Source organism: Blastococcus sp. SYSU DS0533 (assembly GCF_054050775.1).
The window spans coordinates 282810-370437 of record NZ_JBJGZZ010000002.1 but is presented as its reverse complement, the minus strand read 5'-3'; the positions used below and the strand labels follow the sequence as shown (position 1 = coordinate 370437).

At 74.3% G+C, this 87628-nt stretch carries 87 protein-coding genes and 1 tRNA gene (1 of these 88 running past the window's edge); 31 read left to right on the top strand and 57 right to left on the bottom strand.

Translation table 11 applies throughout. From position 1 onward, the window contains the following. The first annotated feature begins 327 nt into the window (after nucleotides 1–327). Nucleotides 328–903 carry a MerR family transcriptional regulator gene (locus ACI79W_RS04870; RefSeq protein WP_456560944.1) on the top strand — a complete coding sequence of 192 codons (576 nt, stop codon included), beginning with the start codon at nucleotides 328–330 and terminating at the stop codon, nucleotides 901–903. A gap of 230 nt (nucleotides 904–1133) precedes the next feature. Then, on the top strand, nucleotides 1134–4166 hold the full coding sequence (gcvP, locus tag ACI79W_RS04865; RefSeq protein ID WP_456560943.1) for an aminomethyl-transferring glycine dehydrogenase: 3033 nt from the start codon (nucleotides 1134–1136) through the stop codon (nucleotides 4164–4166). A gap of 235 nt (nucleotides 4167–4401) precedes the next feature. Here gcvP and ACI79W_RS04860 read toward each other — a convergent pair whose 3' ends face one another. Further along, nucleotides 4402–4593 (bottom strand): DUF5999 family protein, encoded by a 192-nt coding sequence (locus ACI79W_RS04860; RefSeq protein ID WP_456560942.1) that lies wholly within the window; start codon nucleotides 4591–4593, stop codon nucleotides 4402–4404. A gap of 202 nt (nucleotides 4594–4795) precedes the next feature. Next, on the bottom strand, nucleotides 4796–5758 hold the full coding sequence (gene coaA, locus ACI79W_RS04855) for a type I pantothenate kinase (protein ID WP_456560941.1): 963 nt from the start codon (nucleotides 5756–5758) through the stop codon (nucleotides 4796–4798). A 105-nt stretch (nucleotides 5759–5863) separates the two neighbouring features. On the opposite strand from coaA, the gene ACI79W_RS04850 reads away from it, so the two are divergent. Beyond that, nucleotides 5864–6673 carry a GNAT family N-acetyltransferase gene (locus ACI79W_RS04850; RefSeq protein WP_456560940.1) on the top strand — a complete coding sequence of 270 codons (810 nt, stop codon included), beginning with the start codon at nucleotides 5864–5866 and terminating at the stop codon, nucleotides 6671–6673. Nucleotides 6674–6690: 17 nt separating this feature from the next. On the opposite strand, the gene ACI79W_RS04845 is transcribed toward ACI79W_RS04850, so the two are convergent. Continuing rightward, entirely contained in the window at nucleotides 6691–7605 is a 915-nt protein-coding gene (locus tag ACI79W_RS04845) for a serine hydrolase (protein WP_456560939.1), read from the bottom strand. 93 nt (nucleotides 7606–7698) lie between these two features. Next, complete coding sequence (locus ACI79W_RS04840) at nucleotides 7699–8244, bottom strand: YbhB/YbcL family Raf kinase inhibitor-like protein (protein ID WP_456560938.1); 546 nt, start codon at nucleotides 8242–8244, stop codon at nucleotides 7699–7701. 156 nt (nucleotides 8245–8400) lie between these two features. Here ACI79W_RS04840 and ACI79W_RS04835 point away from each other — a divergent pair, with 156 nt between their 5' ends. Both ACI79W_RS04835 and ACI79W_RS04830 read left to right on the top strand, forming a co-directional pair. Continuing rightward, on the top strand, nucleotides 8401–9144 hold the full coding sequence (locus ACI79W_RS04835; RefSeq protein ID WP_456560937.1) for a beta-phosphoglucomutase family hydrolase: 744 nt from the start codon (nucleotides 8401–8403) through the stop codon (nucleotides 9142–9144). Further along, nucleotides 9141–11501 (top strand): glycoside hydrolase family 65 protein, encoded by a 2361-nt coding sequence (locus ACI79W_RS04830; protein WP_456560936.1) that lies wholly within the window; start codon nucleotides 9141–9143, stop codon nucleotides 11499–11501. The genes ACI79W_RS04835 and ACI79W_RS04830 overlap by 4 nt, the downstream gene beginning before the upstream one ends. Before the next feature lie 164 nt (nucleotides 11502–11665). On the opposite strand, the gene ACI79W_RS04825 is transcribed toward ACI79W_RS04830, so the two are convergent. Beyond that, nucleotides 11666–12382: a M50 family metallopeptidase gene (locus tag ACI79W_RS04825; RefSeq protein ID WP_456560935.1), complete on the bottom strand. Its 717-nt coding sequence runs from the start codon at nucleotides 12380–12382 to the stop codon at nucleotides 11666–11668. A gap of 130 nt (nucleotides 12383–12512) precedes the next feature. Here ACI79W_RS04825 and ACI79W_RS04820 point away from each other — a divergent pair, with 130 nt between their 5' ends. Further along, entirely contained in the window at nucleotides 12513–13163 is a 651-nt protein-coding gene (locus ACI79W_RS04820; RefSeq protein ID WP_456560934.1) for a LysE family translocator, read from the top strand. A 4-nt stretch (nucleotides 13164–13167) separates the two neighbouring features. Here the strand turns inward: ACI79W_RS04820 and ACI79W_RS04815 are convergent, their stop codons facing one another. The 4 genes from ACI79W_RS04815 to ACI79W_RS04800 form a co-directional block, all read right to left on the bottom strand. Further along, nucleotides 13168–13362 carry a hypothetical protein gene (locus ACI79W_RS04815; protein ID WP_456560933.1) on the bottom strand — a complete coding sequence of 65 codons (195 nt, stop codon included), beginning with the start codon at nucleotides 13360–13362 and terminating at the stop codon, nucleotides 13168–13170. A 154-nt stretch (nucleotides 13363–13516) separates the two neighbouring features. Beyond that, a complete protein-coding gene (locus ACI79W_RS04810) occupies nucleotides 13517–13768 on the bottom strand; it encodes a hypothetical protein (protein ID WP_456560932.1) in 252 nt (83 codons plus the stop codon). Between the two features lie 67 nt (nucleotides 13769–13835). Beyond that, nucleotides 13836–14426, bottom strand: a complete 591-nt coding sequence (locus ACI79W_RS04805) for a hypothetical protein (RefSeq protein ID WP_456560931.1) — start codon at nucleotides 14424–14426, stop codon at nucleotides 13836–13838. 10 nt (nucleotides 14427–14436) lie between these two features. Beyond that, complete coding sequence (locus ACI79W_RS04800; RefSeq protein ID WP_456560930.1) at nucleotides 14437–14598, bottom strand: hypothetical protein; 162 nt, start codon at nucleotides 14596–14598, stop codon at nucleotides 14437–14439. 256 nt (nucleotides 14599–14854) lie between these two features. On the opposite strand from ACI79W_RS04800, the gene ACI79W_RS04795 reads away from it, so the two are divergent. Together ACI79W_RS04795 and ACI79W_RS04790 are read left to right on the top strand one after the other, a co-directional pair. Beyond that, nucleotides 14855–15097, top strand: a complete 243-nt coding sequence (locus ACI79W_RS04795) for a type II toxin-antitoxin system VapC family toxin (RefSeq protein WP_456560929.1) — start codon at nucleotides 14855–14857, stop codon at nucleotides 15095–15097. Between the two features lie 482 nt (nucleotides 15098–15579). Beyond that, nucleotides 15580–15807 (top strand): hypothetical protein, encoded by a 228-nt coding sequence (locus ACI79W_RS04790; protein WP_456560928.1) that lies wholly within the window; start codon nucleotides 15580–15582, stop codon nucleotides 15805–15807. A gap of 9 nt (nucleotides 15808–15816) precedes the next feature. Here the strand turns inward: ACI79W_RS04790 and ACI79W_RS04785 are convergent, their stop codons facing one another. Beyond that, nucleotides 15817–16224, bottom strand: coding sequence for a hypothetical protein (locus tag ACI79W_RS04785; protein ID WP_456560927.1), 408 nt, complete (start codon nucleotides 16222–16224; stop codon nucleotides 15817–15819). 148 nt (nucleotides 16225–16372) lie between these two features. Here ACI79W_RS04785 and ACI79W_RS04780 point away from each other — a divergent pair, with 148 nt between their 5' ends. The 4 genes from ACI79W_RS04780 to ACI79W_RS04765 all read left to right on the top strand — a co-directional run bounded on the left by ACI79W_RS04780 (nucleotide 16373) and on the right by ACI79W_RS04765 (nucleotide 19884). Further along, the gene (locus ACI79W_RS04780) at nucleotides 16373–17152 is read left to right on the top strand and encodes a glycerophosphodiester phosphodiesterase (RefSeq protein WP_456560926.1); all 780 of its coding nucleotides are present in this window, start codon (nucleotides 16373–16375) and stop codon (nucleotides 17150–17152) included. Between the two features lie 108 nt (nucleotides 17153–17260). Beyond that, on the top strand, nucleotides 17261–18613 hold the full coding sequence (locus ACI79W_RS04775) for an MFS transporter (protein ID WP_456560925.1): 1353 nt from the start codon (nucleotides 17261–17263) through the stop codon (nucleotides 18611–18613). After that, nucleotides 18610–19347, top strand: coding sequence for a thymidine kinase (locus ACI79W_RS04770; RefSeq protein ID WP_456560924.1), 738 nt, complete (start codon nucleotides 18610–18612; stop codon nucleotides 19345–19347). Before ACI79W_RS04775 ends, ACI79W_RS04770 begins: the two co-directional genes overlap by 4 nt. A gap of 192 nt (nucleotides 19348–19539) precedes the next feature. Beyond that, nucleotides 19540–19884 carry an RNA polymerase-binding protein RbpA gene (locus ACI79W_RS04765; RefSeq protein ID WP_091932539.1) on the top strand — a complete coding sequence of 115 codons (345 nt, stop codon included), beginning with the start codon at nucleotides 19540–19542 and terminating at the stop codon, nucleotides 19882–19884. Between the two features lie 116 nt (nucleotides 19885–20000). Here the strand turns inward: ACI79W_RS04765 and ACI79W_RS04760 are convergent, their stop codons facing one another. The 4 genes from ACI79W_RS04760 to ACI79W_RS04745 all read right to left on the bottom strand — a co-directional run bounded on the left by ACI79W_RS04760 (nucleotide 20001) and on the right by ACI79W_RS04745 (nucleotide 25004). Beyond that, nucleotides 20001–20507: an FxsA family protein gene (locus ACI79W_RS04760; RefSeq protein ID WP_456560923.1), complete on the bottom strand. Its 507-nt coding sequence runs from the start codon at nucleotides 20505–20507 to the stop codon at nucleotides 20001–20003. Between the two features lie 60 nt (nucleotides 20508–20567). Beyond that, the gene (locus ACI79W_RS04755) at nucleotides 20568–21341 is read right to left on the bottom strand and encodes a polyprenol monophosphomannose synthase (RefSeq protein ID WP_456560922.1); all 774 of its coding nucleotides are present in this window, start codon (nucleotides 21339–21341) and stop codon (nucleotides 20568–20570) included. Then, the gene (gene lnt / locus ACI79W_RS04750; protein ID WP_456560921.1) at nucleotides 21338–22849 is read right to left on the bottom strand and encodes an apolipoprotein N-acyltransferase; all 1512 of its coding nucleotides are present in this window, start codon (nucleotides 22847–22849) and stop codon (nucleotides 21338–21340) included. The genes ACI79W_RS04755 and lnt overlap by 4 nt, the downstream gene beginning before the upstream one ends. A gap of 643 nt (nucleotides 22850–23492) precedes the next feature. Continuing rightward, a complete protein-coding gene (locus ACI79W_RS04745) occupies nucleotides 23493–25004 on the bottom strand; it encodes an amidohydrolase (protein WP_456560920.1) in 1512 nt (503 codons plus the stop codon). 116 nt (nucleotides 25005–25120) lie between these two features. Between ACI79W_RS04745 and ACI79W_RS04740 the strand changes: the two genes are divergently transcribed. Next, complete coding sequence (locus ACI79W_RS04740) at nucleotides 25121–25648, top strand: GNAT family N-acetyltransferase (RefSeq protein ID WP_456560919.1); 528 nt, start codon at nucleotides 25121–25123, stop codon at nucleotides 25646–25648. Between the two features lie 10 nt (nucleotides 25649–25658). Here ACI79W_RS04740 and ACI79W_RS04735 read toward each other — a convergent pair whose 3' ends face one another. Next, nucleotides 25659–26516, bottom strand: coding sequence for a lysophospholipid acyltransferase family protein (locus ACI79W_RS04735; RefSeq protein ID WP_456560918.1), 858 nt, complete (start codon nucleotides 26514–26516; stop codon nucleotides 25659–25661). 9 nt (nucleotides 26517–26525) lie between these two features. Further along, nucleotides 26526–27707 (bottom strand): carboxylate-amine ligase, encoded by a 1182-nt coding sequence (locus ACI79W_RS04730; RefSeq protein WP_456560917.1) that lies wholly within the window; start codon nucleotides 27705–27707, stop codon nucleotides 26526–26528. 167 nt (nucleotides 27708–27874) lie between these two features. Between ACI79W_RS04730 and ACI79W_RS04725 the strand changes: the two genes are divergently transcribed. Next, nucleotides 27875–28720: a hypothetical protein gene (locus ACI79W_RS04725; protein ID WP_456560916.1), complete on the top strand. Its 846-nt coding sequence runs from the start codon at nucleotides 27875–27877 to the stop codon at nucleotides 28718–28720. A gap of 9 nt (nucleotides 28721–28729) precedes the next feature. On the opposite strand, the gene ACI79W_RS04720 is transcribed toward ACI79W_RS04725, so the two are convergent. From ACI79W_RS04720 to ACI79W_RS04710, 3 genes are read right to left on the bottom strand one after another with little or no spacing between them, the layout of a single operon-like run. Then, a complete protein-coding gene (locus ACI79W_RS04720) occupies nucleotides 28730–29830 on the bottom strand; it encodes an Rv2578c family radical SAM protein (RefSeq protein WP_456560915.1) in 1101 nt (366 codons plus the stop codon). Between the two features lie 39 nt (nucleotides 29831–29869). After that, entirely contained in the window at nucleotides 29870–30337 is a 468-nt protein-coding gene (locus tag ACI79W_RS04715; RefSeq protein WP_456560914.1) for an Lrp/AsnC family transcriptional regulator, read from the bottom strand. Next, a complete protein-coding gene (locus ACI79W_RS04710) occupies nucleotides 30312–31466 on the bottom strand; it encodes a M24 family metallopeptidase (protein ID WP_456560913.1) in 1155 nt (384 codons plus the stop codon). Before ACI79W_RS04710 ends, ACI79W_RS04715 begins: the two co-directional genes overlap by 26 nt. Before the next feature lie 136 nt (nucleotides 31467–31602). Between ACI79W_RS04710 and ACI79W_RS04705 the strand changes: the two genes are divergently transcribed. Then, nucleotides 31603–32520 (top strand): 5'-3' exonuclease, encoded by a 918-nt coding sequence (locus ACI79W_RS04705; RefSeq protein ID WP_456560950.1) that lies wholly within the window; start codon nucleotides 31603–31605, stop codon nucleotides 32518–32520. Between the two features lie 18 nt (nucleotides 32521–32538). Here the strand turns inward: ACI79W_RS04705 and ACI79W_RS04700 are convergent, their stop codons facing one another. From ACI79W_RS04700 to ACI79W_RS04665, 8 genes are all read right to left on the bottom strand, one after another. Beyond that, complete coding sequence (locus tag ACI79W_RS04700; protein WP_456560912.1) at nucleotides 32539–33117, bottom strand: DUF4333 domain-containing protein; 579 nt, start codon at nucleotides 33115–33117, stop codon at nucleotides 32539–32541. 96 nt (nucleotides 33118–33213) lie between these two features. Beyond that, nucleotides 33214–36066, bottom strand: a complete 2853-nt coding sequence (locus ACI79W_RS04695) for a DEAD/DEAH box helicase (RefSeq protein ID WP_456560911.1) — start codon at nucleotides 36064–36066, stop codon at nucleotides 33214–33216. A 131-nt stretch (nucleotides 36067–36197) separates the two neighbouring features. Next, nucleotides 36198–37094 (bottom strand): diacylglycerol/lipid kinase family protein, encoded by an 897-nt coding sequence (locus ACI79W_RS04690; RefSeq protein WP_456560910.1) that lies wholly within the window; start codon nucleotides 37092–37094, stop codon nucleotides 36198–36200. 5 nt (nucleotides 37095–37099) lie between these two features. Continuing rightward, complete coding sequence (gene tatC / locus ACI79W_RS04685; protein ID WP_456560909.1) at nucleotides 37100–37972, bottom strand: twin-arginine translocase subunit TatC; 873 nt, start codon at nucleotides 37970–37972, stop codon at nucleotides 37100–37102. 87 nt (nucleotides 37973–38059) lie between these two features. After that, nucleotides 38060–38389, bottom strand: a complete 330-nt coding sequence (gene tatA, locus ACI79W_RS04680; RefSeq protein ID WP_456560908.1) for a Sec-independent protein translocase subunit TatA — start codon at nucleotides 38387–38389, stop codon at nucleotides 38060–38062. A gap of 112 nt (nucleotides 38390–38501) precedes the next feature. Next, the gene (locus ACI79W_RS04675) at nucleotides 38502–38708 is read right to left on the bottom strand and encodes a hypothetical protein (protein ID WP_456560907.1); all 207 of its coding nucleotides are present in this window, start codon (nucleotides 38706–38708) and stop codon (nucleotides 38502–38504) included. A 9-nt stretch (nucleotides 38709–38717) separates the two neighbouring features. After that, complete coding sequence (locus tag ACI79W_RS04670) at nucleotides 38718–39701, bottom strand: helix-turn-helix transcriptional regulator (protein ID WP_456560906.1); 984 nt, start codon at nucleotides 39699–39701, stop codon at nucleotides 38718–38720. Next, the gene (locus ACI79W_RS04665; protein ID WP_456560905.1) at nucleotides 39698–40678 is read right to left on the bottom strand and encodes a helix-turn-helix transcriptional regulator; all 981 of its coding nucleotides are present in this window, start codon (nucleotides 40676–40678) and stop codon (nucleotides 39698–39700) included. Before ACI79W_RS04665 ends, ACI79W_RS04670 begins: the two co-directional genes overlap by 4 nt. A 76-nt stretch (nucleotides 40679–40754) precedes the next feature. On the opposite strand from ACI79W_RS04665, the gene ACI79W_RS04660 reads away from it, so the two are divergent. After that, nucleotides 40755–41855: a DUF3866 family protein gene (locus ACI79W_RS04660; RefSeq protein WP_456560904.1), complete on the top strand. Its 1101-nt coding sequence runs from the start codon at nucleotides 40755–40757 to the stop codon at nucleotides 41853–41855. A 172-nt stretch (nucleotides 41856–42027) separates the two neighbouring features. Here ACI79W_RS04660 and pafA read toward each other — a convergent pair whose 3' ends face one another. The 6 genes from pafA to dop form a co-directional block, all read right to left on the bottom strand. Continuing rightward, complete coding sequence (pafA, locus tag ACI79W_RS04655) at nucleotides 42028–43386, bottom strand: Pup--protein ligase (protein ID WP_456560903.1); 1359 nt, start codon at nucleotides 43384–43386, stop codon at nucleotides 42028–42030. A 55-nt stretch (nucleotides 43387–43441) separates the two neighbouring features. Then, complete coding sequence (locus ACI79W_RS04650) at nucleotides 43442–43789, bottom strand: hypothetical protein (protein ID WP_456560902.1); 348 nt, start codon at nucleotides 43787–43789, stop codon at nucleotides 43442–43444. 27 nt (nucleotides 43790–43816) lie between these two features. Next, a complete protein-coding gene (prcA, locus tag ACI79W_RS04645) occupies nucleotides 43817–44680 on the bottom strand; it encodes a proteasome subunit alpha (protein ID WP_456560901.1) in 864 nt (287 codons plus the stop codon). 3 nt (nucleotides 44681–44683) lie between these two features. Beyond that, nucleotides 44684–45541, bottom strand: coding sequence for a proteasome subunit beta (gene prcB, locus ACI79W_RS04640; protein WP_456560900.1), 858 nt, complete (start codon nucleotides 45539–45541; stop codon nucleotides 44684–44686). 284 nt (nucleotides 45542–45825) lie between these two features. Continuing rightward, nucleotides 45826–46035 carry a ubiquitin-like protein Pup gene (locus ACI79W_RS04635; protein ID WP_456560899.1) on the bottom strand — a complete coding sequence of 70 codons (210 nt, stop codon included), beginning with the start codon at nucleotides 46033–46035 and terminating at the stop codon, nucleotides 45826–45828. Nucleotides 46036–46150: 115 nt separating this feature from the next. Next, a complete protein-coding gene (gene dop, locus ACI79W_RS04630) occupies nucleotides 46151–47656 on the bottom strand; it encodes a depupylase/deamidase Dop (RefSeq protein ID WP_456560898.1) in 1506 nt (501 codons plus the stop codon). Between the two features lie 324 nt (nucleotides 47657–47980). On the opposite strand from dop, the gene ACI79W_RS04625 reads away from it, so the two are divergent. Continuing rightward, entirely contained in the window at nucleotides 47981–48583 is a 603-nt protein-coding gene (locus ACI79W_RS04625; protein ID WP_456560897.1) for a transglycosylase family protein, read from the top strand. 230 nt (nucleotides 48584–48813) lie between these two features. Here ACI79W_RS04625 and arc read toward each other — a convergent pair whose 3' ends face one another. Both arc and ACI79W_RS04615 read right to left on the bottom strand, forming a co-directional pair. Next, the gene (gene arc / locus ACI79W_RS04620) at nucleotides 48814–50589 is read right to left on the bottom strand and encodes a proteasome ATPase (protein ID WP_456560896.1); all 1776 of its coding nucleotides are present in this window, start codon (nucleotides 50587–50589) and stop codon (nucleotides 48814–48816) included. Between the two features lie 668 nt (nucleotides 50590–51257). Next, entirely contained in the window at nucleotides 51258–52193 is a 936-nt protein-coding gene (locus tag ACI79W_RS04615; protein ID WP_456560895.1) for a tRNA (adenine-N1)-methyltransferase, read from the bottom strand. A gap of 74 nt (nucleotides 52194–52267) precedes the next feature. On the opposite strand from ACI79W_RS04615, the gene ACI79W_RS04610 reads away from it, so the two are divergent. Beyond that, the gene (locus tag ACI79W_RS04610; protein WP_456560894.1) at nucleotides 52268–53212 is read left to right on the top strand and encodes a RecB family exonuclease; all 945 of its coding nucleotides are present in this window, start codon (nucleotides 52268–52270) and stop codon (nucleotides 53210–53212) included. Nucleotides 53213–53254: 42 nt separating this feature from the next. Here ACI79W_RS04610 and ACI79W_RS04605 read toward each other — a convergent pair whose 3' ends face one another. Together ACI79W_RS04605 and ACI79W_RS04600 are read right to left on the bottom strand one after the other, a co-directional pair. Beyond that, the gene (locus ACI79W_RS04605; RefSeq protein ID WP_456560893.1) at nucleotides 53255–54991 is read right to left on the bottom strand and encodes an HAD-IA family hydrolase; all 1737 of its coding nucleotides are present in this window, start codon (nucleotides 54989–54991) and stop codon (nucleotides 53255–53257) included. Next, nucleotides 54988–55656 (bottom strand): hypothetical protein, encoded by a 669-nt coding sequence (locus ACI79W_RS04600; protein WP_456560892.1) that lies wholly within the window; start codon nucleotides 55654–55656, stop codon nucleotides 54988–54990. The genes ACI79W_RS04605 and ACI79W_RS04600 overlap by 4 nt, the downstream gene beginning before the upstream one ends. Before the next feature lie 156 nt (nucleotides 55657–55812). Between ACI79W_RS04600 and ACI79W_RS04595 the strand changes: the two genes are divergently transcribed. Both ACI79W_RS04595 and ACI79W_RS04590 read left to right on the top strand, forming a co-directional pair. Further along, a complete protein-coding gene (locus ACI79W_RS04595; protein ID WP_456560891.1) occupies nucleotides 55813–56421 on the top strand; it encodes a copper resistance CopC family protein in 609 nt (202 codons plus the stop codon). An 8-nt stretch (nucleotides 56422–56429) separates the two neighbouring features. Further along, a complete protein-coding gene (locus tag ACI79W_RS04590; RefSeq protein ID WP_456560890.1) occupies nucleotides 56430–57788 on the top strand; it encodes a copper resistance D family protein in 1359 nt (452 codons plus the stop codon). Nucleotides 57789–57843: 55 nt separating this feature from the next. Here ACI79W_RS04590 and metH read toward each other — a convergent pair whose 3' ends face one another. Beyond that, the gene (gene metH, locus ACI79W_RS04585) at nucleotides 57844–61644 is read right to left on the bottom strand and encodes a methionine synthase (RefSeq protein WP_456560889.1); all 3801 of its coding nucleotides are present in this window, start codon (nucleotides 61642–61644) and stop codon (nucleotides 57844–57846) included. Nucleotides 61645–61859: 215 nt separating this feature from the next. On the opposite strand from metH, the gene ACI79W_RS04580 reads away from it, so the two are divergent. Continuing rightward, nucleotides 61860–62729, top strand: a complete 870-nt coding sequence (locus ACI79W_RS04580; RefSeq protein WP_456560888.1) for a PAC2 family protein — start codon at nucleotides 61860–61862, stop codon at nucleotides 62727–62729. Between the two features lie 64 nt (nucleotides 62730–62793). Here ACI79W_RS04580 and ACI79W_RS04575 read toward each other — a convergent pair whose 3' ends face one another. Beyond that, nucleotides 62794–63879, bottom strand: coding sequence for an HD domain-containing protein (locus ACI79W_RS04575; protein ID WP_456560887.1), 1086 nt, complete (start codon nucleotides 63877–63879; stop codon nucleotides 62794–62796). After that, nucleotides 63879–65129: a cysteine--1-D-myo-inosityl 2-amino-2-deoxy-alpha-D-glucopyranoside ligase gene (gene mshC / locus ACI79W_RS04570; protein ID WP_456560886.1), complete on the bottom strand. Its 1251-nt coding sequence runs from the start codon at nucleotides 65127–65129 to the stop codon at nucleotides 63879–63881. Before mshC ends, ACI79W_RS04575 begins: the two co-directional genes overlap by 1 nt. A gap of 106 nt (nucleotides 65130–65235) precedes the next feature. Here mshC and ACI79W_RS04565 point away from each other — a divergent pair, with 106 nt between their 5' ends. Next, nucleotides 65236–65952, top strand: coding sequence for a maleylpyruvate isomerase family mycothiol-dependent enzyme (locus ACI79W_RS04565; RefSeq protein WP_456560885.1), 717 nt, complete (start codon nucleotides 65236–65238; stop codon nucleotides 65950–65952). 11 nt (nucleotides 65953–65963) lie between these two features. Here the strand turns inward: ACI79W_RS04565 and ACI79W_RS04560 are convergent, their stop codons facing one another. The 6 genes from ACI79W_RS04560 to ACI79W_RS04535 all read right to left on the bottom strand — a co-directional run bounded on the left by ACI79W_RS04560 (nucleotide 65964) and on the right by ACI79W_RS04535 (nucleotide 69945). After that, entirely contained in the window at nucleotides 65964–66434 is a 471-nt protein-coding gene (locus tag ACI79W_RS04560) for an SAM-dependent methyltransferase (protein WP_456560884.1), read from the bottom strand. 32 nt (nucleotides 66435–66466) lie between these two features. Next, the gene (locus ACI79W_RS04555) at nucleotides 66467–66853 is read right to left on the bottom strand and encodes a VOC family protein (protein ID WP_456560883.1); all 387 of its coding nucleotides are present in this window, start codon (nucleotides 66851–66853) and stop codon (nucleotides 66467–66469) included. A 106-nt stretch (nucleotides 66854–66959) separates the two neighbouring features. After that, entirely contained in the window at nucleotides 66960–67739 is a 780-nt protein-coding gene (locus tag ACI79W_RS04550) for an SCO1664 family protein (RefSeq protein ID WP_456560882.1), read from the bottom strand. Next, nucleotides 67709–68260, bottom strand: coding sequence for a DUF3090 family protein (locus ACI79W_RS04545; protein ID WP_456560881.1), 552 nt, complete (start codon nucleotides 68258–68260; stop codon nucleotides 67709–67711). The genes ACI79W_RS04550 and ACI79W_RS04545 overlap by 31 nt, the downstream gene beginning before the upstream one ends. Before the next feature lie 84 nt (nucleotides 68261–68344). Next, on the bottom strand, nucleotides 68345–69052 hold the full coding sequence (locus ACI79W_RS04540) for a histidine phosphatase family protein (protein ID WP_456560880.1): 708 nt from the start codon (nucleotides 69050–69052) through the stop codon (nucleotides 68345–68347). Between the two features lie 26 nt (nucleotides 69053–69078). Then, entirely contained in the window at nucleotides 69079–69945 is an 867-nt protein-coding gene (locus tag ACI79W_RS04535) for an undecaprenyl-diphosphate phosphatase (protein WP_456560879.1), read from the bottom strand. Between the two features lie 161 nt (nucleotides 69946–70106). Between ACI79W_RS04535 and ACI79W_RS04530 the strand changes: the two genes are divergently transcribed. Continuing rightward, entirely contained in the window at nucleotides 70107–71087 is a 981-nt protein-coding gene (locus ACI79W_RS04530; protein WP_456560878.1) for an aldo/keto reductase, read from the top strand. After that, nucleotides 71084–73036: an AAA family ATPase gene (locus tag ACI79W_RS04525; RefSeq protein WP_456560877.1), complete on the top strand. Its 1953-nt coding sequence runs from the start codon at nucleotides 71084–71086 to the stop codon at nucleotides 73034–73036. Before ACI79W_RS04530 ends, ACI79W_RS04525 begins: the two co-directional genes overlap by 4 nt. Here ACI79W_RS04525 and ACI79W_RS04520 read toward each other — a convergent pair. Together ACI79W_RS04520 and ACI79W_RS04515 are read right to left on the bottom strand one after the other, a co-directional pair. Then, complete coding sequence (locus ACI79W_RS04520) at nucleotides 73033–73830, bottom strand: DUF2470 domain-containing protein (protein WP_456560876.1); 798 nt, start codon at nucleotides 73828–73830, stop codon at nucleotides 73033–73035. The genes ACI79W_RS04525 and ACI79W_RS04520 overlap by 4 nt on opposite strands. Nucleotides 73831–74313: 483 nt before the next feature. Beyond that, nucleotides 74314–74586, bottom strand: a complete 273-nt coding sequence (locus tag ACI79W_RS04515; protein ID WP_456560875.1) for a hypothetical protein — start codon at nucleotides 74584–74586, stop codon at nucleotides 74314–74316. A 133-nt stretch (nucleotides 74587–74719) separates the two neighbouring features. Here ACI79W_RS04515 and ACI79W_RS04510 point away from each other — a divergent pair, with 133 nt between their 5' ends. Next, nucleotides 74720–74923, top strand: coding sequence for a DUF5703 family protein (locus tag ACI79W_RS04510; RefSeq protein WP_014376466.1), 204 nt, complete (start codon nucleotides 74720–74722; stop codon nucleotides 74921–74923). Nucleotides 74924–74933: 10 nt separating this feature from the next. Here the strand turns inward: ACI79W_RS04510 and ACI79W_RS04505 are convergent, their stop codons facing one another. Continuing rightward, on the bottom strand, nucleotides 74934–75752 hold the full coding sequence (locus ACI79W_RS04505) for a pentapeptide repeat-containing protein (RefSeq protein ID WP_456560874.1): 819 nt from the start codon (nucleotides 75750–75752) through the stop codon (nucleotides 74934–74936). 40 nt (nucleotides 75753–75792) lie between these two features. Then, a complete protein-coding gene (locus ACI79W_RS04500) occupies nucleotides 75793–76704 on the bottom strand; it encodes an NADPH:quinone oxidoreductase family protein (protein WP_456560873.1) in 912 nt (303 codons plus the stop codon). 166 nt (nucleotides 76705–76870) lie between these two features. Between ACI79W_RS04500 and ACI79W_RS04495 the strand changes: the two genes are divergently transcribed. Beyond that, entirely contained in the window at nucleotides 76871–77443 is a 573-nt protein-coding gene (locus ACI79W_RS04495; RefSeq protein ID WP_456560872.1) for a class I SAM-dependent methyltransferase, read from the top strand. Nucleotides 77444–77592: 149 nt separating this feature from the next. Here ACI79W_RS04495 and ACI79W_RS04490 read toward each other — a convergent pair whose 3' ends face one another. Then, nucleotides 77593–78402, bottom strand: a complete 810-nt coding sequence (locus ACI79W_RS04490) for an SDR family oxidoreductase (protein ID WP_236827790.1) — start codon at nucleotides 78400–78402, stop codon at nucleotides 77593–77595. Between the two features lie 12 nt (nucleotides 78403–78414). After that, entirely contained in the window at nucleotides 78415–79740 is a 1326-nt protein-coding gene (locus tag ACI79W_RS04485) for a M20/M25/M40 family metallo-hydrolase (RefSeq protein ID WP_456560871.1), read from the bottom strand. Between the two features lie 86 nt (nucleotides 79741–79826). Here ACI79W_RS04485 and ACI79W_RS04480 point away from each other — a divergent pair, with 86 nt between their 5' ends. Both ACI79W_RS04480 and ACI79W_RS04475 read left to right on the top strand, forming a co-directional pair. Next, the gene (locus tag ACI79W_RS04480; RefSeq protein WP_456560870.1) at nucleotides 79827–80864 is read left to right on the top strand and encodes a diguanylate cyclase; all 1038 of its coding nucleotides are present in this window, start codon (nucleotides 79827–79829) and stop codon (nucleotides 80862–80864) included. Between the two features lie 68 nt (nucleotides 80865–80932). Beyond that, nucleotides 80933–81017, top strand: a tRNA-Leu gene (locus ACI79W_RS04475). A 101-nt stretch (nucleotides 81018–81118) separates the two neighbouring features. Here ACI79W_RS04475 and ACI79W_RS04470 read toward each other — a convergent pair. The 4 genes from ACI79W_RS04470 to ACI79W_RS04455 all read right to left on the bottom strand — a co-directional run bounded on the left by ACI79W_RS04470 (nucleotide 81119) and on the right by ACI79W_RS04455 (nucleotide 84861). Next, nucleotides 81119–82270 (bottom strand): tyrosine-type recombinase/integrase, encoded by a 1152-nt coding sequence (locus tag ACI79W_RS04470; RefSeq protein ID WP_456560869.1) that lies wholly within the window; start codon nucleotides 82268–82270, stop codon nucleotides 81119–81121. 858 nt (nucleotides 82271–83128) lie between these two features. Continuing rightward, nucleotides 83129–83392: a hypothetical protein gene (locus tag ACI79W_RS04465; protein WP_456560951.1), complete on the bottom strand. Its 264-nt coding sequence runs from the start codon at nucleotides 83390–83392 to the stop codon at nucleotides 83129–83131. Next, nucleotides 83389–83808, bottom strand: coding sequence for a very short patch repair endonuclease (locus ACI79W_RS04460; protein WP_456560868.1), 420 nt, complete (start codon nucleotides 83806–83808; stop codon nucleotides 83389–83391). Before ACI79W_RS04460 ends, ACI79W_RS04465 begins: the two co-directional genes overlap by 4 nt. A 3-nt stretch (nucleotides 83809–83811) precedes the next feature. Then, nucleotides 83812–84861 carry a DNA cytosine methyltransferase gene (locus ACI79W_RS04455; protein ID WP_456560867.1) on the bottom strand — a complete coding sequence of 350 codons (1050 nt, stop codon included), beginning with the start codon at nucleotides 84859–84861 and terminating at the stop codon, nucleotides 83812–83814. 61 nt (nucleotides 84862–84922) lie between these two features. On the opposite strand from ACI79W_RS04455, the gene ACI79W_RS04450 reads away from it, so the two are divergent. From ACI79W_RS04450 to ACI79W_RS04440, 3 genes are all read left to right on the top strand, one after another. Further along, nucleotides 84923–85906: a site-specific integrase gene (locus tag ACI79W_RS04450; RefSeq protein ID WP_456560866.1), complete on the top strand. Its 984-nt coding sequence runs from the start codon at nucleotides 84923–84925 to the stop codon at nucleotides 85904–85906. A 151-nt stretch (nucleotides 85907–86057) separates the two neighbouring features. Then, complete coding sequence (locus tag ACI79W_RS04445; protein ID WP_456560865.1) at nucleotides 86058–86264, top strand: hypothetical protein; 207 nt, start codon at nucleotides 86058–86060, stop codon at nucleotides 86262–86264. Then, complete coding sequence (locus ACI79W_RS04440) at nucleotides 86261–86677, top strand: hypothetical protein (RefSeq protein ID WP_456560864.1); 417 nt, start codon at nucleotides 86261–86263, stop codon at nucleotides 86675–86677. The genes ACI79W_RS04445 and ACI79W_RS04440 overlap by 4 nt, the downstream gene beginning before the upstream one ends. Here the strand turns inward: ACI79W_RS04440 and ACI79W_RS04435 are convergent, their stop codons facing one another. Continuing rightward, nucleotides 86678–87628 carry the 3' portion of an aldo/keto reductase gene (locus ACI79W_RS04435; RefSeq protein WP_456560863.1) on the bottom strand. 24 nt of this gene lie beyond the right edge of the window, so only the last 951 of its 975 coding nucleotides appear in the window; the start codon falls outside the window, past its right edge; its stop codon occupies nucleotides 86678–86680. It abuts the gene before it with no gap.

Sequence of the window (87628 nt, the reverse complement as noted above, 5' to 3'; positions counted from 1 at the left end):
GGCATTACCGTGGGACACGAGAACCTCCGGGCGGATGTGGGCCTTAGACAAGCCACACCCCACTCGGAGGTTCTCCTGCGTTCAAGTCCGGCCGCCGTCACCAACGTCCTGGCCGGGTACACCTAGGCCCCATCGGGTACCTATCGGCAGGCGCGCCGCATCCGTCACTCGAAATGGGGCTGGTGTGGCGACACGCCGCTCCGCTCAGTTGACCGGCCTCCGGGCCCGGCTTACCGTCGGCGAACGACAACGGTGTGACACCTGAGACCACGGGGTGCAAGCCGTCTACCTGCCGCAGCCGAGGCGGGACTGAGGAGGACGCTGGACGTGAGCGACCAGGGCAACGGCTCGCAGGGTCAGCTGTTCAGCGACGCCGCCGTCGGGGCGCCGCAGTACGACGAGGTCGACACCGACCTCGTCGGTTACCGCGGCCCCACCGCCTGCGCCGCTGCCGGCATCACCTACCGCCAGCTCGACTACTGGGCGCGGACCGGCCTGGTCTCGCCGTCGGTGCGCAGCGCCACCGGTTCGGGCACCCAGCGGCTCTACTCCTTCCGCGACATCCTCGTGCTGAAGGTCGTCAAGCGGCTCCTCGACACCGGCGTCTCCCTGCAGAACATCCGCAAGGCGGTCGACCACCTCCGGCAGCGCGGCGTCAAGGAGCTGGCCAACGTCACGCTCTTCTCCGACGGCGCCACCGTCTACGAGTGCACCTCCGCCGAGGAGGTCGTCGACCTGCTCGCCGGTGGCCAGGGCGTCTTCGGCATCGCCGTGTCGGGTGCGCTGCGGGAGCTCTCCGGCGAGCTGGCGGAGCTGCCCGCGGAGCGCATCGACGGCGGTCACGTCGTCCCGTCCGACGACGAGCTGTCGATGCGCCGCCGGCGCCGCGCCGCTACGGCATAGGTCGCCCTGCGGGCTCCGACCGCGGCCATGACACGGCAGTCGTCCGGACCGCACCGCGGCCAGGTGCCGTGCCCCTGACGCGCTGAGCCACACGTCGGCCCGGCGCGGACCCCTCCGGGGCCCACTCGGCCCGACCCTGCCGGCGGGTGGCACGTGCGGCGTCCCGTCCCCCGCGGGGGAGCCCTCCGGGCCCCCGCTCGTCGGAGACCGTCGCTGGTACCGTCCGAGCAGTGACCGACCGCGCTGCCGCGTCCGACGGGAAGACCTCCGCACCGTTCGCCGGGCGGCTGCCCTCGCTGAGCGCGCTCGACCCCGCCGGGGCCTTCGCCGGCCGGCACATCGGTCCCCGGCCGGACGAGACCGCGGCGATGCTCGCGGTCGTCGGGCACCCGTCGCTGGAGTCGCTGGTCGACGCGTGCGTCCCCGAGGGCGTGCGCGACCGTGCGCCGCTGGACCTGCCCGCCGCGGAGAGCGAGGCCGCCGTCCTCGCGTTGCTGCGCGAGCGCGCCGCCGCCAACGAGGCCTTCACCTCGATGATCGGCCTGGGCTACTCCGGCACGGTTACCCCGCCGGTCATCCAGCGCACCGTCCTGGAGAACCCCGCCTGGTACACCGCCTACACGCCGTACCAGCCCGAGATCAGCCAGGGCCGGCTCGAAGCCCTGATCAACTTCCAGACGACGGTCGCCGACCTCACCGGCCTCCCCGTGGCCGGTGCCTCGATGCTCGACGAGGCGACCGCGGCCGCCGAGGCGATGACGCTGGTGCGGCGGGCCGGGCGGGCGAAGGCGGAGGCGGTCTTCGTCGTCGACGCCGACACCCTGCCGCAGACCCTCGGCGTGCTGCAGACCCGCGCCGAACCCCTGGGGATCCGGCTGCACGTCGCGGACCTGTCGGCCGGCTGGCCCACCGACCTGCCCGAGGCCGGCGCGTTCGGCGTGCTGCTCTCCTACCCGGGCGCCAGCGGCGCGGTCCGCGACCACCGGGCCCTCGCCGCGGCCGCCCACGAGGCCGGCGCGGCGGTGGTCGTCGCCGCCGACCTGCTGGCGCTGACCCTCCTGGAGGCGCCGGGGGAGTGGGGCGCCGACGTCGCCTGCGGCACCACCCAGCGCTTCGGCGTCCCCATGGGCTACGGCGGCCCGCACGCCGGCTACCTCTCGGTGCGGGAGGGGCTGGCGCGCCAGCTCCCGGGCCGGCTCGTCGGGGTGTCGGTGGACGCCGACGGCGACGTCGCCTACCGGCTGGCCCTGCAGACCCGTGAGCAGCACATCCGCCGCGAGAAGGCGACCAGCAACATCTGCACCGCGCAGGTGCTGCTGGCCGTCATCGCCGGTGCCTACGCCGTCTACCACGGGCCCGAGGGCCTCACGGCGATCGCGGCCCGGGTGCACCGCAGCGCCACCGTGCTGGCCGGCTGGCTGCGCGCCGGCGGCCTGGAGATCGTGCACGACCACTTCTTCGACACCCTCCAGGTGTCGGTGCCCGGGCGGGCCGGCGAGATCGTGGCCGCGGCGGCGCAGCGGCGGATCAACCTGCGCCTGGTCGACGCCGACACCGTCGCCGTCGCGTGCGACGAGACGACGACGCCGGAGGTCCTCCGGGCGGTCGCCGAGTCCTTCGGGGTGGCCGCCGACGACGCGGCGCTCGGCGACGACGGCGCGGACGCGCTCCCGGCCGACCTGCGGCGCCGGACGCCGTTCCTCACCCACCCGGTGTTCTCCGCGCACCGCTCGGAGACGGCGATGCTGCGCTACCTGCGCTCGCTCAGCGACAAGGACCTCGCGCTGGACCGCACGATGATCCCGCTGGGTTCCTGCACGATGAAGCTCAACGCGGCCACGGAGATGGCGGCGATCACCTGGCCGGAGTTCGCGCAGCTGCACCCCTTCGCCCCGGCGGAGCAGGCCCGCGGGTACCGGCAGCTCATCGACGAGCTCTGCGCGGGGCTCGCCGAGGTGACCGGCTACGCCGGGGTGAGCGTGCAGCCCAACGCCGGCTCGCAGGGCGAGTTCGCCGGGCTGCTGGCCATCCGCGGCTACCACCGCTCGCGCGGCGAGCAGCACCGCGACGTCTGCCTGATCCCGAGCTCGGCGCACGGCACCAACGCGGCCAGCGCCGTGATGGCCGGCATGCGGGTGGTCGTCGTCGCTTGCGACGAGGCGGGGAACGTCGACGTCGCCGACCTGCGCGCGAAGGTCGGCCAGCACGCCCAGCGGCTGGCGGCGATCATGATCACGTACCCGTCGACGCACGGCGTCTTCGAGGCCGACATCCAGGAGATCTGCGCCGCGGTGCACGACGCCGGCGGCCAGGTGTACGTCGACGGCGCCAACCTCAACGCCCTCGTCGGGCTCGCCCGCCCCGGCCGGTTCGGCTCCGACGTCAGCCACCTGAACCTGCACAAGACCTTCTGCATCCCGCACGGCGGCGGGGGCCCGGGGGTGGGGCCGGTCGCCGTCCGGGAGCACCTGCTGCCGTTCCTGCCCGGGCACCCCGTGGTGGACACCGGGGCCTCCGGCCCGGTCGTCTCCGCGGCGCCGTGGGGGTCGGCCGGGATCCTGCCGATCTCCTGGGCCTACATGCGGCTCATGGGCCCGGACGGGCTGACCCGGGCGACGCAGCACGCGATCCTCGCGGCCAACTACGTGGCGGCCCGGCTGCGCGAGCACTACCCGGTGCTCTACACCGGCGCCGACGGCCTGGTGGCCCACGAGTGCATCCTCGACATCCGGCCGCTGACCAAGGCCACGGGCGTCACCAACGACGACATCGCCAAGCGGCTGATCGACTTCGGCTTCCACGCGCCGACGATGAGCTTCCCGGTGGCCGGGACGCTCATGGTGGAGCCGACCGAGAGCGAGGACAAGGCGGAGCTGGACCGCTTCGTCGAGGCGATGGTGACCATCCGCGCCGAGATCGGGAAGGTCGCCACGGGGGAGTACGACCGCACCGACAACCCGCTGCGCAATGCGCCGCACACCCTCGCCATGCTCGCGGGGGAGTGGGACCGCCCCTACGCGCGGACCGAGGCGGTCTACCCGGTGCGGGCCCTGCAGGGGCGTGGGTACCTCAGCCCGGTGCGGCGCATCGACCAGGCCTACGGCGACCGCAACCTCGTCTGCTCGTGCCCCTCCCCGGAGGCCTTCGAGGAGCACGACTTCAGCGCGCACCCGCCGGCGGAGGACGGGGCCGTGCCCGGCCGCGGGCAGGGCCACCCCGACGACCTCGGGACCGCGGCCGACGTGGTCGGGGCCCGCTCCTAGCGGAGGGGCCCCGTCCCTCTCACGCTGGCACGCTCGCGGCGAGCCCCCGGGCGGGGCCGTGGCGGGGTGGCGCCCGTGGACGTGGAGACCGCGCTGCGGCGCGACCACCAGGCCGGCCGGTGCCGGAGGCGCAGGCCTGGGCCGAGGACGACGGCAGCGAGCCGAACCGGGGAACGCCGGAGGGGACCGCCTGCCGCCGCACGCGTGTCCGCGGCAGGGCCCTGCGGCGGACAGGTCAGGCGGGGGCCAGCCACACGTGGTGGTCGGGAACGGCCCGGCCGTCGGGGAGCAGCGCCCCGTCGTCGTCGAAGAGGACGACGCCGTTGCAGAGGAGCCGCCAGCCCTGCTCGGGGTGGCTGCTCACCACGGCGGCGAGGTCACGAGCCTCGCTGTCGGCGTCGGGGCAGGGCGTGGCGTGGTGGCACATGGCGGTTCCTCTTCGTCCGGCTGTACGGCGGCAGGTACGGGGGGCGCACCGTGTCGTCCGACAACTGGCTTCGGCAGGTCTGCGTCCCGGCTGAAGCGTCCGGGGGTGAGCTGGGTCACGAAACCACCCGGAGGTGTCGGCAGGTCCTGCCAGGCCGGCTCGACTGCGTTGCAGCGCCGCAGGTCAGGCGCGCGGCGGTGGCCTAGAGCTTGCGGAGCAGGACCCGCCGCACCGAGTGGTCGGCGGACTTCTGCAGCACCAGCCGCGCCCGCGACCGGGTCGGCGCGATGTTGTCCCGGAGGTTCGGGCCGTTCACCGCTGACCAGATGCCCAGCGCGGTCTCCCGGGCCTGGTCGTCGGTCAGGGCGGCGAACCGGTGGAAGTACGCCGTGGTGTCCTGGAACGCCGTCCGGCGCAGCGCCAGGAACCGCTCGACGTACCAGCGCTGGATGTCGGGCTCCGCCGCGTCGACGTAGACCGAGAAGTCGAAGAAGTCCGACAGGAAGATCTCCGGGGCGGAGCCGTCGGTGCGCCGACCGGCCTGCAGGACGTTGAGCCCCTCCAGCACCAGGATGTCCGGCCGGTCCACCGCCTGGACCCGGCCCGGCACGATGTCGTAGGACTGGTGGTCGTACACCGGCGCGAACACCTCCTCGCGGCCGGACTTCACATCGGCCAGGAAGCGCAGCAGCGCCCGCCGGTCGTAGCTCTCCGGGAAGCCCTTGCGGCCCAGCAGGCCGCGCTCCTCCAGCACGGCGTTGGGCAGCAGGAAACCGTCGGTCGTCACCAGGTCGACCCGGGGGACCCCGGGGGTCGCCGCGAGCAGCGTCTGCAGCAGGCGGGCGGTGGTGCTCTTCCCGACGGCGACGCTGCCGGCGACGGCGATGACGAACGGCACCTTGGCGGTCGTGTCGCCCAGGAACTCGCTCTGCGCCGCCCACAGCCGGCGGCTGGCCGTCACGTGCAGGCTGAGCAGGCGGGCCAGCGGCAGGTAGACGGTGGCGACCTCGTCCAGGTCGATGCGGTCGCCGAGGGAGGCGAGATCCTCCAGCTCGGCCGCGTCGAGGGGCAGGCTCGAGCCGGCCGCGAGCGCCCGCCACGAGTCGCGGTCGAACACCGCGTAGGGCGAGATGGAGCCACGAGTTCCAGCCGTCACGCGCCCCATCGTGCCGTCCGCCCCCGCAGGGGGATGCGCGCGGGTCACCCGGGTGGGTGGGGGGCGGGGGTGGGACGGCGGCCCGGCGGCGCCGGACCGGTCTAGTGTGCTCCCGTGCCTTCCCGCCCGGGGCTGCTCGAGTGCATCGAGCGCTACTTCGCCGTCGCGCCGCAGCCGGATGCGCGGATCCAGGGCGCTGGGGCGCTGGACGTCCCGATCGCCGATCCCGCCTGGCCCTACCCGGCGCGGCCCCGGCGCGGCGGGGGGCGGGTGACGGTCGACGACGTCCGCACGGCGATCGCGCTGCAGCGGGCGGCCGGCCTGCCGGCGGCCCTGGAGTGGATCCCCGAGTGCACGCCGGAGGTGGCCGTCGCCGTCCGGGCCGCCGGGCTGACCGTCGACGAGCTGCCCCTGCTGGTGGCCGACGACCCCGTCGACGTCGTCCTCCCGGCCGGGGTGAAGCTCTTCCTCGTCGGCGCCGACGACCCGGAGCTGCCGCACTACCAGCACGTGGCCGCACTGGCATTCGCCCACCCCGGGGGCGCCGCCGACGTGCACGAGGTCCCGCCGGAGCAGTCGGCGGAGGCGCAGCGGCGGACGGCGGTCCTGCGGGAGCGGATCGCCGACGGGCGCACGGTCATGATGGTCGCCATCGACCACGGCATGCCGGTGGCGGTGGGCTCCCACCAGCCGGTCGACGTGGAGGGCACCGAGGTCAGCGAGGTCGTCGGCGTGGCGACGCTGCCGCGGCTGCGCGGCCGCGGGCTGGGTGCCGGCCTGGCCTCCGCGCTGACCGCGCACGCCCGGGAGAGCGCGGACCTGGTGTTCCTGGCCGCGGGCGACGACGACGTGGCCCGGGTCTACGAGCGCATCGGCTTCGCCTGGATCGCGACCACCGCCGTCGCCGAGCCCCCGCAGGGCTGAGAGCGCGGGCCCGCAGGTCAGGAGTCGCGCGGCGTCGGCAGCTGCGCCGCCGCGGCGTCCAGCGCGGCCCGGGCGGCGTCCCAGCCCACCGTCGCCGGCACCTCGCTGAGCAGGACGACGACCTTCCGCCCGATCACCCCGACCGAGTGCACGTGCCGGTCACCGGCCACGCAGCACATCCACCCCTGCTTGACCGCCGGGAGCCCGGGGACGGTGCCGAAGACGCCGAACTCCTGGTCGAAGCCGTCGGCCGCGATCGGCGTGGCGAGCCGCATCCACACGAGGATCGCCGAGGCGTCCGCGGGGTGGGCCACGGTGGGCAGCAGCGAGAGGAACCGGGCCAGGTCCCGGGCGCTCGTCGTGGTCTGACCCCACTGCCCGGGCACGCCCGGGGGGAAGGTGCTGGTCAGCCCGTACCGCTCGGCGACGTCCACCACCATCTGCGCGCCCCCGTACCGCACCCACAGCTGCGACGCCGCGGGGTCGTCGGACCGGCGGACCATCGCCTGCAGCAGCCGGAAGTCCTCCTGGTCCAGCGCGAGGAGGCCGCTCCGTGCGCGGTGCAGGATGTCCTCGGCCATGTAGAGCTTGACCATCGAGGCGCCGGGGATGGGGCGGCCGGCGACCTCCCCGTTGTCCGCCCGGAACGCGGCCGCCCGCGCCGTGGCCGCCTCGGCCGCCCGGGGAGACCGCTCACCGGGCGGGTCGGGCTGCCGCGCGACCGCGATCGCGATCGTGCCCTGCGTGCCGTAGGCCGCCGTCATGGCGTCGACGACCTCCTGGGGGGAAGGCCACGTCGCGGCGGCGGGGACGGGGGCGATGACCGACCCCGTGAGCGCGATCAGCAACGCCACGAGCAGCCCGGCGCCGGGCAGCCGGCGGCCCCGCCGCGGCCAGGACCGGACCGGGCGAGCGGGGGACGACGTCGCCATGCCCCCGGCAGTACCCACCGCGCGGCGACCGCTTCAACGTTCAAGCGGAAAGCGGTGCGCCGTGGCGGCCCGGAGACGCGTGGCCGCCGTCGGTCAGGTCTGCTCGTAGGTGGCCACCAGGGTGGCGCGGGCGAGGGTGTGCGAGAACAGGTTGAAGCCCAGCACCGCGGGGCTGGTGGCGTCGTCGACGTCCAGCCGGTCGGTGTCGACGGCGTGCACCACCACGAAGTAACGGTGCGGCCCGTGGCCCGGCGGGGGAGCGGCGCCGACGTAGCCGGCGAAGCCGCCGTCGTTGCGCAGCTGCACCGCGCCCCCGGGCAGCTGCGGGGCGTCCTTGTCACCGGCGCCGGCCGGCAGCTCGGTCACCGACGCCGGGATGTTCGCCACCGCCCAGTGCCAGAAGCCGCTGGCGGTGGGGGCGTCGGGGTCGAAGACGGTCACGGCGAAGCTGCGGGTGCCCTCCGGGAAGCCGGACCAGGAGAGCTGCGGCGAGCGGTCCTGGCCGCCCGCGCCCATGACCCCGCTCACGTGCGGCATCGGCATCGGCTGCCCGTCGGCGACGTCGCTGCTGGTCACGGTGAAGCCCGGCACCTGCGGGAGGAAGTCGTAGGGGTTGGGCGGGGTGGGCCGGTCAGCCATGGTGGTCCTCTCCCTCGATGGCGTGCGGTGGCTGGTGCGGGGCGCCGGAGCGTCCCCGTCGGACCCTAGGCAGCGCGGCGGCGCGGCGCCCGTCGGAAGCCGGCGCCGACGCCCTCCCGGGACGTGCGGGACGCCTGGCGCCGGTAGCGTCGCGGCGTGTCCACCTCCCGATCGGTCGGCCTCCCGGACGGCGTCCGGGCCTGCCTGTTCGACCTCGACGGCGTCCTCACCCGGACCGCCACCGTGCACATGGCGGCCTGGAAGCGCACCTTCGACGCCTTCCTGCGGGCGCGCGACCCCGGGGCGCCGGAGTTCACGCAGGACGACTACAACCGGTACGTCGACGGCAAGCCGCGGGCCGACGGCGTGCGCGACTTCCTGGCCAGCCGCGGGATCGTGCTGCCCGAGGGCGAGCACGGCGACCCGGCGGACGCCGAGACCGTGCAGGGGGTGGCCGGCCGCAAGAACGAACTGGTGCAGCGCGAGCTCGAGGAGCACGGCGTGGAGGTGTACGAGGGCTCGGTGCGCTACCTGCGGGCGGTGAAGGACGCGGGGCTCGCGACGGCGGTGGTGACCGCCTCGGCCAACGGCGAGCAGGTGGTCGCCGCCGGTGGGTTCGCCGACCTGATCGACGCCCGGATCGACGGCGTCGTCGCCCGGGAGCAGGGGCTGGCCGGCAAGCCTGCCCCCGACACCTTCCTCGCCGGCGCCCACGCCCTGGGGGTGACGCCGCAGGAGGCCGTGGTGTTCGAGGACGCCCTGGCCGGGGTCGCCGCCGGCCGGGCGGGCGGGTTCGCCCACGTCGTAGGGGTGGACCGCGTCGGGCACGCCGAGGGCCTGCGCGACGCGGGCGCCGACGTGGTCGTGACCGACCTCGCCGAGCTGCTGGACCGGCCGTGACGGAGGGGCGGGCGGTCTTCCCGATCGAGCCGTGGTCGCTCACCGAGGTCGGGCTGGACCACGAGAACCTCGGCGTGCACGAGTCGGTGTTCGCGCTGGCCAACGGGCACCTGGGCATGCGCGGCTCGCTCGAGGAGGGCGAGCCCGTCGTCGTCCCCGGCACGTACCTCAACGGCTTCTTCGAGGAGCGGCCGCTGCCCTACGCCGAGGCCGGCTACGGGTTCCCCGAGATGGGGCAGACCGTCGTCAACGTGACCGACGGCAAGCTGATCCGGCTCCTGGTGAAGGACTCGCCGCTGGACCTCAACTACGGCGAGGTGATCGACCACCGGCGCAGCCTGGACCTGCGCGCCGGTGTCCTCCGCCGGTCCACCGAGTGGCGCTCGCCCAGCGGCCGGACGGTGCGGGTGAGCAGCACGCGGCTGGTGTCGCTGGCCCGGCGGTCCATCGCCGCGATCGAGTACCAGGTGGAGGTCACCGACGACCTCGGTGACCTCTACGTCGCCCTGCAGTCGGACCTGCTGGCCAACGAGGACGGCGCACCGGACGGCGACCGCGACCCGCGCGGCGCCGCTGCGCTGGCCCGCCCGCTGGAGTGCGAGCTCGCCGCCGGCCGCGGCCGGCGGGCGGTGCTGGTGCACCGCACCAAGCGCAGCCGGCTGCGCCTGGCGGCCGGCATGGACCACCTCATCGACATCCCCGACAGCTCCACCGAGGACATCGAGGCCGGAGGCGACCTGGCCCGCTACACCCTGGCGGCGCGCATCCCACCGGGCGGGTCGCTGAAGCTCGTCAAGTTCCTGGCCTACGGCTGGTCCTCCCGGCGTTCCAGCCCGGCGCTGCGCGACCAGGTGGAGGCCGCGCTGGCCACGGCGAAGCTCGCCGGGTTCGAGCGCCTGCTGCGCGAGCAGCGGGAGCTGCTGGCCCAGCACTGGAACGAGGCCGACGTCGAGATCGAGGGCGACGACGAACTGCAGCAGGCGGTCCGGGTCGGCATGTTCCACGTCCTGCAGGCGGGGCTCCGCGGCGAGCGGCAGGCCATCCCGGCCAAGGGGCTGACCGGCCCGGGCTACGACGGGCACACCTTCTGGGACACCGAGACCTACGTGCTGCCGGTGCTCACCTACACCGCCCCGCACGCGGCCCGGGACGCGCTGATCTGGCGGCACACCACGCTCGGGCTGGCCCGCGAGCGGGCCCGGGTGCTCGGCCTGCGCGGGGCTGCCTTCCCCTGGCGGACGATCCGGGGTGAGGAGACGTCGGGCTACTGGCCGGCGGGCACGGCGGCCTTCCACATCAACGCCGACATCGCCGACGCCGTCGTCCGGTACTTCGACGCCACCCTGGACGACGCCTTCGACCGCGACTACGGGGCGGAGCTGCTGATCGAGACGGCGCGGCTGTGGGCGTCGCTGGGGCACTTCGACGCCGAGCACGGGTTCCGGATCGACGGCGTCACCGGGCCGGACGAGTACACGGCCGTGGTCGACAACAACGTGTACACCAACCTGATGGCGCAGCGGAACCTGCGCGAGGCCGCCGCCGCGGTGGCCCGCCAGCCGCTGGTGGCCGGCCGGCTCTCGGTGACCGACGAGGAGGTGGAGGAGTGGCTGCGGGCGGCGTCGCTGATGGCGGTGCCCTACGACACCCGGCACGGCGTCCACATGCAGTCCGACGGCTTCACCCACCACGAGGACTGGGACTTCGCGGCCACGCCGCGCGAGCACTACCCGCTGCTGCTGCACTACCCCTACTTCGAGCTGTACCGGAAGCAGGTGGTCAAGCAGGCAGACCTGGTGATGGCCCTCCACCTGCGGGGCGACGCGTTCACGCTCGAGGAGAAGATCGCCGACTTCGCCTACTACGAGCAGCGCACCACCCGCGACTCCTCCCTCTCGGCGACCCAGCAGGCCGTCGTCGCCGCTGAGACCGGCCACCTCGAGCTCGCCCACCAGTACTGGGCCGAGGCGGCGCTGACCGACATCCAGAACCTGCACCACAACTCCGGCCACGGGCTGCACATCGCCTCGCTGGCCGGTGGGTGGACCGTCGCCGTCGCCGGCTTCGGCGGGCTGCGCGACCACGGCGGGGCGCTCTCCTTCGCGCCGCGACTGCCCGAGCGGATCAGCCGCCTGCGGTTCCGCGTGGTCTACCGGGGCCGCAAGCTCACCGTGACCGTGGAGCGGGACCGGGCCACCTACCGGCTGGTCGACGGCGACCCGCTGGACATCCGGCACCACGGCCGCCAGGTGCGGATCGACCACGACGACGTGGTGCTCGAGCTGCCGCCGCCGCCCCAGGTCGAGCCGGTCCACCAGCCCGAGGGGCGCCGGCCGCGGCGGCGATCGCGCGGCTGACCGCTCCACCGGTCCCGGTCGACAGGGGAGCGCTGCCCGGGGCGGTGCCGGCCGCAGTCCTGTGGTCGTGAGCCCGGTGTGCGCGCCGCTGGGCTGACGAGCACAGGCCTCGGGTCGCCGCACGTCGGCGCGTCACAATACCGTTATCCCCAACACACAGCTTCTCAACCGGTGGTCCCGTCGAACAACCACGTCGCGCCCAGGACAAGGGCGCCGACGTCGACGAACAGGAAGACGCCCACCCAGAAGAGAGCCGGGAACGGGGTCAGCCGGGCCAGCTGGTCGGCGTCCGAGTCCCTGGCGCCCCGCCGCCGGCGGGCGCGCTGCAGCTCGAGCACGGCGCGTGGCGCGGCCAGGAGCAGGAACCAGGTGGCGACGGCGGCGAAGACGAGCTGGCCGGCCGGTGGCAGCCACCACGTCGCGGCGAAAACGATCGCGCCGGTCACGAGCACCGACCACAGCCCGTACCAGTTGCGGATCTGCACCAGCAGCAGCGCGAGGAGCAGCAGCAACGCCCACAGCAGCCCGACGGCGTGCCCGGCGGCGAGCAGCGCGGCCGCCCCCAGGCCGAAGAGGGCCGGCCCGGTGTAGCCCGCGGCGCAGGTGAGCACCATGCCCAGCCCCGTCGGGCGCCCGGCGGAGACGGTCAGCCCCGAGGTGTCCGAGTGCAGGCGGATGCCCGCCAGCCGGCGCCCAGCGGCCAGCGCCACCAGCCCGTGCGCGCCTTCGTGGGCGATCGTCACCACGTTGCGGGCCGGCCGCCACAGCGTGGGGGAGAAGACCAGCAGCGCGGCGACGGCGGCCGTGCCGAGGAGTCCCGCCGTCGGGAGGTCCGGCACCGTCGCCGTCACGCGCGCCCAGAAGCGGCCGAGGACCTCCACGCCCGGCAGTCAACCGCACGCACCTGGGAGGAGCGGGGGAGCGGCCGGGGTGTCGGGCGAGGCAGGGCTCACACCACCCCGGGGAGGAATCGCCTCGACGTCCTGACCGGCGCGCTGCCACGATCGGCGCGTGGAGGTGCTCGCGTCGCTGCCGGCGTTCCTGGTGGCCGTGCTGCTCATGGCGGCGACGCCCGGCCCGGCGATGGCGCTGATCCTCCGGCGGGCGGCGCTGCGCGGGCTGCGCGGTGCGGTACCCACGGTGCTCGGGCTGGAGCTGGGCCTCTACCTGTGGGCACTGGCCGCGGGTGCGGGCCTCGCCGCCCTGGTGGCCGCCTCGGAGGTCGCGTACCTCGTGCTGCGGGTCGCCGGCGCGGGGGTGCTCCTCTTCCTCGGGCTGCGCGCCTGGCGGGCGGCCTGGCGCGACCGCGGGAGCGGGACGGACCCGGGCCCGGGCGCGGAGGAGGACCGGCTGCCCCGCCGGGGGTGGTGGGCGACGTTCGGCGAGGGCCTGCTTGTGCAGTTGGCAAACCCGAAGGCCGCCGTCTTCATGCTGGCGTTCTACCCCCAGTTCGTGCCGGCCGACGGGCCGGTCCTCGCCACCACGGCGGCGCTGGCGCTGCTCCAGGTCGTCGTCGAGACGGTCCTCTACCTCGGGCTGGCCTCCGCGGTGGCGCGTGCGGGCACGTGGTTCCGCCGTCCCCGGGTGCGGCGGCGGCTGGACGCGGCCAGCGGCACGGTGCTGGTGGCGCTGGGGGTGCGGGTCGCCGTCTCCAGCCGCTGAGGCGTCAGTTCCCCGGTTTGACCGCCTTGCCCCGCTCCCGCTCCGCGTCGTCGGCCTCGTAGGCGCCGGGGACCGCGCGGGCACCGCCGTCGTCGCCCGCACCGGGCGTGAGCGGCCGGTCGGTCAGGTCCGCGGGACCGGGGGAGGGCGTCCCACCCGGCTCGCGCTGCTCGTCGGTGTCCGGTCGTGACTCGGTCACGGAATCCTCCAGCGGCTCGGCTGCACGGTCCGCGGACGCCTACCCCGTGGTGGTTCGGGGGAACCCGGCGCGGGGGCCAGGGAGTGCGTCACAGCTGCTGGGTCAGGTCGACGGCGTTGCCGTCGGGGTCGGTGACGTGCGCGCCCCTCTGCCCCTACGGCATGTCGTTCGACCCGCGCGGGGCCGCACCGCCGAGCTCGTGGACGCGCGGGAGGAGCGCGTCGACGTCGGGCACCTCGGTGCTCAGCAGCACCCGGCCAGGCGCGCCGGCCGCCACGGCCGTGTCGGCCGTGAGCCCCAGCTCGGAGTCCCCGACGCGCAGGCCGAGGTAGAAGCAGGCCGACGTAGAAGGTGCCAGGCGCTCCAGGTCGGGCGTGACGAAGATCGGGCGGACGGCGGAGGACATGCGGGCTCCTCTGACGGCGGTCAGGTGCTCGCGAGGGTGGACCGCAGGCGCCCGGGGAACTGAGCGGTCACTCCTCGCGGGTGAACAGCCAGCGGGCGAACGCCGCCTCGGCGGGCAACTCCGTGCGCCACAGCACCGACAGCCGGAAGGTCCCGGGGGCGACGACCAGCAGCGGGCTGGTGTCCGTGGCGGCGTCGTCCGCCAGCACGGCCGAGTGCGGCGTCGGACCGGGCGACTCGGGCAGCAGGAAGGCCCCGTCCTCGCCGGTGCCGTCCAGCGCGGCGCTGATGAACGCGAGCCGGCCGCTGGGCACGGCGACGACGTCGCCGACCTGGTCATCGGTCGTGGGGAACGCGAGCGCGGTGTCGAGTGCGGTCCGGTAGTCGTCGGCGACGGCCTGGACGACGGCGACGCTGCCGTCGTCGGCGCGGAAGACCTCGAGCCAGCCCTCGTCACCGACCTCCGGATCGGTGAGCACCAGCGCGGCGCTGCCGCCGTCCAGGGGGATGCCGGTCAGCTGGTACCCCAGCCGCGGCACCAGTGCCTCGTACGCCTGCTCGCTCATCCCTCGCCAGGCTGCGAGCAGGTCACCGTCCAGGGCGAGGAACGGTTCGCCGTTGGTCCAGCAGCGGCCGACGTGGGTCCAGGTGCGGGGCATCCTCCGATCATCACCCCGCGCGGGGACGCCGGCCGGGGGCGGCCTGCAGGAGGCCAGCCGGCCAGCCGCCGGCGGCGTCCACGATCTCCTGCAGCGCGCGCACGTGACCCCGGTAGGCGCGGTGCCCCTCAGCGGTCAGGGCCAGCCACAGCCGGCTGGGGGCATCGCGCACACCATTTTCCTTGTGACGTAACCGGCGTCGACGAGCTGGTCTTGCCGAGCGCCGGCTTCGAGCCGGTGACCAGCACGGTCGTAGCCCGAGGCGGTGCTCTCCGCGTTCCGCGGGACCGGCGGACCGTGAGCCTGCTGCTGGACACGCACGTCTTGCTGTGGTGGCTGCCCGACGACCCCAGGCTGACCACGACCATGCGTGAGGCGATCGCGGAGCCGGGCACTTGTGTGGCGGTCTCGGCCGTCTCGCCGTGGGAATGGCGATCACATCGGCGCTCGGCAAGCTCGACCCGCCGGACGGGCTGGTCGAGGAGCTGCACCGCCAAGGATTCGACGAGCTCTCGGTGACCGTCCAGGACGGGTTGACCGCCGGGGCGTTGCCGCGCCACCACGACGATCCCTTCGACCGGATGCTCATCGCCCAGGCCGCCCGCCGGCGCCTCGTCGTGGTGACCGCCGATCGGCGCTTCACGGACTACGACGTCCCGGTGCTCGGGTAGGCGGGATCGTGGCGCTAGTTGACATAACGTCGATTATCGGCGCTCTGGTTGAGCCTGCCGAACGGGGTGTCGACCAGGTCGGATTCCTGGCCTGCACCGGTGCCGCGTACACGTCGCCCCGACGCCGTAGCGGTTTCCGCATCAGGTCGACGCGGCGGTGAGGTCGCAGCAGGTGGTGTGGTCCTCCCTGAGGTCGGCCTGTACGTGCCGGGCCGTCGTCAGGTCCCGTGCGGCGGGGTCCAGCAGCCCCGTCGCAGACTCCCCCGTGTGTCGATCGTGCTCACGAGTTGATCGTGATCGTCCACCCGTCGCGACCCCTGGCGGCAGCCGGCCCTGCGGGCGGGTGTGCAACGCCTCGCGCACCGTTCTGACCACTGCTCCCCCAGTCAGCCACACCGCCGTTATTGCGTCACAGTGACGGAAGGGCGGTCGTGTCGGACGTTCGACGGGCGCCTGCCTGGTTGCGTTCGTACGCTCGTCCCATGAGAACCCGACGACCGCTTGCCGCTCTGCTGACCTCGCTGGCGCTGTTCGGTGGAGGCGCCACGATGACCGCCTGCGGTGACCCGGCCGGGTTGGACCGCAACGACGGAACGACCGAGGACGTCGTCGAGACCGCCGACCCGGAGGAGGCCGACCGGGAAAACCTGCCGGACGTCAGCAACCCGGAGACCGACCAGAACACCGACGACGACACCCAGGGCGACTGAGTCGGCCGGTCAGCTGGAGCGTTCGGTGACCCAGAGCCGGTCGAGGCGGCCCGTCGAGCGGACGAGGTCGGCCAGCGATCGTTCCAGCTCGGCCTTGGTCGGGCGTTCGTGCAGCAGGGTCTGCACGTCCTCGAGGGCGCAGCGGAGCTGGTACAGCCGGTCCTGGAGGCCGTCGAGCTCGGCCCGGGACACCAGCACCACATCGCCGGGTAGCCCGGCCTTCGCCGTCGCGGCGCGCTGCTCGTAGGCGCGCTGGCGGCAGGCCTGGCCGCAGTACAGCCTCGGCCGGCCGACCGAGCCCTGCTGAGGGAGGACCCTGCGGCACCAACCGCACCGCCGCTCCTCGCCGCTCCCCCGGCTGGGGAGCGGCGAGACGGGGAGGGACGTCCTGCTGCCGGACGCGTGCTGCTGTGCCACGCAGCGCACGGTAGACGCCAGGGCGGACAGTCCTGGATGACACGCCAGGACGCCGCGTGGAAAGGGCCTCCGACAGCACCAGGCCACGCGCCCGGCGGCGCCGGTGGGGCCTCGCAGGATGCCCGGAGGCTCCCACTAGCGTGGACGCGTGCCTGCCGCGCGCTTCGCCTTCCTGGACGCGCCCGCACCGTTGGCCATGGCCCACCGCGGCGGTGCGATCGAGCACCTGGAGAACACCATGCCGGCCTTCGAGGCCTGCGTGGAGCTGGGCTACCGCTACCTCGAGACCGACGTCCAGGTGACGGCCGACGGTGTCCTCGTCGCGTTCCACGACCCCACCCTGGAACGGGTCACCGGTCAGAGCGGCCGGCTCGACGCCCTCACCTGGGCGCAGGTCTCCGAGGCCCGGATCGGCGGTCGCGAACCGATCGTCCGCCTGGAGGACCTGCTCGGGGCCTGGCCCGACGTCCGGTTCAACCTCGACATCAAGGCCGCGGGGGTGCTGGCCCCGCTGGTGCGCCTCGTGCGCCGGATGCAGGTCCTCGACCGGATCTGCCTGGGCTCGTTCTCCGACGCCCGCATCGCCGCCGCCCGGCGGCTGTTCGGCCCGGCGGTGTGCACCTCGCTGGGCCCGCGCGGGGTCGCGGCGCTGCGGCTCTCCTCGTACTCGCCGCGTGCGGCGGGCCTGGTGCGGATCGCGGCCGGGTGCGCGCAGGTGCCCCTCCAGCTCGGCGGTCGCGCGCTGGTCGACGAGCGCTTCCTCGCAGCGGCGCACGCGCGCGGGCTGCAGGTCCACGTCTGGACCGTCGACGACCCCGCTGAGGCCGAGGCGATGCTCGACCTCGGGGTGGACGGCATCATGACCGACCGGCCGGCGATGCTGCGGGCACTGCTGGAGAAGCGCGGCCAGTGGGCGCCCCCGGCGTGAGCCTGCTCCGGCCCTCAGCCTCCCCGGGCGGCGTCGTCCGGGCGGACATCCCGTGACCGCTCGGGGCCGGTGCTGGACCCGGGCCCGGGCGACTGGCAGCCTGCCGCGGTGACCACCGCCGCCCCCGCCGCCGACCCGGTGCCGCCGGCCGACCGCGCGCTCTCACGCGAGCGCTTCGGCTGGTACTCCTACGACTGGGCGATGTCGGTCTTCAACACCTCGGTGACGACCGTCTTCCTCGGCCCCTACCTGACCGCGATCGCACGCGATGCCGCCGGCCCCGACGAGCGCCTGTCGTTCCTCGGCCTGTCCGTCGCGGCGGGGAGCTGGTTCTCCTACGTCCTCTCCGCGTCGGTCGTGCTGCAGGTGCTCGTGCTGCCGCTCACCGGCGCCGTCGCCGACCGCACCGGCCGCAAGAAGGAGATGCTCGCCGGGTTCGCGGTCCTGGGTGCGCTGGCCACCACCGCCCTGTACTTCGCCGGCGACGGACGGTGGCTGATGGGCGCGCTGCTGTTCGTGCTCGCCAACATCAGCTTCGGCGCCGCCACGGTCGTCTACTACTCCTGGCTGCCCGACCTGGCCGGACCGGACGAGCGCGACCAGGTCTCCAGCCGGGGTTGGGCGTTCGGGTACGTCGGCGGGGCCCTGCTCCTGGCGGTGCACCTGGGGCTGGTCGTCACCGCCGAGGACCTCGGGCTGACCACCGGCGAGGCGGTGCGGATCGCGCTGGCAACCTCGGGCCTGTGGTGGGGTGCGTTCGCGCTGTTCTCGGTGTCCCGGCTGCGCAACCGCCCGGTGGCCGCCTCCGCGGTGCGGTCGGGCAGCAGCTTCAAGCAGCTGGCCACGACCTTCCGCGAGATGCGCGCCTTCCCGCTCACGCTGTGGTTCCTCGGGGCATACCTGCTGTTCAACGACGGCGTGCAGACGGTGATCTCGTTGTCGGCCACCTACGCCACCGAGGAGCTCGACCTCGCGCAGGACGTGCTCACCGGTGCGATCCTCATGGTCCAGGTCGTCGCGATCTTCGGCGCGCTCGGGCTGGGCCGCCTGGCGGGCCGCTACGGGGCCAAGCGGGTCGTCCTCGGCGCGCTGGTGGCCTGGATCGGCGTGCTGCTGGCCGCCTTCTTCCTGCAGACCGGGGCGGTCGCGCAGTTCTACGCGCTGGCCGCGGTCATCGGCCTGGTCCAGGGCGGCACGCAGGCGCTCTCCCGGTCGCTGTTCAGCCAGCTGATCCCGGCGGGCAAGGAGGCCGAGTACTACGGCTTCTACGAGATCAGCGACCGCGGTACCAGCTGGCTGGGCCCGCTCGCCTTCGGTCTCACGTACCAGCTCACCGGGTCTTACCGGCTGGCGATCGTCAGCCTGGTGATCTTCTTCGTGGGCGGTTTCGTCGCGCTCGCCGCGCTGCCGATGCGCCGGGCCGTCCTGGCTGCCGGGAACACCCCGCCGGAGAAGCTGTGACGCCGTCCCCCACGGGTCCCGTCCCGCCGCTGCCGAGCGCGGTGCCCGCTTCCGGCGACCGCCGCCGGCACCCGGCACCTGCCCACCTGCGGTTCTTCCACGGCCCCATGGACTGCGGGAAGTCCACCCTCGCGCTGCAGGTCGACCACAACCACAGCCGGCAGGGCCGGCACGGCCTGCTGGTCACCCAGGGGGACCGCTCCGCCGCGCCGCGGATCACCTCCCGGGTCGGGCTGTGCCGGGCGGCGATCGAGATCCACGCCGCCACCGACCTCCGGCTGCTGGTCCGCGACCGGTGGGCCGACGGCCACCGCGTCGACTACCTGATCGTGGACGAGGCGCAGTTCCTCTCCCCCGCGCAGGTCGACCAGCTGGCCGAGCTGGTCGACGAGTCGCACGTCGACGTCTACGCCTTCGGGCTCACCACCGACTTCCGCACCCAGCTGTTCCCGGGCACCCAGCGGCTCCTGGAGCTCGCCGACGACGTGCAGCGCATCCAGGTGGAGGTCCTCTGCTGGTGCGGCCTGCCGGGGCAGCTGAACGCCCGCGTCGTCGACGGCGTCATGGTCCGCTCCGGTGCGACCGTCGTCGTCGCCGACACCGCCCCTGCCGAGCTGCCCGGCGAGGGGGCCGGCGGCCCCGCGGTCCGGTACCAGGTCCTCTGCCGGCGGCACTACGTGCGGGGTGAGCTGGGCCCCACCGCGGCCGGGCCGGGGCAGTTGGCCCTCTCCTGAGCGGCGTCCGTCACCCGTGCGGGGGGCGGCCGGGGCGCGGATACCACCCCATGCGATGATGAGCAGCCGATTCGGCGGAATCTCTCCGCCTTTTCCGCCGTTCATCCCTCTGACTCCCCGGTTGCCTGGGTACTGCCCTGGCCACTCGGACGTCGAGTCCCGACCGACACAAGCACGAGAGGACGGTGTGCCATGGGTGAGCGTTCCCTGCGGGGCAGCCGACTGGGCAGCGTCAGCTACGAGACCGAGCGGAACACCGCGCCCATCGAGCGCCAGTACGCCGAGTACCGGTGCCCCTCGGGCCACCTGTTCACGGTGCCCTTCGCCGACGACGCGGAGCTCCCCGACACCTGGGAGTGCAAGTTCGACGGCTCGGCGGCGAAGCTGGTCGGTGGCAGCGAGCCGGCGCCCAAGAAGGTGAAGCCCCCGCGCACGCACTGGGACATGCTGCTGGAGCGCCGCAGCGTCGAGGACCTCGAGGAGGTCCTCGCCGAGCGCCTCGAGGTGCTCCGCGGTCGGCGGACCCGCGCCAGCTGACGACGGACCCGCCTCCGAGGCGGGCGGTACCACCGTCTTCCGGACGGCCCCGGTGGAGCGATCCACCGGGGCCGTTCGTCGTCCGGCGACGACGTCACCGGTCCCGTGGCAGCGGATCAGGGCCGCTGCTCGGGGTCCCGCAGCACCTCGCCCTCGATGACGAGCGGCTCGTGCGCGCCGTGCGGATCGGTCGCGTCCACCGGTGCGGCGCGGGTGCTGCCGACGCGGACCGGCCCGCGCAGGTGCTCGGGCAGCCGGGCGAGCACCACCCGCCGGAGGACTCCGCGCACCAGGCCGCGCGTGCCCGGCAGCAGGCACAGCAACCCGATCAGGTCGCCGAGGAAGCCCGGCAGCACCATGAGCAGCCCGCCGACGGCGACGAGCCCGGCGTCGCCGAGCTCACGGCCCGCGGCCTCGCGCGAACGCGCCCGCTGCCGCAGATCGGCCAGCGTGCGCCGGCCCTGGCTGGCCAGCAGGACCCAGCCCAGCGCGCTGGTGACCAGGGTCGCGACGATCGTCCACCCCAGGCCGATCCAGGCGGCGACCAGGAGGAAGACCACCAGCTCCGCCAGCGCGGTCAGCCCCACCACCGTGCGCAGTCTCCGGCGCACCACGTCAGCCACGTCGCGTCTTCCCTTCGGTCGTCCCCGCTGCGCCCCTGCCGGCTCCGGCCGACGGGGGCGCTACCGCCCGGCCGGGTCGGCCGTGCCGGTCACCGGTCGGCGCACGCGTCCCGGCAGCCAGTCGGCCAGCCGGTCCTGCACGCCCCACGCGGTCACGCGGGCCCACGCCTCTCCAACGATCGAGCCGGTCATCTTGCTCCGGCCGAACGCCCGTTCGGTGAACGTGATGGGGACCTCCGTCACGCGGGCCCCCGCCCGCACCGCCCGCCAGGCCCAGTCGACCTGGAAGCAGTAGCCCTCGCTGGCCACCTCGTCGAAGGGCAGCCGGTCGATCAGCTCGGCCCGTGCGGCCCGGAAGCCGCCGGTGGCGTCGTGCAGCGGCAGCCGCAGCGCCCAGCGCGTGTAGCGGTTCCCCGCCCGCGAGAGGAGCAACCGGTGCGCAGGCCAGTCCTCGACCCGGCCGCCGGCGACGTAGCGGGACCCCAGCACGAGGTCGGCGTCGGCCAGGGCGGCGAGCAGGTCGGGCAGCTGCTCCGGCGCGTGCGATCCGTCGGCGTCCATCTCGACGAGCACGTCGTAGCCGTGGGCGCGCGCCCAGCGGAAGCCGGCGACGTACGCGCGCCCGAGGCCGGCCTTGGCGCTGCGGTGCAGCACGTGGACGCGTGGATCGGCGACGGCCCGCTCGTCGGCGATCGCCCCGGTGCCGTCGGGCGATCCGTCGTCGACCACCAGGGCGTGGGCCCCCGGCACGCTGGCGTGCAAGCGGTCCAGGACCCGCGCCAGGTTCTCGGCCTCGTTGTAGGTGGGGATGACCACCAGGACCTGTCCGGTCACCCCCGCGCCGCCCTGCGACGCCGCACGACGGCCTGCAGCACCGCCCCGACGGCGAGAGCGGTGAGCAGCGCCTCCGGCAGCACGCCGACGCGCTGGGCGACCGTGCGGTCGTCGCGCTGGGCGATCTGCTCCACGAACACCGCCGGCTCGAACAGCTCGGAGGAGCGCACGACGGTGCCGTCCGGGGCCACGACGGCCGAGATGCCGCTGGTCGCCGCCACGGCGACGCTGCGCCCGAACTCGACCGCCCGCACCCGGCTCATGGCGAGCTGCTGCGCGCTCTCGTCCGTGTAGCCGAAGGTGGCGTTGTTGGTCTGGACGACGAGCATCCCCGCACCTTCGTCGACGACGTCGCGCACGAGGCTGTCGTAGACCACCTCGAAGCAGATCAGGTCGCCGAGGCGGATCCCTGCCACGTCGAGCAGCCCCACCTCGTCGCCCGCGGCGAAGTCGCGGCGCACCAGGTCGACCTTCTCGCTGAAGAGCCGGAAGAAGTGGCGGGCGGGGACGTACTCGGCGAAGGGCACCGGGTGGCGCTTCACGTAGGTCTGCCCGGGCCCCTCCTCCGGGAGCCAGACGATCGCGGTGTTGCTGATGAACTCGCCGGGCCCGTCCACGACCGCCCCCACGAGCACCGGCGCTCCGACGGCGTCGGCCGCGCGTTGGATCTGCGCCGCGGCGTCCCCGTTGCGGTAGGGGTCGATGTCCGAGCTGTTCTCCGGCCACAGGACGACGTCAGGGCGCGGCTGCCGGCCGGCCGCGACCTCGTCGGCGAGCCGCAGCGTCTGCTGGACGTGGTTGTCCAGCACCGCCCGGCGCTGCGCGTTGAAGTCCAGGCCGGCTCGGGGCACGTCACCCTGGATCACCGCGACGGTGCTGGTCGGGCCGCCCTCGGTGAGCGACTCCCCCGGAAGCGGCAGCCAGGCCAGCGCACCGACGAGCGGGACGGCCAGCACCCCGGCCAGCGCGGCGGCGACCCTGCGCATCCCCCCGGTGCGGGCGCCGGCGGCCGTGCGCGCGGCGGCCAGGAGCGCGGCCGCCAGCAGGGTGCCGACGAGGGCCACGGCGAACCCGACCAGCGGGACGCCACCGTAGGCGGCGTACGCCAGCAGCGGCCCGTCGGTCTGGGAGAAGCCCAGCCGCCCCCAGGGGAAGCCCCCGAAGGGGAACCGGCCGCGCACGGCCTCGACGGCCACCCAGAGCGCGGCCGCCCACAGCGGCCAGGCCGGGAGCCGGGAGGTGAGCGCGGTCAGCCCGCCCAGAGCGGCGAGGTACAGCGCCTGGCTGACGGCGAGCGCCAGCCACGGGAAGGCGCCGACGTAGATGCCGGTCCACGACAGCAGCGGTACGAAGAACGTGAGGCCGGTGACCAGGCCGAGCCAGAGACCGGTGCGCAGACCCCGTCCGTGGACGGCGACGGCGAGAGCGGCCGGGCCCAGGACGGCCAGCGCGACCAGGTCGTACCCGGGGAACGCGAGGAACATGGCCAGCCCGCCGGCGGCGGCCACGAGCGCGCGCCACGGCGCGCGGGACCAGCGGGCGCGCCGTGCAGCTGACGGCGGCGCGGTCGGATCGGCACCACCGGGGCCGGCCGTCCGCGGGAGCGTCCCGGTCCCCGGCCCGCCAACGCCTGCGGGCACCCAGCGCCTCCCCGGTGCAGCCGCCCTGCGCGGGCGGGACGTCCCCGCACCGTTCGGGCGGGGTCCGGACCGCGGTGTCACGCGGTCCCGACCCAGCATCCCATCCCGGCGGCGCCGGTGAGCGCGCCTGTCGCCGCGCCACCCGTCCGGGCCGCCGCACCCCTGCCCCGGACGCGCCGGCGGTCGCTCCCCGCGGACGGCGCACCTTCGGGCCGGACGGCCGGTCGCTGGGTGCGACCGGCGCGACCGTTGTCTGATGGTGCGGGTCCGCGCGGGCTCCGCCGGTGTACCCGCCTGCGCTCTCCGGCCGGCCCGCCCACCCCCTGCGGCCCGGGTGTGGTCCCGGGAAGGGACGCCGGCCGGAGGGGCGGACGCGCCTGCCGGGAGGGTGCGCGTGCGGTGCTCCCGGTCAGGAACTGCAGGGACTGTAAGAACGGCGCGGCTCGGTATCGGCATCCTGGACACCTCCGGGTCGGAGTGTGATCCGATCGTTACATTCCGTCGCGTGCCCTCACGACACGTCCACCGGGCGACCGTCGACCACGAGCCCCGCGCAGGCCGGCCGGCCGCGTCCCTCGAGGACACCCGACAGCCCCTCGTCGGTGGCCCACAGGGCCAGGTCGGCCGGGGCCCCCAGGGCCAGCGGCCCAGCGGGGTGCTCGGCCCGCACGGCGGCCCAGCCGCCGTGCGTGGCGGCATCGAACGCGTCGAAGGGGCGCATCCCGGACGCCGGGTTGTGGTGGTCGACTGCGGCGTGCACCGCGCCCCAGGGATCCAGCGGGGTGACCGGCGCATCGCTCCCCAGCGCCAGCGTGACGTCGGCGTCCGCGAAGTCGGCGAACGGGTTCGTGCCCAGGGCCCGGTCTACGCCGAGCCGCTCGGCGTACATCCCCGAGTCGCCGCCCCACGCCGCGTCGAAGGCCGGCTGCACGCTCGCGACCATCTGCCACTCCCGCATCCGGTCGATGACCGTCGCCGACGGCATCTCCAGGTGCTCCAGCCGGTGGCGGCAGGCCCGGACGGCGGCGAGCCCCAACTCGGCGACGACCACGCCCACGGCCTCCAGGACCTGCTCGACCGCGGCGTCGCCGATGACGTGGAAGCCCGCCTGGATGCCTTCCGCGGTGCAGGCGCGGACGTGCTCGACGAGCGCGGCGGAGTCGTACCGCAGCGCGCCCGAGGTGTCGGGACGGTCGCTGTAGGGAGAGCTGAGTGCGGCCGTGTGCGAGCCGAGGGCGCCATCGCAGAAGAGGTCTCCCCCGGCGCCGGCGAGCCCGAGCTCGCGCACGAGCGCCAGCCCACCCCGCTGGGAGAGCTCGCCCCAGTAGCCCACGACCCGCGGGCCGGGGACCTCCGCGGCCAGGGCCAGCAGCTCCCGGAGGTCGTCGGCCGAGGACACCTCCGGGCCGGCCATCTCGTGCAGGCTGCCGATCCCGAGCGCGGCGGCGGCCCGGCGGGTGGCGTGCTGCGCGGCAGCCCGCTGCGCCGGCCCCACGGCTCCGTAGGCGGCCTGGCGGGCCGCGTGGTGGGCGTCCAGGCGCAGCCGCCCGTCCGGCGAGAAGCCCGGGAGCTCCGCGATACCGGGGACGAGGTCGAGCAGCGCGGTGGAGACCGTGGCCGAGTGGACGTCGACGCGGGCCAGGTAGACCGGCCGGCCGCCGGCCACGGCGTCGACGTCGGCACGCGTGGGCCCCCGCCCCTCGGACCAGCCGGTCTCGTCCCACCCGGTGCCCAGCACGATCCCGGCCGGGGCCGAGGCGACGTGCCCGCGGACGGCGGCCATCGCCTGCGCAAGGCTCGAGCTCGAGTGGAGGTCGAGACCGGTGAGCGCGAGGCCGGTCGCCGTCGCGTGCACGTGCGCGTCCACGAACGCGGGGGTGAGCAGCGCGCCCTCCCCCTCGATCACCCGGTCCGCCGGGGGCGCGTCCGTCGCGGCGCCCGTCCAGGCGATCCGCCCGTCCACGACGTGCAGCGCACGGCCGGGCCGGTCGCCCACCCGCACGTCGGTGAGCAGCAGGCTCACGTCGGTCCCCCCCTCGCCGCCGGCTGCCGGGACGGCGGGCCGGCGAGTAGGAGACCACGACCTCGTCCGGCGGGATCCGGGTGGCCGGTTCGGCGGGGCGGCGGTAGGCAGGAGCGATGGGCGACGAGGCACCGGAGGTGCGGATCGGACGGCTGCGCCTGCGCCCGTGGACCACGGACCCGGCGGACGTGGCGCGGCTCGGCGATCTCTACGGCCGCACCGAGGTCACCCGCTGGCTGGGCGGCGCGCCGTCGGTGCCACCCGCCGAACTCGTCGAGCGCTGGGCGGAGGTGCACCGGCGGGACGAGCGGTTCCTGTGCTGGGCGATCGAACGTCCCGACGGCGTCCCAGCGGGCACGGTGCTGCTCAAGCCGCTGCCCCACGGCGTCGGCGAGGTGGAGGTGGGGTGGCACCTGCACCCCGACTCGTGGGGGCACGGCTACGCCACCGAGGCCGCGCGAGCGGTCATCGACCGCGCCTTCGAGCTCGGGCTCCCGGAGGTGTACGCCGTCGTCCGGCCCGGCAACGAGCCGTCGATGGCGGTGTGCCGGCGCCTGGGCATGACGCCGCTGGGGCGGCTGCGCCGCTGGTACGACGTCGAGCTGGAGGCGTTCCGCCTCATGGCGCCGGTCGTGGTCGAGTGAGCCCCCGGGCTCAGCGGCGGAGCAGCCCGGTGAGCCGGGCGAGCGGCGACTTCTTCTTCTGCTTCACCGCACGGCCGGCGGCGCGCACCGTGTCGGCGGCGGCCGCCTGCGACGGCGTCGGCGCCGTCCCCCCGAGGTGGGCGGGCAGCCACCAGCGGTCGTCGTCCCCGGCCGGCTGGTCGGGGTAGCTGCGCTGCGCCTCGTCGAGGAGCGCCTCCATGGCGGTGCGGGTGCGGTCCAGCAGGGCGCCGATCTGCTCACCGGGCGCGGCCACGATCGGCTCCCCCAGGAGCACCGTCACGGGGATGCCGCGGCGCAGTTCCACCTTGTGGTTCTTCGTGGCCACGCGGTGCCCGCCCCAGACGGCGGCCGGGATGATCGGCGCCCCGGAGTCGATGGCCATGCGGGCGGCCCCGGCTTTGAGGTCCTTCACCGTGAAGCTGGTGCTGATGGTCGCCTCGGGGAAGACGCCGACGACCTCGCCGTCCTTGAGCGCGCGCACAGCCGCCTCGAACGCGGCCGAGCCCGCCTTCCGGTCGACCGGGATGTGCTTCATGGCCCGCATGAAGCGGCCGGCGAACCAGTGCTCGAACACCGGGGACTTGGCCATGAACCGGACGAGGCGGTGCTGCGGCAGCGCCCCGAGACCGAGGAACGTGAAGTCGAAGAAGCTCACGTGGTTGCTGCAGATGATCGCTCCGCCGGTGGGCGGCACGTGGTGCGAACCGCGGACGTCGAACCGGAACCGGAGCAGGCGGAAGACGACCAGGGCCAGCCGGATGATGGCCCGGTAGGGCTTGTCCCGCGGGTCGGGCGAGGACCCGAACAGGCCGGGACGGACGACGTCGCGCCAGCTCGCGGTGTACATGGCGGGAATCTAACCGCTGGCCACGGCGGCTGCCCGGGGGGTCGCCTCCCCCGCGGTGGTGGCCTCGACGGCCGCGCGGACGACGGCGGCGAGGTCCCCGGTCTCGCGGTGCACCTGCCGCTGGAGGTCCGCTCCCGTGCCGCGGGTGAGGAGGGCGGCCACCCCGTCGCGCACCCGCTGCTCGTCCCCCGCGTCGGCCAGGGCGGGGCGGACGTGCTCGAGCAGGTCGGCGAGGACGTCGCCCGCAGGAGCCGGCCGGCCGGTGCGCGGGTGCACCAGCTCGCCGGAGAGGCCGGAGCGGGAGGCGCGCCAGCCGGCGAGGCGCAGCACCTCGGCCGGCGCCTCGGGGACCGCTCCCCCTTCTCGCGCCTCCCGGGCGGCGGTCTCGACGAGGCCGCGCACCAGCCCGGTGAGCGTGACCGCGTCCTCCACCCGCAGCAGGACGTCTGCCGTGCGGATCTCGACGGTGGGCCAGTTGGCCGAGAGCCGGGCGTCGAAGTACACCATCCCGTCGTCGAGGACGGTCCGAGTCGCCAGAACCGCGTCGACGAGCCGGTGGTACTCCGCAGCGTCGCGGAACGGACCGGTGGGACCGGCGGAGGGCCACCGGTGCCAGACCTGCGACCGGAAGCTCGCGTAGGAGGTGTCGCGACCCTGCCAGAAGGGCGAGTTGGCGCTGAGCGCCGTCAGCACCGACAGCCAGATGCGGATCCGGTTGAGCACCGCGACGCCCTCCTCGTCGTCGGCCACCGACACGTGCACGTGGCAGCCGCAGGTGAGCACCTCCTCGGCGGTCCGCCCGAAAGCCGCGTGCAGCCGCCCGTACCGCTCCCCCTCCGTGGGCACCGGGACCACGTCGACCGGTGAGGTGGCGAGCGCGGCGACGCGGGCGCCCACGGCGGAGGCCGCGGCGTCGGCCCGGGACCGCCAGTGCCGCAGCTGACCGGCGACCTCGGCCAGCGTGCCGCACACCGGCGTCCCGAGCTCGAGCTGCTGCGCCTTGAGCTCGGGCACCAGGTGGGCGGTCTCCGGGACGACGACGTCGCCGCCCTGCTCCTGGAGGTCGTGCTGGTGCACGTCCTCGCCCTCGCCCCGCCGCGCCGCGACGGCCAGGACCTCCGGCGCCCGGTCGACGGGGGTGCCCTCCTCGTCGACCACCAGCAGCTCCTCCTCGACGCCCACGGTCCGCACGGGTCCATGATCCGGAGGACGGTCGCCGGTCGCAGCGCCGAGGGGCGGCGTCGGTTCTCCGGCGTTGTTGCTGCGGTGGCGCCCGGAGGGCGCCGTGGTGTTCGTCTCGGCAGGTGACGACAACGAAATGTCGTTGGTTTGTTGGGGATAACGGTAGTATTGCCACCATGCCCCGTGCGTGGCAGCAGCCGCTGCCCGACATGCCCGCTCTGCCACCGGCACGCGCCTGGGCGCGGCTACGGCCGCCCCCGGGGTACGAGGACCAGTGGCGCCGCCTGGCCGATGCCGCCGTGGAGCTGGACCGGGGCCCCGATGACCTCGCTGCCGAGGGGCTCGAGGAGCTGGCCGCCGCGCGCGGGTGGAAGCCGGCCACCGTCGCGCTGTACAGCAAGGTCGCCCGGTACGGCGGCCTTGCGCTGCCGCTCCCCGTCACCCCGGAGCCGGATCCGCCCCAGCTCGACCTTCGCCCGCTCACCCGCATCCGAGCAGAGGACCCCGAGCACCTGCGGTCGGTGGCCTGGTGCGCGCTGGCGCTGGGCTGGCCGGCCCCCGTGGGCACCTTCCGGTCGCTGCGGCGGGACCAGGTGCGGGCCACCGCGCGGCGCCTGCTCGTCACGACCGACGACGGCGAGTGGGCGGTACCCGGTGCGCTCACCGCCTGGCACGCCTGGGAGGCGACGCGCGGGCAGTTCCCGGCGCTGGCCGCGAGCCCGTGGGTGCTGCCCGCCCTGCGTCGTGGCCCCGGCCTGGACTCGCGCGTCGGGGGCCGGTTGTCCAACCAGGCGCTGCAGGCGACGTTCACCAAGCACGTCCGCTCGACCGTGGGCTACCTCCGGGCCACGGTCACGCCCTCCCGGCGGGAGGCGGTGGAGGAGCTCGCCGTCGCCTACCGGTTGCTCTCCTACGACAGCTACCGCCGGCTGGCACTGGCGGCCGGCGCCCCGCCGGTGGGGGCCCGGGGCGTGGTGCGGGCCGCGCGGGCCACCGCCCGGTCGGCCCGCGCCGTCGGCTGAGGCGGCGGCTCACAGCAGGGTCAGCTGCTCACCCGGACCGGTCGGCTCCGCTGCGGAGCCCGCGCCCGGAGCCCCTGCTGGGAGGCTGCCGGCGGGGAAGCCCACCTCCTCGTCGCCCGGGACCCCCTGGACCTCCACCTGCCGCGCCTCTCCTCCGCGCTGCCGATCCAGCCCGTGCCGGGCCAGCAGGGGCGCCACCTGGCGGGCCAGCCAGGTGCGGTACTCCGCCGGCACGTAGGCCCGGCGGGCGTAGAGCCGCTCGTACCGCGCCACCAGCTCCGGGTGGGCGCGCCGCAGCCAGGCCATGAACCACTCCCGGGCACCGGGGCGCAGGTGCAGCGGGATCACCGTCACTCCCGTCGCACCGGCCGCGGCGATCGCCCCGAGCGCGGCGTCGAGGTGCTCCGGGGAGTCGGTGAGACCGGGCATGACGGGCGCGAGGAAGACGCCGCAAGGCAGCCCCGCGTCGGCGAGGGCGCGGACCAGTTCCAGCCGTGCGCGCGGTGCGGGCGCGCCCGGTTCGAGCGCGGCGTGCAGGTCGTCGTCCCAGATGGCGATCGAGACGCCCAACCCCACCGGGACGTCGCGGGCGGCGGCCGCCAGCAGCGGGACGTCGCGCCGCAGCAAGGTGCCCTTGGTGAGCACGGAGAAGGGGGTGCCCGAGCCGGCGAGCGCCTCGATGATCCCCGGCATGAGCCGGTAGCGGCCCTCCGCGCGCTGGTAGGGGTCGGTGTTGGTGCCCAGGGCGACGTGCTCGCGGTGCCACGACGGCCGGGCCAGCTCCCGGCGCAGCACCTCGACCAGGTTCGTCTTCACCACGACCTGCCTGTCGAAGTCCCGGCCGGAGTCCAGTTCCAGCCACTCGTGCGTCCGGCGGGCGAAGCAGTAGACACACGAATGGGAGCAGCCGCGGTAGGGGTTGATGGTCCACGGGAAGGGCATCGCCGACTCCCCCGGTACGCGGTTCAGCGCGCTCTTCGACCGCACCTCGTGGAAGGTCAGCCCCGGGAACTCGGGCACCTGCACGCTGCGCAGCAGACCCCGGATGGTGGGCATACCGGGCAGCGCCCCGGGCTCGTCGAGGTCCAGCCGCTGGGCGTCCCACCGCATACCCCATCCGAACACACGTTCGAGAGGGTGTCCACCCGGTCAGATCGGCGGGCGGGCCTCGTAGGACGTGGAGAGCACGACCGTCGTGCGCGTGGTGACGTTCGCGGCCGCCCGGATCTCCTTGAGCAGGTTCTCCAGCGCGTCCGGGGAGGCCACCCGCACCTTGAGGATGTAGCTCTCCACCCCGGCGACGGCGTGGCATTCCTCGATGGCGTCGAGGTGCGCCAGCAGGGCCGGTGCGTCGTCGGTCTGCGCGTCGGTCGGGGTGATCGACACGAACGCCGTCAGCGGCAGCCCGATCTGCGAAGCGTCCAGCGTCGCCCGGTACCCGGTGATCAGGCCGCGCTGCTCGAGCCGGCGCACCCGCTGGTGCACGGCCGAGACCGACAGCCCCACCCGCTCGGCCAGCTCGGTGTAGCTCGCCCGCCCGTCGCGCGCCAGCGCCGCCATGAGCGCCCGGTCGACGTCGACGGCGCCGGGCTCAGCCGGGGAGTTCGACGAGCCCACGGGGACCGTTGTTCAGCACGCGGACCCCGTCGTCGGTGCAGACGACGATGTCCTCGATGCGGGCGCCGTGGCGGCCGGGCAGGTAGATGCCCGGCTCCACGGAGAAGGCCATGCCGGGTTCGAGCGGGAGCCGGTTGCCGGCCACGATGTAGGGCGCCTCGTGGGAGTCCAGCCCGATGCCGTGGCCGGTGCGGTGGATGAAGTAGCCGCCCCAGCCGGCGTCGGCGATGACCGTGCGGGCGGCGGCGTCGATCTCCTCCGCGGGGACCCCGGGGCGCACCGCGGCGGTCGCCGCCTGCTGCGCGGCCTGCAGCACGCCGTACCACTCGGCGACCTCGGCGTCCGGGCCGCCGCCGACGACGTAGGTGCGGGTGCAGTCGGAGCGGTAGCCGGTCGCGGTCTCGCCGCCGATGTCGACGACCACCAGGTCACCGGCCTCGACGACCCGGTTCGAGAGCTCGTGGTGCGGGCTGGCCCCGTTCGGGCCCGACCCCACGATGGTGAAGTCCACGGAGACGTGCCCCTCGGCGAGGATCGCCGCGGCGACGTCGGCCCCCACCTCGGCCTCCGTGCGCCCGACGGTCAGCCACTCCCCCATGCGCGCGTGCACCCGGTCGATCGCCGCACCCGCCCGGGCCAGCTCCTCGACCTCGGCCGGCGTCTTCACCATGCGCAGCTGGTCGACGACCGGCGACGCCAGCTCCAGCACCGCACCGGGGAGCGCGCGCTGGACGCCGAGGGCGTGCTCGGCCCACGTGCGGGAGCCGACGGCGACCCGGCCGGGCGCGGCGCCCAGGCGGCCGACGGCCGCACCGGCCAGGACGGCGAAGGCGTCGTCGGTCTCGTCCCACGCGAGGACCTCCAGCCCCAGCGCGCCCGCAGGGCCGGCGTCCACCATGGGCGCCTCCAGCCGAGGCACCACCAGGAAGGGCTCACCGCGGCGCGGCACCGCGAGGGCGGTGAGCCGCTCCATCGCGTGGGCGGCGTAGCCGCACAGGTAGCGCAGGTCGGCGCCCGGGGTGAGCACGAGCAGGTCGATCCCGAGCTCGCCGGCGACCGCGCGGGCGGCGTGCAGGCGGTCGAGGGTCACGAGCGGGCCGGCGCCGGCCGGTTCTGTCACGGTTCCCACCGCCGCAGAGTAGCCAGGCGGGACGGGGGTGCTCCCGAATCGTTGCCGGACCGCTACCGTCCGCGGACGTGGGCGAGCGGACGACGGACCAGCGGACGACGGCACCCGGCGCCGGAGGTGCCCGGGCGTGACCACGATGCTGCTGGACGCCGCGTCGCTGTACTTCCGGGCCTTCTACGGCGTCCCCACGAGCGTCACCACGCCCGACGGGCGGCCGATCAACGCCGTCCGCGGCTTCCTGGACATGACGGCGCGGCTGGTCACCGCCCACCGCCCGGACCGGCTGGTCGCGTGCTGGGACGACGACTGGCGGCCGGCGTTCCGGGTGGCGGCGCTGCCGTCCTACAAGGCGCACCGCCTGGCGCCCGACGGCGGAGAGGAGACTCCCGACGAGCTCGGCCCCCAGGTGCCGGTGCTGGTCGAGGTGCTGGCCGCGGCGGGGATCGCCCGCGTGGGCGCCCCCGGTTACGAGGCGGACGACGTGATCGGCACCCTCGCCACCCGGGCTCGCGGCCCGGTCGACGTCGTCACCGGTGACCGCGACCTGTTCCAGCTCGTGGACGACGCGCGCGGGGTGCGCGTCCTCTACACCGCGCGCGGCATCTCCGACCTGGAGTACGTGGACGAGGCCGCCGTGGCCGCGAAGTACGGCATCCCCGGCCGGGCGTACGCGGACTTCGCGGTGCTGCGGGGCGACCCCAGCGACGGGCTGCCGGGGGTGGCGGGCGTGGGGGCCAAGACAGCGGCGGCGCTGATCGGTGAGTTCGGCGACCTGCCCGGCATCCGGGCGGCCGTGGCGCGCACCGTCGTCCCGTCGCCGCCGCTGACCGCGGCGGTGCTGAGGAAGCTGCACGCGGCCGCGGACTACCTCGACGCCGCCCCGGTGGTGGTCGCCGTGGCGAGGGACGTCGACCTGCCGGCCGTGGAGGGGGCGCTCCCGCGCTCCCCCGCCGACCCGGCGGCGCTGGCCGCGCTCGCCGAGCGGCACGGGCTGCAGTCCTCGCTCGGGCGCCTCGCTGCCGCCCTGGGCTGGCCGGCCGACGCGCTGGGCTGAGCGCGGGTCAGGCACCGGTCAGGGCTCGCTCCAGGTGTAGCGGGCCTCGTCGGCATCGGTGATCTCGATCCGGAGGGTGACCTCCTCCTCGTCGGCCGTGACACCGCTGCACTCGTAGGTGGCGCCCGGCTCCACGTGCATCTCCTGGTCGCAGTCCAGCGTCACGGCGACGCCCTCGCGCTGCTCGAACTGCGCGGCCACGTCACGTTCGACGGCCGAGCGGGAGAGGACCGTCGGCCCGGTCGTCGTCGCCAGGAGCGCCACCCCGGCGACCACCGCGAGCGCGACGGCGGCGAGCAGCAGGAGCGACCCGGTACGACGGCGGCCCCCGGAGGGTCGAGGCGCCGGGGGGCCGTAGCCGGGACGGGGCGTGTCCGGGACCCCGTGGCCCGGCCCCCCGTGCGGCGCGGGCGCCGGGTACGGGACGGGACGCGTCGCCTGCGGCGAGAAGCCGCCGTAGGGCGGGTGCCCGCCGGGCTGCGCCGGCTGTCCGCACGGGGGCTGCCAGCCCTGTTGATGCGGCGGCGGGCCGTACGGGGGTCGACCGGAGGGCCCGGGCCCCTCCTGCGGCCGGTCGCCGTAGGGCGGCTGGGTCATCGTCGCTCCCGGGTCGGTGGGTGCCCCGCGGGGCCGATCGGATTCTGCCGCACCGGCGGGCGCACCGACCGGCGACGCGACCGCGGTGCGCCGGGGTCAGCCGCCCACGGCGACGGCGACCACCCCGCGCCGCACCCGGTCCACGGCGGCCCGCGCCGTGCGCGCCACCGGCTCGTCGGCGACCTTGCCGAGCTGGTCGAGGAGGTCCAGCAGCTGCCGTGCCCAGCGGACGAAGTCGCCGCCGGAGAGCTCCGTGCCGGCCTGCTCGGCGCCGGCCAGCACCCGGTCCAGGCTCTGCCCGTCGGCCCAGCGGTACGCCGCCCAGGCGAACCCCAGGTCCAGGTCGCGGCCTGCGGGCACCCCGTGGTCGAGCTCGACGTCCTGCAGCCGGGAGCGGATGCCGCGCATCGCCCCGATGGCGGCACCGACCTTTCCCGCGGGCACCGCAGGGAGCCCGGGCATGTCGCGCCGCGCCTCGAAGACGAGCGTGGAGACCGCCGCCGCGAGCTCCGCCGGGTCCAGGCCCCGCCACACGCCGGCGCGCAGGCACTCGGCGACGAGCAGGTCCGCCTCCGACCAGATGCGGGCCAGCCGACGGCCGTCGTCGGTCACCCTGTCCTCCCCCGCCCGCCCGACGTCCCCCAGTGCGCCGACCACCTCGGTGTCCGCGGGCACCAGCGGTGCCGCCTGGGGCACCAGGTAGCCCAGCTCCTCGAGGACGTCGCAGGTCCGGTCGAACTGCCGGGTGAGCGAGCCGGTGCGCTCGGCCATCGTGCGCTGCAGCGATTCGGCCTCGTGCACCGCGCGCAGCCAGCGCTCGGCCACCCGCACCCGCTCCTCGCGGTCGGGCAGCTGGTGGACCGGGTGGTGCCGCAGCGCCTGCCGCAGGTCGGCCAGCACCGGGTCGTCCGCTGCCGCGGAGCGGCCCTTCTTCACCCGGCGCGCTCCCAGGTCGTGCTCCACCCGGGCGTTGCGCAGGGTGGAGGCGAGGTCGCGGCGCGCGTGCGGGCTGCGGTGGTTGAAGTTCTTGGGCACCTTCACCCGCGCCAGGGCCTGCACCGGCGTGGGGAAGTCCACCGAGCCCAGCCGGCCCGCCCACTTGTCCTCGGTCAGCACCAGCGGCCGCGGGTCGGCCAGGTCGGTGATGCCGGGGTCGAGCACGACGGCCAGCCCCTGGCGCCGGCCCGTCGGCACGCGGATGACGTCGCCGGGCCGCAGCGCGGCCAGCGCGTCCGCTGCCTCCATCCGGCGCTTGGCCTGCGAGTCGCGGGAGAGCTCCTTTTCCCGCTCGGAGATCTCCCGCCGCAGCTGCGCGTAGGCGCCGACGTCGCCCCGGTCGGAGTGCATCTCGGCGGCGAACCGCTCGGCGTCCCGCTCGTGGCGGGCCGCTGCCCGGGCCAGCCCGACGACCGAGCGGTCGGCCTGGAACTGCGCGAAGGAGCTGGCGAGGAGCTCCCGCGCCCGGGCCCGGCCGAACGAGCTGACCAGGTTGACCGCCATGTTGTAGCTGGGCCGGAAGGAGGAGCGGAGCGGGTAGGTGCGGGTGCTGGCCAGCCCGGCGACGACGCTGGGGTCCATGCCGGGTGCCCAGACGACGACGGCGTGCCCCTCCACGTCGATGCCGCGCCGCCCGGCCCGGCCGGTGAGCTGGGTGTACTCCCCCGGCGTGACGTCGACGTGCGCCTCGCCGTTCCACTTCACCAGCCGCTCGAGGACGACGGAACGCGCCGGCATGTTGATGCCGAGGGCGAGCGTCTCGGTGGCGAAGACGGCCTTGACCAGGCCGCGGACGAAGCACTCCTCGACGGTCTCCTTGAACGCCGGGACCAGGCCCGCGTGGTGGGCGGCCAGGCCGGCGAGCAGCCCCTCGCGCCACTCCCAGAAGCCGAGGACGTGCAGGTCCTCCTCCGGCAGGGAGCCGGTGCGCTCCTCGATGATCTGCGCGATCTCGGCGCGCTCGGCCTCGTCGGTGAGCCGCAGCCCGCTCAGCAGGCACTGGTGCACCGCGGCGTCGCAGCCGTTGCGGCTGAACACGAAGGTGATCGCCGGCAGCAGCCCCGCCCGGTCGAGGCGCTCCACGACGTCGGACCGCGCCGGAGGCCGGTACCGGGGTCGGTGGTGGCCCTCCCGGCGGCCGTTGCCGCCCCAGGTGTCCAGCCGCCGCTCGTGCTCGCGCACGTAGCGCACCAGCTCCGGGTCGACGACGGAGGCCCCGCGCTCCCGCGTGGACAGCGGCCGGGGCCCCTCCCCCTGCTCCCCGGCGTGGGCCGCCGGGCGCAGGGAGAACAGGTCGAACACCCGGTTGCCGACCAGCATGTGCTGCCAGAGCGGGATCGGCCGGACCTCGCTCACCACGACCTTCGTGTGGCCGCGCACCGTCACCAGCCAGTCGCCGAACTCCTCGGCGTTGCTCACCGTCGCCGACAGGGAGACGAGGGTGACCGACTGCGGCAGGTGGATGATGACCTCTTCCCACACCGCGCCGCGGAACCGGTCGGCGAGGTAGTGCACCTCGTCCATCACCACGTAGCCCAGGCCGCCGATCGCCGGGGACTCCGCGTAGAGCATGTTGCGCAGCACCTCGGTGGTCATCACGACCACCGGGGCGTCGCCGTTGACGGCGTTGTCGCCGGTCAGCAGGCCGACGCGGTCGGCGCCGTAGCGCTCGACCAGGTCGTTGTACTTCTGGTTCGACAACGCCTTGATCGGCGTCGTGTAGAAGGCCTTGCGCCCCTCGGCGAGAGCCTTGTGCACGGCGAACTCGCCCACCACGGTCTTGCCGGCGCCGGTCGGCGCGCAGACCAGGACGCCGGAGCCGTCCTCCAGCGCCTCGCAGGCCTCGACCTGGAATGGATCCAGGGAGAAGCCGAGCTCGGCGGTGAAGTCGGCCAGCGTCGGGTGGGAGGTCCGCCGCCGGGCAGCGGCGTACCGCTCAGCGGGGCTGGACATGCCTCCACGTTAGGCGCGCGCCCCCGCGACGGCTCGTCACGATCCCAGGACCGCTCGCCACGATCGGCCTTCCTGATCATCGAGCGTCCTCCCTCACCGCCCACCGTGAGGGAGGACGCTGCACGATCACGTCAGCTGATCGTGGCGCGGCCGCTGCCGACCACGGTGAACGCACCGGGGACGCACTCGGTGAGGGCGGGCAGCGGCGCGACGAGCTCGCCGTCGGCGTATGTGCTGACCCCGGCGCAGGACAACTCCACACGGGCCGCCCGGTGCACCGTGACGGCGGGGTGCTCGACGTGGGTGCCGTCGGCCAGCCGCGGCCGGGTGCGCACCAGCTCGCGCCGGGACACCGGCCCCACCACCGTGACGTCGAACTGCCCGTCGGCGCAGTCGGCTCCCGGGCACATCCGCAGACCGCCGCCGTACCAGGCGGTGTTGCCGACGGCGACCATCGTCGCGGGCAGCGTGCGGGCGACGCCGTCCAGCGTCAGCGTCACCTCGTAGGGGCGCAGTCGGGCCAGCTCGGCGAGGACGGCGAGGTCGTAGCGCCGACGGCCCCGGGGCCAGCGCAGCCGGTTGGCGCGGTCGGTGACGGCCGAGTCGAAGCCGCAGCACAGCACGGTCGCCCACCAGCGCCCGGCGGTGCGGCCGGCGTCGAGCGTCGCGGTGCGGCCGGCCAGCAGGTCGCCGGCGGCCGCACGCGCGGCCGCCACCGGGTCGGGCGGCACCCCGAGCGCCAGGGCCAGGTCGTTGCCCGTGCCGGCGGGGATGACGGCCAGCGGGATCGCCGTCCCCGCGACCACCTGCAACGCGGCGTGCGCAGCGCCGTCCCCACCCACCGCGACCACCGCGCCGGCGCCGCCCGCGATCGCGTCCGCGGCCTGGCGCTCGGCGTCGGGCCGGGTGGTCGCGTCGAGCACGCGCGGAGTCACGCCGGCCTCGAGGAGGGCGCCGAGGACGGCCCCGGCCACCGTGCGGGCGCGTCCCCGCCCGGCGGCAGGGCTGACCAGGACCGCGGCCTCCACCGCCGTCAGCTGCGGGCCGACGGCGTGCGTTCGACCGGCTCGTCCAGCTGCGAGGGGGTGGCGTCCAGCCGCGAGGGCGCGGCGTCCAGCGGGGAGGCGGCGTCGTCGTCCAGGTCGTGGAAGTGCTCGGCGGCGGCGCGGCGGGCCCGGCGCCGGTCGACGATGCGGGCGAGCTGGATGGCCAGCTCGAACAGCACGATCATCGGCCCGGCCATGAGGAGCATCGTGAACGGGTCCTGCGTGGGCGTGACGAAGGCGGCGAAGACGATGGTGAGGAAGAAGATCCACCGGCGGCTCTTCGACAGCACCTCGTAGCTGAGCACCCCCACCAGGTTCAGGGCGACGGCGATGAGCGGTACCTCGAAGCTGACGCCGAACGCGACCAGCAACGACAGCACGAAGCCGATGTAGTCCTGCGCGGTGAGCGCCACGACCACGCCGTCGCCGGCCAGGCTCAGCAGCAGCTCCAGGCCCGCCGACAGCGAGACGTAGGCCAGCACGGCGCCGAGCGCGAACAACGTCGAGGAGACGGCGACGAAGCCGACGCCGTAGCGCTTCTCGTTGCGCTTGAGGCCCGGGGTGACGAACGCCCACAGCTGGTACAGCCAGAACGGGGCGGAGAGGACCACCCCGGCCAGGAACGCCACCTTGAGGCGGATGAAGACGCCGCCGAAGACGTTCGTGATGAGCAAGCCGCAGCCGCCGGCGTCGTCGCCGCCGTAGCGGAGCTCCTCGGGCAGCCCGCAGTACGGGGCGCGGATGAACTCGCCGAGGCCGTGGCCGTACCACCAGAAGGCGATGGCGGTGGCCACCAGGACGGCGAGCCCCGCCTTGAGGATGCGGTTGCGCAGCTCGGTCAGGTGCGCGATCAGGCTCATCGTGGCCTGTGCGTCACGGGGTTGCCGTCGACGCCGCCGCGCGCCACGGGTCGCCTCGCTCACCGCCGTCCCCCGGGTGCGGTGCGGTCAGCGGGTGCGGTCGGCGGCGCGTGCCTGCTCGGCCTGCGCCCGCAGCTCCGCGGCCCGGAGCTCGGCCTGCCGGGCCTCCTCCTGCAGCCGCGCGGCCGGGTCGTCCGAGGCCGGCGACGCGGGCGAGACGATCTCCCCGCGCACCGGCGTGGTGCGCGCGGCGTCCTTGGTGCGGACGTCGTCGTCCTTCATGCCCTTCATCTCGCCCTTGAAGATGCGCAGCGAACGGCCGAGCGAGCGCGAGGCGTCGGGCAGCTTCTTGTAGCCGAAGAGCAGCAGGATGGCCAGGATGATCAGGCCGATCTCCAGTGGGCCGAGTCCGGCCATGGCGCGTCCTCCGTAAGGTGTGGGTGCTGGGGCGATGCTACGCCGCCGATCGCCGATTCCCAGAGGGCTGCGCGCGGAACATCGGCCACCCGGAGCCGTGTTCGCCGGCCGTTCAGCCCGCCGACGCCCGGGCGTCGCGCAGCCGCGCGGCCCGGTCGGCGGAGTCCTGGAGCCCGGCGCGCACCGGCGCGACGTCGGCCTCGGCCGCGGTCAGCTCTCGCGCCAGCCGGCCGACGGCCCCGAGCACCCCGTGCACGAGCAGCCCGAGAACGACGAACGCCAGGAGCACGACGACGCCGAGGACGATCCAGAACACCACGGCCGCACCCTAGCCCGCGTCGCCCGGCACGATCCCGTACCGGGCCAGGGCGGCCCGGGCCTCGGCCGCGACCTGCGCCCCGATCTCCGCCGGCTCCTCCACCACCGCGCTGCCGCCGAGCATGGCGACCAGCCGCCGCGCCCAGGCCAGGTCCGCGGTGCGGACCGTGACGGCCAGGCCCCCGGGCGGGTCGTCGACGGGGGTCACGTCCTCCGTCGGGTAGTAGTCGGCGACCCACCGGGCGCTGCGGGCCAGCCGCAGCCGGACTGCGGGGGTGTCGGGACCGGGCTGGTAGAGGCCGTCGTCGATGCTGCGGCTGGTGGCCTGGGGCGGTGCGGCGGCCGGCTCGTCCAGCACCGTGGCGTCGTCGACCCGGTCCAGCCGGAACAGCCGGACGCCCTCGGCCCGGCGGCACCAGGCCTCCAGGTACCAGTGCCCGTCGACGTACAGCAGCTGCATCGGGTCCACGGTGCGCTCGGTGCGTTCGTCCCGGGCCGGCACGTAGTAGTGCAGGTGCACCGCCCGTCCGTCCTGGAGGGCCCGGCGGGCGAGCGCCAGCGTCTCCTCCCGCGCGTCGACGCTCACGGCCAGCGGCGCGATCCGCGCAGCGGCGTCACCGGTCGCCGCCGAGACCTTCGCCAGCGCCCGGCTCACCGCGTCGCGCTCGGCCAGGCCCGGCAGCTCCAGCAGCGTGCGCAGCGCCACGACGAGTGCGACGGCCTCGTCGGTGGTCAGCCGCAGCGGCCGCACCATCCCGGCGTCGAACGTGACGCGCACGCGATCGCCCTCGAACGCGACGTCGATCAGGTCGCCCGGGCCGTAGCCGGGCAGCCCGCACATCCAGAGCAGCTCGAGGTCGCGTTGCAGCTGCCGCTCGGGGACGCCGAAGTCGCGGGCGGCCTCGGCCAGCGGCACGCCCTCGGGGCGGGCGGTCAGGTACGGGACGAGCGCCAGCAGCCGGGTCATCCGGTCGGCGGTGCCGCCCGCGGTCACGCGGGCACCTCGAGCGCGGCGAGACGGGTCAGCCGGGCCACGACGGCGTCCCGCACCGAGGTGGGGGCCTCGACGACGACGTCGGCGCCGTAGGCGGCGATCTGGTCGGCCAGCGCCCACGGCTCGGTGGTGCGCAGCTGCAGCCGGTCGTCCCCGTCGTCACCCGGCCCGAGCGAGGCCGCGTGCCGGCGCAGCCCCACGGCGGTGCCGGGCCGCGCCCGCACCACGACCAGGTGCTCCTCCCCCTGCCCCTGCTGCCCGGCGACGACCTCGGTGAGGTCGAGGTCGGCCGGCGGTTCGAACGCCCCGGCCGGCCCCACGGCCTTGGGTGTGCCGACGACGCGCGAGAGCCGGAACACCCGGGGCGCCTGCCGGTCGAGGTCCCGCCCGACCAGGTACCAGCGGCCGTGCCAGGCGACGACCCCCCAGGGCTGCACGTCGCGGCGGACGGCGGTGTCCTCGTCGGGGCGCCGGTAGTCGAACTGCAGGCGGCGCCGGTCGCGGGCCGCGGCGTAGCAGGGCTCGAAGGCCGCCTCGCCGCGGTCCAGCCGGGGCTTGATCGGCAGGGAGCGGGAGGAGTCGACGTCGACCCCGGCGGCGCGGAGCTTGACCAGGGCGCTCTGCGCGGCGCCGGCCAGCTGCGCGGACTCCCACAGGCGCAGCGCCAGGCCGACGGCGGCCGCTTCCTCGCCGGTCAGATGGATCTCGGGGAGCTCGTAGTCCGCCCGGGCGATGCGGTAGCCGTCCTCGGTGTCGAAGACGCTGGTGCGACCGGTCTCCAGGGGCACGCCCATCTCGCGCAGCTCGGCCTTGTCGCGCTCGAACATGCGCTTGAACGCCTCGTCGGCCCGGTCCGTGCCGTCGTCGGCCTCGTAGCCCGGCACGGTGGCGCGGATGCGCGCCGCCGTCACGTACTGCCTGGTGCTCAGCAGCGCGATGACCAGGTTGACCAGTCGTTCCGCCCGCTTGGCCGCCATGGCCCTCAGGCTAGTCAGCCCGCTGCGGGCCCGCCGCCGCCCGGCCGTGCGCCGGCCCCCTGGATAGCCTGCGGGTATGACCAGTGCTGCTCCCCCCGCGCCCGCGTCCCGGATCCGCTGGCGGCGCGGGCGGGTCACCGCGACCGGCCGTTCCTGGCGGGACGCGCTGGAGCTGACCGCCGAGGTGGCCGGCGAGGGCGAGCTCCGAGCGCTGGCCTACCCCTCGCTGGTGGGCGTGCCCGAGGTGGGCGACGACGTCCTGCTGAACACGACGGCGCTGGCGCAGGGGCTGGGCACCGGCGGGTACGCGCTCGTGGTCGCCGTCCCCGACCGGCTGCCGCCGGACCCGGAGGGGCCCGGGCACCTGGTGAAGGCCCGGTACACCCCGCTGCAGGTGATGGTGCAGGGCGTGGACGAGCAGGAGACGGAGCACCACGGGACGATCGCCGGCGCCGAGGACCTCGGCGGGATGCCGGTGGTCGTGGCCGACCTGCACTCGGCGCTCCCGGCGATCCTGATCGGGATGCTCGCCACCGACCCCGATCTGAAGGTCGCGTACGTGATGACCGACGGCGGCGCGCTGCCCGCGGCGTTCTCCCGCACGGTGGGCGCGCTGAAGAGCTCCCTCGTCGGCGTGGTCACCGTGGGCCAGGCCTTCGGCGGGGACCTGGAGGCGGTGACCCTGCACACCGGGCTGCTCGCCGCAAGGCACGTGCTGGGGGCGGACCTGGCGATCGTCACCCAGGGGCCCGGGAACCTCGGCACGGGGACGCCGTGGGGCTTCTCGGGCGTGGCCGCCGGTGAGGCGTGCAACGCCGTCAGCGTGCTGGGCGGCGTGCCCGTCGGGGCGCTGCGGATCTCCGACGCGGACCCCCGGCCGCGGCACCGCGGGGTCTCGCACCACTCGCTCACCGCTTTCGGGCGGGTGGCGCTGGGCGGGGTGACGCTCGTGGCGCCCCGCGGGCTCTCCTCCGAGCTCGGCGGGCAGGTCGACGAGGACCTCGCCAGCCAGCCCGAGCGCAACACCGTCGTCTGGGTGGACACCGACGGGCTGGAGACGGCGCTGGGGCTGTCGCCCGTGCCGCTGAGCACCATGGGCCGCGGCTACCCCGAGGAACGCGCCTACTTCCTCGCGGCCGCGGCGGCAGGCCGCTACGCCGCCCTGCAGGTGCCATGACACCTGCCGGCCTGCGGCCGGCACCGCGGCCAGGAGCCGCACCCCTGCTGCGTCGAGCCAGCCGACGCGCCGCGCTGGGGGGCCTCCGGCCCCCGCTCCGCGACACGCCCCTCGCAGGGGCGTCTCCCTGTCGCGCTTCCCCGGACCCTCCGGGTCCACTCGGCACGCCAGGTCACATGCTGGCGATGAGCTTCTCGACCCGCTCGTCGACGGACTTGAACGGGTCCTTGCACAGCACGGTGCGCTGGGCCTGGTCGTTGAGCTTCAGATGCACCCAGTCGACGGTGAAGTCGCGCCGCTTCTCCTGGGCCTTGCGGATGAACTCGCCGCGGAGACGGGCGCGGGTGGTCTGCGGCGGCACGCTCTTGGCCTCGAAGACGCGGGGCTCGTGGGCCACCCGCTCGACCTGGCCGTTGCGCTCGAGCAGGTAGTACAGGCCGCGGGTGCGGCTGATGTCGTGGTAGGCCAGGTCCATCTGGGCGATGCGCGGGGAGGACAGCGCGAGGTCGCGCTTGGCGCGGTAGCGCTCGAGCAGGCTGTACTTGATGGCCCAGTCGATCTCGCGGTCGATCAGGCTCAGGTCCTCGCTGTCGACGGCCTTGAGCACCCGCCCCCACAGCTCCAGCATCTGCCGGTGCACGGGGGTGCACCCCTCGCGGTCGGCGAACTCGGTGGCCCGGCTGTGGTACTCCGACTGGATCTCCAGCGCCGACATCTCGCGGCCCCCGGCCAGCCGCACCTTCCGGCGCCCGGTCATGTCGTGGCTGATCTCGCGGATCGCCCGGATCGGGTTCTCCAGCGTCATGTCGCGGATGGGGGTGCCCGCCTCGATCATCCGGAGCACCAGGTCGGTCATGGTGACCTTGAGCAGCGTCGTCGTCTCGCTCATGTTCGAGTCGCCGACGATGACGTGCAGCCGGCGGTAGCGCTCGGCGTCGGCGTGCGGCTCGTCGCGGGTGTTGATGATCGGCCGGGACCGGGTGGTGGCGCTGGAGACGCCCTCCCAGATGTGCTCGGCGCGCTGGCTGACGCAGTAGAGGGCGCCGCGCGGGGTCTGCAGCACCTTGCCGGCGCCGACGACGATCTGCCGGCTGACCAGGAACGGGATCAGGACGTCGGCGAGCCGGCCGAACTCGCCGTGCCGGCCGACGAGGTAGTTCTCGTGGCAGCCGTAGCTGTTGCCGGCGGAGTCGGTGTTGTTCTTGAACAGGTAGATGTCACCGGTCACGCCCTCCTCGGCCAGGCGCTGCTCGGCGTCGACCAGCAGGCCCTCGAGGATGCGCTCCCCCGCCTTGTCGTGGACGACGAGCTCGCCGAGGTCGTCGCACTCCGCGGTGGCGTACTCCGGGTGGCTGCCGACGTCCAGGTAGAGCCGGGACCCGTTGCGCAGGAAGACGTTGGAGCTGCGCCCCCACGACACGACCCGCCGGAACAGGTACCGGGCGACCTCGTCCGGCGAGAGCCGCCGCTGCCCCTTGAAGGTGCACGTGACGCCGTACTCGGTCTCGATCCCGAAGATCCGTCGCTCCACGGTTCGAGACTAGGCGCCGGGAGCGACACCGGCCCGCCGCCGGACCGCGAGCGCGCTACCGCTTCGCGTCCAGCCGCTGCAGCAGCTCGTCGAACGCCCGCTCGATCTCGTCGTGCCCGTTCTGCGACGCCCGCTGCTTGCCGTGGATGAGGGCCGCGCGGTTGACCTTCGAGAAGTCGCCGTAGGGGAAGTGGTAGCGCTTCTTGGTCTCCTCGCCGGCGTCCGGGTCGACGGCGAGGTGCCAGGCGGCGTACCCCTTCCAGCCGTGGGTCTCGATCTCGGCGTTGCCGTCGTCGGCGGACGGTGCGGCGTCGGACCACTCGGTCCGGTCGTCGTAGTCGCCGTCGTCGATCAGCTTCTTCGCCCGGGAGAAGGCGTCGTCGTTCAGGTCGTAGGTGGGCATGCCCGCCTCCCTACCCGCCGACAGCCATCACCCGTCGGTCTGCGGGTGCCCCTCGCCGGTGTCGGTGGTGCCGCCGGCGGTGTCGGGCGCGGCCGGGTCGCCGAGGCCGGCGGGCGTGCCCGGAGCGGGGTGGCTGGGCACGTGGCCCGAGGACGGCGTCTCCGTCTCCCCGGTCTGACCGTCGCCGAGCAGGCTGTGCAGCGCGGTACCGACGACCCGGCGGAAGGCCCGCTTGGGCCGCCGGCGGTCCAGGACGGCGACCTCCAGCTGCTGCGCGGTCAGCCGTGCGGGGCCGCCGTCACCAGCCCCGGCGGTGGCCGGGCTGACCGCCGACAGCGCGTCGACGCCGACCCGGAGCGCATCGGCCAGGCCCATGCCGGGGTGGAAGTCCTCGCGGAGGTGGGAGCTGACGGCGTCGGCCTGCCCACCCATCACGACGAAGTCGGGCTCGTCGACGACGGAGCCGTCGAAGGTGAGCCGGTACAGCTGGTCGCTCGCGGGCGTCTCCCCCACCTCGGCGACGCAGAGCTCGACCTCGTAGGGCTTCATCTGCTCGGTGAAGATGGCGCCGAGGGTCTGGGCGTAGGCATTGGCGATGACCCGGCCGGTGACGTCCCGGCGGTTGTAGGAGTAGCCGCGCACGTCGGCGAGGCGGACACCGGCGACGCGCAGGCTCTCGAACTCGCTGTAGCGGCCCACCGCGGCGAAGCCGATGCGGTCGTAGATCTCGCCGACCTTGTGCAGCGTGGAGCTGGGGTTCTCGGCGATGAAGAGGACGCCGTCGGCGTAGGTGAGGACGGCGACGCTGCGGCCGCGGGAGATGCCCTTGCGGGCGTACTCCGAGCGGTCGCGCATGACCTGCTCGGCGGAGGCGTAGTACGGCATGGTCATGGCTCAGGCCTCCCGCGTCGTGTTCTGGCGCTCGGCGGCGGTGCGCTCGGAGACGATGGCGTCGGCGACGGCGGCGACCTCGGCGTCGGTCAGCCGGATCGCGCCCTCGGCGTCCACCCGGTAGACGATCGGGTAGAGCCGTCTCACCGGGTCCGGGCCGCCGGTGGCCGAGTCGTCGTCGGCGGCGTCGTAGAGGGCCTCGACCACGGTTCGGGTGGCAGCTGCGGCGTCCAGCCCCTGGCGCCAGGTCTTCTTGAGGCTGTTGCGGGCGAACAGCGAGCCGGAGCCGACGGCCGAGTAGCCGCGCTCCTCGTAGTTCCCACCGGTGACGTCGTAGCTGAAGATGCGGCCCGGGAGCTCGCCCGGCGCGGCGTCGAGGTCGTAACCGGCGAACAGCGGGACGACCGCCAGGCCCTGCAAGGCCGCGCCGAGGTTGCCGCGGATCATCTGGGCGAGCCGGTTGGCCTTGCCGTCGAGGGAGAGGGTGAGGCCCTCGATCTTCTCGTAGTGCTCGAGCTCCACCTGGTAGAGCTTCACCATCTCGATGGCGATGCCCGCGGCGCCGGCGATGCCGATGACGCTGTAGGAGTCCGCCGGGTAGACCTTCTCGATGTCGCGGCTGGAGATCAGGTTGCCCATGGTGGCGCGGCGGTCGCCGCCCATGAGGACGCCGCCCTCGTAGGTGGCGGCGACGATCGTGGTGCCGTGCGGGGCGATGTCACCCACGGGCAGCTGCGGCACCGGGCGCCGGCCGGGCAGCAGGTCGGGCGCCGAGGCGGCCAGGAAGTCGGTGAACGAGGAGCCCACCCGGTCCAGGTACGCGGGCGGGAACCCGCTCCGGCCAGCTGACGACTCGTTCACCCATCCGCCTCTCCCGCCTGCATCCGCCGGCGTGCACCGCAGCCTGCCGGGGCGCCGCGCCGTGCTGCTCGGACGCGGTCCCGGACGTCGTCAGCGACCCTACCGGCGGCCGCTGACGTCGGCTTGGCCGTCCGGTCCTCCGCGCCGGCGGCACGAGGACGGCGATCCCAGGCAGTGGGACGAGAGTCCGTCCTCACGCGACTTGCTTGCCTGACGAGGCCGCCGCAGCCTCATCGAGTCACACGCCGGGCACTGCTTCCGCACAGCGCAGCCTGATCAGGCGGTCACTGGCCGCCCTTCTGCACGTATGCCCGGACGAAGTCCTCGGCGTTCTCCTCGAGCACGTCGTCGATCTCGTCCAGGAGCGAGTCGACGTCCTCGGACATCTTCTCGTGGCGTTCGGCGACGTCGGAGTCGACCGACGCCTCGATCTCCTCGTTCTCCTCGCGCGACCGCGTCGCCTTCTGCTGCCCGCCGCTGTCCCTGGTGGCCATGCTGCCCTCCGGTCGTTCTCGTGGCTGGTGCTGGTCGAGAAGCTACCCGCAGCAACCGACATCCGGCGGCCAGGAAACAGGCGCGGTGGACGCTCCCGGTACCCGTGGACGGCCGTCAGGGGCCGGTGATCGTGTCCACGAGCTCCTGCGCGGTCGCCGAGGCCTCGAACAGGGCCCCCACGTGCTCCCGCGTGCCACGCAGCGGTTCCATCGTCGGGATGCGCACCAGGTTCTCCCGGCCCAGGTCGAAGACCACCGAGTCCCACGAGGCGGCGGCGATCTGGGCGGGGAAACGCCGCAGGCATTCACCGCGGAAGAACGCCCGGGTGTCCGACGGCGGCGTCACCATCGCGCGGCTCACCTCGTCGTCGGTGAGCAGGCGCTTCATGGCCCCCCGCGCGACCAGACGGTTGTAGAGGCCCTTGTCCGGCCGGACGTCGGAGTACTGCAGGTCCACCATCTGCAGCCGCGAGTCGGTCCACTCCAGGCCGTCGCGCGAGCGGTAGCCCTCCAGCAGGCGCAGCTTCGCCGGCCAGTCCAGCCGGTCGGCCAGGCGCATCGGGTCGGCCTCGAGGTCGTCGAGCACCGCGGCCCACTGGCGCAGCACGTCGTCGGTCTGCTCGTCACGCTCCCCGCGGGTCTCGACGAAGCGCTCGGCCCGCTCCAGGTAGAGCCGCTGCACCTCGACCGCGGTCAGCCGCCGGCCGTCGCGCAGCCGCACCTTGTGGGTGAGGGAGGGGTCGTGGCTCACCGCCTGCAGCTCGCCCACCGGCTCCTCGATGGCGAGGTCCGGCGGCAGGGCCCGCGCCTCGATCAGGGCCAGCACCAGGGACGTGGTCCCGACCTTGAGGTAGGTCGACAGCTCCGCGAGGTTGGCGTCGCCGATGATCACGTGGAGCCGGCGGTACTCGTCGGGGTTGGCGTGCGGCTCGTCGCGGGTGTTGATGATCGGGCGCTTCAGGGTCGTCTCGAGGCCGACCTCGACCTCGAAGAAGTCGGCGCGCTGCGAGAGCTGGAAGCCGGGCGTCCGGCTCTCCACCCCCAGGCCGACCTTGCCCGATCCTGCGAACACCTGGCGCGTGACGAAGAACGGCACGAGCCCGCGGATGATGTCGATGAACGGGGTCCGCCGGTCCATCAGGTAGTTCTCGTGGGCGCCGTAGGACGCACCCTTGCCGTCGGTGTTGTTCTTGTACAGCTGGATCGGGTGCGTGCCGGGGATCTGCGCGGCCCGGCGGGCGGCCTCGGCCATGACCCGCTCCCCCGCCTTGTCCCACAGCACGATGTCGCGCGGGGTGGTGACCTCCGGCGTCGAGTACTCCGGGTGCGCGTGGTCGACGTACAGCCGGGCCCCGTTGGTCAGGATGACGTTGGCCATCCCGGAGTCCTCGTCGAGGTCGTTGTGGTCGAGGGCCTGCGCCGGGGTGAGGTCGAACCCGCGGGCGTCACGCAGGGGCGACTCCTCCTCGAAGTCCCACCGGGGACGGCGGGGGGTCGGCGCCTCGGCCACCGCCCAGGAGTTGACGACCAGGCTGGACAGCGTCGTCGGGTTGGCCCCCGGCTGCCGCGGCACCGAGATGCCGTATTCGACCTCGGTGCCCATGACCCGCCGCACGCTCATGGCCCAACCCTAGGCCGCGGCTCCCGGCGGGTCCGGCGTCGGCACGGGTCCGGCGTCGGCACCCGACCGGCGCAGGCATCGAGCCGGGGGCCTGGCACATACCGGAACCGTTCCGTAGCCTCGATCGTGCCCCGGCCGCACCGAGCGGTCATCGGGGACGTGCGCGGGTCCCGGCCGTCGAGCCGGCCCGCCGCAGCACCAGGACGCGCCGCGCGCCCCCTCCGCCCAGCGGTCGCGCCTCCTCCGTCGATCCGGCTCCGTGGGTGGAGCGCGTCGTCCCCTCGCGGGCGCGGCCGTCCGGGCGCCCGCCGTTCTGAGAGGACCATGACGAACCGCAGCACCACGCGCCCGTCCAACCGCACCCTCCGCCGCGGCGCCGCGGGCATCGCCGTCGCCGGCGCCGCACTGGTCGCCCCGTTCCTGGGCACCGGCACCGCCGCGGCCGCCGACGGCGCGACCTGGGACCGCCTCGCGCAGTGCGAGAGCAGCGGCGACTGGGCGATCAACACCGGCAACGGCTACTACGGCGGCCTGCAGTTCTACCAGCCCACCTGGGAGGCTTTCGGCGGCCTGGAGTACGCCGCGCGGGCCGACCTGGCGACCCGCGAGCAGCAGATCGCGGTCGCCGAGAAGACCCTCACCGCCCAGGGCTGGGGCGCCTGGCCGGCGTGCTCCGCCGAGCTCGGGCTCACCGAGGCCGACGAGGCGGGTAGTGCCACGCCCCCGGCGCCGGCCGCCCCGGCACCCGCACCTGCGCCCGCCCCGGTCGACGCCGGGCAGCAGTACACGGTGCAGGCCGGCGACACGCTGTCGCGGATCGCGGCCTCCGCCGGGCTTGACTGGCGCGCCCTCCACGACGCCAACCGCGACGTCATCGGCGCGGACCCGGGTCTCATCTACCCGGGCCAGGTGCTCCGGCTGGGCTGATCGCGGCCCAGCGGGGCCACGGGTCCCGCCCGCCACCGTCCTCCCTCACCGCAGCGCGTCCTCCCTCGCGGTCTGCGGTGAGGGAGGACGCGCCACGATCAGTTCACCTGGTCATCGCGGGGTCGCCGTGAGCCGCACCAGGCCGCGACGAGCCCCGACCGGCGGGCACGCACGCAGACGAAGGGCCCGGTCACCGCGCAGGTGGCCGGGCCCTCCGTCTGCGTGGCCAGCTAGAGGTACTGGCCGGTGTTGGTCGCCGTGTCGATGGCGCGGCCGGCCTCGTTGCCCTTCCCGCTGATCAGCGTGCGGATGTAGACGATCCGCTCGCCCTTCTTGCCCGAGATCCGCGCCCAGTCGTCGGGGTTGGTCGTGTTGGGCAGGTCCTCGTTCTCCTTGAACTCGTCCAGGCACGCCTGCATCAGGTGGCCGACGCGCAGCCCGCCGGTGCCCGTCTCCAGCCGCTCCTTGATCGCCATCTTCTTCGCGCGGTCGACGATGTTCTGGAGCATGGCGCCAGAATTGAAGTCCTTGAAGTAGAGGACCTCCTTGTCACCGTTGGCGTAGGTGACCTCGAGGAAGCGGTTCTCCTCGCTCTCGGTGTACATCCGCTCGACGGTGCTCTGGATCATCCCGGCGATCGTCGCCTCCCGGTTGCCGCCGTGCTCGGCGAGGTCGTCGGCGTGCAGGGGCAGGTCGGGCACCAGGTACTTGCTGAAGATGTCGCGGGCGGCCTCGGCGTCGGGGCGCTCGATCTTGATCTTCACGTCGAGCCGGCCCGGGCGCAGGATCGCCGGGTCGATCATGTCCTCCCGGTTGGAGGCGCCGATGACGATGACGTTCTCCAGCCCCTCGACACCATCGATCTCGCTGAGCAGCTGCGGCACGATCGTCGACTCGACGTCGGAGGAGACCCCCGAGCCGCGGGTGCGGAAGATCGAGTCCATCTCGTCGAAGAACACGATGACCGGCGTGCCCTCGCTGGCCTTCTCGCGGGCCCGCTGGAACACCAGGCGGATGTGCCGCTCGGTCTCCCCGACGTACTTGTTCAGCAGCTCGGGGCCCTTGATGTTCAGGAAGTAGGACTTCGCCTGGTTGACGCCCTCGCCGCGCACCGCGGCGACCTTCTTGGCGAGCGAGTTGGCCACCGCCTTGGCGATCAGCGTCTTGCCGCAGCCGGGCGGGCCGTAGAGGAGGATGCCCTTGGGCGGGCGGAGCTGAAACTCGCGGAACAGGTCGGCGTGCAGGAACGGCAACTCGACGGCGTCGCGGATCTGCTCGATCTGCCGGGAGAGGCCACCGATGTCCGCGTAGTCGATGTCGGGGACCTCCTCGAGGACGAGCTCCTCGACCTCGCTCTTGGGGATCCGCTCGTAGACGTAGCCCGACCGGCTCTCGAGCAGCAGCGAGTCCCCGACGCGCAGCGGCTGCCCCGCGAGGGAGTCGGCGAGGTAGACGACCCGCTCCTCGTCGGTGTGCCCGATGACCAGCGCGCGCGGCGTGACGCCGTCGACCGGCTCGAGCAGCTCCTTGAGCATGACGACGTCGCCCTGGCGCTCGAATGCGCGCGCCTCGACGACGTTCATCGCCTCGTTGAGCATGACCTCCTGGCCGGCGCGCAGGCCCTCCACCTCGACGTTGGGCGAGACGGAGACCCGCAGCTTGCGGCCGCCGGTGAAGACGTCGACCGTGCCGTCCTCGTAGGAGGTGAGGAAGACGCCGTAGCCCGACGGGGGCTGGCCCAGCCGGTCGACCTCCTCCTTGAGCGTGACCAGCTGCTCGCGGGCGTCCCGCAGCGTGCCGGCCAGCTTGTCGTTGCGCTCGGAGAGGAAGGCGGCTCGGCCCTCCGCCTCGGCGATCCGCTCCTCCAGCGCGCGCACCTGGCGCGGGCTGTCGGCCACCTTGCGGCGGAGCAGGCCGATCTCTTCCTCGAGGTAGGAGATCTGGCTGAGCAGCGAGGCGACGTCACGCTCACGCCGCGCCTTCAGCTCGTCAGGACCCAGGCCCATCACGCACCTCCGCACTGTCGGGGGAGCCAGGACGCAAATCTATACACGCGGGCGGACAGTTCGCCGTGGGCTCGCGGAGGTCGTGCCGGGCTGCTAGGGCAGCGGCGGGACCCCGCCCGTGGCTGCCCGCCGAAGGACCGCGGGACCGGCGGCGGGGCTCCGGGCCCACCGCGCAGCCCGGCGGCCGGCACGGCGCCCAGTCGACCAGGTCGAGCGCGGCGCCGACCAGCGAGTCGACGTCGAGGCCGTGGTACCGGTACACGCTCTCGAGGTCACCGCTCCGCCCGAAGCGGGTGACCCCCAGGTGCGCGGCCGGGACACCCCTGACCCGCGAGAGGAACGCCAGCGTGTGCGGGTGCCCGTCCAGGACGGTGACCAGCGGGGTGGCGCAGTCGGCCGTTGGCGCCCGGTGCCGCCCGCGCCGAACTGCGTGTTGACGTAGCGGCGGGCCAGCGCACCCCAGATCGGCGCGGTGGTGCCGATGCCCGCCTGGTGGCCGCCGCCCTCGAGGCCCGACGGGTTCGGCCGCACCCGGTTGGCGTGGTCGACGACCGCCCTCCCACCCACAGCACCCGCTGCTCGATTCCCCGCAGCGCGGCGTCGTCCGGGGGTCGGCGGGCGTGGCGCGGGGCGCGAGGTCGGTCCCGGCGGGGCTCCTCCGGCCGTGGTCAGTGCTTCTGCGCGCGGCGCTGGCGGATCGGGGCGACGGTGCCCTCGGCGAGGCGGCGGGCGGTGACGAGGAACGCGGTGTGGGCCACCATGCGGTGCTCGGGGCGGACGGCCAGGCCGACCGCGTGCCACGGCCGCAGCAGGCTCTCCCAGGCGTAGGGCTCGGTCCACACGCCCTGCGCGCGCAGCGCCTCCACGTAGGTGGACAGCTGCGTCACCGTCGCCACGTAACCGACGAGCACGCCGCCCGGGCGCAGCGCCGCGGCCACCGTGGGCAGCACCGCCCAGGGCTCGAGCATGTCCAGGACGACGCGGTCGACGACCTCCTCGGCCGGGTGGTCGGCGAGGTCGCCCAGCCGCAGGTTCCAGTTCGCCGGCACCTCGCCGAAGAAGGCGCCCACGTTGTCCCGCGCCACGTCGAGGAAGTCCTCGCGCCGCTCGTAGCTGGTCAGCGACCCCTCCGCGCCGACGGCGCGCAGGAGCGAGCAGCTCAGCGCGCCCGACCCGGCGCCGGCCTCCAGCACCCGCATGCCCGGACCGACGTCGCCGAAGCCGACGATCTGGGCGGCGTCCTTCGGGTAGATGACCTGGGCGCCCCGCGGCATGGAGAGCACGTAGTCGGCGAGCAGCGGCCGCAGCGCGAGGTAGCCGGTGTTGGCGGTCGAGTGGACCACCGAGCCCTCGGGCGCCCCGATGAGGTCGTCGTGCTCGATCGCGCCGCGGTGGGTGTGGAACTGCTTGCCCGGCGTCAGGACGACGGTGTGCATCCGGCCCTTGGGGTCGGTCAGCTGCACCCGGTCACCGGCCACGAAGGCGCCCTCGACCGGCTCGGCCCGCTGGGCGGGGACCTCCCTCGCCTGCTCCGCCGCCTCCTCGGCCGGCGCGGGCTGCGCCTCCTCGACGACGTCGGTCCCGGGTTCCTGCTCACTGGTCACGGGCGACCAGCGTACGGACGCCGACGCGGCGCGGGCGCTCGGAACTGTCGGAGGGGCCACCTAGCCTCGGGCGCATGACGGCGATGGCGCAGACCGACCTGACGACCGACGGCTCCGCGGCAGTGGTCACGCCGGCCGAGGAGGCCACCCCGCGCCGTCCCTCCCTCTCCCCCAGCCGGGCGGCCGACTTCAAGACCTGCCCGCTGCTCTACCGGTTCCGCACTATCGACCGGCTGCCCGAGCGCAAGAGCCTGGCGGCCGTCCGCGGCACGCTGGTCCACTCGGTGCTGGAGCGGCTCTACGACCTCCCCCCGGCGCAGCGCACCCCGGAGAGCGCCCTGGGGCTGGTCGAGCCGGCCTGGGCGGAGCTGCGGGACGAGCCGGGCATCGCCGAGCTCTTCGAGACCGGGCAGGAGGACGGCGCCGAGAGCGACGCGAACGCCCCCGAGTCGGTGGCGGCCTGGCTGGCCTCGGCCGAGAAGCTGGTCGAGAAGTACTTCGCGCTGGAGGACCCGCGCCGCATCCAGCCGGCCGGGCGGGAGGAGCTCGTCGAGGTGACGCTGCCCGACGGGCTGCTGCTGCGCGGCTACGTCGACCGGCTCGACGTGGCTCCGAACGGCGCCCTGCGGGTGGTCGACTACAAGACCGGCTCGATGCCCCGTGAGGCGTTCGAGTCCAAGGCGCTGTTCCAGATGAAGTTCTACGCGCTGGTGCTCTGGCGCACCCGCGGTGTCGTGGCCGCCCAGCTGAAGCTGCTGTACCTCGGTGACGGCGACGCACTGACCTACGCGCCGGAGGAGGCGGAGCTGCTCCGCTTCGAGCGGACCCTCCTGGCCATCTGGTCGGCGATCGAGCGGGCGGTGGCCACCGGCGAGTTCCGGCCGAACAAGAGCCGGCTGTGCGGCTGGTGCGACCACCAGGCGCTGTGCCCGGAGTTCGGCGGCACTCCCCCACCGTTCCCGGCCGACGCCGCCGCGGCGGCCGGCTGGCGGACGACGCTGCCGGTCACCCCGGTCTGAGCCGGCCGATCACCCCGGTCCGGGCTCCCGCCGCTGGTGCGTTCAGCGCCCGGCGAGCGGCGCCGACCGTGCTGCGGTGAGGACGTCGGCGAGCTCGTCGACGCCCGTCCCCGCCAGCGTCTCGAGCAGCGTCAGCCCCGGCGCGGGCGGCACCGGCTGCATCGCCGGTACCCCGAGCACCGCCATGCCGGCGGCCAGCCCGGAGGTTACGCCTACCAGGGAGTCCTCGACCACCACGCAGGTGGACGGCGCCACGTCCAGCGCCACGGCCGCCTGCAGGTAGGGCGCCGGGTCGGGTTTGCGGGCGGGCACCTCGTCGCCGCACACGGTGACGTCGAACGGGCTGCTACCCAGGTCCGCCGCGATGCTGCCCAGCACGATGTGGGCGAGCCGGCGCGGCGTCGTCGTCACCAGGGCCGTGCGCAGCCCCGCGGCCCGGACGGCCACCACCAGCTCCCGGGCCCCGGGCTGCCAGGCGACCCCCGCGCCCATGAGCTCGCCGACCCGGTCCTCCACCCACCGCGCGTCGGCCTGCAGCTGCTCCTCGGTGCGGACGACACCCAGGTCGGCGTGGAGCACCTCCATGGAGCGGCGCATGCTGGTCCCGACGGTCCGGGCACGCGCCTCGGGCGACATGCGGCCGCCCAGCGAGGTGGCGAGCTCGAACATCGCCTCTCCCCAGTACTCCTCGGTCTGCACCAGCGTGCCGTCCATGTCGAACAGGACGGCGGCGAGTTCGTTCGGCATCAGGGGTGCGACGTTCCTTCGGGTTGGGGCTTCCGGGTGCGCCAGGCGCACGGCGGGGACGGGTGGACGAGGCCTCGACCTTCCCCGGCAGCCGTCCACGCGGTGGGTGTCCCGCGGGTCCGAGTCTCCCAGGCCGTCCGGCACCGCTGGATCGCAGCCCGCGAGGGACGCGCGGGCGCTGGCCCCGGGGCTCCGCCGCGCCGCTCGCGCGCCGCGCCGTCCGCAGGATCGCTCAGGCCGATCGGGTGCCGACCAGGGTGGCGAAGGCGATGACGTTGTCCTGGTAGCTGCGGGCCGGGGAGTCGAAGTCCCCCCGCAGGTGATCAGCCGCAGCTGCGCGTCCTCGGTGCTGCCGTAGACCTCGAGGGTCGGGAAGTCGTCCTTCGGGTGCCGCTCGACCCGGTCGACGGCGACGACCGCGACTGTGCCGTCCGCGCGGGTCACCTCGACCTCGTCGCCGGGCCGCAGGGCACCGAGGTCGGAGAAGACGCCAGGCCCGTGCCCGGCCGAGTCCACGTGCCCGAGCACCGCCGCCGGCCCGACCGCACCGGGAGCCGGTCCGCGCTCGTACCAGCCGGCCTGGTCGTCGGGGCCCAGCGGCGGGACCTCGACGGTGCCGTCGTCGTTCAGCCCGAGCCGCAGCAGGTCGCTGGTCACGCCGATGGCGGGGACGCTCACCGAGACCGGATCGCCCACGGCGTCCGCCGCAGGGTCGGCGGTCGGCGGCCCGGGGGCGGCCGGGACCGTGGCCGTCGAGGGCGTGGCCGGTGCGGACACCTCGGTCGCGGCCGCCGGCTGGGGCGCCTGCCGCTGCCCGGTCACGACCACGACGAGGGCGACGGCGGCCACGAGGGCCAGGCCCACGGTCAGCGCCCCGACGCCGATGGCGGCCTCGGTCTCGACGCCCGCGGCGCCACCGGCGCCGGTCTCGGCACCGCCCGCCGGAGCGGCACCCGTCTGGGCCGCCTCGAAGGCGCCGCAGGCGGCCGGGGCGGTGGCCTCCATGGGCAGCGACGGGTCGAGGTCGCTCATGACGTCGCCGTCGTAGGCGCCGCTGCGTTGGTGTCGACGCCGTGGAGCACCAGGACGGCTGTGCCGTCCTCGAAGCCTGTGGACGTCGTCGGTGACCTCGAACGTGCGCTCGTAGCTGGTGGAGCCGCCCTCGCGGTCGGGAACCGGTCGATGGCCAGGCCGCTGTCCGGGCCGGTGTCACCGGTCGTGGTCGGCGAGGAACCGATGGCGCCGTAGCAGGGCGCGCCCTCGGTGACGCTGACGAAGCCGTCGCCGTTCTCGTCGTCCGCGTCGGTCGGGCACTCGCCCTGCGCACCGATGTGGACGTGCTGGGCGTGCGGCGAGCCGGCCAGCAGCCCCGTGGCCTCCATCATCACGGTGGCCGTGTTGCCGTCGAGGGTGACCATGCCCGTGCCCTGGACGCCGGACTGGTCGAGCGCACCGAGGTCGGCCTGGTAGCTGTGCGCCCCCTCGTGCGCCGAGGCGGGCGAGGCGGCCAGCAGCGGGGAGGCCGCGGCGGCCAGGGCGAGGTCGGGAGTGCGGGTGCCTTGCGCACGGTGCGCTCCTCGTGGTCGGAGGGGGCGGCGGTCGGCGACCGTCCACCCGTCGTTCCGGCTGGTGCGCTCTGCACCGGCCGTGGTCCGGCGACCTGAGCAGCGCGCCGGTCTCCGGGCGTCTCGCTGCACGACCTGCATTCGGGGGCCGGGGCCGGGGCCGGATCGGTTCACCCCGGTTTTGGGGAGGACGCGACCCCGGAGGTGGTGGTCGACCGAGACGGGCCGGGGCCGGAGGCTGGTCGCGCCTCGGGCGACCGGATGCCCGGCTGGGAACGAAGGACGGGCATGACTGCTTCGCGACAGGTCCGCCGGCGGAGGCGGACCGCGCTGCTCGCCCTGCTGGCCGGCCTCTCCGTCCTCGGGACGGCCCCGGCCGCGCTCGCCCACGACGGCCTGGTGGGCACCACCCCGGCGGCGGGGACGACCGTCCCCACTCCCCCCGCCACCGTCGAGCTCGCGTTCACGGGTGAGCCGCTCCCCCTCGGCACGCGCGTGGAGGTGACGGACGCCGACGGGGCCGTCGTCTCCGAGGGGAACCCGGAGATCCGGGTTACGACGGTCGTCCAGGCGCTCGCCGGCGGGCTCGCGGCGGGCGGCTACCACGTCGAGTGGCGCAGCACCTCCTCCGACGGGCACGCGCTGACCGGCGCGTTCGACTTCACCGTCGCCGGGGCGAGCACCTCGGCGGCGGCGACGGCGGAAGGTGTGGCGCCTGCGCTGGAACCTGTGGCGCCTGCACCGGAGCCCGTCGCGCCTTCGCCCGCGGCGGCGGCGGCGTACGTGGACCCACCGTCCAGCGGCACCCCGGTCGCCGGGATCTGGGTCGCCGTCGGCGCGGTGGTCCTCGTCGGGATCGGTGTCCTCCTGGTGAGCCGGCAGCGCGGGCCCCGGTGACCCGCTCCGTGCCCGTCGCACCGGTGCGCCCGACGCGGGCCGCCGGTCGGTCGCCGCGCGTCCGGCCCGCGCTCGTGCTCACCGGCGCGGGCCTCGCCGCGCTGCTGACCGGCGCCCTGGTGGTCGGCGGCGGGGCCCCGGCGGCGGATCCGTCCGGGCCGGCGGGCGCGGGTGCGCTGGTCGAGTGGGGGCTGCCGCTGGTCACCCTGGCCGGGCGGATCGCCGCGGTGGGCACGGTGGGCACGCTGCTGCTCGCCGCCGTCCTGCTGCCCTGCCGGGCCGGAATGCCGGCGGAGTCCCGCGGGGCGCTGCGGGTGGCATCGGCCTGGGCGCTGGCCTGGGCGGCGGCGGTCGCCCTGGGGGCGCTGCTGACCGTCAGCCGGCTGGTCGGGGTCTCCCCCACCGCGCTGGCCTGGGCCCCGCTCCGCGTCTTCCTCGAGGACACCGGCGCCGGCCGCGCCGCGCTGCTGGTGGTGGCCCTCACCGGGCTGGTCGGGGTGGCGGCCCGGCGGTGCACCGGTGTCCCGGCCGCGGTGTTGCTGCTGCTCGTGGCCGGCGCCGCGCTCGTCGTCCCGGTCGCGCTCTCCGGTCACTCCGCGGCGGCCGAGGACCACCTGCTCGCGGTCACCACCCTCGGCGTCCACGTCGTCGCCACGACCACCTGGGTCGGCGGGTTGCTGGCACTCCTCGTCCACGCCCGCCACGGCGCGGCGGTCCGCGTCGCGGCGCCCCGGTTCAGCCGCCTCGCCTTGATCTGCTTCCTCGCCACGGCCGCCTCCGGTCTGCTCGCCGCGGGGCTGCTGCTGGGGGGCACCGCCGGCGTGCTCGCGGCTCTGGGCACGGGCTACGGCGCCCTGCTGCTGGTCAAGACCGCCGGGCTGACCGTCCTGGGCGTCCTCGGCGCGCTGCACCGCCGCCACACCCTGCCCCGGCTGCGCGCCGGCGACGGCCGGGAGTTCCGCCGGTTCGCCGCCGGTGAGGTGGTGCTGATGCTCGCGACGGTGGCGCTGGCCGTCGCCCTCGCGGCCTCACCGCCCCCGTCGGGTACCGGGCACGCGGCCGCGTCCGCCACCGCTCCGACGGTGGGCGCCGACCCGATGGCCGGGCACGACCACGGTGAGCTGTCGGTGGGCGTGCTCGTCGACGAGGAGCGCTTCCACGTCGCCGGCCCGGCCGCGCCGGGAGCCCGGGTGACCGTCTTCAACTCGTCCTCCGCTGAGGTCACGCTGTCCGCGGCCGACGGGTCGTTCGACGTCGTCGTCCCCAGCGGGACGCTGACCACCTTCCTGGCCCCGGCCGCCCCCGGCCCCCACCCCTTCACCAGCCGCCACTCCGCCGCCCACGCCGACGTGCTCCTCGTCAGGTGACGTGCTGGAACCGGTCCCGCCGCGAGCCTGCGAGCGGTGGGGGTTCCGGGGTCCTTCACTCGTCCTCGGTGCGGTAGCCGAGGTTGGGCGAGAGCCACCGCTCGGCCTCGGCGACCGTCCACCCCTTGCGGGCGGCGTAGTCCTCGACCTGGTCGCGGCCCACCCGGCCCAGGACGAAGTACCGCGCCTGCGGGTGGGCGAAGTAGAGCCCGCTGACCGCGGCACCGGGCCACATGGCCAGGCTCTCGGTGAGCTGGATGCCGGTGGCCGCCTCGACGTCGAGGAGCTCCCAGATGGTCAGCTTCTCGGTGTGCTCGGGGCACGCGGGGTAGCCCGGGGCCGGGCGGATGCCGCGGTACCGCTCGTCGATCAGGGCCTGGTTGTCCAGCGACTCGTCGGCGGCGTAGCCCCAGAACTCCCGGCGCACCCGCTCGTGCAGCCGCTCGGCGAACGCCTCGGCCAGCCGGTCGGCCAGCGCCTCGAGCATGATCGCGCTGTAGTCGTCGTTCTCCTTCTTGAACGCGGCCACCCGCTCCGCCGAGCCCAGGCCCGCGGTCACCGCAAAGGCCCCGACGTAGTCGCGCAGCCCCGTCTCCTCGGGCGCCACGAAGTCTGCGAGCGACTTGCGCGGTGAGCCGTCGCGGCCCTCGGTCTGCTGGCGCAGCTGGTGCAGGGTCGCCCGGACGGCGGTGCGGGACTCGTCGGTGTAGACCGCGATGTCCTCGCCGCCGACCCGGTTCGCCGGGAAGAGCCCGAAGACGCCGCTGGCCCGCAGCCAGCGCTCCTCGACGATCCGGTCGAGCATCGCCTGGGCGTCCTCGTACAGCCGGCGGGCCGCCTCCCCTGTCGCCGGGTTGTGCAGGATGTCGGGGAACCGCCCGCGCATCTCCCACGCGTTGAAGAACGGCTGCCAGTCGATGTACTCCCGCAGCTCCGCGAGCGGGTAGTCCGGGAACGTCTTCACGAACTGCGTGGCGTGCCCGTGCCGGTGGTCGCAGGTGGGGCCCGCGCAGACGTCCTTCGCCTGCTGGAGCAGCATCCGCGGCCGCGGCGGGGTGTAGCCGCTCCAGTCGACGGGCGTCGCGGCGGCCCGTGCCTGGGCCAGCGGCAGCAGGCGCCGGCTGTCCTGGCGGGCGGCGTGCCGTTCCCGCAGTGCCGCGTACTCGGCGTCGGTCTCGGCCAGCAGTCGCGGCCGCTGCTCGTCGGAGAGCAGCGCGGCGACGACCGGCACCGAGCGCGAGGCGTCCTTCACCCAGATCACGGGGCCGTGGTACTTCTGCGCCACCTTCACCGCGGTGTGCGCGCGCGACGTCGTCGCCCCGCCGATGAGCAGCGGGATGTCGAAGCCCTGCCGCTCCATCTCCGAGGCCAGGGTGACCATCTCGTCCAGGGACGGCGTGATCAGGCCGGAGAGGCCGATGATGTCGGCGCCCTCCTCCTTGGCGGCGTCCAGGATCCGCTGCCCCGGCACCATGACGCCGAGGTCCACGACGTCGTAGTTGTTGCACTGCAGGACGACGCCGACGATGTTCTTGCCGATGTCGTGGACGTCGCCCTTCACGGTGGCCATGACGACCTTGCCGTTGCTGCGCTCGGCGTCGCCGGGCTGCTTCTCCGCTTCGATGAACGGGATCAGGTAGGCGACGGCCTTCTTCATCACGCGGGCGGACTTCACCACCTGCGGCAGGAACATCTTCCCGGCGCCGAACAGGTCGCCGACGACGTTCATCCCGTCCATCAGCGGCCCCTCGATGACCTCGATCGGCCGCCCGCCGCGCGCGGCGATCTCCTGGCGCAGCTCCTCGGTGTCGTCCTCGACGTGCGCGTCGATCCCCTTGACCAGGGCGTGGGTGATCCGCTCCCCCACCGGCAGCGCGCGCCACTCCTCCGTGGCGATCTCGCGCGCCGCGCCGTCCCCCGCGTAGTCGCCGGCGATCTCCAGCAGCCGCTCGGTGGCGTCGGGCCGGCGGGCGAGGACGACGTCCTCGATCCGCTCCCGCAGCTCGGCGGGCACCTCGTCGTACACCTCGAGGGCGCCGGCGTTGACGATGCCCATGTCCATACCGGCGGCGATCGCGTGGAACAGGAAGACGGCGTGGATCGCCTCGCGCACCCGGTTGTTGCCGCGGAAGGAGAACGAGACGTTCGAGACGCCGCCGGAGACCAGCGCACCGGGCAGGTTCTGCTTGATCCAGCGGGTCGCCTCGATGAAGTCGACGCCGTAGCGCGCGTGCTCCTCGATGCCCGTGGCGACGGCGAAGACGTTCGGGTCGAAGATGATGTCCTCGGCCGGGAAGCCGACCCGCCGGGTCAGCACGTCGTAAGCGCGCCGGCAGATCTCGATCCGCCGTTCGAGGGTGTCGGCCTGCCCCTGCTCGTCGAAGGCCATGACGACGGCGGCGGCGCCGTACCTGCGGCACAGCGCGGCCTGCTGGATGAACTCGTCCTCGCCGTTCTTCAGCGAGATGGAGTTGACGATCGCCTTGCCCTGGACGTTCTTCAGCCCGGCCTCGATGACCTCCCACTTCGAGGAGTCGATCATCGTGGGCACGCGGCAGATGTCGGGCTCGGCGGCGATCAGTTTGGTGAAGCGGTCCATCGCCTCGACGCCGTCGATCATCCCCTCGTCCATGTTGACGTCGATGACCTGGGCGCCGGCCTCGACCTGCTGGCGGGCGACGGCCAGGGCCGCCGGGTAGTCGCCGGCCCTGACCAGGTTCCGGAAGCGCGCCGAGCCGGTGATGTTGGTGCGCTCGCCGACGTTGACGAAGAGGGACTCCTCGGTGACCACGAGCGGCTCGAGCCCGGAGAGCCGCAACGCCGGGCGGGCTTCGGCCGGCCTCCTGGGGGCCGTGTCCTGCACCGCCCGGGCGATCGCGGCGATGTGCTCGGGCGTGGTGCCGCAGCAGCCGCCCACGAGGTTGACGAAGCCGGCCCCGGCGAACTCCGCGACGACCGCGGCGGTCTCCTCCGGGGACTCGTCGTACTCGCCGAAGGCGTTGGGCAGCCCGGCGTTCGGGTAGCAGGAGACGAACGTGTCGGCGACCCGGGCGAGCTCGGCGACGTAGGGCCGCATCTCCTGGGCGCCGAGCGCGCAGTTCAGCCCGATCAGGAGCGGCCGCACGTGCCGGACGGAGTTCCAGAAGGCCTCGGTCACCTGTCCCGACAGCGTGCGCCCGGAGGCGTCGGTGATCGTGCCGGAGATCAGGACCGGCCAGCGCCGGCCGCGCTGCTCGAACAGCGTCTCGAGCGCGAAGATCGCGGCCTTGGCGTTCAGCGTGTCGAAGATCGTCTCGACCAGGAGCGCGTCGACGCCGCCGTCGACCAGGCCCGTCGCCTGCTCGAGGTAGGCCGCGACCAGCTCGTCGAAGGTGACGTTGCGGGCGCCGGGGTCGTTGACGTCGGGCGAGATCGACGCCGTGCGGCTGGTCGGGCCGATCGCCCCGGCGACGTAGCGGGGCTTCTCGGGTGTCCGGGCGGTCATCGCGTCGGCCTCACGGCGGGCCAGCCGCGCCGAGACCACGTTCAGCTCGTACGCCAGCTCCTGCATGCCGTAGTCGGCGAGGGAGATCGTGGTGGCGTTGAAGGTGTTGGTCTCGATGAGGTCCGCCCCGGCCTCGAGGTACTCGCGGTGGATGCCCGCGATCAGCTCGGGCCGGGTGATGCTCAGCAGGTCGTTGTTGCCCTGCACGTCGGTGGGCCAGTCGGCGAAGCGCTCCCCGCGGTAGCCGGCCTCGTCGGGGCGGTCGCGCTGGATCGCCGTCCCCATCGCGCCGTCGAGCAGCAGGATCCGCTGCTCCAGCAGGGCGGTGAGGGCGGCGGTGGCATCGGGGCGGAGGTCGGGTGACTCGGACACGGTGATCCCCAGAGGTTCTGCTCGATGGGCGTGCGGGCCTCGCGCTCCGTCACCCCGGCGGGCTGGCCCAGGCCTGGGCGTTCCCGATGTCGGCGCCCATTCTCGCACCCGGGCCACCGGCGGTGCAGCGGCCGTCGTCGACCGGGCCACCCGCCGGTGGGAGAACCGCGGCCGTGCACCGGGCGGTCCGGCGGTATCGACGTAGGCTGGCAGAGGTGATCGATCCGAAGCCCGACGCAGATGACCTGCCGCAGCTCACCGACCCGGTGGTCGTGGTGGCGTTCGAGGGCTGGAACGACGCCGGGGACGCCGCCACGGGGGCCGTCGAGCACCTCGAGCTGATCTGGGACGCCAAGCCCCTGGCCGCTCTGGACCCGGAGGACTACTACGACTTCCAGGTCAACCGGCCCACCGTGTCCCTCGTCGGCGGGGTGAGCCGGCGCATCGAGTGGCCGACCACCCGCATCTCGGTGGCGCGGCCCGAGGGGCTGGACCGCGACGTCGTGCTGATCCGCGGCATCGAGCCCAACATGCGCTGGCGGAGCTTCTGCGAGGAGCTGCTGGAGATCCTCGACGAGCTCGACGCCTCGATCGTCATCGCCCTCGGCGCCCTCCTGGCCGACACCCCGCACACCCGGCCCACGCCGGTCACCGGCTCCGCGTACGACGGCGAGTCGGCCCGCGCCTACGGGCTGGAGACCTCGCGCTACGAAGGCTCCACCGGCATCCTCGGCGTCTTCCAGGACGCGTGCGTCCAGGCCGGTCTCCCGGCGATCAGCTTCTGGGCCGCGGTGCCGCACTACGTCTCGCAGCCGCCGTCGCCGCGCGCCACCGTCGCGCTGCTGCAGCGGGTCGAGGAGGTCCTCGAGATCACCGTGCCGCTGGGCGCGCTGCCGCAGCAGGCCGACGACTGGGTGAAGACCGTCGACGAGATGGCCAGCGAGGACGCCGAGGTGGTGGAGTACGTGCGCTCCCTGGAGGAGCGGGCCACCGAGGTCGACCTCTCCCAGGCCAACGGCGACCAGATCGCCCGCGAGTTCGAGCGCTACCTCCGGCGCCGCGGAGGGCCCGCCGGCGGCGCCTGACCCGCTCGGCATGGACCCGGCGAGTGCACCCCGGAGGGGTCCGCGTAGTCGCGACCGGTGGAGCTCAGCGCCAGCCGGGACGGCCGCTGGTCGTGGTGCGGTCCGGAGGATCGCCGTGCAGCAGCGGGCGCATCTGGGCGGTGGCGTCGGCGTCGAACAGCCGGTCGTGCATCGCGAGGGCGAACCGGTCGGTCATCCCCGAGACGTAGTCCACGACCTGGGTGAGCGGCTCGGCCGCGGTGTCCCGGTAGCTGGCCGGGATCAGCTCCGGGTGGGCCAGGTGGTGGTCGACCAGCCGGCGGATGACGTCGATCGCCAGGTGCTTCTGCCCCGCGGCGACGTCGGAGGCGTAGACGCGGGCGAACATGAACGCCCGCAGCTCGTGCATGGCCGCCAGCGGCTCCGGCGCCATGACGACGCGGTCGCCGTCGGCCAGCGAACCCGCGACGACGGCGTCGATCATCGACCCCACCATCTCGCTGCCCGGCTGCCCGAAGACGGCCAGCGCCTGGGCGGGCAGGTCGGCGACCCGGATCACCCCGGCCCGGACGGCGTCCAGCGCGTCGTGGGACAGGTAGCCGATCCGGTCCGCGTAGCGCACGCACTCCGCCTCGCGGGTATCCGGCGGGGGGTCGATCTTCCAGCTGTGCGCACGGATGCCGTCGCGGACCTCCCACGTCAGGTTGAGGTCCTCGAGCACCTCGACGATCCGCACCCCCTGGGCGGCGTGGTGCCACCCACCGGGCACGTAGGGGTCGAACGCCTCCTCGCCGATGTGCCCGAACGGGGAGTGCCCGACGTCGTGCCCGAGGGCGATCGCCTCGGCCAGCGTCTCGTTGAGCCCCAGCGCCCGGGCCAGCGAGCGGGCCACCTGCGTCACCTGCAGCGTGTGGGTGAGCCGGGTGACGAAGTGGTCGCCGTCGGGGTGGAGGAAGACCTGCGTCTTGTGCTTGAGCCGGCGGAACGCCTTGGCGTGCAGGATCCGGTCGCGATCGCGCTCGAACGCGGTGCGCAGCGCGTCCTCCGGCTCCGGGCGGGCCCGCCCCCGGGTGCCGGCCGCCCGCGTCGCGGCGGGCGCCAGCTGCTCCTCGGCGCGCTCGCGGGCCGCCCGGTCGGTGGGCCGGAACGAGCCGGCGGGGGCGCTGGTCATCACCCGACCTGCAGGTCCACGCCGAGGAGCGCGTCGACGGCGTCGCTGACCACCTGGGGCGCGTGGTCCTCGAGGTCCTCGCCCCCGGCCAGCGTCCGCTCGGCCCAGGCGTCGACCAGGGCGATCGCCCCCGGGCTGTCGAGGTCGTCGGCGAGGCGCTCGCGCAGCCCGTGCAGCACCGGGCCGGCGGGGGCCCCGGCCTCGCGCCCCGCGGCCCGCCGCCAGGTGGCCAGCCGCTCCTGGGCCTCCGCGAGGAGGTCACCCGTCCACGCGCGGTCGGTGCGGTAGTGCCCCGAGAGCAGGGCCAGCCGGATCGCCATCGGGTCGACGCCCTCACCGCGGAGCCGGGAGACGAAGACCAGGTTGCCGCGGCTCTTGCTCATCTTCTCGCCGTCCAGGCCGATCATCGCCGCGTGCACGTAGGCCCGGGCGAAGGGCTTGGTGGCGGTGAGCGCCTCGGCGTGGACCGCGGAGTACTCGTGGTGCGGGAAGACCAGGTCGCTGCCCCCGCCCTGGACGTCGAAGCCCATGCCGATCGTGTCCAGCGCGATGGTGGCGCACTCGACGTGCCAGCCCGGGCGACCCCGCGTGCCCCGCGGCCCGGGCCACGCCGGCTCGCCGGGCCGTTCGCCGCGCCAGAGCATCGGGTCGAGGCGGTTCCGCTTGCCCGCCCGGTCGGGGTCGCCGCCGCGCTCGGCGAAGAAGCGCAGCATCGTGCCCTCGTCGTAGCCGGACTCGGTGCCGAAGCCGGGCGCCTGCGCGACGTCGTGGTAGACGTCGCCGGTGCCGTCGTCGAGCACGTAGGCCAGCCCGTCGTCGAGCAGCCGCTCGACGTGCGCGACGATGCGCGGGATCGCCTCGACCGCGCCCACGTAGTCCTCGGGCGGCAGCACCCGCAGCGCCGTCATGTCCTCGCGGAACAGGGCCGTCTCGCGCATCGCCAGGACGATCCAGTCCTCGCCGTCACGCTCCGCGCGGTCGAGCAGCGGGTCGTCGATGTCGGTGACGTTCTGCACGTAGTGGACCGCGTGGCCGGCGTCGCGCCACACCCGGTTGACCAGGTCGAAGGCCAGGTAGGTGGCCGCGTGGCCGAGGTGCGTGGCGTCGTAGGGGGTGATGCCGCAGACGTACATCCGCGCCGTCCGGTCCGGCGTCGTCGCGACGATCTCGCCGCGGGCGGTGTCGTAGACCTTGAGGACGGGGCCGGTGCCGGGCAGGGTCGGCAGCAGCGGGGCGGGCCAGGAGAGCACGGCACGAGCCTAGAGGCGTGGTCCGACGGCACCCGCCCGCACGCCCGTGCGGGTCATCACGTCGGAGCGGCCGGGCGCACCGCACCGGCGCACACGAGGAGGAGCGATGGAGCTTTCCGAGTACCTGCCGGCCCTGCGGCGGGTCGACGCCCGGTTCGCCGACGCCGCCGCCGAGGCGGTCCTCGCGCACGGATGGCGGGCCCGCGTCCCGGGCTGCCCGGGGTGGACGCTCGCCGACCTCGTGTGGCACCTGGCTGAGGTGCAGCACTTCTGGGCCTGGGTGGTGCGCACCCGTGCCCAGGACCCCTCCGCCTACGTCGAGCCGCAGCGGCACCCCGACGACGAGCTGCTGGGCTACGTGATCGCGCAGAGCGCCGAGCTGGAGGCGGCGCTGGCCGGCGCGGACCCGGCGGAGCGGGTGTGGACCTGGGCGCCGCAGAAGGATGTCGCGTTCGTCCTGCGCCGGCAGCTGCAGGAGGCCACCGTGCACACCGTCGACGTCGAGCAGGTGCTCGGCGACGTGCGGCCCGTCCCGACCGATGTGGCGCTGGACGGCCTGGACGAGTGGCTGGAGGTCATGGTGCCCGGCACGCTCCCCGACGGCCCGCCCGAGCACGCGCACCCCGTCGTCCTGCACGCGGTGGACGCCGACGCCGAGCGCACCCTCTTCCCCGGGACCAAGCCCTTCCCGATCGCCGCGCTCACCGGCACCGCCGGCGACCTGCTGCTGGCCGTGTGGCGGCGGGTGCCGCTGGAGGTGCTGACCGTCGACGGTGACGGGCTGCAGGCGGCGGCGATGATCGACCTCGTACGGCTCGAGTGACGGCCGGCCCCTCAGGACGCGCCGGTCGACCAGTACCCGGCCATGAGCTCGTGGGACCAGGCCGGCTGACGCACCTCGCCACGCGGGCCGAACTCGGCCATGTACGGCTTGACGTCCAGGACCGGGGTGCCGTCGATCGCGTCCAGGCCGCGCACGTGGAGCACCAGGCCGTCCACGTCGAGGAGCCGGCAGATCGTCACGCCGATCCGGTTGGGCCGCCGCTTCCCCCGCTGGGCGAAGATCCCGACCTCGGGCCACCCGGGGTTGCCGCGCGGCCGGCGCGCCCCGGTCTGCACCGCGCCGGGGTCCACGCGGTCGAAGAGGTAGACCACCTCGACGTGGGAGAACTGGTCGAGCCCGGCCAGCGCGTCGGGGCCGAACCGCGTGGCGTCGAGGGTGATCGACGCCGGGACGGCGTCCCAGTCGTCGTCGACCGGCTCCGCCCGCGCCGACGTGACCGTGCCGATGGGTTCGACGAGCATGCCCGGATCCTGGCACCGGCCGACGGCGAGGTTCAGGGCCAGGTCACCGCGTGGTGGTCGAACTCCTCGCCGGTCTGGACGCCGACGACGCAGAACACCAGGCCGGCCGGGTCGAGCAGCTGCCAGAACGAGCCCATGTCCCGGTGGCGCGTGGCGCCCAGCGCTTCCAGCCGCGCCACCTCCGCCGGGATGTCGTCGGTCTCCACGTCGACGTGCCACCGCGGCGGTGTGCCCTCGCCCGTGCGCTGGACCTCCACGTGCCAGCCGCCGGCGAACGATCCCAGGGACGCCCACTCCTCGTCCTCGGCGTCCGGTTGCGCGGTGCGGCCGGTCGCCCCGGCCCAGAAGGCGGTGCCCGCCGCGTGGTGCTCCGGCGGGAGGTCGAGCAGGAGGATCGACAGGCGGCTGCGGTGCGGCATGGGCGGGATGGTGGCGCAGGGCACCGACGGATCACGCTGCCTGCCGGGAGTTCTGCGATGTGGCCCCCAGGCGCGCTGATGCGGGCCACGGCGCAGATCTCGTCCGTCAGAAGGGCGGCCAGGGCAGCGCCGGCCACTCCCCGCTGGGCTCGGGGTGGCGGCCGGTGCGCAGCAGCTCGGCCACCCGCCGCTGGGTGCAGCGCACCTCGGCTCGGGTCAGGTGCTCGTGCAGCTGCTCCCCGAGGTCGCCGCGCAGGTCGTCGCCGAGCCGCTCCAGCACCTCGATCGCCTCGGTCGTCAGCGGCTTGCCCGCCCAGCGCCACAGCAGGGTGCGCAGCTTGGGGTCCACGGAGAAGCAGATGCCGTGGTCGACGCCGTGCACGTGTCCGCCGGGCACCGGGATGATGTGCCCGCCCTTGCGGTCGGCGTTGTTCACCACCGCGTCGAAGACGGCCATGCGGCGCAGCGCCGGGTCGTCGCGGCGCACGAAGGCGGCGAGGTCGACGGACTCGTCGCCGTCCACCCACAGCTGGACCATGCCGGGGCCGAACGGGCCCTCGCGCAGGACGGTGGGCGGGACGATCCGCCAGCCGGTCGCCTGGGACACCAGGTAGGCCGAGATCTCCCGGCCGGCGAGGGTGCCGTCGGGGAAGTCCCACAGCGGCCGCTCCCCCGCCACCGGCTTGTAGACGCACTCGGCGACCAGGTCGCCCCAGCGGATGGTGCCGACCAGGGTCACGTTCGACGCGTCGAGCATGCGTCCCTCGAGGTCGATCTCGCCCTCGACCAGGAGCCGCCGCGCCTCCTCGTCCCCGGCGGGCGGCCGGAGGACGACGTCCTCCGCGGGGTCCCCGGTCAGCGGCGGTAGCCGTTCTGCCGCGGGCACACGTGGCCCACCGGGTCCAGCGGGAGCGAGCACAGAGGGCAGGAGGGGCGACCGGCGGCCACCACGCGACGGGCGCGGGCGACGAACGCCCGCGCGGCCATGGGGGTGATGGTCACCCGCAGGGCGTCGGGCCCCTCCTCGCTGTCGGAGAGGATCACGTCCTCCTCGATCGGCTCCTCGCCGGCGGCCACCGCCTCGACGACGACGGCCTCCTCGGTTCCGTCCCAGGCCAGGCCCATCGCGGCGACGCGGAACTCCTCGTCGACCGGTGCGGTGAGCGGCTCGAGGTCGTCGACGTCGGCCTCCGGCGGGATGACGGTGCCGGCCCGGCCGCTCACCTCGTCGAGGAGGTCGTTCATCCGGTCGGCCAGCACCTGCACCTGGGTCTTCTCCAGCGCGACGCTGACGGTGCGCCCCGTGTCGTCGGTGGCCTGGAGGTAGAACGTGCGGTCCCCCGGCTGACCCACCGTCCCTGCGACGAACCGGCTGGGGCGATCGAAGAGATGGACCTGGCGGGGCACGCGCCCAGGTTACGCGGCAGGAGGACACCGCCCCCCTCACGTCTCGCTTCGCTCGACGCGAGCCTCCGGACGGGGCTGCCGTGGTCAGGCGGTCGTACCCGCCCCGCCCCCCACGACGGCGTCGGAATCGGAGCCGGTCCGGCGCCGGCGCCGGCTCTTGCGCGGCGGCGGGACCAGCGCGGCGACGTCGCCACCGGTGTCGTTGATCCGCACCACGAACGGGCGGGTCTCGGTGTAGCTGACCACCGAGATCGACGCCGGGTCGACGACGATCCGCTGGAACTGGTCGAGGTGCAGCCCCAGGGCGTCGGCGAGCACCGCCTTGATCACGTCGCCGTGGCTGCAGGCCAGCCACACCGCGTCCGGACCGAGGCGGGCGTTCCACTCGCGGACCGCGGCGACGGCCCGGGCCTGGGTCTGGGCGAGCCCCTCCCCCGCCGGGCCCGGGAAGACGGCGGCCGAGGGGTGCTGCTGGACCACCTTCCACAGCGGCTCCTTGGCCAGCTCCTTCAGCGGCCGCCCGGTCCAGTCGCCGTAGCGGGCCTCGCCGAGCCGGTCGTCGGTCGCCAGCTCCAGGTCGCGCCCGGCGAGCACCGCCCCGGCGGTCTGCCGGCACCGCTCGAGCGGGCTGCTCACGACGGCGGCCAGCGGCACCTGCGCCAGCCGCTCCCCCACCGCCCGCACCTGGGCCTGCCCGGTCTCGTCGAGCTCGACCCCGGGGGTCCAGCCGGCGAGCACCCCGCCGGTGTTCGCGGTGCTCCGACCGTGCCGCAGCAGGATGACGGTGGTCACGACGCGCGAGCCTACGGCGGTGGGGCTCAGCGAGGTGCCGGGGACGGGCTGACGTCGACCGATCCGGCGGGGTCGAGCACGCCGGTGAACACCAGACCGAGGATCAGCAGGCCCAGCACGATGCGGTAGACCACGAACGGGACGAAGCTGCCCCGGTCCAGGTAGCGCAGCAGCCACGCGATCACGGTGAGGCCGACGCCGAAGGCCAGCACGGTGGCCAGGAGGGTCGGGCCCCAGCTGATGCCCCGGCCCTCGACGTCCCCGGTGAGCACCTCGTACACCTGGAAGAAGCCGGAGCCGAGGACGGCGGGCACGGCCAGGAGGAACGAGTACCGCGCGGCGGCCGACCGCGAGTAGCCGAGGAACAGGCCTGCGGTGATGGTGCCGCCCGAGCGGGAGACGCCGGGGATGAGCGCCATCGCCTGCGCGAACCCGTAGCCGATGCCGTGCGGGACGGTCAGCTGGTCGAGCTCGCGCCGCTTGGCGCCGACGCGGTCGGCCCACCAGAGCACCAGCGAGAAGAGGATCAGCGCCGTCGCCACGATCCGCAGGTCGCGGAAGGTCGTCTCGATGTCGTCCTGGAAGAGCAACCCCAGCACGACGATCGGCAGGCTGCCGACGATGATCAGCCAGCCCATGCGGGCGTCCGGGTCGCCCTTCCGCCCGCCGCCGAGGGAGGCGGTCCAGGCGGTGATGATCCGCCAGATGTCGTGCCGGAAGTACAGCAGGACGGCGGCCTCGGTACCGATCTGCGTGATCGCGGTGAAGGCGGCACCCGGGTCGCCCCAGCCGAGGGCCTCCCCGACGACGCGCAGGTGGGCGCTGGAGGAGATGGGCAGGAACTCGGTGAGCCCCTGCACCAGGCCGAGGACGACGGCTTCGATCCAGCCCACCTCAGCACCCCCCGGTCAGGGCAGGGGCAGCCGGACGGGGGCGGGAGCGTTCGGGCACGGGTGCTCACCCTAGGCGTCGCGCCCGCAACACCCGGCGCGCCGCCCCGGAGCACCCGGTGCACCCGGGTGACCGGCGCTCGGCGGCGGTAGGTTGGCCGGTCGTGGAGCAACGGGCGTTGGGGCGCAGCGGTCTGGTCGTGTCCCGGCTCGCGCTGGGCACGATGACGTGGGGCGGGGACACCGACGAGGACGAGGCCGCCATGCAGCTCACGGCCTTCGTCGACGCCGGGGGCACGCTGGTCGACACGGCAGACGTGTACTGCGACGGCGACAGCGAGCGCACCCTGGGCCACCTGCTCGCCGACGTCGTGCCCCGGTCGGAGGTGCTGGTCGCCACCAAGGCCGTCGGGCGCACCGGGCCCGGTCCCATGGGGCGGGGCGCCTCCCGCGGCCACCTGATCTCGGCGCTCGATGCGTCGCTGGAGCGCCTCGGCGTAGACCACGTCGACCTGTGGCAGCTGCACGCCTGGGACGAGACGACGCCGCTGGAGGAGACGCTGGCCGCCTGCGACCTGGCCGTCTCCTCGGGCCGAGCGCGCTACATCGGGGTCAGCAACTTCACCGGCTGGCAGACCGCCCAGGCGGCGACCTGGCAGAAGGCCTGGCCGGGGCGCACCCCGCTGGTGAGCACCCAGGTCGAGTACTCGCTGCTGCAGCGCGGGGTGGAGCGGGAGGTCGTGCCGGCCGCGGAGGCGCTGGGCCTGGGCGTGCTCGCGTGGTCGCCCCTCGGCCGGGGCCTGCTCACCGGCAAGTACCGGCACAGCACGCCCTCGGAGTCCCGCGGGGCCTCTACGCAGTGGCAGGGCTTCATCGACGGCCTCCGCTCGGCCACCTCCGACCGCATCGTCGAGGCGGTGATCACCGCCGCCCAGGGGCTGGGCACCACGCCGCTGGCCGTGGCGCTCGCCTGGGTGCGCGACCGGCCGGGCGTCGTCGCGCCGGTGGTGGGTGCCCGCACCGCGCAGCAGCTGCAGGCGTCCCTCGACGCCGACACCGTCCGCTTGCCCGCGGCGATCCGCACGGCGCTGGAGGACGTCTCCGCCCCGCACTTCAGCTACCCCGATCGCCGGTCGGACCGGTGAGCGCCGACCCGACGACGCCCGGCCCCGACCTGGTCTTCGCCGCCTTCTGCACCGCCGGCCTGTGGCCGGGGCTCGGCAAGCGCGCCGCCGCCGAACTGCCGGCCGCCGGGATCACCACCCCGGACGACGTCACCGCCGACCGCCTGCTGAAGCTGCCGCGGGTGGGCCGGCAGCGCGCCGAACGGCTGTTCTCGAGCTTCCTGGCCGCCGCCCCCACCTACGAGGTGGTCGAGCTCCTGGTGGGTGCGGGCCTGCCCGCCAAGCTCGCAGCCGGCGTCGCCGACGCGCTCGGCCCCGACGCCGCCCGCCGGCTGCGCGACGACCCCTGGGCGCTCCTGGGCCTCTCCGGGGTGACGCTCACCGACGCCGACCGGCTGGCGATCGCCGTGCTCAAGGGCGCCGACCGGCAGGACGCCCGGCGCGGGCGGGCCATCGTGGGGCTGACCCTGCGGACGGCGACCCGCGACGGGCACACCGTCCTGCCGGTCGACCTGGTCGTGGCGGCGCTGCAGGCCGAGGGCATCGCCGACCCGGCGGCCGCCATCGTCGCCGCCGTCGACTCCGGCGACGTGCTCGACCACGAACCCCCCGAGCCGGAGCCCGACGAGGACGGCGACGAGCTCCCCGAACCCGATCCCGCGCTGCGGACCCTGTCGCTGGCCCGGTACGGCATGGCCGAGGAGGCGGTGGCGGAGAACGTGGCCCGGCTGGCCGCCGCCGCGGAGCGGATCGCCGACCCGGCCTCGGTGCGCTCGGTGGCCAAGGGGCTGGACGAGGCGCAGAAGAAGGCCGTGGCCCAGGTGCTCTCGGCGGGGGTCAGCCTGCTCACCGGCGGTCCGGGCACCGGCAAGAGCCGGACGGTCGCCGCGATCGTGCAGCTGCTGCGCACCAAGGGCACCGACGTGGCGCTGGCCGCGCCCACCGGCCGGGCGGCCAAGCGTCTGGAGGAGCTCACCGACCACCCTGCGGTGACCGTGCACCGGCTGCTCGGCGCGCAGGGCGCCTCCGGCGGGTTCTCCCGCAACGAGGAGTGGCCGCTGGACGCCGACGTCGTGGTGGTCGACGAGGCCTCCATGCTCGACGTCGAGCTCACCGCCGCGCTGCTGGAGGCCTGCCCGGACGGGACCCACCTGCTGCTGGTCGGCGACCCCGCGCAGCTGCCATCGATCGGGCCCGGCCACGTGCTGGGCGACCTCATCGACTCGGGGGCGGTCCCCGTGACCGAGCTGACGACCCTCTACCGGCAGGCCGAGGGCGGGGCGATCGCCCGGCTGGCGTCGGCCGTCCGCGGCGGCGAGCTGCCCCCGGTGGACTCCCCCGACCGCGAGGTGGTCGTCGTGCCGGCCACCGGCAGCGCCGAGGCCGCCCGGCGGGTGGTCCAGCTGGTCACCGACTCGATCCCTCGGGCGCTCGGCATCGAGCCGGCGGCGGTGCAGGTCGTCACCCCGGTGCACCGCGGGCCGGCCGGGACGATCGAGCTGAACAAGGCGCTGAAGGCGCAGCTCAACCCGGGCGAGGGGGCGGTGTTCGGCTTCGACCCGGGCGACCGCGTGGTGGCCACCGCCAACCACATGGACCTGGAGCCCACCGGGTTCGCCAACGGCGAGGTCGGCGTGGTCACCGGCACGGGCGACGGCTCGCTGACCGTCGACTTCAGCTCTGGCCCGGTGACGGTGAACGGGCAGGCGCTGTTCGACCTGCGCCACGGATGGGCGATCACCGTGCACCGCGCGCAGGGGTCGGAGTGGCCCGGCGTCGTCGTGGTGCTCCCGCCGGAGGCCGGCGGGATGCTCTCCCGCCCGCTGGTCTACACCGCGCTCACGCGGGCGCAGAGGCACCTGTCGGTCGTGCACGCGAGCGGGGCCGCCCTGGCCCGGGCGGTCCGGGACGTCGACGTCCGGCCGCGCCGGACCCGGCTGGCCGAGCTGCTGCGCGAGGTGGCGGGCTAGCTGCTCCCCGCCGCCCCCGTGGCGCGGAGCAGCTGCCCGACGGCGGGCCCGAGCTGGCCGGCGCAGGTGAGCGGCCGGGCGAAGGGCACCCGCACGTCGGTGTGCCCGAACGGCCGCTCGACACGGAGGCGGAAGCCGAAGCGGTCCAGCCCGAGCGGGCGGACGACCCCGGCCGGGCCCACCACCTCGGCCGGGACCCGGGCGGCCAGCAGCTCCAGGACCTCGGCGTGCGCGCCGGCCAGGTGCCGCAGGTGGTCGTCCTCGATCGCGGCCAGCGGATCGGGGCGCGCCGCCGCGAAGTCCTGCGGGCTCACGTCGACGCCCGCCCCGCCCTCGCCCAGGACGACCTCGGCGAGGTCCAACCGCAGCAGCCGCGCGGTCCGGCCGACGTCGAGCAGCACCTCCGCGGGCCGGGTCTCGGCGAAGGCGAGCAGGGCGGCGCGCTGGTCCTCGGGCCGGACGGGCGTGGCCCAGCCGGAGAGCCACAGCTGCGCCCGGACCGGCCGGCGCAGCGGCACCGGCGCGTGGTCGCTGACCAGCAGCAGTGCCGAGAGGTCCTGGCCGGGGGTCTGCTCGACGGCTGCCGCGATGTCCCCGTCCGCCGGCACGACCAGCAGCACCTGCCCGGTGCGGGTGATGGCGTGCCCCAGCAGCCGGCCGCCCTCGATGCCGGGGGCGCAGAGCGCCGCCGCGGACCGGGTGGCGACCGTGCGGGCGCGCTCGGCCGGCTCCGGACGCACGGCGGTGGCGTCGGGACGGCGCCCGGGTGCGGGCTGGGTCGGGCTGCTCGGCATGGCCCCTCCTCGGCTAGTTAGGGCAGCCTAACCAAAGGGGTCTCGTCCGACCAGCCGCGAGTGCGTCCGGTGAGCAGCACCAGGAGGCTCCGGAGCGCAGGGTGAGGCCTCACGCTGCCGACGGCACGAGCACGGCACGGACGGCCACGCCGCGCACGCGGCGCGCCGGCCCGGGACGGCGGGATCCACCCGGCCGGCGAATCGCCGCCGGGAGCGGCGCGGCGCCCTCGGCCGGGGGCGGGCCCGACCCCCGGGCGGAGGAGGGCCGGGACCGGCCGTCCGCTCCTCACCGGGTGCTGTGAGCAGGAGTAGCTCTCTGCCCCGCGTGGGTGGGCAGAAAGCTACTCCGCTCCGCACTTCCGGACCGCCCGCACCCGTCGCCGGCGAAGGGCCGTCCCCCGGTCCGGGCCACCCTGGTGGCCGCGGGGCGCCGTCACCAGGGCGCGCAGCGGCGCGGCGAGGGTCGAGGGGCGGGGCGGCCGCTCAGCCGATCTGGTCCTCGTCGTCGAGCGGCACGTCGGCGTCCTGCTCCAGCACGTCGGCGTCGTCGGCCTCGCGCGTGCCGAGGGGTCCGCGCGGCGCCCCGGCCTCGCCCGGGCGGGCGGCGAGCTGCTGCTCCAGCGCGTCGGCCTCCGGCACGTCGCCGGAAGGAGGGCTCGCCTCCGCCGCGCGGGCGGGGGCGGGCGGCTCGAGGTACGCCTCCTGCTCCGCGCGGTCGGCGTCGGGCACGTCGGTCGGGAAACCGGGCTCGGTCACGTCGTCCTCCCTCAGAAGCGGATGCGGTCCGGGCCCCATCGTGCCGCCCGGCGGCCGTCCCGGCAGGCCGGGACGGTGTGAGGGAGATGACGAACACGTGCCCGCAGCGCGAACGGCAGGCACAATCGGGCCGATGGACACCGCCGGGGACTACGAGTTCGCGCCGCTGCGCATCCCGCCGGGCACCTCGCGGTCCGCAGCGGCCACCATGCTGAGCCTGCAGTCGGACGTCGGCGGCTGGGAGCTCGCCCGCCTCCAGCTGCACGCCGACGGCACCCGCAAGGTCATCCTCCGCCGCCGGGCGCGGCTCTCCTACCTGCCGAAGCCGGTCATCTAGGCCGGCCGCCCTACCAGTGGGCCGGGCGCCGCACCGCGGCAGGCAGCCGCGTGGCGCCGTCGCCACGCGCCGCCGACACCTGCGGCTGGGTCAGGAACAGGCACCGGCTCAGGTCCGCCCCGCGCACGTCGGCTCCGCGCAGGTCGGCGCCGAGCAGGTCCGCCGTCCCGAGGTCGACGCCGCGGAGGTCCGCCCCGATCAGGTACGCGCCGCGCAGCCCCGACCCGCGCAGATCGGTGCGCCGGAGATCGCGGCCCACCAGGTCGGCCCCGCGGCGGTCCCGTGCCCGGGATCCGGCGCGCACCAGGGTGCTCACCCGGCCGAGCAGCGCCCCCACCCGCCCCCGGAGGTCAACCAGGTCGAGGGCGTCGAGCTGAGCGGCGTCGCCCGCCGCGGCGCGGTCGGCCTCGGCGCGCAGCCGCTCCGCCTCGTCGGCCAACGACGCGGCGGCCGGCAGCTCCGCGACCTCGGTGAGGTGCCAGAGCATCTCGTGCAGCTGCCGCACCGCAGGCAGGGCGGCGAACTGCGCGCGGGCCAGCTCCGGGGTCTCCCGCCAGCTGTGCCCGCCGAAGGTCTCCTGGGTGATCCGCTGCCCGGCGCCGAAGCAGTCGAAGACGGTGCAACCGGGGAAGCCCTGCTCGCGCAGCCGGTCGTGGATCCCGCAGCGGAAGTCGTCGGCCAGGTGCCGGCAGGGCGTGCCGGCCGGCTTGTCGATCGCGAAGTCGGCGGAGGCGGCGAAGGCCGGGGCGACGCAGCAGAGGCCGGCGCAGCGCGAGCAGTCCGCCCGCAGGCGCGCTCGGTCGTCGGCGAACGGGAGGGAGCGAGGCATGGCGGGGACCAGGTTAGGACCCGGCCCCCGCCCGGCCGGCTCAGGGAACGAGCACGACCTTGCCGACGGTGTCGCGGGAGGCGAGCTTGAGCAGCGCCTGCGGGGCCTGGTCGAGCGGCAGCACCTCGCCGACCAGCGGGTCCACCGCGCCGTCCTCGACGAGCCGGACCAGCTGCTCGTGGGTCTCGGTGAACACCGACGGGTCGTGCTTGCGGTACAGCCCCCAGTGCAACCCGACGACGCTGTAGTTCTTCACCAGCAGGTGGTTGGCCGGGGCCTCGGGGATGCGACCGCTGGTGAATCCGACGACGACGATGCGCCCCTCGAAGGCGATGCACTTGCGGGACTTGTCGAAGACGTCGCCGCCGACCGGGTCGTAGATGACGTCGGCACCCCGGCCACCGGTGACCTCCTTGACGATCGGGACGAAGTCCTCGGTCGTGTAGTCGATGACGTGGTCGGCGCCGAGCTGCTCGCAGACCTCGGTCTTGCGGGCGCCGCCCGCGGTGGCGATGACGGTGGCCCCGGCGGCCTTGCCCAGCTGGATCGCCGCGGTGCCGACGCCGCCGGCGCCGGCGTGGACCAGGAGCGTCTCCCCCGCCTGCAGGTGCGCCCGGCGGTGCAGGCCGACGTAGCCGGTCTGGTAGGTGAGGTAGAGCGAAGCGGCCTTCTCGTCGGTCATGCCGTCGGGCACCGGGAAGGCGGCCGCGGCGTCCATGAGCGCGTACTCCGCGAAGGCGCCCGGGCCCCCCGCCGGCGAACCGATGACCCGCTGGCCGGTCTCCACGATCTCCCCGCAGAGCTCCACGCCGGGCGTATAGGGCAGCGGCGGCTTCTCCTGGTACATGCCCATGGCCATGAGCACATCGGGGAAGTTCAGGGCCGCGCCCCGCACCTTGACCAGCACCTGACCCTCGCCCGGTGTCGGCCGGTCCACCTCGTCGAGGCTCATGACCTTCGAGGGATCACCGAGTTCGTGTACCCGCCATGCACGCATGCCCCGACCTTGCCAGACGCCCCGTGACGGTCGTCACCGGGGCCGCTTGGCCGTGGGCGGCCCGCCGTGCCAGGGTGCGCAGCGGTGGCCGCCCTCCCGGTGGCCCCGGGAGGGGGAACCGATGATCGAGCGCGTGACCGACCGGCTGCGCTTCCTGGGCGCGTTCCTGGCCCATCCGCGGCAGGTCGGTGCGGTGCTGCCGACCTCGCGCGCGGCGGTGCGCGACATGCTGGACATGGCCGACGTGCCCGTCGCCGACCTGGTCGTCGAGCTGGGCGCGGGCACCGGGGCGCAGACGCAGGAGATCCTGGCCCGCCTGCGTCCCGGGGCCCGGCTGATCACGTTGGAGATCGACCCGCGGCTGGCGAAGCTGCTCGACGCGCGATTCGACGACCCGCGGGTGCAGGTGGTCTGCGACTCCGCGGAGAACCTCCGCGCCCACCTGGGCGACGCGCGCGCCGACGTCGTCGTCTCCGCGCTGCCCTACACCTCGCTGGAGACGGGGCTGCGGCGCCGCATCCTGGACGTGCTGCCCGGCGCGGTCGCCCCCGGCGGCACCACCGTCGTCATCCAGTACTCGCCGCTGCTGCTGCCGGAGTTGCGCAAGCGGTTCGGCTCGGTGCGGTGGCGGGTCACCCCCTGGAACGTCCCGCCGGCGTTCCTGTTCGCCTGCACCGAACCGGTCGAGAGCTGATCTGGGGGCCGGCTCGGCCCGCTCTGCACCAGCCGGCGCAGGACGCCGGCTCGGGCAGGGCGCCCAGGAAGTCGCAGGCCGGGCCGCGGAGGACGGTCCCGGTGCTGCTCCCGGCTGCCTCCGGCACGTCGGGGGTGCCCCTCGACGTCCTACCGCATCGACGGCGGGCGCAGCGCCTCCGGCACGACGGCGGTCTCGCCGGTCGCCGTCTTCGCGCTGGGGACGCCCTTGAACTTGTAGGGCACCGTGCCCACCCCCGGCTGGATCACGTACGCCGCACCCGGCTCCGCCTGCCCCCACGCCATGACCATCGCGTCGGCGACCTCCTCGGCGGTGAGAACGGGGAAGCCGGCCGCGGTGAACTGGTCGCGGATGCGGTCGATGATCGCCGTGTCGGCGAAGCCGGGGCAGATGGCGGAGATCGTCGTCCCCTCGGCGGCCAGGCGCGGGGCCATCGAGCGGACGAAGGCGATCGCCCCGCCCTTGGCGACGCTGTAGCCGGGGTCGGTGGCCATCGGCGAGAGGCCGGCGAGCGAGGCGGTGACGACGATCGCCCCTCCTCCGGCGCGCTTGATCGCCGGCCGGGCCGCCGCGACGCCGTAGACGACGCCGAACAGGTCGATGTCGACCACCCGCATGAACTCGTCCAGGTCGAGGACGTCGTCGCTCTTGGCCGCGGAGATGCCGGCGTTGAGGTAGGCGGCGTCGAGGCGGCCGTGGTCGCCCTCGATGCGAGCGACCAGCGCCTCGTTCGCCGCGCGGTCGGTGACGTCGAGGACGGCGAACTCGCAGCCCAGGTCGGCCGCGACCTGCCGGTTGCGCTCGCTGTCGAGGTCGGCGAGGACGACGGTGACCTCGCGCTCGCGGAGTTTGGTGGCGAGGGCGCGGCCGAAGCCACCGGTCCCTCCGGTGATCAGGGCGACGGAACCGGGGCGGGGGGCTGGGGTGGTGGAGGTCACCCCCGCATCACATCACGCGTTGCGGAGGAAGCGGTCGAGCACCCGGACGCCGAAGCGCAGCGACTCCACCGGCACCCGTTCGTCGATGCCGTGGAAGAGTGAGGCGAAGTCCAGGTCCGGCGGCAGCCGCAGCGGCGAGAAGCCGAAGCAGCGCATGCCCAGGCGCTGGAAGCTCTTGGCGTCGGTGCCGCCGCTCATCGTGAACGGCACCGGGCGGGCGCCGTCGTCCTCGGCCTTCAGCGCGGCGACCATCTGGTCGACCAGCGGCCCGTCGAACGTCGTCTCCACCGCCTGGTCGTGCACCAGCCACTCGCGCTGCACGCCCTCGCCGACCAGCGCGGCGAGCTGGCGCTCGAACTCCTCCTCCTGGCCGTAGAGGAAGCGCCCGTCGACGGTGGCGCTCGCGGTGCCGGGGATGACGTTGGCCTTGTAGCCGGCGTCGAGCATGGTGGGGTTGGCGGTGTTGCGCAGCGCCGCCCCGATCATCCGGCTGATGCTGCCCAGCCGGGCCAGCGCCAGCTCGGGCTCGGCGAGGTCGATCTCGATGCCGTAGGCGTCCTCCACCGCGGCGATGAACTGGCGCATCGGCGGGGTGAGGGTGAGCGGGAACCGGTGGCCGCCGATGCGGGCCACGGCCTCGCAGAGGCGGGTGACGGCGTTGTCCTCGTGCAGCATCGAGCCGTGCCCGGGCCTCCCGGCCGCGGTGAGCCGCATCCAGGCCAGGCCCTTCTCGGCGGTCTGCACCAGGTAGAGGCGGAGGTCGTCGCGGACGGTGATGCTGAAGCCGCCGACCTCGCTGATCGCCTCCGTGCAGCCCTCGAGCAGGTCGGGGTGCTCGTCGACCAGGAAGTGCGCGCCGAGCTTGCCGCCAGCCTCCTCGTCGGCGACGAACGCCAGCACGATGTCGCGCGGCGGCTGCACGCCGGTGCGGGCCCAGTCGCGCACCAGCGCCAGCACCATGGCGTCCATGTCCTTCATGTCGACCGCGCCGCGGCCCCAGATGTAGCCGTCGCGCTCCTCGCCGGAGAACGGGTGCACGCTCCACTCGGCGGGGTCGGCGGGGACGACGTCGAGGTGGCCGTGCACCAGCAGGGCGGGCCGGCTGCGGTCGGCCCCCGGGATGCGGGCGACCAGGCTGGCGCGGCCGCGCTCGGACTCGTGGATCACCGACCCGATGCCCGCCTCGTCCAGCTTGCCGGCGACCCACTCGGCAGCCTTCCGCTCCCCCGCGCTGGTGGCCGTGCTGCCGGTGTTGGTCGTGTCGATGCGGATCAGCTCGGAGAGCAGCCCGGCGACCTCGTCCTGGGCGCCGGCGAGCGGGGCGGGGGTGTCGGCCATGGGCGCGATCGTGCCATCCCGGCCGGCTCACCCGGGCGGGTGATGGGGTACTGCGCCGTCCGGAACCTCCCGCCGATCACCTGTGCGTGAGGTCGTTGCGCGCCTACGGCGCCCGTGAGCCCCGCGCCGCCGCCCGGCACGCGACAGCGCTGCTGGCCGTCAGCGCGGCGATCCTGCTCGTGCTGCCGGTGTTCCACGAGTCCGACGGCAGGACACCGGCACTGGTCGTGCACTGGATCGGGATCGCCGCGCTCGTCGGTGCCGCGGCGGTGTGCCGGCTGGTGGACCCGGCGGTGCTGGACCGGTGGCACATGGGCCTGGTGCTCGGCCTGGGCGGCGTGGTGCTCACCGGGAGCCTGAACCTCCTGACCTCGGACGTCTCGGCCGGGGCCCAGGCGTTCTACGCGTTCCCCGTTCTCTGGAGCGCCGTCCACCTGCGGACGCCCGCGGTGGTGCTGGTGACGGCGAGCGCGCTGGCGGCGGACCTGGTGACCCTGCTGGTGCTCCTGCCCACGCCCTCGGCACTGGCGGACTTCCTCTTCTTCGGCGCCCTGCTGGTCGTGATCGCCGCGCTGCTGGTGCGCGCCGGCCGGACCCAGGACCGGCTGGTGGAGGCGCTGCAGCGGCAGCTCACCGTCGACTCGCTCACCGGCCTGGCCACGCGGCGGGGGTTCGACGAGGCGCTGGAGCGCGCACTCGACCGGCCCGTCCCCGGGGGCACCGCCCTGGTGCTCATCGATGTCGACTCGTTCAAGGCGATCAACGACACGCACGGTCACCCGGTGGGCGACGACGTCCTGGTGCACCTGGCCGGGGTGCTGCGCGGCCGCATCCGCAGCGAGGACGCGGTGCTCTCCCGGCTCGGCGGGGACGAGCTCGCGGTGCTGCTGCCGGGGTGCGCCCGCGAGGTCGCCGCCCGGCGCGCCGCCGACCTGCTGGATGCGGTGCGCGCCGAGCCCTTCGCGCTGCCCGACGGTTCGCTGGTGTCGCTGTCGATCAGCCTCGGCGTGGCGCACCTGCCCCTGCACTCGCGCGACCGGCGCGGGCTGTACACGTCTGCCGACGCGGCGCTCTACGACGCGAAGCGGGCCGGCCGCGGCCAGGTGGCGCTGGCCGCCGGCTGACCCGCCACGACGGCGCCGGGGGGTGCGTGATCGGCCCCCGGCGGTCAGGTAGTCTTCTCCACGCACTCGTCCGGGTGGCGGAATGGCAGACGCGCTAGCTTGAGGTGCTAGTGCCCTTTATCGGGCGTGGGGGTTCAAGTCCCCCCTCGGACACAACATCGCCCCGGTGTTCCTGCAGGTCAGGGACCCGGGGCGTCGTCGTGCCAGGGCTCGGAAGGGCCTTCTGATACCCGCGTGATACTTCGCGCCTCGGATCAGCCCTCGAGCAGGGCGGCGAAGCGGTCGGCCGCCTCGCGACCCATGCCGGGGTGCACGTGCTGGTAGACGGTCAGCGTGATGGTGGCGCTGGCGTGGCCGAGGCGCTCCGAGACGACCTTGACCGGCACGCCGTCGGCCAGCAGCAGGGTGGCGTGCGTGTGGCGGAGATCGTGCAGCCGAATGACCGGCAGCCGCTCCTCCCCCAACGCCTTCCGCGCCTGAACGACCTGGCCGGAGAATCGGCGGGAGAACCGCTCGGGATGCCGATGGGTGCCGTCGAGGTTGCCGAGCACGAGCGCCGAGTCACGCACAAGATCGAGCGCCAGCAGTCCGCGAGCGGCCCGGTAGGCACGCAGCGCGGCCACGGTGCCGGCATCGAGGTCGACGACGCGTGATCGGCCCGTCTTGGTGGGGCCCTCGACCAAGCGCTCGCCGGCGCCCTTGGTCTTCACGACACCGACGCTGCGGCGGACGGCGAGGCGGCCGGCGTCCAGGTCGACGTCACGCCAGCGCAGGGCCAGCGCTTCACCGCGGCGCATCCCGGTGGCCGCGAGCAGCCGCCACCCCATGGCGAGATCCTCGTCGTAGCCCTCCGCCCAGCCGAGGAACCGGCCCAGCTCGGCCGCGGTCCACGCCTGCATCTCCGGTGGCCGGGCCTCCGACGGACTCGGCGGTGTCGACCGGTCGGTCGGGTTGACGGAGAGCCGTCCCTGTTTGACCGCGTCACTCAACGCCGACCGCAGGATGGTGTACACGTAGCGGACCGTCCGGGCGGAGAGACCGCCCTGGCCGTCCGCGCGGCCGGACCCCTCCAGGGTGCGCATCCAGGCGTCCACCCCCGGACCGGTGAGCCGGGCGACCGACTGTGCACCCAGGTACGGATCGATGTGCAGCCGGATGTTCTTCCGGTAGGAGGCCAGCGTCGAGGGGCTGAGCCGCAGGCCCTGGATCCACTCGGCGAGGTAGGCGTCGAGACGCTGCTTGGACGGCTCGATCCACTCCCCCACTTCGGCCTTGCGGACCTCCGCGCGCAGTGCCGCAGCGGCGTCCCTCCTGGTCTTGAACCCGCGCTTGAGGACGACGCGCTTCGTGCCGTCCGGTCGCTGAGCGGTGAACTTGATCAGGAAGCGCGGACCAGCCTTGGTCATGTACTCGCTGATCCTGCCTTCGCCGGCCTGTCGTCTCCGCGGCTTCGCCATCCCAGACCTCCGTCGTCCGACCCGGTACGCCCGTTGCCAGCCGGATGACTGGTAGAGGCAGCTACGGCTACGGAACAACCAGGGGCAGCCCGGCAGCCGGCACCGGCTCGCATCTGTGGACGTGACTCGACGCTGTGGAACACGGTCAGCAACCGAACCGCGCGGCCGCGGGCCGGTAAGACCTGCCGGGGATAGGTCTCGCGCGGAAGAAGTCGATCGCCTGCCTCGGCACCGTTGACCGACGGAGGTTGCGGCCATGAAGGGGTACGGCGAGATACCCAGGCTTCCAAGCTGGCCATGCCGGTTCGATCCCGGTCACCCGCTTCACGCACTGACCAGCTCGTATGCCCGGTTGTGCAGCTCAACCGGGCCGCACCACTCCTTCCGTGCCTTAACGATGCTGCCCCCTGTTGACCCCTGACCACCTCGTTTGGCCGCTGCTTAAGGCACGGATAAGGCACGCAGATGGCACGACCCCGACCGTCGGTAGGCCGGTCGGAAGGGTCGACCAGGCCTCCGCACTGGGCCTCCGCGCCGCCCTCGTCTGCCGGGCAACGACCGCCGGGTGACTCTTCAGGCCCTCCACGATGGCCGCCGAGGTGACGACGAAGGCCCCCGCCCTCCTACGTTCGGAGGACGGGGGCTTCATGCGTTCCGGGGTCGCTCAGCTCATCGCTCAGAGGCAGCCCGCAAGGCAGAGGACGTCAGCCGCCCGGCCGTCGCGTTGGGTTCAGCGAGGTTGTCGGAGTCTTGAGGGAAGATGCCACCAACGGCCGACTATTAGGAGACGCCCGTGGAGTACCCGGCCTACTTGCAGGAGATCGACAAGGCCGCCGATGCAACCGGCGGCAAGGTGGTCTCCCTTGCCGTGGCTACTTCGGCGTCCAACTCGTCGCCGACGGCGCGAACGTCGTGCTCGCCCTTGACCTCGACTCCGACTAAGGCTGGGGCGCCTGGCGCGAAGACCAGTGGGGCGAGCAATGCTGCGACTCGGCCGAGGAAGTCCTTGGTGACTGCCCGCTCGGTGAGCTGCGATCCCGTGCCTTGGAAGCCGTCGCGGCTCACGCTCATGCCTGACGGACCGCCCGCTCGATCTCGCAGGCGATGTCATCGGGGTCCTCGTGCTCCCAGAACCGGAGGACCCGCCACCCGGTTTCGGTGAGCTTCTCGTCGGTCTCCCGGTCCCGAGCGACGTTCCGTGCGATCTTGGCCGGCCAGTAGCCGGGGTTCGCGGTCGGCATCCGAAAATGCTCAGGGCAGGCGTGCCAGTAGCAGCCGTCCAGCAGGACAACGACGCGGACCCGGGGGAAGAGGAGGTCAGCCGTCCTCCGCAGGCCGGGCATCGGCCGACGACCGACGAAGTAGCGGGGCCCTCGGGCATGTACCCGCGAGCGGACCGCCAGCTCTAGCCGCGTGTCCCGTCCCCTGTTCGCAGCCGTCGCCCGGCCCGCTCTCGCCGAGGCGGACGGCTGCGGAGGCCGGTTCATGGGTCAGTTGCTAGCGACCTCTGCGACCCGCTCGACAACCTGCCGGGCCAGTAGCGGTGGCACGGAGTTGCCGAGCTGCGCCTGGATGCTGGATCGGGTGCCGACGAAGTCGAAGTCGTCGGGGAATGTGAACAGCCGCCGGATCTCGGGCACCCGAAGCCGCCGGTTCTCCCAGTGAAACGGCCCAACGTTGGGACCGGGCTGAGCTTGAATCGTAGGCGACGGCTTGTCCGGATCGAGCTTGAGCAGGAAGGACCAGTAGCGGCTCCGCCATTTGAACAGCGGGTCGGGGTGACCCTTCTCGGCCGTGTAGTGGAGGTAGTTGCCGCCCGGCGGGATGTCGGCGAGCAGGTGGGCGTACTGCCCTCGGAGTTGCTCCTCCGGCTCCGGCTCCGTCACCAGTCCGGCGAGGGCCTCCCCCGATGTCACATGAGGGCGGTCAGATGACCCGGTGACCCGCCGCTCCCAGCTTCCACCGTGCTTGGCCTCGGGCAACTCCGGAAGCTTCTCGCCTTTGGGAACGCCCACGACGAAGAGCCTCGGCCGTGCCTGCGGAACCCCGAGGTCGGCTGCGTTGAGGACCTTGGCGGCGAAGTGGTAGCCAGCCTGGTCGATCTCCCGGAGCAGCCGTTCATAGGCGGGCCGCGATTCCTTGTTGTTGTAGGTGTTGTTGTAGGTCAGGGCGTAGACGTTCTCAAGAACGAACGCCCGAGGCTTCGCCTCATCGAGGATCCGCGTGTACGCCTGAAGCAAGGAGGCATCCGGGTCCAGGCCGGACCTCTTCCACTCAAGCCAGAAGCCGGACTTGCTGAACGGAGTGCAAGGCGGGCCGCCGATCAGAAGGTCGGGACGCTGGCCGGCGCTCAAGCCCGCAGCATGAAGCAGCTCGCTCGTCGGCCCCTTGAGGATGTCGCGGCGGATGACCTCTGACTGGAGGTGCGTGAAGCTCTTTTCCATGGTGGCCGCGGCGTCGGCGTTGTGCTCAACGGCTGCGGCGACCTCATAGCCCGCCTTCTCGGTCCCTAGATCGAGACCCCCTGCGCCAGAGAACAACGAGATAGCTACTCCACGACTCCCCACATGCCGGCTGAGACGTGGTTTCCCGAGCCGTCCGATGGCCTCGGGCCGCTGGGCGAACCCGACGGCGGGCAAGGAGACGCTCAAGGTCTACGCCGAGCGCTGGGTCGAGACTCGCCTCGTCAGGGGCCGGCCGCTGGCCCCTCGCACCGCAGAACTTTATCGGGGACAGCTCAAGAACCACATCGTCCCGGTCTTGGGAGCGACGCAGCTTCGCCAACTGGAGACATCCGCCGTCCGAGCTTGGTACGGCAAGCTCAGCGGCCCGAGTGGGCCAGGCCAGGTCACGGCGGCCAAGTGCTACCGGTTGCTGCGTGCCATCTGCACTACGGCCGTGGACGACAACCTCATCGCGAGGAACCCATGCTCCATCCGCGGGGCCGGGCAAGAACGATCCAGCGAGCGACCGATGTTCACCCTCGCTCAGGTCCAGGCGCTCGTCGATGCCGTCGAGGATCGCTGGCGCGCGCTGATCCTCCTGGCCGCCTGGACGGGCCTCCGCATCGGCGAGCTATCGGCGCTGCGCCGGGAGCACCTAGACCTGAAGTCAGGCACCGTGAGCGTGAAGAGCGCCGCCGTCGACGTCATCGGACAGCAACGCTCTCACGGCCCACCCAAGTCGGCTGCCGGCCGCCGATCCGTCGCGATCCCACCGCACATCATCGACTACCTGGTGCACCACCTCGCGACCTACGCCCAGCCCGGCGCGCAGGGGCTGGTATTCGTGGAACCCAAGGGCGGGCCGATCCGGCGCAACAACTTTTCCGCCCGCGTGTGGGCTCCAGCAGCCGAGGCAGCGGGACTCCCGCCCGGCTCTCACCTGCACGACCTGCGGGGCTGGGGCGCCACCGTCGCCGCCCGGCACGGCGCCACCACCAGGGAGTTGATGCACCGACTCGGGCACGCCTCCCCCGCCGCGGCGCTGCGCTACCAGCGCGCCGAACAAGAGCGGGACGCCGCTCTCGCCGCCGCCATGAGCGCGGCGCTGAGGCAGCCAGAAGAACCTGCATCGAGTGATTGACGAACTGAGAGCATGGCGACTTCTATCGGCACACCCGCGGTTCCGACCCTCGCCGCGTCAGTTCCGAGCCTCCACTGAACCCGGGGCGGGACACCTCGACCGTGCGGCGATGCCGCCGGGGCCTCGCCGGGGGAACGAGAGGAGTGGTGGCATGTACGCCCGTTCCACCACCGTCCGAGGTGTACCGGAAGCCATCGACGCCGGGATCGCCTACGTCCGCAACAAGGTGATGCCGGCCGTCGGGCAGATGGACGGCCGCGTCGGCCTCTCGATGCTCTGCGACCGCGCGACGGGCCGGTCGGTCGTCACCACCTCCTGGCCGACTCCACCGCGCTGCGCAGCAGCGCCGACGGCGTGAAGGCCATGCGCGCGAAGGCGGCCGAGATCATGCAGGGCGAGACCGAGGTCCAGGAGTGGGAGATCGCCGTCCTGCACCGGCTGCGCGAGACGCACAACGGCGCCTGCGCCCGCGTCATCTGGACCCGCGGCGACCCCGCCCAGCTCGACCGGATGCTCGACGCCTTCCGGCTCACCATGCTCACCCGCGTCGAGGACCTGCCCGGCTTCGACAGCTGCAGGGTCCTGGTCGACCGCGCCAGCGGCCGCTGCGCGACGTCGGTGACCTACGACAGCCGGCTCTCGCTCCTCGAGGCCGACCGCATGGGCGCGGCCCTGCGGCGCGAGCTCACCCGTGCGCTCGGCGTCGAGACCACCGAGGTGGCCGAGTTCGACGTCGTCCTCGCCCACCTCCGGGTGCCCGAGACAGTCTGATCAGAACCCCGCCACCGGGTGGGGCGTGTAGGGCTCCTCCAGCGACGCGATCTCGTCGTCCGTCAGCGACAGGTCAACCGCGGCGAGCGCGTCCTCCAGGTGTTGCGGCTTCGTCACGCCCACGATCGGCGAGGTCACCACCGGCTTGGCCAGCAGCCACGCCAGCGCCACCTGCGCCCGCGCCACCCCGCGCTCCGAGGCCACCGACGCCACCCGCTCGACGACCTTCCGGTCGGACTCCCCCACCGCGTAGAGCTTTCGGCCGAACTCGTCGCTCTGCGAGCGCTCCGTCGCCTCGTCCCAGTCGCGGGTCAGCCGGCCGCGCGCCAGCGGGCTCCACGGGATCACCCCGACCGACTCGTCGGCGCACAGCGGCAGCATCTCCCCCTCCTCCTCGCGGTTGAGCAGGTTGTAGTGGTTCTGCATGCTCACGAACCGCGTCCAGCCGTTCAGTTCCGACACCTTCAGCGCCTTCGCGAACTGCCACGCCCACATCGACGACGCGCCGATGTAGCGCGCCTTCCCGGCCTTCACCACGTCGTGCAGCGCCTCGAGCGTCTCCTCGATCGGCGTGTGCGGGTCCCACCGGTGGATCTGGTACAGGTCCACGTAGTCGGTGTTCAGCCGGCGCAGGCTCGCGTCGATCTCGGCCATGATGGCCTTGCGCGACAGCCCCTGGCCGTTCGGTCCCGGCCGCATCCGGCCGTGCACCTTCGCCGCCAGGACGACGTCCTCGCGCTGCGCGAACTCGCCCAGCGCCCGCCCGACGATCTCCTCGCTCGACCCGGCCGAGTACACGTTCGCCGTGTCGAAGAAGTTGATGCCCGCCTCGAGCGCCCGCTTGATGATCGGCCGGCTGCTCTCCTCGTCCATCGACCACGGCTGGTTGCCGCGCGTGGGCTCGCCGAAGCTCATGCAGCCCAGGCAGACGACCGACACGTCGAGGCCGGT

What these genes read in the sequence shown, in the direction of transcription:
- ACI79W_RS04665 (WP_456560905.1), bottom strand. Translation starts at nt 40,678, where the DNA reads ATGGCGGCCAAGCGGGCGGAACGACTGGTCAACCTGGTCATCGCGCTG.
- ACI79W_RS04610 (WP_456560894.1), top strand. Translation starts at nt 52,268, where the DNA reads ATGACGGCGATGGCGCAGACCGACCTGACGACCGACGGCTCCGCGGCA.
- ACI79W_RS04495 (WP_456560872.1), top strand. Translation starts at nt 76,871, where the DNA reads ATGATCGAGCGCGTGACCGACCGGCTGCGCTTCCTGGGCGCGTTCCTG.
- ACI79W_RS04840 (WP_456560938.1), bottom strand. Translation starts at nt 8,244, where the DNA reads ATGGCTGACCGGCCCACCCCGCCCAACCCCTACGACTTCCTCCCGCAG.
- ACI79W_RS04635 (WP_456560899.1), bottom strand. Translation starts at nt 46,035, where the DNA reads ATGGCCACCAGGGACAGCGGCGGGCAGCAGAAGGCGACGCGGTCGCGC.
- dop (WP_456560898.1), bottom strand. Translation starts at nt 47,656, where the DNA reads ATGAGCGTGCGGCGGGTCATGGGCACCGAGGTCGAATACGGCATCTCG.
- ACI79W_RS04565 (WP_456560885.1), top strand. Translation starts at nt 65,236, where the DNA reads ATGGAGCTTTCCGAGTACCTGCCGGCCCTGCGGCGGGTCGACGCCCGG.
- ACI79W_RS04740 (WP_456560919.1), top strand. Translation starts at nt 25,121, where the DNA reads ATGGGCGACGAGGCACCGGAGGTGCGGATCGGACGGCTGCGCCTGCGC.
- ACI79W_RS04845 (WP_456560939.1), bottom strand. Translation starts at nt 7,605, where the DNA reads ATGGCGACGTCGTCCCCCGCTCGCCCGGTCCGGTCCTGGCCGCGGCGG.
- ACI79W_RS04805 (WP_456560931.1), bottom strand. Translation starts at nt 14,426, where the DNA reads ATGCCCCGCACCTGGACCCACGTCGGCCGCTGCTGGACCAACGGCGAA.
- ACI79W_RS04790 (WP_456560928.1), top strand. Translation starts at nt 15,580, where the DNA reads ATGAGAACCCGACGACCGCTTGCCGCTCTGCTGACCTCGCTGGCGCTG.
- ACI79W_RS04510 (WP_014376466.1), top strand. Translation starts at nt 74,720, where the DNA reads ATGGACACCGCCGGGGACTACGAGTTCGCGCCGCTGCGCATCCCGCCG.
- ACI79W_RS04735 (WP_456560918.1), bottom strand. Translation starts at nt 26,516, where the DNA reads ATGTACACCGCGAGCTGGCGCGACGTCGTCCGTCCCGGCCTGTTCGGG.
- ACI79W_RS04555 (WP_456560883.1), bottom strand. Translation starts at nt 66,853, where the DNA reads ATGCCGCACCGCAGCCGCCTGTCGATCCTCCTGCTCGACCTCCCGCCG.
- ACI79W_RS04450 (WP_456560866.1), top strand. Translation starts at nt 84,923, where the DNA reads ATGGCCTCGGGCCGCTGGGCGAACCCGACGGCGGGCAAGGAGACGCTC.
- coaA (WP_456560941.1), bottom strand. Translation starts at nt 5,758, where the DNA reads ATGGGGCGCGTGACGGCTGGAACTCGTGGCTCCATCTCGCCCTACGCG.
- ACI79W_RS04625 (WP_456560897.1), top strand. Translation starts at nt 47,981, where the DNA reads ATGACGAACCGCAGCACCACGCGCCCGTCCAACCGCACCCTCCGCCGC.
- ACI79W_RS04465 (WP_456560951.1), bottom strand. Translation starts at nt 83,392, where the DNA reads ATGAGCGTGAGCCGCGACGGCTTCCAAGGCACGGGATCGCAGCTCACC.
- ACI79W_RS04650 (WP_456560902.1), bottom strand. Translation starts at nt 43,789, where the DNA reads ATGCCCACCTACGACCTGAACGACGACGCCTTCTCCCGGGCGAAGAAG.
- ACI79W_RS04575 (WP_456560887.1), bottom strand. Translation starts at nt 63,879, where the DNA reads ATGACCAGCGCCCCCGCCGGCTCGTTCCGGCCCACCGACCGGGCGGCC.
- ACI79W_RS04605 (WP_456560893.1), bottom strand. Translation starts at nt 54,991, where the DNA reads ATGAGCGACCTCGACCCGTCGCTGCCCATGGAGGCCACCGCCCCGGCC.
- ACI79W_RS04560 (WP_456560884.1), bottom strand. Translation starts at nt 66,434, where the DNA reads ATGCTCGTCGAACCCATCGGCACGGTCACGTCGGCGCGGGCGGAGCCG.
- ACI79W_RS04445 (WP_456560865.1), top strand. Translation starts at nt 86,058, where the DNA reads ATGTACGCCCGTTCCACCACCGTCCGAGGTGTACCGGAAGCCATCGAC.
- tatA (WP_456560908.1), bottom strand. Translation starts at nt 38,389, where the DNA reads ATGGCCGGACTCGGCCCACTGGAGATCGGCCTGATCATCCTGGCCATC.
- ACI79W_RS04660 (WP_456560904.1), top strand. Translation starts at nt 40,755, where the DNA reads ATGACCAGTGCTGCTCCCCCCGCGCCCGCGTCCCGGATCCGCTGGCGG.
- ACI79W_RS04810 (WP_456560932.1), bottom strand. Translation starts at nt 13,768, where the DNA reads ATGTCCTCCGCCGTCCGCCCGATCTTCGTCACGCCCGACCTGGAGCGC.
- ACI79W_RS04860 (WP_456560942.1), bottom strand. Translation starts at nt 4,593, where the DNA reads ATGTGCCACCACGCCACGCCCTGCCCCGACGCCGACAGCGAGGCTCGT.
- ACI79W_RS04705 (WP_456560950.1), top strand. Translation starts at nt 31,603, where the DNA reads ATGCTGCTGGACGCCGCGTCGCTGTACTTCCGGGCCTTCTACGGCGTC.
- ACI79W_RS04695 (WP_456560911.1), bottom strand. Translation starts at nt 36,066, where the DNA reads ATGTCCAGCCCCGCTGAGCGGTACGCCGCTGCCCGGCGGCGGACCTCC.
- arc (WP_456560896.1), bottom strand. Translation starts at nt 50,589, where the DNA reads ATGGGCCTGGGTCCTGACGAGCTGAAGGCGCGGCGTGAGCGTGACGTC.
- ACI79W_RS04720 (WP_456560915.1), bottom strand. Translation starts at nt 29,830, where the DNA reads ATGCGGTGGGACGCCCAGCGGCTGGACCTCGACGAGCCCGGGGCGCTG.
- tatC (WP_456560909.1), bottom strand. Translation starts at nt 37,972, where the DNA reads ATGAGCCTGATCGCGCACCTGACCGAGCTGCGCAACCGCATCCTCAAG.
- ACI79W_RS04470 (WP_456560869.1), bottom strand. Translation starts at nt 82,270, where the DNA reads ATGACCAAGGCTGGTCCGCGCTTCCTGATCAAGTTCACCGCTCAGCGA.
- ACI79W_RS04700 (WP_456560912.1), bottom strand. Translation starts at nt 33,117, where the DNA reads ATGACCCAGCCGCCCTACGGCGACCGGCCGCAGGAGGGGCCCGGGCCC.
- ACI79W_RS04765 (WP_091932539.1), top strand. Translation starts at nt 19,540, where the DNA reads ATGGGTGAGCGTTCCCTGCGGGGCAGCCGACTGGGCAGCGTCAGCTAC.
- prcA (WP_456560901.1), bottom strand. Translation starts at nt 44,680, where the DNA reads ATGACCATGCCGTACTACGCCTCCGCCGAGCAGGTCATGCGCGACCGC.
- ACI79W_RS04795 (WP_456560929.1), top strand. Translation starts at nt 14,855, where the DNA reads ATGGCGATCACATCGGCGCTCGGCAAGCTCGACCCGCCGGACGGGCTG.
- ACI79W_RS04505 (WP_456560874.1), bottom strand. Translation starts at nt 75,752, where the DNA reads ATGCCTCGCTCCCTCCCGTTCGCCGACGACCGAGCGCGCCTGCGGGCG.
- ACI79W_RS04725 (WP_456560916.1), top strand. Translation starts at nt 27,875, where the DNA reads ATGCCCCGTGCGTGGCAGCAGCCGCTGCCCGACATGCCCGCTCTGCCA.
- ACI79W_RS04595 (WP_456560891.1), top strand. Translation starts at nt 55,813, where the DNA reads ATGACTGCTTCGCGACAGGTCCGCCGGCGGAGGCGGACCGCGCTGCTC.
- ACI79W_RS04500 (WP_456560873.1), bottom strand. Translation starts at nt 76,704, where the DNA reads ATGAGCCTCGACGAGGTGGACCGGCCGACACCGGGCGAGGGTCAGGTG.
- ACI79W_RS04520 (WP_456560876.1), bottom strand. Translation starts at nt 73,830, where the DNA reads ATGCCGAGCAGCCCGACCCAGCCCGCACCCGGGCGCCGTCCCGACGCC.
- ACI79W_RS04485 (WP_456560871.1), bottom strand. Translation starts at nt 79,740, where the DNA reads ATGGCCGACACCCCCGCCCCGCTCGCCGGCGCCCAGGACGAGGTCGCC.
- ACI79W_RS04460 (WP_456560868.1), bottom strand. Translation starts at nt 83,808, where the DNA reads ATGAACCGGCCTCCGCAGCCGTCCGCCTCGGCGAGAGCGGGCCGGGCG.